Genomic DNA, 115,343 nt, shown 5'->3' on the forward strand with positions numbered 1-115,343 from the left:
GAATTATCTGCAGAAGAATTCACCTCAAGCGACCGAGGAATATTCTCCTATAAAACCGGAATATATTTCTTAGTTCTTTGTGAATTTTTGTGAAAAAAACCTTTTTTGTTTTGGGCTTTGTAAAAGAAGAGAAATATAATTGTAATAAAGACAGGAACAAAAAGCGCAAGCGCCTCGTTCAACCCGACAAGCGCTGCCCTTCAAGAACGCCCCTTCCTGTGGCTGGCGGGTCTAGTACATCGTGTCCATCGGAGGGCCGACCGGTGAAGTCTTCTTGACTTCATTGGGCGGACCGAAATCGAAATGCATAGCCGACTGTCCAGAAACGCAGAAACTGGTGACTCCGACAAAGAAGCGTTTTTTTCTTCTGCCGATGGAGTTGAAGTTTCGGAGTTTCTAAGAGGCGACACTAGACAATCCGAAAAGCGGAGGCGACTGCCCAACTCCGACAAGCGCTGGAGGGCCTGACAGTGAAGTCGTTCTTTGACTTCATTAGCAGGACCGAAGCGTCTCGAGGAGTTAGGAGCCGAAGCTAGACAAGCGACTCGAGGGGTTAGGCGCTGGAGCTGGATTGAGAATACTACATGTAGTTATCCACAACTAAATAATTTTTTAATTTCCTAAAGACTAAAAAAACCCGCTGGCATCCAGCGGGTTTTTGGCACTTATTTAGTTGTTTTTAAGCTTCTCAAGTTCAAAAAGGAATTTATCATTCAATACTTTGATATATGTTCCTTTCATTCCAAGGGAACGAGATTCGATTACGCCAGCACTTTCAAGCTTGCGTAGAGCGTTAACGATCACGGAACGAGTGATACCCACTCTGTCAGCGATTTTTGAAGCAACTAGCAGGCCTTCTTTACCGTTAAGTTCTTCAAATATATGTTCAATCGCTTCAAGCTCACTATATGAAAGAGAGCTAATCGCCATTTGGACGACCGCTTTGCTGCGAGCTTCATCTTCAATTTCCTCAGCTTTTTCACGAAGGATTTCCATACCTACAACAGTTGCGCCATATTCTCCAAGGATAAGGTCATCATCGTGGAACTGTTCTTCAAGACGCGCAAGTATCAAAGTTCCAAGACGCTCACCGCCGCCGATAATCGGCACGATAGTCGTTAAGCCATTTTTGAATAGGTCCTTGTTCTCAACCGGAAAAGCAGTGTATTCACTGTTCACATCAAGGTTTGGTGATGTTTCCTGGACGTTGAAAAGGTTCTTTGTGTACTCTTCTGGGAATTGTCGGTCTTCAAGCATCTTCACCATGCGCTCGTTTTCGATTTGCTGGTTGATCGCGAAGCCCAAAAGTTTCCCTCTGCGGCTCACGACAAAGATGTTTGCTTCGATTACTTCACTCAGTGTTTCGGACATTTCTTTAAAGTTTACCGGTTTGCCGGCAGCTTTTTGGAGCAGGGCGTTAATCTTTCTAGTTTTTGATAGTAAGTCCATTATTTCTTCCTCCTATTTGCTTCAACAAAAAATACATTTATTTTTAATCACTGGCTTATTTCAACACTTAAGCACAATAGGCAGCCTTTATTTGTCTACCCTTTTGCAAATGCACTAAAACGGTAAACCATTATAATATGAATTGGCTTAAGTCTTTATCGCGTGAAATAACTCCCAGCTTTTCCTCTACATATTGAGGAGTGATCGCGACTTTTTCCAAATTGATATCCGGTGCCTCGAAGCTAAGATCTTCAAGAAGTTTTTCCAATATTGTCTGGAGTCTTCTCGCACCGATATTATCCGTATTCTGGTTAACTTCAAACGCGACTTCAGCAATCTTACGAATAGCATCGTCAGAAAATTCAATTTGTATACCTTCAGTTTCCAATAAAGCTTGATATTGCTTTGTAAGCGCATTGTCAGGCTCTACCAGTATTCTGTAAAAATCCTCTACTGTTAACTTGGTAAGCTCCACTCTGATCGGGAATCGGCCTTGCAGCTCCGGTATCAAATCAGAAGGTTTTGCCATATGGAATGCCCCCGCGGCAATGAATAAAATATGGTCAGTTTTAACTGGTCCGTATTTTGTGTTTACCGTGGATCCTTCGACAACCGGCAGGATATCTCTCTGGACGCCTTCGCGCGACACATCAGCACTGGAACTGCCAGAATTCTTGCTGGCAATCTTGTCGATTTCATCAATAAAGATAATTCCAGCCTGCTCAGCGCGTGATGTAGCTTCCTGGGTAACTTCATCCATATCGATAAGCTTTTGGGCTTCTTCGTTGATCAAGACCTTTCTAGCCTCACGAACGGCCAGCTTGCGTTTCTTGTGTTTTTTGGGCATTAAGCCGCCCAAGGCATCCTGCATGTTCATGCCCATTTGTTCCATGCCTGACCCCTGGAGCATGTCGAACATCGAAGGAGCCTGTTCTTCCACTTCTACAGTGATCAACTCATCTTCAAGCTCGCCAAGCTCAAGCTTCTGTTTGATTATTTTGCGCTTCTCATATAATCCCAGGTCTTCTGGCTGGTTTGTTTCCTGTTCAGACTGGCCGCCTCCGCCAAACAGCATTTCCAGTGGATTTTTATAATTCACTGATTTTTTCGCTGATGGTACGAGCAGCTCAATTAATCGGCGGTTTGCATTTTCTTCAGCAGGCTCTTTAACACGCTGCATCTTTTCCTCTTTAACAAGCCTTACCGATGTTTCAACAAGGTCCCTGACCATAGACTCAACATCGCGGCCGACATAACCAACTTCAGTGAATTTGGTCGCTTCAACCTTTATAAATGGGGCACCGACCAGCTTTGCCATCCTTCTGGCAATTTCTGTTTTACCTACCCCTGTAGGCCCTATCATCAAGATATTTTTAGGAATAACTTCATCTCTGATGTTTTCTGCGAGCAAGCCCCTGCGGTATCTATTTCTTAGAGCGACTGCAACAGCTTTTTTAGCATCCTTCTGGCCGACAATGTACTGATCAAGCCTTTCCACGATTTGCCTTGGAGTTAAATTGGTCATTTGTTTCAATCTGAACACTCCTTTTCCGTTACAGTTCTTCTACGATAATATTGTGATTTGTATAAACACAAATGTCAGCAGCAATTTCCAAAGACGATTTCGCGATTTCCTTCGCAGTCAGATGGTCGCCAGCATATTGTTTTAATGCACGGCCTGCAGACAACGCATAGTTGCCGCCCGATCCGATCGCAAGAATACCGTCATCAGGCTCGATTACTTCTCCAGTCCCTGATATAAGCAGCATATGTGTTTCGTTCATGACGATCAACATAGCTTCAAGCCTTCTAAGAACTTTATCGCTTCGCCATTGCTTAGCAAGTTCAACGGCCGCTCTCTGGAGATTCCCGTTGAATTCCTCAAGCTTCCCTTCGAACATCTCAAACAAAGTAAAGGCATCGGCAACAGAACCAGCAAATCCGGCAATCACTTTACCATTAAACAACTTTCTAACCTTCTTCGCTGTGTGTTTCATCACTACTGCATTTCCAAAGGTTACCTGGCCATCGCCTGACATGGCGCATTGGCCTTTATGCTGAACAGCAAATATCGTTGTAGCGTGGAATTCTGACATTCTTTCGTCCTCCTTCTGGCTTACGCCCTCGGGTGATGTGACATATAAATATTCCGTAAATGCTCTTTTGTAACATGGGTGTAGACTTGCGTCGAAGATAGAAACGCATGGCCCAGCAATTCTTGTACGGTCCTCATGTCCGCTCCGTTGCTCATCATATGAGTCGCAAATGAATGGCGCAGTTTATGAGGATGGATCTTACCCGTCAGAGCAGAGTTTTCGATCAATTTATTTAAGATATCCCTGATGCCGCGGTCCGTCAGTGGTCCGCCTCGGAAATTAACAAATAAATAACCATGATCGCCTTTGTCCTTCAGAAGTTCTGATCTTCCATTCTTTATGTACTCGTCAAGCGCATCATGAGCAAAGCTGCCGAAAGGCACATACCTCTCTTTTTTCCTTTTACCGTGAACTAAAACAGTCGACAGAGATAAATCTATGTCTTTCATCTGGATTTTACAGCATTCGCCGACACGGATTCCTGTCGCATAAAGAAGTTCAAGAATCGCTTTATTCCTTCTTCCTAAAGCAGTTTCAGTCTCACAAGCATTAAATAGCTGGGATAGTTCCTCTTCGTAAAAAAAATCCGGCAGGCGCTTTTCTAATTTCGGGATTGAAACAAGCGAGAAAGGATTATCCTCGACGATTTTTTCCCGCAACAAGAATTTATAAAAACTGCGCATACATGAAATCTTGCGCGCCACAGACTTTCTGGAAAGCTGCTGGTCAAATAGTTTTGTAAGATAAATTCTTGTATCAGAGTATTCAACATCTCCCAAATCAGTCAGTCCTTGTTCAGACATGAACAAAAAAAATTCCCTAATATCATGTTGATAATGTTCAATTGTATATTGTGAGTAATTTTTCTCGATTTGTAAATATTCAATAAATAACTTTAAAGAATTGTTCACATTTGCTTCCATCTTTTCACCTCACAAGGGCTACTAAATAGTAACATATTTGAATAGCCCTCGCAATAAAAATTACAAATTTTTCACAAATTTCTGAATTGTTTCCAACGCTCTGGAAGCGTGCTTTTCGTTGCGTTCTTGTTTGCCTTTGATTTTTTCCGGCAGCTCAGGAAAAAGTCCAAAATTAGCGTTCATTGGCTGGAAGTTTTTCGCATTGGTTGTTGTAATATAACGAGCCATACTTCCCATTGCTGTTTCATGAGGGAATTCTACTGGTTCCTCACCTTTTACCAGGCGGGCAGCATTAATTCCGGCAACCAGGCCGCTTGCAGCTGATTCTACATAGCCCTCAACACCTGTCATTTGTCCAGCAAAGAAAAGGTCTTCTCTGTTCCTGAATTGATATGTCGCCTTAAGCACCTTCGGCGAATTGACGAAGGTATTACGGTGCATTACACCATAGCGGACGATTTCAGCATTTTCGAGTCCAGGAATAAGCTGTAGCACTTCTTTTTGAGGTCCCCATTTTAAATGCGTCTGGAAGCCAACAATATTGTAGAGTGTTCCCGCAGCATCATCCTGCCTTAGCTGTATTACAGCAAATGGACGCTTTCCTGTTTTCGGATCTTCAAGTCCAACTGGCTTCAAGGGACCAAAAAGCATCGTCTTTCTTCCCCTTTGTGCCATAACTTCGATTGGCATGCAGCCCTCAAAGAAAATTTCTTTTTCGAATTCTTTTAGCGGTACTGTTTCTGCTGCAATCAAAGCCTCGTAGAAGCGATCAAATTCCTCTTCTGTCATCGGACAGTTAAGATAGGCAGCCTCCCCTTTATCATATCTTGATTTAAGGTAAACCTTATCCATATCGATACTATCTTTCTCGATAATCGGTGCCGCTGCATCATAAAAATAAAGATATTCTTCACCTGTAAGCTCCTTCAACTGCTCTGACAAAGCCGGACTAGTTAAAGGACCAGTAGCAATGACGGTAGGGCCATCGGGAATTCGAGTCACTTCTTCATTTAAAACAGTAACGTTTGGGTGCCCTTTTACTCGATCAGTCACATATGCAGCAAACTCATGGCGGTCTACAGCCAAAGCCCCTCCTGCGGGAACAGCACAAGCATCTGCCGCTCCAATGATAACGGAGTCAAGCTTCCTCATCTCTTCCTTTAATACCCCTACTGCATTCGTTAATGTGTTTGCGCGCAAAGAATTGCTGCAGACGAGTTCAGCGAATTTATCTGTATGGTGAGCCGGAGTTTGCTTAACAGGCCTCATCTCATACAAGTTAACTTTGATGCCTCTTTCCGCAAGCTGCCACGCAGCTTCGCTTCCGGCCAGTCCGGCACCAACGACATTTACTCTTGCTTCAGTCATATCTATTTCCTCCAGTAGCTATTTAAAAAATACAATAGTTTGAAAAAGAATGTTTCTACGCTGGTCGTTTAGTGCGTTATTATTACAACAGCCTTTTCAAAAGATTAATTATACCATCTGCCTGTACATAAATCTTCTATTATATACTTCATTCTTACTTACTTTACCCTGATACTTGTATCATTTTGCACTTTAGTTTACGAAAAAGAAAGAAAAAAGTTTCAAAAGCGAATAGCGGATGCGCCTTGGGCATCCCCGAACAAGCACCGGAGGGCCATCAGGTGAAGTCGATTTTTCAGCCTTCCCTGGATGGACCGGAACGACTTCGATGGGACAGTACTGTCTCCAGACATTTTATAACTCCAACAAAACACAAAGAGTGAGCACAGGGCTCACTCTAGCTTTGTGGTTCTTCTTTGTAGTCGCATTCGGTACATTGGACCTGAACACCTTTTTTGAGTTTCTTCTCGACAAGCATCTTATCGCATTTAGGGCATTTACGGGCAAGCGGCTTATCCCAAGAAAGAAAATCACACTCAGGGAAGCGGTCGCAGCCATAAAAGATTCGGCGCTTTTTGCTTTTGCGCTCGATGATATTGCCTTCCTCACACTTAGGGCATTTAACTCCAATATCTTTGACAATCGCTTTGGTATTTCTGCAATCAGGGAAATTGCTGCAGGCCATGAACTTTCCGTATCTTCCCATTTTGAATACCATTGGGGCTCCGCATTGGTCACAGTCCTCGCCTGCAGGTTCATCCTTGATCTCAATTTCCTGCATTTCCTTTTCGGCAATTTTGAGATGCTTCTCAAAATCCCGGTAAAATCCGTCTATGACATTAACCCAATTTACTTTTCCCTCTTCGACATTATCAAGGTCCTGCTCCATTTTCGCAGTAAACTCGAGGTCAACAATGCCCGGGAAGAATTCTATCATCAGTTCGTGAATGACTTCCCCAAGTTCTGTTGGAACAAACCGTTTATTATCCAGGGTTACATATCCTCTTTTCTGGATTGTATCCAGGGTTGGCGCAAAAGTGGATGGACGGCCAATACCTAACTCTTCCAGTGTCCTGACCAGCCTTGACTCTGTATACCTCGGCGGAGGCTGAGTAAAGTGCTGCTTCGGTTCGATATCTTTCTTGGTGACCTCGTCCCCTTCCTTTAGATCCGGAAGGAGTTTATCCTTTTCTTCAACCTGGTCATCAGAGCTTTCCACATACACTTTCATGAATCCTGGGAATTTCACCTTTGAACCAGTCGCCCTGAAAACAACATTGCCATTCTTTAGATCAACGCTCATTGTATCCATGACGGCAGGGGCCATCTGGCTTGCAATAAATCGTTCCCAAATCAGTTTGTAAAGTCTAAACTGATCCTTGGAGAGAAATTCCTTGAGAGTATCCGGCACTTTCATTGTGCTCGTAGGCCTGATAGCTTCATGTGCATCCTGTGCGTTTGTTTGCTTCTTTTCTTTTTTCGCTTCTGTCTGTATGAAATTCTCGCCAAACTCATTACTGATATACTGGCGTGCTTCAGTCTGGGCAACCTCAGAAATTCTCGTGGAGTCGGTTCTCATATATGTGATTAATCCGACAGTCCCTTCTTTACCCAGATCAATGCCTTCATAAAGCTGCTGAGCGAGCATCATTGTCTTTTTTGCACGGAAGTTCAGCTTGCGTGCCGCTTCCTGCTGTAAAGAGGACGTAATGAATGGAGGCGCAGGGTTGCGCCTGCGCTCCTTTTTCGTTACTGATGCTACTGTGAATTTATTACCCTTTATTTGATTCAGGATATTTTTAATATCTTCTTCTGTCTTCAATTCTGCTTTTTCAGAATCAATACCATAAAAGGAAGCCTCAAATGCAGCCTTTCCCTTTAAAAAATCAGCACCGATTGTCCAGTATTCTTCTGGGACGAATGCCTTGATTTCATTTTCCCTGTCAATAATCATCCTCATAGCAACGGATTGAACACGTCCAGCGCTGAGGCCTTTTTTCACTTTTTTCCAGAGAATAGGACTGATATTATATCCTACAAGCCTGTCTAACACCCTTCGAGCCTGCTGTGCATCAACCAGGTCCATGTTGATTGAGCGCGGGTGCTTAAAGGATTCCTTAATAGCATCCTTCGTAATCTCATTGAAAACAACCCTGCAATCTGAATGAATATCTACATTGAGAGTGTGAGCCAGGTGCCAGGCAATCGCTTCCCCTTCTCTGTCGGGGTCAGCCGCGAGGTAGATTTTCTTCGCTTTTTTAGCCGCAGTCTTCAATTCTTTCAGTACAGGACCTTTTCCCCTGATGGTAATGTATTTTGGATCATAATTATTTTCTATATCGACACCCATCTGGCTCTTTGGCAAATCTCGCAAATGGCCCATGGAAGCTCTAACCTTATACTTTTTTCCTAAATAACGCTCAATCGTCTTTGCCTTGGCAGGCGATTCGACGATTACTAAAAAATCCGACATCCAATTGTCCTCCTTAGAGGTTTAAAATTATCATTATTATGGTCTACCAAGATTCACATTGTCAAATTGTACCACAAAGAAAACGTTTTCATCTTATTTGGGTATTTTAAAATACCTGATGCAAAATGTATAACAGAATGCAAATTATTTCAACCTTTTTGTAGTAAATTTTGTTTAAAAATAAAAAAATTTGATAAATAGGAAGTTCTAATATAGAAAATCATTCAAAAATAAAAATCCCATAGGGCAATATTCGGAAGGAAAACTTGGTGAGAAAATTAACAATCTATGCGAAAAACAGCCTTATGCAATATATATATAGATTTTCATTATAATATTTGCAGTTCCTCTAAAATCTCCTGAGGATTTTTTATCAATTTCGCCCCCTGCTGGATCAAATCATGGACGCCATCACTATTAGGAGTCAAAATGCTGCCCGGAACCGCGAAGACTTCCCTGCCTTCATTCAGGGCGAATTCAGCTGTAATCAAGGAGCCGCTCTTTTTCCTGGCTTCAATTACAAGTGTACCCATAGAAAGTCCGCTTATAATCCTGTTCCTCATCGGAAAATGCCATTTTTCCGGAGGCGTTGAAGGCGGGTATTCAGATATGACAAGCTGTTTTTCCATCATATACCCTGCCAGTTTTAGATTTTCCTTCGGATAAATGTTGCTGAACCCGCCAGCAATCACCCCGGTTGTTCTACCTCCCAGCCTGATTGCTGTTTTATGGGCATGTGCATCAATTCCCCTTGCTAGGCCGCTAACGATCAAGATCCCCTTTTCAACCAGCTCTGAAAATAAGTATTCAATTGCTTTAAGTCCATATTCTGAGGCTTTCCTGGAACCAACCACCGCAAGGCTTTGCTGATAATTCAGCAATGACATATCACCTTTGGCAAAGAGAACCCATGGTGGTTGATAGATTGTTTTCAGCCTTTCTGGATAGTTATCATCGAAAATGGTAATTAGATGGATGTTTTGTGAGGAGTATTCGGAAAGAATTTTATCGACAGGAATTTCATGGAGATTGCTTAGAAGATGGTTTTGTTGTGCAAATAGAGAAGTATAGTATTTTTCTTCATATAAATTATTCAGCCCAGAATCAGCTTTAAGAATTGAATAAATTGATTTCCAGCTAGAATGCTTGCTGTGGACGAGATGGATCAGTTTCTTGGCAAGATAGTCCAAATTCCTTCCCCCATGATAAGTTTTTTAAGGATCGGCACTGTTATAGATGTCTGATATTTCCGTTCCAGACGGTTTGCATTTCATTCCAGACAAATTAATGCCAACATCGACTAGAACCGTAAATTTCACCTAAGGATTAATAAACAGCCCCTCTATATAGAGGGACTGTTCCTAATCCTATTTTTAGTGAGTTTTACACTTATCGTACAGACCTTGCTCTTTCAATACACCAATCAGAGTTTCACCCATTACAGATGGAGTGTCAGCAACTTTGATGCCGCATTCGTTCATCACGCGGATCTTTTCGTCAGCTGTACCCTTGCCTCCTGAAATGATCGCACCAGCATGGCCCATGCGCTTTCCTGGAGGTGCAGTTCTTCCGCCGATGAAGCCGACAACTGGCTTTGTCATGTTAGCCTTGACCCATTCAGCCGCTTCTTCTTCTGCAGTACCACCGATTTCACCGATCATGATAACAGCATATGTTTCCGGATCTTCATTGAATGCATGTAAGACATCGATGAAGTTTGTTCCGTTTACTGGGTCTCCACCAATACCTACTGCCGTAGTTTGGCCAATCCCAGCTTGTGTCAATTGATGTACAGCTTCGTAAGTCAATGTTCCAGAACGGGATACAACGCCTACATGGCCTTTTGTATGGATATATCCAGGCATGATGCCGATTTTGCACTCTTCAGGAGTGATAACACCCGGGCAGTTAGGGCCGACGAGACGGGTTTTCTTGCCTTCCATATAACGCTTAACCTTGACCATATCAAGCACTGGAATGTGTTCAGTGATACAGATTGCTAAATCTAGTTCAGCATCCACTGCTTCAATGATTGCATCGGCAGCGAATGGTGCAGGAACATAGATTACAGATGCATTAGCGCCTGTAGCATCGACAGCTTCCTTCACTGTATTGAATACAGGGACGCCTTCGACTTCAGAGCCGCCTTTGCCTGGAGATGTTCCTCCAACAATTTTTGTACCATATTCAAGCATTTGTTTTGTATGGAAAAGGGCTGTAGAACCCGTAATACCTTGAACAATGACCTTTGTATCTTTATTAATGAATACGCTCACGTCAAATTCTCTCCTTTCGATCCTACTTAACTAATGAAACGATTTTTTCAGCGCCGTCTGCCATTGATTCAGCAGCAATGATATTCAAGCCAGATTCGTTCAGAATCTGTTTTCCTAGATCAACGTTAGTACCTTCAAGACGAACGACAAGCGGCACTTCTAAGCCGACCTGCTTGGCAGCTTCCACCACACCCGTTGCAATAACGTCACACTTCATGATACCGCCGAAGATATTAACAAAGATACCTTTAACATTCGGATCTGAAAGGATGATTTTAAATGCTTCCGTTACTTTCTCAGCAGTTGCACCGCCCCCAACATCAAGGAAGTTGGCGGGGTCTCCGCCGTAATGCTTCACGATATCCATTGTTGCCATCGCAAGTCCCGCACCGTTAACCATGCAGCCGATATTTCCATCAAGTGAAATGTAGCTCAAGTCATACTTGGATGCTTCGATTTCCTTCGGATCTTCTTCCTCAAGGTCACGGTATTCAAGGATATCCTTCTGGCGGTAAAGTGCATTCGCATCAAAATTCAATTTAGCATCAAGCGCAATAACCTGTCCGTCGCCTGTAACAACAAGCGGGTTGATTTCTGCGATTGAGCAATCTTTTTCAATATAAGCGTTGTAGAGACCCATCATGAACTTAACAGCCTGGTTTACAAGCTCTTTAGGGATATTGATGTTGAATGCGATACGGCGAGCCTGGTATGGCATTAGTCCTACAACAGGATCGATTTCTTCTTTGAAGATCTTCTCAGGGGTTGCTTCTGCAACCTCTTCGATTTCCGTTCCGCCTTCTTCTGAAGCCATAAGAACAACACGTGAAGTAGCACGGTCAAGAACAAGTCCTACATAATACTCCTTCTTGATGTCACAGCCTTCTTCGATCAGCAGGCGCTTTACTTCCTTGCCTTCTGGTCCAGTCTGGTGAGTAACCAATGTTTTCCCTAAGATTTCAGTTGCATATGTACGCACTTCATCAAGGTTCTTTGCTACCTTGACCCCGCCAGCTTTACCCCTTCCGCCGGCATGGATTTGAGCTTTCACGACAACTACTGCTGAACCAAGCTCTTGCGCTGCTTCAACAGCTTCCTCAACTGTAAAAGCAACCTTTCCATTCGGAACTTTTACCCCATATTTTCTGAGGATTTCTTTTCCTTGATACTCATGGACATTCATTTCCCATCCTCCTATCTAGTAGAAAAGCACATGAAACTTCGTAGAACTAGAGTACAATTCTCAGTAATTCATGCTTCTCTAAGTAGAAAATATAATTCATTTAAATTTTAAAAAAATAGACTGCGCTTTCATTTTATATAATGGAATATTGATTGTCCACCTTTATGATTTAAATATTTTGCCATTTTAAATATTGCAAAAAAGTATCCAAGCATTTAGCAGACATAAAAAAAAGCCGGGATAAGAGCTTTTTCCGGCTTTAACGAGTAATTAAGAGGCATAAAAAACTATTTTCATTCTCTTTGTTTCCATTGTGAAAATATTAATTTTCTTTTCCTGCCTGTTTATCAAGATGATAGATAAAAGAAAATACCTCGGCAACCGCTTGATATAATTCCTCCGGGATCCGCTCATTTAATTCCAGCTGGCTTAACACTTCAACTAAGGATGGGTCCTCTTGGATCGGGATATCATGATCTTTCGCTTTCTCGATAATCTGTTCGGCAATGAACCCTTTGCCCTTTGCCATGACCTTTGGGGCGTCCATGCTGCCCGGATTATAGCCAAGTGCCACAGCGGTCTTGCGTGTTGGTTTTGGCGGTTTCATATTTTTATATCCACCCCGCTGTATTCTTTTTTGCTGTACAAGCCGGAAAGCTGCCGATGATTTCTCTCTGCCGCCCGGGAACCGGGAACAAGGAAATTAACAGCTGAAAGGTGGTAGTCTATCTCAGCCAATTTAGCTTTTAATAATGGCATATGTTGCTCAGACAACTTTTTCAATGTTGGATTCTCATTGAATACCTGGATGCTCATGATTCGATTCTGGACTTGCATGTCGATAATGGTATCATTAAGGTGCTCCATCTTAAGGTAAAAGAGTACCCGGCAAAAATCAGCATCAATCTTCCCGTCTTCTGTTTTCTTGCCGCTCCACTGCATTGTAAGTTCACTCATTTTACCCCCCAGCATCATGGGCATTTGCACGAGAAGCTGCTGGATTGGCCCCGCCTCTTGTGAAAGGAGCTGGAACCCTGTGATTTTATTCAATAGCTGCTCAGCAGCTTCTTTGATGGGCTGTGACGGATTTTCATTCAGCAAGCGAAGCAGCTGTGGCTTTAATGTGTCTTCAGATACGACTTCCGCGCTTCCCTTAAAAGCTTCTGAAAGCTTCTGTTCGTACGAAAGACCCAGAGCTGCTATAAAGTTTTTTATTTTTGCGGAGGATAGCAATTCTGTGCCTGTTTCTGGCAAGGCCAAAGCCTGCTCTGCTTTTCCAATCGCTGCAGCCATCAGTTCAACTTGCTGATCTGTTAATACGCCTTTGGGATTTTGACCTGATGCATTCTGCATTTCCAATCCGGCTTTTTGCAGATATTCTTTTCCTCCCAGTAATACCGCAAGCCCCTTTTCCACAGGTTCGGCTTCAGAATCTCCCGCCACAAACACCGATAACAATTGTTTGAATGCCTGGAGACCTTCTTGTTTATTTGTTTCTTTACCGCCATTCTCGAATAGAAGTTTCAGTGAATCTGCCATTTCATTAACCGGCAAATTAACAGGGATGGCTGTTGTTTTATCAGCAATGAAATTGCTTATCAATTGTTTTGCTTCTGCACTGTTCCCTCGTTCGATAAGGGTTATGGCATTTCTTAAAGGAGCCAATTCAGCTGGAATGTCCTTGACTTTGGAAATTTGCAGGTTTGACAGCATCTGCTGCAAGACCATTGTCTCGCTGCTTTTCCCCGATACTGCACCAAAATGCCTCAGAAGCCCCAAAGCCGCTTGACCATCAGAACCGTCTTCTTTAAGCCATGTGGAGAAAAATTGCGTCAATGCCATTCCAGAGACACTTTTTTTATTAGTAGGAACAATTTCGTCCAAGAGCGTTTTTATCCCATTGCTGCTATCGGAATTCGCCTGCATATCTAAAGCCTTCATGAGATTATCCAATAACAGGACCAGCGATTGCTCCTTAGTGGACGTGTATAATGCTGAGAAAGTTGCCTGTGAGAGCGGCAGGCCCCGCGTTAAAATCATCTTAATCGTTTCCAGGCCTGCGCTTCTCTGGTCAGCACTTTTAAGCCACTCTGATACTTGCTGAAGAATTTCCCGATTTACAGGAAGCTGCTCTTTGATAAAAAAGCGTACAAGTTCAAGATTTTCTTTCGTCGGAGCCAAGGAAAATTCACCAAGAATTCTTGTCAGGCTTTCGGGCTGCCTTCCATCTTCTGTACTGGCGCCCATCACCTTGAGATGTACCTTTCCTTCACCGGGCATAACTTGGAACCAGTAGCGTTCATGCGCAGAAAGCGGAGCTTCCAATTGGGCGATCATTTTTTGACTGCCTATTTGCACTTCGGCAATTTGTTCCGGAAAGAGCTTGATGATCTTGCCATTGATTATTTGCCCTGGACGGAATGCTGCTGTTTTTAAATGTTGTACTGGATTTTGATTGAGTATGGTTTGCATTGCTCCTGTTTCCATGCTTCACCTGCTTTATCCAAGATCATTATTAATGCATTCTCTAACTGGAGCAAATGTCTTCCTGTGGTGCGGAGTAACCCCATGCTCCTGGATTGCCTTTAAATGCTCAGCTGTTCCATAGCCCATATTTGCCTGGAATCCATACTGGGGAAATTCAAGGCTGATTTCTTTCATCAGCCGATCTCTCGTAACTTTGGCGACAATCGAGGCTGCAGCGATTGATATGCTCCTTGAATCCCCTTTAATTAATGCTTCAAAAGGATAAGGTGTATCCAATTTCACTGCGTCTATTAACAGAAAATCAGGTGCGATTCTCAGCTGGCTTAAGGCTGCTAGCATCGCTTTTTTGCTTGCCTGGAGAATATTGATTTCGTCGATATCTGCTGCGCTGATAATTCCCACACCCACCGCCAATGCCTCGGCATTGATTACTTCAAAATACTCATCCCTTTTTAGCTCATTAAGCTTTTTGGAATCATTAAGACCCGGCAGGTAAAAGTTTTCTGGCAAAATGACAGCACCTGCGACAACCGGCCCGGCTAGGGGTCCTCGGCCTGCCTCATCGATGCCGGCAATGAACTGAAAACCTTCAGCAATGTATTTCCTCTCGAATGATGTCATGTTGATAAATTGATCATGCAGCTGCTTCTTAAGCTGCTCCTGTTTTTCCCATTTCAGGAGCATGCGCTGTACGCCTTTACGTTCATCATTTTTCAAGTAATTAAGGAAATCTTCCTTAACTACGTCCTTTTTAAATAGCTGTTGTTCAATTTCAGCAATCGTCAATTTTCCCATAAAAAGATTCTCCTAAACTTACATCTCTAGTATATATCGTCATTTAAAACCAAAAATAAAGGTCCTGAATTCAGGACCTTTATTTTTGGTTTTCATCTGTTTCTTCAATTGCATTCAAATCTTCCGGACGCTCAAAAGATAGCGGACCCATTTTTTCTGTACGGATTTCACGGATCACAAGCTCTGCGACTTTATCATAGTCAACGTACCCGCCAGCCATCCTGCAGCCTCGGAAATTACCAATTTTATCAAATAGCTCAACAATATCTTCCGGCAATTCAGATAGCTTGTATCTTTCCTGCAAGCGCTCTGGATAGTGTATTTCCAAATACCTTAGCGCATACACAGTTAAATCCTGAAGATTAAGGAGCGTGTCTTTAATCGCCCCCGTAACTGCGAGCTTGACGCCAACCTGCTGGTCTTCAAACTTCGGCCATAGGATCCCCGGTGTATCTAATAGTTCAAGTTCTTTCCCTACCTTGATCCATTGCTGTGATTTCGTAACACCAGGCCTGTTTCCAGTCTGTGCGATGTTCTTGCCGGCAAGCCGGTTGATCAGCGTCGATTTTCCAGCATTCGGGATTCCGACGATCATCGCCCGAATTGCCCTTGGCTTGACGCCTTTCGATTTCAGGCGGTCGAGCTTGTCCTTCAATAAGACCTTTGATTCCTGGACAATCTGTTTAAGACCTGTTCCAGCCTGTGAATTGATTGCCAGAGCGGTGATGCCTTTTTTACGGTAAAAGCGGAGCCATTCCTCTGTAACAGACTTGTCCGCCATATCAGCCTTGTTTAATAATACTATTCTTGGTTTATGCTGGATGATTTCATCAATCATTGGATTACGCGATGAATAAGGGATCCTTGCGTCCACCAATTCAAAAATGACATCAACAAGCTTAAGTTTTTCCGTGACCTCTCTGCGAGCCTTGGCCATATGGCCTGGAAACCATTGGATCGTCAAAGCAGCCACCTCCTATCTGTTTAGCCACCATCCCCCCAGGAATCATGGCTTTGTCTAGTCTATTTTACGAATATCGTCAATAGGCCAGTAAATGATGCTGGTCTTTCCCAGTACCTTATTAAATGGAACAGTGCCAATATGGCGGCTGTCCTTACTGAATCGGCGGTTATCACCCATCACGAAAAGCTGGCCCTCGGGGACTGTTTCCCTGCCGATCTTCTCTTCAAGCGTGAATGGATCAGTCAAAGGCCCATCAATCACTTGTTTTTTATATTCTTCCAAGTATGGTTCTTCATATGCCTTCCCGTTTACGTAAAGCGTATCATTTTTATATTCAACCTTATCACCCGGGAGGCCGATTACTCTTTTTATGTAGTCTTTGTTTTCGGGCGCATGAAAGACAATGATATCGAATCTTTCGGGCTCCCCAACTTTATAGCTGAGCTTGTTCACGATCATTCGGTCCTGGTCGTGGAGTGTAGGCATCATCGATAAACCGTCCACCACGATTGGTGCAAATAAAAAGTATCGAATAACCGCTGCCAGCACGACAGCAATCAGGAGCGCCTTTGTCCATTCCCATAATTCATTTTTCTTTTTCTCGGCCATTCTTTTCCCACCATTCCAAATTATATGTTGTTTGAATACATAACTTTATTTTACATAAGTCAGGCAAGATAAACACGATGGGTTGAACATTTTTAAAATAAATTTAATAAAAGTTTTTCAGGATAGGTTTCTAAAAGATTTTTTTAATGAAAAAGGAGCTTGGCTAGGCAAGCTCCTTTTTTACATTTGTTCTTATCGGATTTCTTTAATACGAGCTTTCTTACCACGCAGGTTACGCAGGTAGTAAAGTTTCGCACGGCGTACTTTACCGCGACGGATAACTTCAAGCTTCGCAATTTTTGGTGTGTTAACAGGGAATGTACGCTCAACGCCTACTCCGTAAGAAATTTTACGAACAGTAAAAGTTTCGCTGATTCCACCACCACGACGCTTAATCACTACACCTTCAAACAACTGGATACGTTCACGAGTTCCTTCGACAACCTTAACGTGTACACGTACTGTGTCACCAGGACGGAAAGATGGAAGATCAGTGCGAAGTTGTGCTTTTGTGATTTCTTCGATTAATTGTTGCATCGTTTTCATCTCCTCCCACAAATGCTCTTGCAAAACATTTCATTGCAGCGGAACATCGTTATATGCAGCTTTTTGCCACAAGAAGTATCTTAACATAAAAGAGGACGGCCTGCAATATCAATCTATAAGTTTTGACAGCTCATCCAGCCATTTTTTTTGCTGATCTGTCAGGTCCGCATCTTCAAGCAGGTCCGGCCGCCGTAACAGTGTCCTCTTCAGGCTTTCTTTCATTCTCCACTCTTCAATCAATCGATGATTTCCTGAAACCAAAACATCTGGTACCGTTAAGCCGCGAAAATCCGCAGGCCTTGTATAGTGGGGATGTTCCAGGAGCCCAGTGCTGAACGAATCCTGGATATGGGACTCCTCACTCCCAAGCACACCCGGAAGCAGGCGTACGATACTGTCGATGACAACCATTGCCCCAAGCTCGCCGCCTGTAAGGACATAATCACCAATTGAGATTTCATCGGTAATCACATGTTCACGGATCCGCTCGTCATACCCTTCATAATGGCCGCAAATAAAAATCAAATGCTCTTCTTTGGCCAGCTCTTCCGCTTTCTTTTGTGTATATCGTTCCCCCTGTGGGCACATAAGAACGACTCGCGGCGAGGTGCTTTTTGCACGTTCCTTTAAGTCAGCTACAGCGTCAAAGATAGGCTGGGGTTTCAAAACCATGCCTGCGCCGCCGCCATACGGATAATCATCAACAGTCTGGTGTTTGTTATCAGCAAAGTCGCGGAAATTGACGACATTGTAGTGGACTGCATCTTTTTCAGCAGCCTTTTTCAGGATTGAGTGCCCAAGGACACCCTCAAACATTTCTGGAAAAATCGATAGCACATCGATATTCATCATGATAAAAGACCTTCCATCGGGTCAATCAATATGATTTTTTCCTTAACATCCACTTTTTTCACGATGTCCTCTATATATGGAATGAGGACCTCTTTCCCTTTTGCATCCTTAACGACCCATACATCATTAGCACCGGGAGTTAAAATTTCAACTACCTTGCCGATTTCTTCGCCTTTTGTCGTAAACATCATGCAGCCGATAATATCCTGGAAGTAAAATTCGCCTTCCTTCAGTTCACCGCGCTGGCTTTCTGGAACTTTAAGGATTCCGTCTCTGAGCTTTTCAACCTGGTTCACATTGTCATAGCCTTCAAACGTCAGCAAATTAAAGTTCTTATGTGTACGATGGCTCGTCACTGTAAGCTCGATCGCTTCCTTTGAACCTGGCAAGAATAATAACAAAGTATTGCCTACTTTATAGCGTTCTTCCGGAAAGTCAGTTCTTGAAATAACCCTGACTTCGCCTTTGATCCCATGCGTATTTACAATTTTTCCGACATTAAAATATTTTTTTTCCATACTTAATCACCTCTCGCGTATTTCAGCCACGATGCCGTCTTTTACAATAATAGTCTTTCCCGAAAGGAACTCATCCCAATTGTCCCCTTCATTTATTTCAACTATCCCTTGCAATTCCGTTTCCTTGATTTCACTTCCCAGCGGAAGGATATGTAGTTGCTCTATTTGAAAATCCAACAGCTTGATTTTCTCTTTGTGGACTTTAATTTCCTTTTCAAAATGCTTTTTTAAGGTTTCTGGGGGAAGCTTTTTTGCTTTTTCAAGTTTTTTCAATTCAAACCTCAGCTGGTCACATTCCTTTTGCAGCTGAAGCTTTCTGGAGTGATACTTTTGGTGGATCCTATCCTTGCTTTCTTCCGTAAGTACCTGTTTGACTACCATCGTTTGAAGTACTTTCAAAGCATATCCTCCTCAAAGCCTACTTGCATACTCATGTAAAGAATGCCACTTTTCATTATAACGTACTTCTTTTTAAATCGCTCTGTAAAACTTGCCTTAATCCACACATCACACCTGACTTTGATGCCCGGATAAACACAGCACGAAAGAAATGCGGATTACTGTCGAGAAGTCTCGCATCTTCCGCTCCAAATCAGCATAGTCCCAATTAATTAGAGTTTAAACATAGTCAAATAGAAAAAAAGGAGGGGTTACCCCCTCCCTTTTAACAAACAATATCCAGCTTTACAGCTTATTTTAATAAGCAGTCTGCTTTTGATTGTTATTCGACGATTTCTAGAAAAATCTTCTTTTGCTGTGATGAACCTGCTGCATAGACTACAGTTCTGATCGCCTTTGCAACGCGTCCCTGCTTTCCAATTACTTTGCCCATATCACTTTTGTTGACGGAAAGCTTATAGGTTACGCGCTGATCCTCTTCGTGTACATTTACATGAACATCTTCAGGAAAATCAACAAGGGGCCTCACGATCGTCTCGATTAAATCTTTCATGGGCGCATCCATAATTACTTGCTGTTCTTAGCGTTGTGGAATTTTTCCATGATACCTTGCTTAGAGAACAAGTTACGCACTGTATCAGATGGTTTTGCTCCGTCGTTAAGCCACTTAAGAACTAGTTCTTCGTTAAGTTCAACCTTAGCTGGTTGAGCAACTGGGTTGTAAGTTCCTACAGACTCGATGAAACGGCCGTCACGTGGTGAACGGGAATCAGCTACTACAATACGATAGAAAGGAGATTTTTTAGCTCCCATACGTTTTAAACGAATTTTTACTGCCATTTTAAATAAGCACCTCCGAATAGTTTCACACAAGATAGAATAATACCAAATTGAAAACAGCTTGTAAAGGTTTTTTTCTTTACAGCATGATTTTTCCTGAAATTACATGTTAGAAAGGATTGAAAGGCAATTTGAATCCGCCTTTTTTCTTGCCTTTTTGCTGCATATTCGTCATCTGTTTCATCATCTTTTTCATGTCCTCGAACTGCTTAAGCAGGCGGTTCACTTCCTGGATGGACGTTCCGCTTCCCTTGGCAATTCGTTTACGCCTGTTGGCATTGATGATTTCTGGATGCGTTTTTTCATTCTTCGTCATCGACTGGATGATTGCTTCTACATGTGAGATCTGTTTTTCGTCGATTTGAAGGTTGTTCATGCCTTTGATTTTATTTGCACCTGGCATCATTTTAAGGATTTCATCCAAAGGCCCCATTTTTCTTACCTGGCCAAGCTGGTCAAGGAAATCATCAAGGGTAAATGATGCAGTCCGCATTTTTTTCTCAAGCTCTTTAGCTTTATCCTCATCGACATTCGCCTGTGCTTTCTCGATTAAAGTAAGCACATCGCCCATGCCAAGGATTCTCGATGCCATCCTCTCTGGATGGAAGGGTTCAAGAGCGTCAAGCTTTTCGCCTAACCCGACAAATTTGATTGGCGTATTTGTCACGGCACGGATTGAAAGTGCAGCACCGCCTCGTGTGTCGCCATCAAGCTTTGTCAGGACGACGCCTGTCAAGCCAAGCTGCTCATTGAAACTTTGTGCCACGTTAACAGCATCTTGTCCAGTCATCGCATCGACTACAAGGAAGATTTCGTCCGGCTTTGAAAGCTCTTTGATCTGCTTCAGCTCGTCCATCAGGTTCTCATCTACATGCAGTCGGCCTGCAGTATCAATCAGGACATAATCATTATGGTCTTCCTTTGCTTTAACTATTGCCTGTTTGGCGATTTCAACCGGGCTGACCTGGTCACCCAGCGAAAACACCGGCATGGTTAACTGCTTCCCAAGCGTTTCAAGCTGCTTGATTGCAGCAGGACGATAGATGTCTGCTGCTACAAGCAAAGGCTTGCGGTTATACTTTTTGCGTAAAAGATTGGCAAGCTTACCAGTTGTGGTCGTTTTACCCGCCCCTTGAAGTCCGACCATCATAATGACTGTCGGCGGCCGGTTTGAGGCTGCGATTTTACTCTGCTCCCCGCCCATCAATTCGGTTAACTCTTCTTTAACAACCTTTATAACCTGCTGGCCGGGAGTAAGGCTCTTCACTACTTCCTGCCCGATTGCCCGTTCAGTGACTTTTTTTACGAAGTCTTTTACTACCTTAAAGTTAACGTCGGCCTCAAGCAGCGCCAGACGGACCTCTCGCATCATTTCTTTTACATCCGCTTCTGTTACCTTGCCTTTGCCGCGGATTTTTTGCATTGTATTTTGCAGTCGGTCGGCCAATCCTTCAAATGCCATTGCATGCGCCTCCCTAGTCTAATTTCTCAAGCTCGGCTACCATTTCACTTAAAGCCTGATTGTCCGAACCCTCACCCAGCATATCTTTCATTTTTGAAATCAATTCACTGCGCTTCTGGAATTTCTCGAACAACAATAGCTTATCTTCGTATTCCTCAAGCATCGCTTCCGTCCGTTTGATGTTGTCGTATACAGCCTGGCGGCTAACATCATACTCTTCAGCGATTTCGCCAAGGGAATAGTTGTCAAGATAGTAAAGGGCCATATAACTGCTTTGCTTAGGAGTTAATAATGCCTGATAAAAATCGTACAAATAATTCATGCGGTTCGTTTTCTCAAGCATACAGATTCCCCCATGTTAAGTGAAATACCTTTACATAAAGACAGTGTACACAGGTTCAACTTTTCTGTCAAGAAAAGTTCTTTACAGCAGGATGCTGGTAAATCAGTATTATTCAGCCGTTTTTTCTTCCTCGACCAAGTCAGCAAATAAGCCATAGACGTATCTTTCTGCATCAAATTCCTGGAGGTCATCCATTTTTTCGCCGAGACCAACGAATTTAACGGGGATATCCAATTCATTGCGGATCGCGATGACGATACCACCCTTCGCTGTTCCATCAAGCTTTGTCAAAACGATTCCACTTACGTCTGTTGCTTCCTTGAACGTCTTTGCCTGAATCAACGCATTCTGGCCTGTTGTCGCATCCAGGACGAGCAGCACTTCATGAGGAGCACCTGGGATTTCCCGTTCGATTACACGTTTAACCTTCTCAAGCTCCTTCATCAAGTTAACCTTGTTTTGAAGGCGCCCTGCGGTATCGCAAATCAAGATGTCGGCCTTGCGTGACTTAGCAGACTGGACAGCATCATACATAACAGCAGCAGGGTCAGAACCCTCAGCCTGTTTTATGACATCGACGCCGACACGGTCTCCCCAAACTTCCAGCTGTTCAATTGCACCTGCACGGAATGTATCGCCGGCAGCAAGAAGCACATTCTTGCCTTCACTTTTGAATTTGTGAGCCAATTTTCCAATGGTGGTCGTTTTGCCGACGCCATTTACCCCAACAAATAAAATGACAGTGAGGCCATCTTCCTGGATGTTCAGGCTGAATGATTCATCGGTTTCTCCATTCTGGTAAATTTCGACTAGTTTTTCGGAAATGACCGCCTGTACCTCTTTAGTATCCTGGATATTGCGGCGTTTTACCTCTTTCTTCAGTTCTTCGATCAATTCCATGACCGTATCAAAGCCGACATCGGCCTGTATAAGGATTTCTTCCAGTTCTTCAAAAAACTCTTCGTCGACTTTTCGATAACGGGCAACAAGATCATTCACCTTGCCTGAAAAGTTATCTCTCGTTTTCGTAAGCCCTTCTTTGAATTTTTCAGTGACACTTTCAGTCTGGGTAGTTAACTTTTCTTTTAATTTCTTGAAAAAACTCACAGTTCCATCGCCTTTCTAATTACGATTTAACAAGCTCCTTCGATTCCTCAAGCCGGACCGAAACAAGCTTAGACACTCCTGATTCCTGCATCGTTACACCATAAAGGACATCTGCCTCTTCCATTGTACCTTTGCGGTGGGTAATCACGATGAATTGTGTTTCAGCGCTGTATTTTTTCAAATACTGGCTGAATCGATATACGTTCGCTTCATCCAGGGCCGCTTCTACTTCATCGAGGATGCAGAATGGCACAGGGCGGACCTTCAAGATGGAGAACAGCAGCGCAATCGCAGTCAACGCACGCTCACCACCAGACAACAGTCCCAGATTTTGCAGCTTCTTTCCAGGTGGCTGAGCGACAATTTCGACCCCCGTATTCAGCAGGTCATCAGGCTGTGTCAGCTTCAAATCTGCCCTGCCTCCGCCAAACAGCGCCTGGAATACTGATTCAAAGTGGGAGCGGATCGCTGTGAAGGTCTGTTCAAAACGTTTTTTCATTTCTATATCCATTTCCTCAATTACTAGGAAAAGGGTATCTTTCGCTTCTTGAAGGTCGTTTTTTTGCTCTAGCAAGAATTCATATCGTTCTGATACGCGCTCATACTCATCAATCGCTCCAAGGTTTACTGTCCCAAGTTCTTCGATAGCGAGTTTAATCAGCTTTACCTTTCTTCTTGCTTCATCCGCTGGAATTGTCAGCGGGTATTGCTCTTTTGCTGCTTCATAGGATAGCAAGTATTCCTCTCGAAGATGAGCAAGCTTATTGTCTAGTTCGACATCGAGCCTGTTAAGCTTCACCTCTTCATCCTTGAGGACTTCATTGACACCTTTAAGTAGTCTTCTTAATTCCTTTGATTCCAGCTCCTGGTCCTCTAGCTTGTTCTGGAGCTGGAGGCGCTCTTCCCTTCTTGAAGAAATCAGGTTAAGAGTCTCATTTTTATCCTGCAGCTTTCTTTTCGCTGCTTCTTCCAGCTGCATTTCCCCAGAAGAACTGTCCGTCATTTCAGATGAAAGAAGTGACAAATCTTCTTTCAGGACTTCCAGCTTCTTAGACTGTTCGTCTGCCTGAATAATTGCTGAATCCAATTTTTCCTTCGCGTTGGAGTGCTGTTCCTTTTTGGCTGCGAGATTGATTTTTAAATCGCTGATTCCGGAAACCAGGGTGTCCTTTGAGGTAGAATTCGAGTTTTTCAGCTCAGTCAGCCGGGTTATTTCCTTGTCAAATTCCACTAGGTCCTCCTGGTACTTGACTAGCAAACCAGTTAGATCCTGCAACCTTGCTTTTAGTTTTTCTTTATCGGAATCCAGCTGGGTCTTTTCAGAATCATATACTGACAAACGCTCATTAATGTTTTTCTGCTCGATCTCTACTTCTCGCAAATCACCTTTTAACGTTTGCTGATTCAGACGGAGATCCTCACCTTTTTTACGCAAGACCTCAAGCTTTGTTTCTGTCGCTTGCACGTCTGCTTTCAATGATTTCACCCGGGTTTCAAGCAAGCCTGTTTTTTCTTCCATCTCAGCAAGCTTTTTGGTCAAATCCTCGAGCTCTCCCTTACGACTTAGCAGCGAGGAAGATTTTTGCTTCACTGCACCACCAGTCATCGACCCTCCAGAATTGACGACATCCCCTTCAAGAGTTACAATCCTGCTGCGATATTGGAGGATTCTCGCAATTTCGTTCGCACCTTTCAGATCCCTGGCCACGACTATATTGCCAAGTAAGCTTTTTACGACATCAGCGTACTTTTGATCAAATTGAATCAAATCTGCAGCTGTGCCGATAAACGAACCATGGCCTGAAAGCAAGACAAGCTGTGAAGAAGCCAGGTATTTCCCTTTTATAATGCTTAGTGGAAGGAAGGTTGCCCTGCCCAAAGATTTTTGCTTAAGAAACTGTATTGCGGCTCTCGCATTCTCTTCGGTTTGGACGACAATATGCTGCATCGCGCCGCCAAGAGCGGTTTCAATAGCAGTTTCATATTGTTTAGGCACGGAGATAAGCTCTGCAATTGCCCCTTCGATTCCTTCGAGGCGGCCATCCCTGGCTTTCAAAACCTCTTTTACGCCTTGGAAAAACCCTGAATAATCCTCTTCCATCTCCTCAAGCATTTCTTTCTTTGATTTAGCCTGCTGCAGAAACTGGTAAGCTTGATAGAGTGTTGTTTCTTGTTTTTGATAGTTGTTTTTTAACGATTCAAGTTTTTTCTGTTCGGCAAAATAGAGCCTAGTCTGTTCCTCAAGCTCATTCTGTGATGCAGCAACCTTATTCTCGATTTCTGCTTTTTTTTCGTTGATCTCATCTCGAACAGACACGTAACGGTCATTTTCATGATCGAGTCTTGAAACTTTCGCAAGTTGCTGTTGGAGCTGCTGCTCGATATAATTTTTTTCATTTTTGGCGCCTGCCTGCTGATTCAGCACCTCAATGTAATCACTCTTGATTGAATCAATCTTAAGTTCAACATCCTCGCTGTACAGCTTCATCTGTTCCTGTTTTTCTTGTAGCTCTTTTTGAAGACCAGCAGCCTCACTTGCTAGCGTTGCGGCAGTCTTTTCATATTCGTCCTTCTGCTTTTCAAGCTGAATGATTGATAAGGTAAGCTCCTCGATATTTTTCTCAAGCTGCCCCTTATTCTGGGATGCATTCTTCTTACGCTCCTTCAGAACCTCTCTTCTGCCTTCGAGTTTTTCGAGTTCCTCACTGGCATGCAGCAAAACATTTTGGAGATCACTTACTGATTCATCAAGGGCCGTAAGCTGGTCTCGCATTTTTTCAATTTCTGCTTCTTTTTTCTGAAGGATAGCTGATTGCTTAATTTCATCTTCTTTATGTTGATCCAGCTGTTTGGAAAGCTGTTCCCAGCGTCCATGCAGATCCTCTATTTCATATGCAGTCAGGGCTACTTCAATTTTTTCCAGCTCTTCCTTCTGCTGAAGATAGTCCTTTGCGATTGAAGCCTGGATTTTTAAAGGTTCAACCTGGACCTCCAGCTCATGGATGATATCCGTGACCCTGTTCAAGTTCTCCTGGGTTTCGAAAAGCTTGCTTTCCGCTTTCTTCTTGCGCGATTTATACTTTAACACGCCTGCAGCTTCTTCGAAAATCGTCCTGCGGTCTTCTGGCTTGCTGTTAAGGATTTCTTCAACCCTGCCCTGGCTGATGATCGAAAATGCTTCACGGCCAAGTCCAGAATCCATGAATAAATCGACTATATCCTTCAGCCTGCAATTCTGCTTATTTATTAAATATTCACTGTCACCAGAACGGTAGACACGCCTTGTTACGCTAACTTCATTGTAATCAAGCGGCAATGACTGGTCTTCATTATCAAGCGTGAGTGTTACCTCCGCAAAATTCAGAGGCTTTCTCGAGTCGCTGCCCGCAAAAATGATATCCTCCATTTTCGCTCCTCGCAGCGATTTGGCGGATTGTTCCCCCAAGACCCAGCGGATGGAATCCGTAATATTGCTTTTTCCGCTTCCATTGGGCCCGACAACTGCGGTCACACCAGGAACAAATTCTACAGAAATCCTCTCTGCAAAGGATTTAAAGCCGACCACATCTAATCGTTTTAAAAACAATATTGCTCTCCCTTTCCAGTTATACTTTTTCTAAGGTGTTATGGTTGTAAACCGGAACCAATTGAACTTGCTTACTTATTTTCCTGTTCCGCCACAGCTTCCATGTGAGATTTCAACTTTTCAAGGGCCATCTGTGCAGCGTGCTGCTCTGCTTCTTTCTTGGAACGTCCCATTCCTGTCCCAAGCTCTTCCCCGTTTAAATAAACTCTGGATTCAAATTCCCGGCTATGCGCCGGACCAATTTCCTTTAGGATCCGGTATTCAAGAGAACCAGCGCCATCCCGTTGAACAAGCTCCTGAAGCTGGCTTTTAAAATCCATCACATGAGAAAAAGCACCGGCATTAATCTTCGGAAACACAATTTCTTCAAGAAAAGTAGTGACTGTTTCAATCCCCTTATCAAGATACAAAGCACCGATGAATGCCTCAAAAACATCTGCCAGCAGAGCAGGCCTTGTACGGCCGCCTGTCATTTCTTCTCCCTTGCCGAGCAATACTAGCTCGCCAAAAGTCAATTCGTTGGCGAATGCAACAAGGGATGGCTCACAAACTACAGCAGCCCGAAGCTTCGTCAGCTCTCCTTCGCTCATCATCGGATATTTCTTAAATAAGAATTGTGATACAGTCAGCTCCAATACAGCGTCTCCTAAAAACTCAAGCCTCTCATTATCTTCGTGAGGCTTCCTGCGATGCTCATTCACATATGATGAATGTGTAAAGGCTTGTTTTAACAGCCTTTCACTTTCAAAATGAATACCAATCCTGTCCTGGAATTCTTTGAATTTATTTTCCTTTGCGCGGATATTCTTTTTTTCTCTTTCTCTTCCATTGTTGCGCATGCTATATTCCACCTTGCTCAAAATTTACAGCTTTATCGGTTAAGCCTCATTAAACTCCAATGTTGATTTTCGCTCCAATAATCAGAGCTGCAAAATCATCAATGCCTTTTAGCAAAGCCTTCGCATAGTTTGCTGTTTAACCATATAGAGTCATTTTTCATGTTTGCTCTTATCAATAGGGTCTATAAAGTCTGAATCAAAACATCTTTTCAAAGTATCCTTTTTAACAGACTACTAACAGTTTACAAAAAAAAACGCCTATAAAGCAAAAAAACTTCAATAATTCCAGGAGATTACTTGAAGCGGTCCAAATCCAGGCAGTATTTTTTACAGAAGAAAGCCCCGTTTTATTAAAAACGGAGCTTCTCAGAAAATCCAACAGTTATACTTGGCTATTTATGTAATTCACAGCGTCACCAACTGAAGCGATTTTTTCAGCATCATCATCAGAAATTTCCATGTTGAACTCGTCTTCCAATTCCATTACCAATTCAACAACATCAAGGGAATCAGCACCAAGGTCATCTTTAAAAGATGCTTCCAAAGTTACTTGAGATTCATCTACTCCCAAACGGTCAACAATGATTTTTGTTACACGTTCTAAAACATCTGCCATGCTCGTTCACCTCCCCTCAAGCAATTATAGATGATTTCTCTTAATTAATAAATGGCTGACTGCTTATTTCGTGAACTTTATGGTTTTCACCATAAACTACATTACCATTCCGCCATCTACATGAAGAGTTTGCCCAGTCATATAACTGCTGTCCTCAGATGCAAGGAAGACCACAGTCCTGGCGATATCTTTAGGGTCCCCGAAGCGCGCAAGCGGGATTTGCTTCAGCATTTCCGCTTTAACTTCCTCATTCAATTTATCTGTCATATCTGTGGTGATAAAGCCTGGCGCAATGGCATTCACTGTGATTCCTCTGGAGGAAAGCTCCTTCGCTGCCGTCTTAGTAAGTCCGATCACTCCTGATTTTGCCGCGACATAGTTTGCCTGTCCTGCGTTTCCGCTTACTCCTACGATTGAAGAGATATTGACGATTCTTCCGCTGCGCTGCTTCATCATCTGCCTTGTCACAGCCTTTGTACAAAGGAAAACACCTTTAAGGTTGATATTGATAACATCATCCCATTCGGATTCTTTCATCCTCATCAATAGATTATCCTTTGTTATACCCGCATTATTGACAAGTATGTCTAGTTTACCGAACCGTTCCACAGTTTCTTTAACCATATCAGTGACAGAGTCTGAGTTTGAGACATCAGCCTGTATGGCAAAAGCATCTCGGCCCATCGCTTTTATCTCATCAACCAATTCCAGTGCTTTTGCTTCGCTTCCTGCATAATTGACCGCCACTGAAGCACCTTCCCTGGCGAGTTCAAATGCGATTTCACGGCCGATTCCTCGGGAGGCACCTGTTACGAGCGCCACTTTTCCTTCTAGTCTCATTCCTTCTCCTCCTTTAATGCTGCAACTGCTGCTTCACAAGTTTCTGCATCATAGATTGCGAATGTCCTTGCTGAGCGATCGACTTTTTTTACCAGCCCCGAAAGGACTTTTCCTGGACCGATTTCTATGAATGTATCTACGCCAAGCTCAAGCATTTTAGCGACTGAATCCTCCCATAAAACTGGAGAATAAAGCTGCTCTATCAGCCTGTTTTTGATTTCGGCTGCATCTTTCATCGGTTCTGCTGTTACATTGCCGATTACCGGTACTGCTGCATCCATCAGCGAAATGCTGTCAAGTACAGCTTCGAACCTCTCAGCTGCCGGCTTCATCAGCGAGGAATGGAACGGACCGCTGACATCAAGCGGGATAACCCTTTTCGCGCCAGCTTCCTTTGCTTTTATTGAAGCTTCCTCCACTCCTTTTTTCGAACCCGAAATAACGATTTGTCCAGGACAATTAAGATTAGCTAACTGAACAGGATTTCCTTCTGCTGAAACTGTCTCTGTTACATCCATCAGCTTATCGCGGTCCATCCCCAGAACAGCAGCCATCGTCCCTTCTCCATTAGGGACAGCCTCTTCCATGAGCTCTCCGCGTTTGCGGACAGCATATACAGCATCCTCAAACGAAATGGATCCTGCAGCAACTAGAGCAGTATATTCACCCAGGCTGTGGCCAGCAGTAAAATCTGGTCTTATTCCAAACCGGCTGAAATAATTCAGGATTGCCATGCTTGTTGTCAGCAATGCTGGCTGAGCATTCGTAGTAAGCGTAAGTATATCCTGTGGGCCTTCGAAAATCAGGCTGCTTAAGCTTTCTCCTAGAACCTCATCAGCTTTTTTAAAAGTTTCAGAGACTGACTGGTCGTCAGCAGCAAGAGCTTGTCCCATCCCTGCTGACTGTGACCCCTGCCCAGGAAACAAAAACGCAATTTTCCCCATGAAAGATTCCCCTTTAACTCGTTTTTTTATATAAAGCCGGTTTCTCTTAGTAATAAATCAGTTTCGAAAGAGCTATAGTTGTACGCCTTCTCTTTTCTCAACTGCTGTTTTTATTGTTCCGGAAACATCTTTTTCTACCATTTCCCTTGCCTGGCGGATCGAATTGAATATTGCGTTGGCGTCAGATGAACCGTGTGCTTTGATGACTGGAGCCTTTAGGCCAAACAATCCCGCACCGCCATATTCTGTATAATCCATTTTACTTTTTAGTACAGTGAGGTCAGGTTTCAGCACAGCTGCAGCCATCTTGCTTTTGAAGCTGGAAGTAAGTGCTGTTTTCAGCATTTTAAATACTGACATTGCCGTACCTTCAATTGTCTTCAGAACCATATTTCCGGTAAAGCCGTCGGCTACGACAACATCTGCTGCTCCCTCTAGCAAATCCCTTGATTCTACATTTCCGATGAAATTGATATCTGCGTCTTTCAGCAAATCGTACGTATTTCTGACTAGTTCATTGCCTTTTTTTTCTTCTGTGCCGATATTCAGCAATCCTACACGCGGACGTGAGATGCCTCTTGCCTTCTCGCTGTATATCGATCCCATAATCGCGTATTGGACGAGATGTTCAGGCTTAGCATCTGCGTTAGCTCCTACATCTAAAAGCAGAAAGCCTTCGCCGCCGATCGTCGGCAGTGTTGGTGCGAGTGCAGGTCGTTCAATCCCTTCAATACGGCCAACAACAAACAGCCCTGCCGCCATCAATGCTCCAGTATTACCAGCAGATATGCACGCATCAGCGTGTCCATCGGCAACCTGCTGAGCAGCAAGCACCATTGAAGCTGTCTTCTTTCTCCGCACTGCCCTTACAGGTTCATCGGTAGCAAGGATCACTTCTTCAGTGTGAAGAATCTCTATCCGATCTTCACTCGTCAGATGCTCCCTGATTTTTTTCTCATCCCCTACAAGGACGATATGTATGTCATCATATTTTTCAATAGCTTTCATTGCTCCGAGCACGATTTCTTTAGGTGCATTGTCTCCGCCCATTGCATCTACTGCAAGCCTCATTTTTTTCATCCCTTACTTTTCATTTTTTGATCGGTACATTTCGAAGTCACCCTTAAAGACGAGCTCACTGTTCACATAGCTCATGACTTCAACAAGCGTCCGGCCATTGTCGCTGTCAATATGGATGACTCGAGCTTTGGCAATAACCCTTTCACCCTCTTTTACCGATCTGGTAAACTGGATATTCGCTTTGGCGGTAAGAGCCAATTCATCGTTAATGACTGCCACCGCAAGGGAATTCGCCTGTGCGAATAAGTGGTGTCCCCGCGCTATTTTATTGCGTTTAAAAACATGTTCACTTTTTATATCAAGTAGCGAAATCGCACTTTTATCTAATTCAATATCAATAATTTCTCCAATAACTTCTTCAAGCGGCAACGAACGGACTTCATCTTCAAAACGTTTTTCGGCAACGTTCTTTATTCTTTCCCTTAATTCAGGAATCGATAATTCAAGTCTGTCCAGCCTGATCGTCTGGATACTGACTGCAAATTTATCAGCCAATTCTTCGTCGGTAATAAATGGATTTTCTTTTATCGTTTCAGTCAACATGGACTGTCGTTCTTTTTTATTGCGTTTCATAAATCAAACACCGCCCGAGCTATTAAGACTAGGTACTAATAGTAGTATATATACAATGAAAAAAGATTGCAAGAAGAAATATAATAAGGTTGCTTCTTATAAAAACGAAGAAAGCAGATCCTCAAATGAATCTGCTCTTCTGCATTCTATGATTCTCCCAAAAAAAACCTAACGGAATCAGGAAAATCAATCAAGCTTTTCGCTGGCAAGCGCGCCGGTTTCACGCAAATAGTCACGCAGAGATCTATATTTCTCTCCTTGCCAAAATGCCGCAGACTGGACTAGTAAGGAAGCGTCATTTCTTGCAGTTTCCAGTGCGCGATAGTCATGAACCATATCCGCTACCTTGAATTCAGGCAGACCGCTTTGTTTTTTCCCAAAGAAATCCCCTGGTCCGCGAAGCTCAAGGTCCTTTTCACTCAACACAAATCCATCGTTCGTTTCGGACATGATTTTCATCCGTTCCTTTCCAACCTCGCTTTTCGGGTCGGCAAGCAGAATACAGTAAGATTGGTCGCTTCCTCTTCCCACCCGGCCTCTAAGCTGATGAAGCTGAGCAAGCCCAAACCTTTCTGCATCGTATATAAGCATGACAGTCGCGTTCGGAACATTTACGCCAACCTCAACGACTGTAGTGGAGACAAGTACCTGAACCTCATTTTCGCTAAATGCCTTCATCACCTGATCTTTTTCCTCTGAATGAAGGCGGCCATGCATGAGACCTATCTTGTAGCGATTCTGAAAATAAACGCTCAAAGAACTGTGGACATCAATGGCATTCTGGACGTCAAGCTTATCTGATTCTTCAATTAACGGGCAAATCACATAGGCCTGCCTGCCCTTCGAAAGTTCTTTTTCCATGAAGGAAAGGACCCTGTCGAGCATTTCATGCTTCGCCCAATAAGTTTCGATCGTCTTCCTGCCTGCAGGCATTTCATCGATTACAGACACGTCCATTTCACCAAATACAGTGATTGCAAGTGTACGCGGGATAGGTGTAGCCGTCATGAACAAAACATCGGGACTTTCGCCCTTCTCCCTTAGTACACGCCTTTGTTCAACGCCAAAACGGTGTTGTTCATCAGTAATAACAAGACCCAGATTGTCGAAATCAACTTCATCCTGAATAAGGGCATGCGTGCCGATCAGGACGTGGATTTCCCCCTGTTTTAATAGTTCGAGGATCTGTCTCCTTCGCTTTCCTTTCACGGAACTAGTTAACAGTGCCGTCTTAACCCCGAATGGTTCAAGAAGCTGTGTCAAGGATAGGGAATGCTGTTCTGCAAGTATTTCTGTAGGAACCATCAATGCTCCCTGGTAGCCAGCCGTTTTTACTGCAAACAGGGCTATTGCCGCTACAACCGTTTTCCCTGACCCTACATCCCCTTGAAGCAAGCGATTCATCCGGTAAGGAGATTTCATGTCTCCTAATATTTCGTTAACAACGCGTTTTTGCGCTCCTGTCAGCGGAAACGGAAGTCCGCTGATAAATCCTTTCAGCTTGTCCAATTGATATGAAACTTCTATCCCTGGTGTCTGCTCACGCTCTATTTTTCTTAATGATTGCATTTTAAGCTGGAACAACAGAAACTCTTCGTAGACAAACCTTCTTCGCGCCTGTTTCATTTCATCTGCACCGGAAGGGAAATGCATGATTCTCAATGCATCCCGGCGGCTCAGCAGTTTATATTTTTGGAGAAGTTCCGCGGGCAGGATTTCTTCTATTTCATGGCCGAATTGGGAAAACCCAAGCTTAATGAGCCTTCTGATCGTTTTCACGGTCATTTTTCCTTTTACCGCATACACAGGTTCGAAATCCTGGCTTTTTGCATGCTCACCCGAAGACATTTGGTTTGCGGTTATTGTCTGGCGGTGCTGATCCCATTTTCCAGTGACAGTTATGGTTTCGCCAACTGATATTTTTTGTTTTAAGTATGGCTGGTTAAAGAATGTCGCAATGATTAAGTACCTGCCTACCAGAAGACGGACGGTAAGACGGTTCTTTTTACGCCCATAATAGACAAGAGAAGGTTCGCTGTGAACCTTCCCCTCGACCGTTACCTTTTCGTCATGCTTAACCTCAGCCAAATCCTTAAGACGGTAATCTTCATAACGGTATGGGAAATACTCCAGCAAATCACCTACAGACCTGATGCTCATGTCTGCGAGTGTTTCCGCCATTTCATCGCCGATACCTTTAACATCGGTAACGGATTGTTTTAGGATGTCATTCACGTTTATCAAGCGGTATACCGAAAATTTTGGCCTCAAGCTCACGGCCTGTCGGTGTTGCCGCTAACCCTCCCTGTCCAGTTTCTCTAAGTGCAGATGGCATCGATTGGCCAATTTTGTACATTGCGTCAATGACTTCATCACAAGGAATCCTGCTGGTGATCCCCGCCAATGCCATATCAGCTGCTACCATTGCATTGGCAGCTCCCATAGCATTCCTTTTTACACAAGGAACCTCTACAAGGCCAGCAACTGGATCGCATACTAGTCCTAGCATGTTTTTGAGTGTGATCGCCATCGCTTCGGCGCATTGTGCCGGAGTACCGCCGGCCAATTCGACGATTGCTGCTGCTGCCATGCCGGATGCTGAGCCTACTTCCGCCTGACATCCACCAGCCGCGCCTGAAATCGAAGCATTATTAGCGACCACGAATCCAAAGGCTCCTGCAGTAAACAGAAATGAAACCATCTGTTCCCGGGTCGGATTCAATTTGCTTTTTACAGCGAATAATGTCCCCGGTACCACTCCGGCAGATCCTGCTGTCGGTGTTGCGCAAATGGTTCCCATCGCAGCGTTGACCTCGTTAGTCGCCACCGCTTTGCTGACAGCATCCAAAATCGTTTCTCCTGAAAGAAAGCTGCCTTTTTCGATATATTTTTGCAGGAGGACTGCGTCACCGCCAGTCAATCCTGAATGGGATTTCACCCCTTTAATCCCGCGTTCGACAGCCTGTTCCATCACAGTCAGGTTCCGGTCCATCATTGCAAGTACATCTTCACGGCTGCGGCCCGTAACCTCAGCCTCCTGTTCAATCATCAGGTCGGAAATCTTCTTATTTTTACTAGTCGCAAGCTCGACTAATTCTGCTACATTACGAAACATCTAAGCGACCTCCTCATCCTGCCAGGCTCTTTTCCAAAAACAACCCTTAAGAGACCTGTGCTTTTAGGATCTTTTATAGTATTCATAACTCGCTCTGCGGAAAGAGACATACTATTTTAGTCGACAATTTTTGTTACCTGCAATACATTCGGCAGCTGCTCAAGTTTTTTCAAGATTTCGTCCCCAATATTATGGTCTACTTCAATTGTCATCATAGCCATTTTCCCTTTTTCCTTGCGGGAAACTTCCATGTGCCCAATGTTGATTTTTTCTTGGGCAAGAATGTTAGTTACAGCGGCTATTGCACCATGGCGATCATTATGGACGACGAGGATTGCAGGGTGATGGCCGGATAGCTTCAGTTCAAAACCATTGAGCTCTATGATCTCAATTTTACCTCCGCCAATCGAGATGCCGACGAGTTCCAGCTCACCTTGATCATCACCTATCAAAACACGTGCCGTGTTAGGATGGTCTGTAATCGCTTCTTCTTCGATGAACATAATCTTCATTCCCGATTTCTTAGCGATTTCAATTGCCTCGATGATCCGCTCATCAAAAGTGTCGAAATCAAGCAGGCCTCCAATCAAAGCTACATCTGTACCATGACCCTTGTAAGTCTTTGCGAAGGATCCATAAAATGAAATCGTTGCCCACTTTGGCTCTCTGCCAAATAAACTTCTCGCAACACGTCCAATCCTAGCTGCGCCAGCAGTATGGGAACTCGATGGCCCAATCATCACCGGGCCTATTATATCGAAAACACTTTTGTATTTCATCAAACACACTCCTTCTTATTATTAAGGGGAAGCTGTATTGACGTAAATCAAAAACATTCATACATAGCGAAATAGAAGGGTTATCCCCTTCTATTTCTTAGTACCATATTATATTTTTATTTGTCCAGCAGGAGAATCAATCCATGCCAGGAAAACTCATTCACTTTACTCGATTGCAAATATGAAGGCATATAACGGCTGTTCACCATTATGAACCTCGACTTCAACATCCTTAAACTCGCTTTCAACATACTCTACGATAGAGTCGAGATCTTCTTCAGATGCGTCTTCTCCCTTAAGGATCGTCAGGATTTCTGAATCTTCATCAAGCATCTGCCCTAAAAGTTCCCTGGCTGCCTTGACTTTATCCTTATCCTTCAGAACGATCTTGCCATCGGCAAGTCCCATGAAATCGCCTGTCGAAATTTCAAGACCGTCAATGCTAGTATCGCGTACCGCATATGTCAGCTGGCCAGTTTTCACATGCTGCATCGCTTCAGTCATTGCTTCTTTATTCGAAGCGCTGTCCCCGGATGGGTTGAATGAAAGCAATGCGGTCATTCCCTGAGGTACAGTCTTTGAAGGGATAACAACCACTTCTTCTTCCGCAACCTCAGCAGCCTGTTCAGCAGCCATAATGATATTCTTGTTATTAGGCAGGATGATCACTTTGCGAGCGTTGACTTCCTTGATCGCTTTTACGATATCCTCTGTGCTCGGATTCATCGTCTGACCGCCTTCGATTACCGCGTTAGCACCAATGCTGCGGAAAAGCTCAGCAATGCCAGAACCCATCGAAACAGCGACAATGCCGTACTCCTGTTTTTCTTTCTTAGGCGGGTTCGATTCTGTACGAAGAGGTGTAGTCGATTCTCCGACGATATCTGTGTGCTGTTGGCGCATATTCTCGATCTTCATGTTGATGAGGCTGCCATACTTTTGACCATACGTCAGAACCTCACCCGGCTGCTCAGAGTGGATATGTACTTTTACAACCTCTTCATCAGAAATGACCAGCAGAGAATCTCCATACTTGCTCAAGTCTTGTCGGAAATTTTCTTCAGAGAAGGTTTCTTGGCCTTCAAGCCTTACCATGAATTCGGTACAATAGCCAAATTCAATGTCCTCGGTATTCATATGGCTTTGGACACTCTTATGGTGTTCGGCGCTGACAAGCTCATTCATGTTCGGCATAGCCGATGGTGAATCAGGAAGCTTTTCTCCCTTCAATTCAGCAAGGAAGCCTTCATAAACGAATACAAGCCCTTGTCCGCCGCTGTCTACTACTCCGACTTCCTTTAAGACAGGAAGCAGATCAGGCGTACGGTTCAAAGATGCCTTAGCTTCTTTTAGGATATCTTCCATAAGGCCTACCAGGTCTTCATGGTTTTTCGCGACAGCAACAGCATGCTTGGCAGCATCCTTTGCAACAGTTAAAATCGTTCCCTCTACAGGCTTCATAACTGCTTTATAGGCGGTTTCGACCCCGGCATTCAACGCGGCGGCAAATTCCACTGGATTAACAGTTGGCTTAGTTTCAATTGCTTTCGCAAATCCGCGGAACAATTGGGAAAGGATTACACCCGAATTTCCGCGCGCCCCCATAAGCAAGCCTTTTGCCAATGCAGACCCTACCTTGCCGATATGGTCCTGTACATTGCTCTTTACTTCCTTGGCACCCGAAGTCATTGATAAATTCATATTCGTTCCCGTATCACCATCAGGAACAGGGAAGACGTTCAGCGCGTCGACATACTTGGCATTCGCCGACAAATGGTTGGCACCCTGTATCACCATCTCTGCAAAACGTTTTCCGTCTAGAACATTAATAGACACAAATCTTTCCTCCTCTTACGGGTTCGTTACACGAACTCCTTGAACGTAAATATTGACCGAGTCAACAGCCAGCCCGACTGTTTTATCAAGGGTATACTTAACCTTTGATTGGACATTGTGTGCAACCTCGGAAATTTTCGTTCCATAGCTCACAATAATATACATATCGATATGTACTTCTTCATTTTCCTGGCGAACGATAACTCCGCGAGTGAAGTTTTCCCTTCGCAGAATATCTGTTAATCCGTCTTTGATCTGATTCTTTGAAGCCATGCCGACAATACCGTAACAATCAACTGCTGCACCGCCCGCAATCGTTGCAATTACATCATTTGATATATCAATTTGCCCGTACTTCGTTTTAAGCTCGATGGACATGAATCGTTCCCCCTTTGGAAAAATAGCTATATGCTACAGTTATTTTACTATAATCCAATCAATTTTTAAAGTTATTCTGCCCTACCCTTTATTATTCAGCAAGAATCTCAACTATATGTCAAGGTTTTTTTCTTTATAGCTTTCGCCAGAACTATTGCAAATGGCAAATTTGTATGATAAATTATTAAAGTATGTCAGAAATAAGGTTATCCTGTTAAATTCGCAGTTCTGACGATATGCAAATAATTGCAGAAAAAAATAGTTTTAGCTTTTGTCAGTTAGGAGGGAAATCATATGCCACGTAAATGTGTAGTAACTGGTAAATCAACTCGTTCTGGAAACGCACGCTCCCACGCAATGAACGCTAACAAGCGTACATGGGGTGCTAACCTTCAAAAAGTACGTATTCTTGTAGACGGAAAGCCTAAGCGTGTTTGGGTATCTACAAGAGCTCTAAGATCAGGTAAAGTTGAACGCGTATAATCAAGCAAAATTGCATGTATCTGCCGTTTAGGCAGACACATGCGCGGCATCCAGATGGATGCCTTTTTTTGTTGCCATTTTCATTTGACCGTCTGCTGTTTTTTGCCTCAAGCTCATTCTGCCCCAATTAAGGACAAAATAATAGCACCCTGTCTCCAGGGTGCCAAAACAGTTTCAAACTATAAAACATTACGCAGTCTGCCTGTTTTTTTGCTTTTGATTTATTAATCCTTTTTAAATGCACCCAACATTGCCCGTACGAGGCCACCTAAAAACCTAGGCAGTTTGATTGTATAGAATCTCATACCGTCCCTCCTCACCATCTCTCGGAAACCAGTCTTCTTTTTGTATCCCTATATTATATTCCGGGATGTACAAAATTTGCCCTTTTCGCAATGTACCTTCAAAGATAAATCGTAAAAAATCAGAAGCTGATTTCTACTTATGTGCCAAAAGCACCTAAGGTTACGAAAAGAGCCTTCGCTTAAGACCTTTCAGTCCTTGCTCCTTACAACTAATAATATGCCTTCAGAAAATGAAAAAGTACCATGACCTCTAATAAGTTCATTACTTATACATAGTGTCGATCCCATAGAAATATGACAGTCTTTTAATGGGTATTTAAAATTTTTAAGTGTCATTCCAGAGACTGATGGAGTTGCAGGAAGGAAGGAAATATATTTAAAGTCATCAAGTTTGTTTACGGTATAGGTGCCAGGTTTCATTACATATAAAATATTTTTCGTATCAATAATTACAGTTGGAATGTTAATTCCCTGCTGCAGCGGTTTGAGCAAAAGCTGGATGTTCGCCATCAAGTGGTCCAGGCGGCCGCCGGTAGCACCAAAGATTGATATGGACTCAGGATGCTGTTCAATGGCCCAATTCAAAGCCAATTCCATATCTGTTTCATCTTTTTCTGGTTTGAATTTCTTGAGATCGGCCACTTCTTTCTCAATTTCCGCCAACTCTTCGTCTGTGACCGAGTCAAAATCGCCGAACGCCATTGAAGGTTTTATACCTGCGTTCAGCAAATAGAATACGCCTCTGTCTATCCCAATCCATACAACCTGGCCGTCGTCGAATTGATGGAAGTCTGGAATCAGGCTAAATGGGCCACCCGCTACCATGTTAATTTTCATCGCAAATTACCCTCCTATGATTATGACCTCATTAATTCAATCTGCCTGAAAAGGTAAAAGGGCTGTTTCACCCCTATGTATTGCCGTTGTTAAGAAAAGCCAGCCGTAGTCCGGCTGGCTTTTACAAGGATTATTTTAGGCTGGCAATGGCTGCTGCCCTGTCTTCCTTATTGAATACAGCAGAGCCAGCTACCAGAACCGTCGCTCCTGCATCTGCGCATAGCCTGGCAGTCTCTTCATTCACTCCGCCGTCAATCTCGATTTCAAGGCCTGGATTTAGTGCATCTGCCATCTCCCTGACTTCCCTGATTTTTGGCAGGACAGACGGAATGAACTTTTGCCCGCCAAAACCCGGATTGACGGACATGAGAAGCACCATATCCACATCCTCGATGATATGCTTAAGGCTTTCCACTGGAGTCGCCGGGTTTAGGACAACTCCTGCTTTAACTCCAGTGGATTTAATTAACTGGACTGTCCTGTGCAGGTGCCTGCATGCTTCCACATGGACAGTGATGTAATCTGCACCAGCTTTGGCAAATGCTTCAATGTACTGGTCTGGATTTTCTATCATCAAGTGGACATCGAGCGGCAATTGAGTAACAGGCCTGATGGCTTCCACAATCAGAGGACCAATCGTAATGTTTGGCACAAAATGCCCATCCATTACATCGACATGAATATAATCTGCCCCTCCACGCTCGACGTCCTTGATCTCGTCGCCTAGCCGGGCAAAGTCTGCAGATAATATTGATGGTGCTATTTTAACCATGATTCAGTACCTCGGCTTTCTATCTTTGATTTCTAATAAAAAGTCCTTATAATGCGCATATCTGTATTCCGGCAAGGTTCCTGCTTCAACAGCTGCTTTGACCGCACATTTAGGCTCAGCCATATGCAGGCAGCCCCTGAACTTGCAATCCTCGCTGAGTTCATAAATATCAGGAAAACATGAATTCAGCTCTTCGGCCTCAATATCGGTAAACTCCAATGAACTAAAGCCAGGCGTATCCGCAACGAGTCCATTGTTAATCGAAATCAATTCAACATGCCTTGTCGTATGTTTCCCCCGTCCGAGGTGGGAGGAAATGTCGTCGGTTTTCAGTTCCAGATCTGGCCGGATTGCATTCAGAAGCGAGGACTTGCCTACTCCCGACTGACCGGCAAAAACGGAAATTTTACCCTCAATGTGCGGACTTAATTCTTCCAGACCTGAGGAAGTTTCCGACGATGTGAAAATGACCTCATAACCTGCATTTCGATAATCTGCCGCGAATGACTCAAGCCGGACTTTTTGCACTTCATTTGTTAGATCCATTTTTGTAATGCAAATGATTGGCTGGATACGATTGTATTCAACCAGGACAAGGAACCTGTCAAGCAAGGCTGTACTAAAGTCGGGTTCTACAGCAGAAAAGACAAGAATTGCCTGATCCACATTCGCTATAGGAGGCCGGACAAGTTCATTCTTCCGACCCTTTACCTCCAGAATATAACCCTCGGTGTCATTTTCCGCCTGGAAAACAACCTCATCACCAACAAGTGGAGTCACCTTGTTCTTACGGAATATACCTCGCCCTCGGCATTGTACGATTCCATCCTTGTTAGCAACATAATAAAAACCGCTCAGTGCCTTGATAATTTTGCCCTCAGGCATAGCAACACTCCCTGTCTGTTAGTCTTCCGGCTATTCAACCTCATCACTTATGATTACGTTGTTATCACGGATAACCATATAAGAAGCCTTTTCACCCGGAGGTATCTGAAATTCAATGGTATATTCCCTGTTTTCTGTAATTTCAAAAGTTTCATATGGAACCGACATCGTATGCACCAAATCATCTACAAAAATCTGGATGGTTTGCGGCTGGCCAGGTTCGACGGGTTCATACAGGATATTGATTCTTTCCTTTACGACCTTCGGAGGGATTTTTTCAGGGCCCTTGGAAATAACAACTTTTACTTTGCTGCCTTTTCTCAATTCGGTTTCAGGAGCAGGTTCTTGAGAAATGACTAACCCTTCAGAAACAGTATCGTGATATTCCTGAGTACTTTCAATTTCTAGCCCATATGCAGCCTTGTAATTATTAAGCGCTTTTTCAGTGTACCCGCTCAAATCCTCCAGCTTAATAAGTTCTGGACCAAGACTTACGGTAAATTCCAGGACAGTTTCTTCAGGGATGACAGATTCTCCAACTGGAGGATACTGCTCAATAATAGTACCTGGCTCACTATCGTCATGCTCTTCTGTTTTTTCTATGTCCTTGAAATTTTTCCCTTCGAGGAGTTGTACAACGTCATCGTATAATCTGCCGCTATAATCCGACAGCTCCATCTCTTCTTTTCCGGTACTGATATATAGATCGATTTCATTGCCTTCTTTGATCATTTTACCGGCTTTTGGATTCGTGCGGATGACATTTCCTGCCTCGATTTCTTCATCGCTGATTTCTTTTTTGTCCCCAATGATAAAATTCGCGGACATTAGTTCTGCCACCGCTTCTTCAACTTCCATTCCGCTGACATCAGGTACTTCAACTTCTTTAGGACCGAATAAGTCAGGGCCCATGGTTACCGCGACTATGCCTGCAGTTAGAATCAGTAAAAATAATATCGTTAAGATTATCGGCCATTTCTTTTTCTTCTTTTTCTCAGGCTTACCTTCTGGCTGCCCCTGGGAAAGAGTAGCTTCCTTGCGGATTATCGTTTCATCAAGGGTATGAAAAGGTCTGTCATTCGTTATGATAGGTATCGCTTTAGTTGCTTCGTCATCTTCAGGAATAAAAAACTTTTCTTCGTTAAGGCGTTTGGCATCAAGTGCTGTTCGGAGATCTTCTTCCATTTCATCGACATTGTCATAGCGATGGAAAGGGTCCTTTGCTGTCGCCTTAAGTACTATATTTTCCACGCTTTGTGGAATTTGCGGATTCCACCTTTTTAAAGATGGGGTTTCCGATTGCAGATGCTTGAGTGCGATTGATACGGCAGATTCTCCTGAGAATGGCAGCCTGCCCGTAAGCAATTCAAACATGACGATGCCAATCGAATAAATATCTGATTTCTTGTTTGCCATCCCCCCTCTTGCCTGTTCAGGGGATAAGTAATGAACAGAACCAAGCACAGAATTCGTTTGCGTAATGCTTGTCGCGCTTAAAGCCATCGCAATCCCAAAATCAGTTATTTTCACTGTGCCGTTGGGGTCGATCAAGATATTGTGCGGCTTGATATCACGATGGACTATATGGTTATGATGGGCATGTGAAATGGCAGATGTCAGTTGCTGCATGATTTCCAGTGCTTCATCGACCGGAACAGGCGCGTGCTGTTGTATGTATTGTTTAAGTGTCTGTCCATCCACATATTCCATTACGATATAGTATAGCCCGTCCTCTTCTCCGACATCATATATACTGACGATATTCGGATGTGCAAGGCTGGTAGCGGATTGCGCTTCCCTGTGGAATCTGCGGATAAACTCATCGTCATTGGCAAAATCAAGACGAAGCATTTTGACCGCGACATCCCTGTCAAGGATCATGTCATGGGCAAGGTAGACATTCGCCATTCCTCCGCCGCCAATCATATCCATTATTTTATAGCGTCCGCTGATTCTTTTTCCTATAATCATTTTCTTCACCTGCCCTCGTTGAATTCCTGGTATTCGACGATAGCAAGAGTAATATTATCTTCGCCGCCGTATTGGTTGGCCCTTGTGATAAATTCTGCTGCCTTTTCTTCCAATGACAACTCAGCATTAGTAATGATACTTTCCATTTCATCCTGGCCAACTTTATTGGAAAGGCCATCTGAACATAACAGCAAAGCATCACCTTCTTCAAAGATAATGGTTTTCAAGTCCATTTCTACGGAATCTTCGGTACCCAGTGCTCTCAAAAGGACATTTTTCCGCGGATGATGCTCTGCATCTTCCTTAGAAATTTGACCTGAACGTACAAGCTCATTCACTAGTGAATGATCCTCTGTCATTTGTTTGAAACCTGATTCATTCAACAGATAGCAGCGGCTGTCACCTATATTCACGACTGTCGCAAAAATATTCGTGCAAACAGCGGCCACAATCGTTGTCCCCATACCTTCACACTCAGTATTATTCAACGAATGCTGAAATAATTGCTTATTAGCCCCTACTACAGCTTCTTTAAGCCAATTTTCCGCTTCTTCCGCAGTATGTATCTTGGCTGATTCTTCCCAAAGGCCTTTCAAATGCTTGGTCGTCATATCACTGGCAACATCTCCTGCACGGTGGCCGCCCATGCCATCAGCTACGATGGCAAGGCGCTGCCCGTGAGGATTTATAAAGATGCCGCCATTGTCTTCATTATGCAGGCGAACTTTTCCCCTGTCTGTCATGAAAACAGCCTTCATCTCTTCACCTCGTCTCTTCTTTTCTTTCTTTCGCCCGAAGTTGTCCGCAAGCTGCTTCAATGTCATGCCCTTGTTCTCTTCTTATTGTAACATTCACACCCCTGTCGCGAAGCGTGCGTTCGAACTGGAAGATCTGGCTCTTTGGTGTCCTTACGTAATCTCGTTCAGGCACATAGTTTACTGGAATCAAATTAATGTGGCACTTCAGCCCTTTTACAAGCTTAGCAAGTTCCTCAGCATGCTCAACCTGATCATTGACGCCGCCGAACAATCCATATTCAAAGCTGATTCTTCGTCCTGTTTTATTGACGTAATAGCGAACCGCATCCATGAGATCGGGAAGCTTATAAGCACGGTTGATCGGCATCAGCCTGCTTCGGAGTTCTGAATTTGGCGCGTGCAGCGAAATCGCAAAGTTGATTTGCATATTTTCATCGGCAAATTGATAAATTTTCGGAATGATCCCGCTGGTTGAAACGGTGATATGGCGCGCACCGATATTCAATCCCTTTTCGTGATTGACGATTTTCAGGAATGAAAGCATATTGTCATAATTATCGAATGGCTCGCCGATTCCCATGATAACAATCGAACTTACCCTTTCATCCGTTTCATCAAGTGCCTGTTGTACTTTTACGACCTGGGCAACGATTTCTCCTGCTTCCAGGTTTCTTTTTAAACCGCCAAGTGTCGAAGCACAGAATGTACATCCAATCCGGCAGCCAACCTGCGTCGTAACACAAACCGAATTACCATATTCATGCCTCATCAACACTGTTTCAATTGAAACACCGTCATGCAATTCAAATAAGAATTTTATGGTTCCATCTGAAGATGTCTGCTGGATAATTGTATTTAAGGTAGTAAGCACAAAATACTCGTTAAGCTTGTCCCTTAGAGGCTTCGACAGGTTTGACATGTCCTCGAAGGATGCAGCTCTTTTTTTATAAAGCCAGTCAAAAATTTGTTCAGCCCTAAATGGTTTTTCGTCCTGTTCCTTCAGCCAGTTCTTCAATTCATCAAGCTGAAGTGAATAAATGGACTTCTTCTCAGTATCCTCGGCTGCTGTATTTCTCGTTGTTTTTTCATGTTCCATGGTTACTCCACCTTCTTTCCCTTTCCTTATTGCTGTTTCCGTATAGGCTGCTCTTTTCGAACCAAGTTCTAATCCTGCAGTCCATTTGATTCCGTCCTCTTTTCGAGGAGGTTTCTGAATCAAGACTGGAAATTAAAAATAGTTGTAAAAACAACAAAGTTTACGAAAAGCGTTTCCTTAAACAAGCAATATAAAATCCATCAGAGCCAAAATCCTGGGGAAGAATTTGGACATCAAAGCCATTGATCAGTGGCTTTATTGCCTCAGGCATTCTTTCTGCAAGTTCTGTATCTCCTTCGAATTCTTTATGTTCGAGCAAAAACTTCTCAATGACTTCCTGGTTCTCTTCCCTGTCGACTGTGCATGTGCTGTAGACCAGGGTGCCTCCTGGCTTCATAAGCGGAGCAACCGACTCAAGTAAGCTCAGCTGGATTGATTGCAGCTGCGATAAGTCTGTTTCTTTCTTAGTATACTTCATATCCGGCTTTCTTCTCATTACTCCAAGACCTGAGCAGGGAGCATCAAGCAAAATCCGGTCAATGGATTCCTTCTCAAAATGCTCTGCTGCCTGCCGGCTGTCCATTTTCCTGGCCTCTATGTTTTCCAGTCCAAGCCGCTCAGCATTTTGCACAATTAGCTTTACTTTATGCTCATGCAGGTCCAGCGAAATGACTTTGCCGCTATTTCCCAGTTTTTCTGCTATATGTGATGATTTGCCTCCTGGTGCCGCACAGGCATCAAGGATGACTTCCTCTTCTTTTATGCCAAGCGCATGTGCCACAAGCATCGAACTTTCATCCTGGATGGTCAATAAACCATATTTGAAGGCTTTAGAGGATGCGAGATTGCCTCGGAGGCATTTGATTGCTTCTGGCAGAATCGGGCTTGGCTCCGCTTCATAGCCTTCTTCCTCCAGCAATTCGAGACACTCCTCTCGAGATATCCTTGTCAAATTGACCCTTCCGGTTTGCAATGGTGCGGTCAAATTCACTTCACACATTTGCCGAGTCTTTTCGAGACCAAACTGGCTTACCCATCTTTTAACAAGCCATAATGGGTGGCTAGTTTCAATTGAAATTCTTTCTGCCGGGTCGGAAATCGAATCCAGTGAAGGAAGACCATTCCTCTGGATGCTGCGCAGAACGCCGTTAACGAGACTGGCGATGCCTTTATGACCGCGCCGTTTTGCAATTTCCACTGCTTCAAATATAGCAGCTCTATCCGGTATTTTATCTAAATAGGTCATCTGGTAAACCGTCATCCTCAGCAAATTGATAACCCAGCTTTGCAGCTTTTTGTTATTCTCGATAAAAGGCTTCAGATAGAAATCCAGGGTCATCTTCCTCTGAAGCGTCCCATAAACCAGCTCAGTGAGCAACCCTACATCAATTGGGCTGATTTCATTTTTTTCGATCGTGCTGTTAAGAAGCAAATTGCTGTATGCCTGATTCTTTTCGATCGTCTCCAGGAGCTGCAATGCTGCGTCCCTCACATTTTTCTTCTTACTCATTGCTGTCTCCTAACTTTGCTCCTGGTTCAATATTTGAACCCGCTCCAAGGAGGAACTGTTTTGCGTCCATTTTTTTCTTGCCTGCCGGCTGGAGCTCGGTGATTTTCACAGCCGTATCATCACCAGTGGCGACTATCAAGCCGTCTTCTTCAAGCTTAACAATTGTACCCGGCTCATCGCTTCCTGTATATGTTGTCTTCTCAGCAGACCAAAGTTTCATCACAGCGCCATCCATTGTCGTGTAAGCCACTGGCCACGGATTCATGCCGCGGATGTGGTTATAAATTTGCGCTCCCGGGTTGGTCCAGTTGATTTTTTCCTGTTCCCTTTTGATGTTCCACGCAAAGGTAGCTTCTTCATCGTTTTGCGGAACAGGAGTAATTTCTCCTTCTAACAGCTTTGGAATCGTCTCGGATAAAAGGTCGGCACCGGCTGCGCTCATTTTATCATGCAAGGAGCCAACCGTATCAGCATCAGTTACTGGAACCTCCACTTGCGTCAATATATCGCCGGCATCAAGTTTTTCAACCATATACATAATTGAAATACCCGTTTTTTCTTTCCCCTGGATGATCGCGTAATGGATCGGTGCCCCGCCGCGCAGTTGAGGAAGAAGTGATGCATGGACGTTGATGCAGCCATACTTTGGTGCCTCCAGCAGCTGCTTAGGCAGAATTTGGCCGAATGCGGCTGTCACGATTAAATCAGGATTCAACGCAAGAATTTTATCAAGCTCTTCCTGCTGTCGGATTTTCTCCGGCTGATATACTGGAATATCATGCTTCAATGCTTCTGCCTTTACTGGTGGCGGCGTCAAAACTCGTTTCCTGCCAACTGGTCGGTCAGGCTGTGTGACAACAGCTATGACATTGTATCCATCATCTAACAGCCTTCTTAAAACCGGAACGGAAAAATCCGGAGTTCCCATAAATACAATTCTTGTCATTCCTGGTTCAACTCCTCTAATTCTGCTTCTTCCATATATCTTGAGACTTTGGAGGTGAATAACACTCCATGCAAATGGTCAATTTCATGCAAAATGGCTCTTGCCAGAAACTCCTCTGCCTCTATTTCATAGCTTTTACCTCTGCGGTTTTGAGCCCTTACCTTCACATAATTCGGGCGTGTGACTTCACCGTACAGTCCTGGGAAGCTTAAGCAGCCTTCCGCGCCGGTCTGTTCCCCGCGCGTCTCAAGTATTTCCGGGTTGATCAGTTCAATCGTGCCATGCTCATCATCTATATCAACGATGGCTATTTGCTTCTTTATATCAATTTGAGGGGCTGCCAGTCCGACTCCATCAAATTCAATCATTGTATCATACATATCATCCAGCAGCTTAGCGAGCTTCTTATCAAAAATCGTGACTGATTCGCATTCCTGCTCCAAGATATCTGCTGGGTAGGTAACAATTTTTCGTACTGCCAAAATAAATCCTCCATTAACACCATTTAAAATAATTAAGCTCTTTTCGAAAACTTCGTTGCTTTTACACTCGGAATTTAACGACAATTTTACATTCTTATAGTATTAGCTTGTTCAATCGGTGTTTTCCATAAACTTTTTGTTTTTATAAAGGCTCTGTTAAATTAGGCTGTTGATTTTCGTTCCAGGCGCTTCGCTTTCCGCGGAAGAATTATGAAAAAGCCCAACTGCCGGCTTTTTCAAAGAGCGAATTCTTCATTGGGGCTGGCGCAGAGCTTCCTCGTCGCAAGCTCCTGCGGGGTGCAAATGATTCCTCACGAGAATCATTTCACCTAGGTCTCATCTGTCCAGCTGATCCTGCTGGAGTCTTCGCGCCTTCCACTACAATCAACAGCGTTAAATAACAACATTGAGCATTAACACAGCCTTTTTTTAATGTTTGATTTGTGCTGCTATTTTACTACTTATGCTTTACATCAAAATATAGGGGTTCAGGTCGACGGAAATTTGCAGTCCGCCGGTTCCCATTTCCTGTTGATAATGATCGAGAATTGCTTTTAGGGCATTATTCAGTTCTGGTTCCTTTTTGTATTTTATCAGACATTGGTAACGATATCTATCGTTGATGCGGGGGATAGGCGAAGCGACTGGTCCCAGCACTACTGCCTCCTTGGACAACCTGGAGGTTATGAACTTCGCTATTTTTTCGGTAACAGACACTACCTTCATCAGTTCTTCGTGACTGACCGTCACGAGTGACAGATAATAGAATGGCGGATATTGATGTACCTTCCGCACCATCATCTCATGCTGATAGAATCGGTCGTAATCCTGGGTACCCGCTAGCTCAACGCTGTAGTGCTCAGGTGTATAAGTCTGGATGACAACCTCACCTGGAAGCAGATGCCTGCCAGCCCTGCCGCTTACCTGAGTCAAAAGCTGGAACGTTTTTTCTGAGGAACGGAAGTCGGGCAGATGCAGCATCGTATCCGCAGAAAGTACTCCTACAAGTGTTATATTCGGGAAATCAAGGCCTTTTGCGATCATTTGCGTACCAAGCAAAATGTCAGCCTGCCCCTCCTGGAAAGCACTCAGCAGCTTTTCATGTGAGCCCTTCCTCCCTGTCGTATCAACATCCATCCTGATGACTCTCGCTTCCGGCAGCAGCTTATGCAGCTCCTCTTCAACCTTCTGCGTACCTGTCCCAAAATATCTGATATGTTCGCTATTGCATTCCGGGCAGATCGTTGGCACTCTGTCCTCATAACCGCAATAATGGCATTTCATTTGTTCATTATAACGGTGGTACGTAAGTGTGATATCGCAATGCGGGCAGTTCATTACATAACCGCAGTCCCGGCACATCACGAATGATGAATGGCCTCTCTTATTTAAAAACAAGACAGTCTGTTCATTTTTCTCAAGACGATCCTTTAACTTTTCAAAAAGCTTTATAGAAAACATCGAGCGATTCCCAGTTCGCAATTCTTCTCTCATGTCGACAATTTCAACGGCAGGCAGTGCCTGGTTATTCATCCGTTTCGGAAGTGAAAGTAAGGTATATCTGCCTTTCTGCGCCCGTGCGAATGATTCAAGCGATGGTGTAGCACTGCCGAGGACTACCGGGCAAGCATAGGTCTTTGCCCGCTGGATTGCGACATCCCGTGCATGGTACCTGGGGTTTTCTTCCTGTTTATAGCTTGATTCATGTTCCTCATCGATGATGATGATTCCAAGGTTTTCGAATGGTGCAAAAATCGCTGATCGCGCACCTACTACCACTTTGACTTCCTTACGCTGGATTTTCCGCCATTCATCATACTTCTCGCCTGCAGACAGACCGCTGTGCATCACCGCCACTAAATCGCCGAAGCGTTCCTTGAAGCGAGTGACCATCTGCGGCGTAAGCGCAATTTCAGGGACGAGTACAATCGCTTCCTTCCCTTTATTAAGGACCTCCTGGATCGATTGAAGGTAAATCTCCGTTTTCCCACTGCCTGTAACGCCATATAACAGAAAGACTTCATGGTGTTCATTTTCAATAGAAGAAAGCACCGGGCTGATTGCATTTTCCTGCTCTTTCGTCAGTGTCAAAGCGGTTTTTCTCGCAAACTCACGTTCAGAATACGGATCCCTGTATACCTCTAATTCTTCTACTTTAAGGATGCCTTTTTTGACAAGTGAATTAATTGACGCCTGTGATATTCCCAAAGTGGAAAGTATCAGCCTTTGTTCAGAAGGCTCAGGATTTTCAAGAAAGAAATCGACTATTGCCTGTTGGCCTGATGCCTGTGCGGAAAGACTTTCTTTCACCTCTTGCAGGTTTTCAGGACCGACGGCTGGGTACACGTGCTTAAGAAGCTTTTTACGCACTCGGTCTTTCACTTGGTAGATGACCTCAACTGTGCCTGCAGCGGCTTCTTTCTGCAACTGCTGGACGAGCCCTTGCAAAACAGCGTCTTCCCATTTCAGTTCATTTCTTTCTTTAAACAGTTTCCTGAGCTCATCAGGCATTTCTTCAATGTCAGCGCCCTTTGCCAGGACGATCTTCTTTTCATATTTCGCCTTGAGGGCGGCAGGGAGCATCGCCTGGTAGGAGGAGATTTTATAGCTTAATGTATGCTCAGTAAGCCATTCACCAAGCTGGAGAAGCTCTTCATTCAATACAGGCGTCAAATCGAGCGGCTCGATAATTTCCCGTAACTTTGAAAAACTTGATTCTTCTTTCAGTTCCGTCACGAACCCCTGGATTTTCCTTGGTCCAAAAGGGACTATAACCCGTGTCCCAGGCTTGATGACATCTTTGAATCTAGTAGGAATTTTATAGTCAAAGGTCTTGTCTGTTTGCTTGGCGGGCACATCGACAATAACACTGGCTATATTCATAGGCTCTCATCCTTATTTAGCAGCTGGCCGACTTCCAAAAGGATGTTTCTGGCAACATCACTTTTTGACATCAACGGCAATTTCACGTTTGCGCCATCCCTTTTAAAGATGGTCACAATGTTCGTATCCGTACCAAATCCTGCTCCTTCTTGTTTTACGTCGTTTGCGACAATCAGGTCAGCGTTTTTCCTTGTCAGCTTGCTCTTTGCATGTTCCTCAACATTATTCGTTTCGGCAGCAAACCCGACCACCACCTGACGAGACTTTCTCTGCCCTAATTCAAAAAGAATGTCCGTCGTCCTTTCTAGCTCAAGCGCCTGGTCACCCTCTTTTTTCTTCATTTTTTCATCGTAAACATACTTTGGACGGTAATCTGCTACAGCCGCAGTCCCGATGAGTACATCCGCTTTCTCGAAATGTTCCAGTGCGGCTCGGTACATTTCTTCTGCACTTTCGACCAATATGAGTTCCGCTCCTGCAGGTGCGTCAAGGTTAACTGGACCTGAAACAAGGACTACGCGCGCGCCCATTTTTACAGCTTCTGAAGCGATTGCGTACCCCATTTTTCCTGTAGAATGGTTGGTCAGAAAGCGGACAGGATCGATTTTTTCCCTGGTAGGGCCTGCTGTGATCAAGACTGTCTTACCCGTCAGTTCCTCGTGTTTCTTATTGAAATAATGGCTGGCAAGCTCGACGATTGTTTCCGGTTCCTCGAGACGCCCTTTGCCTGTATATCCGCATGCCAGATACCCTTCTCCCGGCTCAATAAAGTCGTAGCCAAAGCTTCTTAAGGTATCCATGTTTTTTTTCACTGCCGGATGGCTGTACATATGGACGTTCATCGCCGGGGCAATCCACACGGGGGCAGTTGCTGCAAGCAAGGTGGTCGATATCATATTGTCGGCAATTCCGTTTGCAAGCTTGCCTATTATATTGGCAGTCGCAGGTGCAACAATAATCAGATCCGCCCAATCGGCAAGATGGATATGCGCGATGTTCTCAGGATTTTTTTCATCGAATGTATCTGTATAAACTTCACTTCTCGACAAAGCCTGGAAGGTGAGTGGAGTAACGAATTTAGCAGCTGATTCACTCAAGATAACCTTCACTTCGGCGCCCGCCTGTGTCAGCTTGCTTGTCAGTGCGGCACCTTTATAAACAGCGATTCCGCCGGTTACACATAGTAGAATTTTTTTACCGTTAAGCATGTTAGAGAACCCCCATTATACACAAACTTTCATTATGATTGAACTATAACATTTTTTCACAGATTAAGCATGAAATGCGCAAGATTGAGATCTCATTAGCCCTAATTGCAGACCTTCCATGAATACATGCTCAAAGTGGCCTTAAAAAAGTTGAAGTGTATTTCTGAACCAAAAAAAAACAACCCATTAAATAGGTTGTTATCGTGGAATTATTCGTTGATATTTAACTCTTCATGGCTGGCAGCTGTTTTGAAATGAAGCTTTTCAGCGTTGATTTCCTCTAGTGCCTTGCCAACAAATTTGTATGATACATACTTATCCATTTTCGGCTCCATGTGAACCTGCATGCTGCGCGCACGCTTAGCAGCCACAGATACCAAAGAATATTTTGAATCGATTTTCGTCATTAATGAATCAATAGAAGGATAAAGCATTTAATCTACCTCCAGCATTTTTTTATAGCGATGTTGAACACGTTCCCTGCGACAGTGCTCCGCAACGACGATTGCCTTCACGCGCTCGGCTGCTCTTTCAACCTGGTCGTTTTCAACAACATAATCATACAATTCCATCATTTCGATTTCTTCTCTTGCGGCTCTCATTCTGCCTTTAATAATATCCTCTGTCTCCGTTCCTCGCGTAACGATCCGGTTTTCAAGCTCTGAAAGGCTAGGCGGCGCAAGGAAAATGAACAGCCCTTCCGGAAACTTCCTGCGAACCTGGCTAGCGCCCTGGACTTCTATCTCCAGGAACACGTCCTTCCCGGCATCAAGCGTTTCGCGGACATATTCAACAGGAGTGCCGTAATAATTGCCGACAAACTCGGCGTATTCAAGCAATTGATCCTGTTTGATCATCTCTTCGAATTCTACCCTTGTTTTGAAGAAATAATCTACTCCATTCCTCTCACCTTCACGCGGCAGTCTGGTAGTAGCTGAGACGGAATATTCAAAAGCTGTATCCGGCTGGGAAAATAATTCTTTCCGGACCGTCCCTTTGCCAACACCAGATGGCCCTGAAAGAACAATCAACAATCCTTTTTCCTGCATTAAAAAGTCCTACCCTTCATCAATGATATCATCCCGGTCATTCAAGCGGTGTGCAACCGTTTCCGGCTGTACTGCGGAGAGAATGACGTGGTCGCTGTCCATTACGATAACAGCTCTTGTCCTTCTGCCATATGTAGCATCTATTAAAGACCCTCGGTCGCGCGCATCCTGAATGATCCTTTTAATCGGAGCCGATTCAGGACTTACGATCGAAATGATCCTATTCGCTGAAACAATATTGCCAAAGCCTATATTTATAAGCTTGATTGCCATGATGGTCCCCCTAATCATCAGTTATTTATTTTGGCCTTGCAGAGCTCTTTCTAAACGCTATTCTATATTTTGGACTTGTTCCTTAATCTTTTCAAGGAGACTTTTCATTTCGACAACTTCTTTGGCAATTCTTGAATCATTCGCTTTGGATCCTATCGTGTTAACTTCGCGATTCATTTCTTGAAGCAGAAAATCAAGTTTCCTGCCAAGAGGTTCATTTGCCTTCATTATTTCTGAAAACTGGCTTACATGGCTTTCAAGCCTGGTGACTTCTTCACTGATATCAGCTTTATCTGCAAAAAATGCGACTTCGGTAAGAATCCGGTCTTCATCAGCCTGCCCTGCCAGAAACTCAGTCATTTTCTTATTCAGCCTGTCCCTGTATTGTACCACGACATCGGGTGCGTATTTTTTCACACTGCCGATATTCCCTTTTAAAAGCCCGATATGTTGCGACACATCACTCTCAAGTGCTGCTCCTTCAAGCTTCCGCATTTGAACCAATTGGCTTCCAGCTTCCTCAACGGCAGCAAGGACAAGTCGTTCAAGCTCATCATTTTCGGTTTCTTTTTCTTCAATATGGATAATTTCTTCCCGGTTTACAAGGTCATGCAGTTCAACCTCTCCGGTAATGCCGTACCTGTTTTTGATTTCAGATATGTGATGGACGAATTCGTCCAGGGCTTGCCAGTCAATATGTACACTTCGGCTTACTGCGCCTTCGCCTTCCAAAGTTACAAAAACTTCGACTCTCCCTCTTTTTATGTGCTCGCCAAGTTTCTTTTTTATTTTCTCTTCTGTTTTCAGGAGCTGGCGGGGCATGCGAATATGAAATTCACAGAAACGGTGGTTGACCGTTTTAACCTCGACTATCACGCTGAACCTTTCCGATTCAGCCTTACTCCTTCCAAATCCAGTCATACTGACGACCATTTCAGACACATCCAATCTTTCTAAAAAGTCGAGTTTCCTGTAGACCCTATGGAAAGGGGAATAATGGTAAAAAAAAAGAAAGGCAATAGAGCCTTCTCTATTACCTAACGGATTATATCATATTTCTTTTTGTTTTTCTTGCAAAAAATGTTCCGGCCAGCAAAAAAGTAGGAACGGCCGACAAACCTAGGATCAGCAGCCAGTCTGAAGGCAAGATTGATACTGTATGGAAAATCGGTTGAAGGGATGGTGAGTAGATGACTACAAGCACCATTGCCAACGATGAAAGGACAGCCCACACTAGATACTTGTTGCCAAAAGGGTTTCGTGCAAAAACAGATTTTTCACTGCGGCAATCAAATACATGGATAAGCTGGGCCATCACAAGTGTTGCGAAGGCAATAGTCTGGGCATATGCAAGTTCGTCCGGATTTCTTCCATATACGATCATGAATGCAATCAGGGTAACCAAACCGATTAAGAATCCTCTCGATATGACCTTCCAGCCTAGTCCGCGTGCAAATACCCCTTCTTTCGGATGGCGCGGCGGACGCTTCATCACATTGTCTTCTGGCTGGTCAAGCCCGAGGGCCATTGCAGGCAGTCCATCTGTCACAAGATTTACCCACAGGATTTGGATTGGTACGAGCGGCAGCGGCAAGCCGATGATCATCGCGAACAGCATGACCAGAATCTCACCGACATTTGATGCAAGCAGGTACCTGATGAACTTCCTGATATTTTCATAGATATTGCGGCCTTCTTTAATCGCCGCTTTAATTGTGGCAAAGTTATCATCTAGCAGGACGAGCGATGAAGCTTCCTTCGCAACGTCCGTACCGGTTATACCCATTGCCACGCCAATATCCGCTGCTTTGATGGCGGGAGCATCATTGACTCCGTCACCGGTCATCGCGACAATGTGCCCCCTGTTTTGAAGCGCCTTGACTATTTTCAATTTATGTTCAGGAGATACGCGGGCAAAAACGGAAACATCATCAACGACATCTTCAAGCTCGGACACCGACATCTCCGATAATGCCTTCCCATCAATGACCTTACTGTCTTTCGTTAATATCCCAAGCTGTTTTGCGATGGCTTTAGCGGTAATTACGTGGTCGCCTGTAATCATCACCGTCTTGATACCGGCATCGCGGCACTCTTTTACAGCCGTCCTAACCTCAGGGCGCGGCGGATCGATCATTCCCTGCAAGCCGATGAAAGTCAAACCCTTTTCCGCTTCATTTTCATGGAGGACAACAGTATTCTGGGAAATTGGCTTGAAGGCAATTGCAATTGTTCTTAATGCATTCCCTGCCAGTTCTTCAATCGCATTTTTTACCTTTGCTGACAGTTCTTTTGACAGGAATTGCTGTCTTTCATCCCAGAGAATGGATTCGCTCAATCCAATCAGTACATCAGGTGCACCTTTGACTACTGCAAACTTCCTGCCTGTTTTATCCTTAACGATCATACTCATCATTTTACGCTGAGAATCGAATGGAAACTCGTTGATGATTTCGAACTGCTCAAGCAGGCCATGTCTTCTGTATCCCGCTTTCATCGCGGCAACTAACAGAGCTCCCTCAGTAGGATCGCCGTCGATAGCATATTCACCATCTTTTTCGATGATCTCAGCGTGGTTGCACAGCATTCCAAATGTTAACAGCTGCTGGAGCGATTTTTCATTCTGAGGATCAATACTTTTTTCTTTAAGGAAAAATTGACCTTTTGGAGAATAGCCAACCCCGTCGACATTCCAGGTTTTTCCGCCACTCCACAAATGGGTGACGGTCATCTTGTTTTGTGTCATCGTTCCTGTTTTATCAGAACAAATAACAGATGCACAGCCAAGTGTTTCCACAGCCGGCAGCTTCCTGACAATAGCCTTCTGCCTGATCATACGCTGAACACCAAGCGATAATGCTACGGTAACAATAGCAGGCAAACCCTCAGGAATTGCAGCAACTGCCAAACTGACACCCGCAAGGAACATTGTATATAGATCATGGCCCTGCAGAACACCGATTCCGACTACCAGCAACGTAAGGAACAGTGCAGCCGTAATCAGGATTTTACCAAGCTGTTCTAGCCTCCTTTGCAGCGGTGTTTCCTGGACTTCGGCTGATTGCAGCAAATCAGCGATCTGGCCCATTGCCGTTTTCATCCCAGTAGCAACGACAACGCCTGTGCCGCTTCCCCTTGTAACCATCGTTCCCATGAAAGCCATATTTTCCATATCGCCAAGTCCCGGATTAGGTATCCTCAAGGGACTTGTGTTCTTTTGAACCGGGACAGACTCCCCCGTAAGTGCTGATTCTTCTATTTCCAGACTCCTCGATTCAATCAAGCGTATATCGGCGCCAATCCTGTCCCCAGAAGTGAATTTTAAAATATCGCCTGGAACTACTTCCCTCGATGGTATCTTGACCCATCCTCCATCCCTCAGCACATGGACCTGAGGAGCAGACAATTCTTTTAGGGCATCAAGGGATTTTTCTGCTTTTCTTTCCTGGAAAAAGCCTAAAACACCATTAACCAGAACGATGGCTATAATGGCGATCGCATCGACCATTTCACCCAGAAGTCCAGAAATCAATGTTGCTGCAAGAAGTACAAGCACCATGAAATCCTTGAACTGGCTGAAGAATAACAACAGGGCCGATTGTTTTTCACCCTCGGCTAATGCATTATACCCATGCTGTTCATGTCTGCTTTTTACTTCCTTTTCATTCAAACCTTCTGTAAAATCTGTTCTTAAGGCGCTGGCAATTTCGTTTTCATTCATCTCATGGAACTTCATGGGGCCATCACACTTCCTCCTTGTTTGTCCTACTCTAAAGAAAGCTTATTCAGCCCTGTCCAAAAAAATGATAAGATGTTATAGAAAAGCGTATACACGCTCATCATATAAATTTGTATACGAGATAAATAGAAAAGGATGTATTTCAAATGTCATTTGACGGATTGTTTACAAGAGCCATCACGAACGAACTTTCTTCCCTTCTAAAAGGAGGGCGTATCAATAAAATTCACCAGCCATATAAAAACGAGATCATCCTGGCTGTAAGAGCCCACGGGGTGAACCATAAACTGCTGCTATCTGCCCATCCGAGCTATGCGAGAGTCCAGCTTACGAACGAGCAATATGATAACCCGAATGAACCGCCAATGTTCTGCATGCTTCTGCGCAAACATCTCGAGGGCTTTATCATAGAAGATATCAAGCAAGCCGGACTGGACCGGATGATTATTTTCGAGGTGAAAGGCAGAAATGAAATCGGGGATATTTCTTACAAACAGCTCATTGTTGAAATCATGGGCCGCCACAGCAACATCATCATTGTTGATAAAAACAGAAATGTCATTCTCGACAGCATCAAGCACATATCTTTTGCCGTGAATACTCATCGGGCAATCATGCCAGGACAGGAGTATATCATGCCTCCTCAACAAGAAAAACTAAATCCGTTTGAAGCGGATACTGATGATGTCCTGCGATCGATTGATTTTAATTCAGGAAAACTGGATCAACAGCTCGTCGCCAATTTCGCTGGAGTTTCCCCGATTCTGGCCAGAGAAATTGTCTTCAAGGCTGGCCTTGCCAACCGTAACACTCTTCCAGATGCCTTTTTATCTGTTATGAATGCTCTAAATGGACATTCCTATAGCCCATCTATTACTTATGCAAGCAATAAGGAAGCCTTTTATCTTATTCCGCTGGAACATATGAAAGGTGAAGTGAAATCTTATGAATCTCTGAGCAGCCTGCTTGACCGCTTTTATTTCGGCAAGGCTGAACGAGACCGCGTGAAGCAGCAGGGAAATGACCTTGAGCGCCTGATTGCAAATGAAAAAGAGAAAAATGTGAAGAAAATCAAGAAGCTTGAAGCTACTTTGGAGGATGCAAAAAAAGCAGAGCAGTTTCAGTTATATGGAGAACTACTTACCGCGAACATCTTCAATGCCAAAAAAGGCATGAAAGAAATTACTGTCGTGAATTATTACGATGAGGATGGCGCTTCCATTAGCATTCCAATGGACCCGAGGAAAACACCTTCAGAAAATGCGCAAAAATATTTTACAAAATACCAAAAAGCCAAGAATTCTGTGAACATCGTTAAAGAACAGATCGAGATCGCCCAGGCGGAGGCTGCATACTTCGATTCCCTCCTCCAGCAGGTAGAAGCTGCATCACCTAAGGATATTGAGGAAATAAGAGAAGAATTAATCGAGGGTGGATACATCCGGGCACGCCAGAAAAAATCAAACAAAAACAAGCAAAACCAAAAGCCCGTACTCGAGAAATACCTGGCTTCAGACGGAACGGAAATCATTGTCGGAAAAAACAATAAACAGAATGATTACTTAACGAATAAAGCCGCAGCACGCGACGATATTTGGCTCCATACGAAGGATATCCCGGGCTCTCACGTGGTCATCCGCAGCAAGGAGCCTTCCGAAGAAACCATTCTTGAAGCAGCACAAATTGCCGCTTATTTCAGCAAAGCCCGCAATTCAAGCTCTGTACCAGTCGACTTTACGAAAGTCCGCCATGTCAAAAAACCGGCGGGAGCCAAGCCAGGATTCGTGATCTATGAACAGCAACAGACTGTGTACGTTACTCCTGATGAAGATATGATTTTGAAACTAAAGCAATAACGTTTGGGACCCGCTTGAAATTACTTCAGGCGGGTTTTTTCGCATATAATATCAACAAAAATGCAGCCCTGTTTTGAGCTGCATTTTTTACTAATTTTATAGTTTACTGTTTGCTGTACCCCAGTCTGCAGGGCTTTTTCGCCATTCCGCGAGACTTTCAAGACTTTCTTTGGTGATCAATCCATTTTCCTCGGCCAATAAGGAGAGTGTTGTAAAGTCTGTCAGGGAATATGCTGTTATATCTGCCGATTTCAGCTGTTGTTCTCCTTTTTCTAATTCATATGTAAAGATTGAGACAACTCCAAGAACTTCGCCGCCAGCATCCCGTAATGCCTGGACGGCTTCAATGACACTGCCCCCAGTAGAGATTAGATCTTCGACGACAACAACCTTTTGCCCTGGAGAAACCTTGCCTTCAATTTGATTGCCTTTTCCGTGCCCTTTAGCTTTTGAACGGACATAACTCATTGGAAGGTTTAGCAGTTCGCTCACCCACGCCGCATGCGGAATTCCTGCTGTCGCAGTACCTGCGATTACTTCAGCGTCAGGAAAATTATCGATAATCAGGTTTTTTAGTCCTTCTGCGACTTTCCTTCGAACTTCAGGGTAAGAGAGTGTCAGCCTGTTGTCACAATAAATTGGCGATTTTAATCCAGATGACCATGTGAATGGATTATCAGGCTGTAAGCTTACCGCTTCGATATCGAGCAACGCACCTGCGATTTCTTTTTTCATTTATATACACCCTTCCATTTGTTTTTGATAGATAGATAACTTCCGAGCGGATTAGCTGAACGGGTTATGGGCCTGCCGACAACAATGGCTGACACCCCTTGTGCTTTTGCGAACTCTGGTGTTGCCGCACGCTTCTGGTCCTGCAACTCACTGTCTGCTGGACGGATTCCCGGAGTGACAGTAAGGAAGTCTAATCCCAACTGGCTTTGGATTAACTTAGCTTCAAGCGGCGAGCAGACCACACCGTCAAGGCCTGACTTTTGGGCAAGTCCGGCATAATTCAGTACTGAATCTTGTAATGAGACAGCTATCAGTTGTTCCTTGCTAACTTGTGCCTCCGATGTACTCGTAAGCTGTGTCACGGCAATACAGTACGGTCGCTTACTGCCAGCTGGCGTTCCACTATCCAACCCCTCGACTGCCGCAGCCATCATTTCAGTCCCGCCTGCAGCGTGAACATTGACAAGGTCGCATCCCAAACCAGCAAGCACCTTCATTGCACTTTTTACCGTATTAGGAATGTCATGCAGCTTCAAATCCAGGAAAATTTTATGATTTTGTTTTTTCAGTTCCTCTATGATCGAGGGACCCTCAGAATAGAACAGCTCCATTCCGACCTTCACAAAAAGCTCCTCGTTCCCAAATTGCTTAAGAAACTCAATGACTTGCGATTTTACAGGAAAATCAAGGGCGATGATAAGCGAGTCTTTCATTCTTCTTCCAGCTCCTTCCCGTTAATTCGGAAATATGGTCTGCCCCAAGCCTTTGCAAAATTTCTGGCAATTCTTCGATGATTTTTGGACAGACAAACGGATCGATGAAATTCTGTGTTCCGACTGCCGCTGCACTTGCCCCGGCAAGGAAAAATTCGACGACGTCTTCCGCTGATTGGATTCCGCCCATGCCGATGATCGGAATCGACACCTGCTGGCTCACTTCATAAATCATCCTGATTGCGACCGGTTTTATGGAAGGGCCTGACAAGCCTCCAGTTTTATTCGCCAGGATTGGCTGACCTGTGGTGAGGTCAATCCTCATGCCGAGCAATGTATTGATCATCGTTAGTCCATCCGCTCCGCCTTCCTCGACAGCCCTGGCGATTTTCACGATATCAGAGACATTAGGCGAAAGTTTGACGTACACTGGCACTTCGGAAACGTTCTTTACTTTTTTAGTAAGTGCCTTGGCCAAATCTGGATCCGTTCCAAAGGCAATACCCCCTGTTTTTACATTTGGACAAGATATGTTCAATTCGAGAGCCTTCACATTTGGAGCTTGTGATAATTGTTCAGCTACAGCAACGTAATCATCCTCGGTTGATCCAGCAATATTAGCTATTATCGGGACATCAAACTGCTCTAACCATGGAAGCTCTTCGATAAATACTTTCTCTAATCCGGGATTCTGCAGGCCGATGGCATTAAGCATTCCTCCTGGCGTCTCGGCTACTCGAGGAGTTGGATTGCCGAACCGCGGCTCGGGAGTCGTTGCCTTTACCATGATTGCCCCCAGTAAGCTCAGGTCGTATAACTGGCTGAATTCTTTTCCAAAACCGAAGCAGCCTGATGCAGGCATTACCGGATTCCTCAGATTCAGTCCTGGAATCTGAATTGATAGTGAACTCATATGACAACCTCCCCTGCTTTGAATACCGGTCCATCGCTGCAGACCTTTTTGTAAGTATAGCCGTGTGGATCTTCTTTCGTGTGGCAGACACAAGCAAAGCAAGCACCTATTCCACAGCCCATCCGTTCCTCAAGAGACAGATACGTTTTTGGGGCAAAATTACCTGTATCGATTGCTCTCAACATTGGTGTAGGTCCGCATGCGAATACAATATCCGCTTGAAAATCAAAACCAGCAAGAATATCCGTCACAAAACCTTTTCTGCCATATGAACCGTCAACAGTCGCAACATACACCTCTCCAAACCTTGCTAACTCTTTTTCATAGAAAACGGCACTTTCTGTCTGAAAGCCGATTACACTTATGACCGATACTCCATTTTGAGCAAGCTGCTTTGCCAGTTCATACATTGGAGGCACACCGACTCCTCCCCCGATGAGAATTGCTGTCTGCCCCTGTGCCGCTTCCATTACGGGGAAGCCATTCCCTAAAGGACCGAGGATATCTACTTCTTCTCCTGCTGATTTTTCGGCAAGCAGAGCAGTTCCTCTTCCCTGCCTTCGGTAAATGATCGTGAAGGTGCTGTTTTCCTTTTCAATAGCAGCAATACTGATAGGCCTGCGCAGCAGCGGATCGAAACCATTTGATACCTTCACATGGACAAACTGGCCTGGCTCTGACATATTGGCTGTAAGTTCCCCGCTCAAAACCAGCTCAAAGATGTTATCACCGATTTGTGTATTACTTACAACCCTGCAGTTTTCCTGCTTAATCATGAAAGGACACCTACTTTGACCCCCTCTAGTGGCTTTAAAGCCTCTGCCGAGAATGTCATCGATTCAATGACTCTTAATATCGCTTTTGCGGTATCAAGCGAAGTCAGGCAAGGCACTCCATTTTCAACTGATTCGCGGCGGATCCTGAATCCATCACGTTCCGGCTGTTTGCCCTTTGTCAGTGTATTGATCACCATCTGAGCTTCACCGCTGCGGATCACATCGATAAGGTTATGCCCTTCAGAGCCAATCTTTCCGACTGTTTTCACTTTGATTCCTGCATTTTGCAGGTATTTTGCCGTGCCTTCAGTTGCCATCAACTGATAGCCAATATTCGAGAATCTCCGGGCGAGTGCCAGTGCTTCTTCTTTATCTTTATCAGCTACTGTCAGCAGGACAGTGCCAAACTCCTTGATTTTCATACCGGCAGCGATCATCCCTTTATAAAGAGCTTTTTCAAGAGTTGTATCCTTGCCCATTACTTCGCCCGTCGATTTCATTTCAGGGCCAAGCGTAATGTCAACCCGGCGCAATTTTTCAAAGGAGAAAACAGGCACCTTAACGAACACTCCCTCTTGTTCTGGGACCAGGCCTGTTTCATATCCCTGGGTTTTCAAACTCTGTCCTAGGATGACCTTTGTCGCGATTTTCGCCATCGGCACATTCGTGATTTTGCTCAAGAATGGTACGGTCCTGCTTGAGCGTGGATTAACCTCCAGAACAAAAACCTCTTCGTTCGCTATGACATACTGGATATTCAGCAGCCCAACAATATTCAGGCCTCTTGCAAGGTCGATCGTGTAAGAAACGAGCTTTTGTTTTACTTCCTCACTAAGGCTTTGTGGAGGGTAAACGCCGATGGAATCACCAGAATGGACTCCGGCTCTTTCGATGTGCTCCATGATCCCCGGAATCAATACTGTTTCGCCATCAGAAATCGCATCGACCTCTACTTCTTTTCCTGTCAGATAACGGTCTATCAATACTGGGTATTCAGGATTGATCTTGACTGCGTTCTTCATGTAGTGCAGAAGTTCTTCTTCCTTATAGACAATTTCCATCGCCCTGCCGCCGAGTACATATGATGGACGGACAAGGACAGGATAGCCAATTTCAGCAGCGATTGCTGCTGCTTCTTCTACCGATTTTGCCGTGCTTCCTTTTGGCAGTGGAATACGCAGATCCGCCAGAGCATGTTCAAACTTATCGCGATCCTCTGCACGGTCAAGGTCTTTAAGGCTCGTTCCAAGAATCTTTACACCCCTGTCAACCAGCTTAGAAGCTAGATTGATAGCCGTCTGCCCGCCGAATTGGACGACAGCGCCGATTGGCTTTTCCAGATTGACGATATTCATGACGTCCTCAATTGTCAGTGGTTCGAAGTACAATTTATCGGAAATGCTGAAGTCAGTTGAGACGGTTTCAGGGTTGTTGTTAACGATGATTGCCTCGTAACCGGCTTCCTTGATTGCTTTCACAGAGTGTACTGTTGCGTAGTCGAACTCGATCCCCTGTCCAATCCTGATTGGTCCTGACCCAAGTACGATGACGCTTGGCCTGTCAGTCACGACTGACTCATTTTCTTCCTCATATGTGCTATAAAAATAGGGTGTTTCTGACTCGAATTCTGCCGCGCAAGTATCTACCATTTTAAAAACTGGAACGAGACCCTTTTCAAGTCGCCATTGATATACTGCTTTTTCTTCCGCATCCCATAATCTAGCTATTACCATATCAGAAAAGCCTTTCCTTTTAGCAATCGTGGCTATTTCTAAATCAAATGGTTTATCTGCCAGCTCCTGCTCAAAAGCTATTAACCTCTCTAATTTATGAAGGAAGAACAGGTCAATCTTGCTCCAGCTGTGAAGGATTTCAATCGTTACACCTCTTCTGATCGCTTCTGCAAGGTAGAATAATCTTTCATCCCCGGCCTTGCGGATTCTCTTTTCTAGCAAACTTTCATCTATTTCACTGCCATTTTTCAAAGAAAGATGTGTTACATCTGCTTCAAGGGAACGGATTGCTTTTAGCAGTGACTCCTCAAAAGTTCGACCGATCGCCATGACTTCACCGGTTGCTTTCATTTGAGTCCCAAGCGTCCTGTTCGCAGATTCAAACTTATCAAATGGCCAGCGCGGTATTTTAGTTACCACGTAGTCCAGTGCAGGCTCAAAGCAAGCGTATGTTTTACCGGTAACTGGGTTCAGCATTTCATCAAGCGTCAACCCTACAGCGATTTTTGCTGCGAGCTTGGCAATCGGGTAACCAGTCGCTTTCGAAGCAAGAGCTGATGAACGGCTGACACGTGGATTTACTTCGATCACATAATAATTGAAGCTTTCTGGATCAAGCGCAAGCTGGACATTGCATCCGCCCTCGATTTTAAGTGCCCTGATGATTTTCAAGCTCGCATTACGCAGCAGCTGGTATTCACGGTCGCTCAATGTCTGGCTTGGCGCTACAACAATGGAATCTCCTGTATGGACTCCAACCGGGTCGAAGTTTTCCATGTTGCAGACAACGATTGCATTGTCATTGCTGTCACGCATCACTTCATATTCGATTTCCTTGAAACCTGCAATGCTCTTTTCCAGCAAGCATTGGCCAACTGGACTGTTCTTAATCCCGCTGGTGACGATCTCGATCAATTCTTTTTCATTGCTGCAAATTCCGCCTCCGGTTCCTCCCATCGTGAAGGCCGGGCGTACAATGACCGGATAGCCAATTTCATTTACAAAAGCGAATGCCTCTTCAAGGCTATGGATAATATCGCTGTCGGGAACCGGCTGTCCAAGCTCATTCATCAGGTTCCTGAAAAGTTCCCTGTCCTCTGCCTGGTTGATGGCTTCGAGCTTAGTACCAAGGATTTCAACGCTGCATTCTTCTAACACGCCTGCTTTCGCCAGTTCAACAGCAAGGTTCAGCCCGGTCTGACCCCCAAGCGTTGGCAAGATTGCATCCGGACGCTCCTTGCGAATGATTCTTGAGACAAACTCCAGGGTAAGCGGTTCAATGTATACTACATCCGCCATTTCGGTGTCCGTCATGATTGTTGCTGGATTCGAATTTACGAGGATGACCTTATAGCCTTCTTCTCTCAAGGCAATGCATGCCTGTGTTCCGGCATAATCGAATTCGGCTGCCTGCCCGATGATGATCGGTCCAGACCCGATGACTAAAATACTGTTTACATCTTTACGCTTTGGCATTTGCAACAGCCTCCCTTTTTTCTGCTTCTACTAGTTCCAAAAATTGATTGAACAATCCATTTGCATCTTCTGGACCGGGTGATGCTTCCGGATGGTACTGGACTGTGAATGCTGCTGCACTTTTATGTTTTAAGCCTTCTATCGTGCCGTCATTCAGGGCAATATGAGTTACTTCCATTTCCGTACCGGCTACCGAACCTTCTTTTACCGTATAGCCATGATTTTGTGAAGTCAGAGCGATTTTTCCTGTGCTTAAATCCTTTACGGGGTGGTTCGAGCCGCGATGGCCGAATTTCATTTTCTCTGTATTTGCTCCGCATGCTAGCGCGAACAGCTGATGCCCGAGGCAAATTCCGAACAGCGGTACCTTGCCGATTAAGCCCTGGATCATTTCAATCGCTTCTGGAACATCCTTTGGATCCCCAGGACCGTTAGAAAGCATAATGCCATCCGGGCTTAAGCTTAGAATTTCGTCTGATGTTGTATTGTAAGGAACAACGATCACATCGCAGTTCCGGTCCTTCAGTTCTCTCAGTATTCCGTGCTTTAATCCAAAGTCTACCAGTACAACACGGTGCCCGCGTCCCGGACTTGGATATGGTGTTTTCGTCGATACTTGTTTTACCTGGTCGTTAGGCAAGCTTATGCTTTTTAATTTCGCGATAATTTCTGCCGGGTTTTCTTCCATCCCGCAGATAGAACCTTTTAACGTTCCGTGCTGGCGGATGATTTTTGTCAGTTTTCTTGTATCAATTCCAGCAATGCCGGGAATGTTCTTCATTTTCAGATATTCATCCAGAGTCAACTCTGAGCGCCAGTTTGATGGAAAAGCTGCATTTTCTTTTACGATCAGTCCATGGATAGCCGGGCTGATCGATTCAAAATCATCACGATTAATCCCATAGTTGCCGATCAAGGGATAAGTCATTGTAACAATCTGGCCGCAGTAGGAAGGATCCGATAATATTTCCTGGTAACCGGTCATCCCCGTATTGAAAACAACCTCCCCTGATGTCGCTGACTCACTTCCAAAACCTTCTCCCACAAAAACGGTTCCATCCTCTAAAATCAGCTGTTTTTTCATGCCGTCACACATCCTTTTTCCCAGACTATTTTTCCTTTAGCAATCGTTAAGATTGGCCAGCCCTTGCAGCTCCAGCCAGCAAACGGAGTATTTTTTCCTTTTGATAAAAATTCCTCAGGATTGATTTCTTTCATTTCATCAAGGTCGATCACTACAAGATCTGCTGCTGCCCCAACCTTTAATTCACCATAAGGGAGGCCAAACGCTTCAGCAGGCTTGACTGTCAAAAAGTCGACTAATTGCTTTAACGTCATGATGTTTGTTTCTACAAAGTGTGTATATAAAAGCGGGAATGCTGTTTCGAGACCGACAATTCCGAACGGCGCCAGCTGGAATCCCTCTGCCTTTTCCTCGCTAGTATGCGGTGCATGGTCGGTGGCGATGAAATCGATCGTGCCATCAAGCAGGCCTTCGATTAGTGCCTCCTGGTCTGCCTTGCTTCGCAACGGTGGATTCATTTTGAAGTTGGCATCGTTTCCTTCTATGTCCTCTTCACTTAAAAGCAAATGATGTGGTGTCACTTCCGCTGTGACCTTAATGCCATATCTCTTCGCATCACGCACTGCCCTGACGGATTCCTTCGTGCTGATATGGCATACATGGTAATGGCAGCCTGCTTCTTCAGCGAGAAGGATATCCCGTGCAATATGTACAGACTCACAAACTGATGGAATTCCGTTGATGCCAAGTTCAGCAGCTTTCTTTCCTTCATGCAGAGAGCCCTTATTAATTAATGTGTTGTCTTCACAATGGGCGACGATTGCCATGTCAAGCTTTGCAGCCCTTTTCATCGCTTCAAGCATCATACCGGCTGACTGTACTCCTACTCCGTCATCGGTTAAAGCGAATGCGCCTGCTTCCTTAAGTTCCGCAAAGTTTGTAAGTTCCTGGCCAAGCTCCCTTACTGTGATTGAGGCATATGGCAGTACCCTGACCGAAGCAGTTTCCTTAATCCTTTCCTGCAGCAGATCAAGCTGTGCTTTTGAATCCGGAACTGGCCTTGTATTCGGCATTGCAGCAACTGTGGTAAAACCGCCTTTTGCAGCGGCAAGTGTCCCTGTAGCGATTGTTTCTTTCTTTTCTCCGCCAGGCTCTCGCAAATGGACATGAAGATCGATAAGTCCAGGTGTTATTAACTTGCCTTCAGCATCTATAATCTTTACAGCTGCTGAGTGAAGCCCAGCACGCATTTCGGCAATTACGCCATCTTTTATTAAAATATCTATTTTTTCCAACCCGTTTTTAGTAAGCAATTTGCCATTTTTGATTAACATTGACATGTTTCATTCCCCCGTTCCTATTTTCGATTGCTCTCTTCAAAACCGCCATTCTTATATAAACTCCGTTTTCCATTTGCTTGAATATTCTCGACTTTGGGCTTTCCACCAGTTCATCAGCAATTTCGACACCGCGATTCACAGGCGCTGGATGGAGGATTATGCTGCCATGTTTCATTTGCTGTGCCCTCTCGAGTGTTAATCCAAATTGTTTGTGGTAATGCTTTTTTTCAAAAAGCATCTTTCCGTCATGGCGTTCATGCTGGACCCGCAGGAGCATCACAACATCGGCTTCATTGATGGCATCATCTACTTCCAAATAGCTGCAGCCGGCTGGAAGATTATTTATGCCAACCCAGGCTTCAGGTCCTGAAAAAATGACCTTAGCTCCCAGCCTCACCAAAGCATCTGCATTCGACCTCGCGACACGGCTATGAAGGATATCACCGATAATCGCTACCTTTAGCCCTGTGAAGCTGCCAAACTCCTGTTGGATCGTCATTAAGTCAAGCAATGATTGCGTAGGATGATGTCCTCTGCCGTCCCCGGCATTGATGATAGGAATCGATATTCCTTTTTCCAGCTCGGAAAAGTAGTTATCAGCACTATGCCTGATGACGACAGCGTCCGTTCCGATTGCCTCAAGCGTCCTGACAGTGTCGTACAATGTTTCGCCTTTAAGCACACTGGAGGTCTGCACCTCAAACGGAATCACTTCTAAACCGAGTTTGCGTTCTGCCATTTCAAAGCTGGATTTAGTCCGTGTACTTGGTTCAAAAAATAAATTGCTGATAAAAACCTTTTCTTTCGGCTGCCATGATTTCCCCTCGGAAAAATCGCGAGCAGATTTCAAGATATCCTGGATTTCTTCTATACTCAGCTGTGATGTGGTAAGCAGGTCCTTGGTCATTTCCGTTCCTCCTATTTCAGCATCTCATTTTAAAATCCTATAAAAAAAGCACCCTGTCAGTTAAACAGGGTGCTTTACCATGAACTTGCCGGCATAAAACCAGTTTGCTGTGGTTTTATGTGTATGTTGAATAAGCCGGTTCGCTCATAACACCCTTTTAAGCCTCTCTGGACCTTTTTAAAAGGTGAAACTATGCTACATCGTTCTTTTTCTCAGTTTTTTTTTCTGCTTCCACTTCAAACATATCTTCTTCAACTTCCGGGCGTCCTGGCAGAATAATGTTCAAGGCTACCCCAATGATGGCTGCAAGCGCCATACCCTGGATTTGGAACTGTTCTGAAACCTTGATAAATGCCCCGCCGATTCCGATGACCAGAATGACTGAAGAGATGACTAAGTTGCGTGTGTTCCCAAAATCGATTTTACTGTCAACGAGCATCCTTAATCCTGATGAAGCGATGATCCCGAACAGCAGGATGGATACGCCGCCCATAACCGGTGTAGGAATTGAGCTGATCAAGGCTGTTATTTTACCAACGAATCCGAATACTGTCGCGATGATGGCTGCACCTAGCAGGACATAGACACTGTATACTCTTGTGATTGCGAGTACTCCGATGTTTTCTCCATATGTTGTCTTAGGTGGTCCGCCGATCAGACCAGAAATCATTGTCGCCATTCCGTCGCCAAGAATTGAGCGGTGCAGGCCTGGTTCTTTAATATAGTCTTTACCAACAACCTTGCTCAGTACGAGCTGGTGGCCGATATGCTCTGATAACGTGACGATTGCTACCGGCACCATCAGGAGGATGATTTCCAGGTTGATGCTTACATTATAATGAACGAACGGGAAGATGAAGTCTGGCATTTCGAAAATATCTGCTTTTCTTACTCCGCTTAAATCAACAATTCCGATTGCCAATGAGTATAGGTACCCAACGATGATCCCGCCAAGGATTGGAACCATGCTGAGCATGCCCTTTCCATAAATCGAGAAGATGATTGTCGCTGCCAATGTTACGAGAGCCGCTGAGAAGTGAAGCAAGCTATACTCTGTTGTTCCTGGGACATTCATTGCCATATCTACTGCTACACCAGCAAGCGCAAGTCCGATAACGATGATGACCGGTCCTACTACAACCGGTGGCAGAAGTCGCATGATCCAACGATAGCCTGCCTTCTTGATGATCAGGGCAACTACTCCGTACACAAGCCCCGCAAGGAATGTACCAATCATGGCTGCACCCGGTCCGCCGCCAGCCTTAGCTGCGATGATCGGTGCGATGAAAGCGAATGATGATCCAAGGTAAGCTGGAACCTGGAATTTTGTGATGATCAGGAAGGCTATTGTGCCAAGCCCGCTGGAAATCAAGGCAATAGCAGGGCTTAAGCCCACTAGATAAGGCACAAGAATTGTAGCGCCAAACATGGCGAATAAGTGCTGAAGGCTTAGCGTGAACCATTGAAAAGGTGATGGAACATCTTTGATGTCTAGGATAGGTTTGTTCATTTTTTTATTCCCCTCTCGTTTGTAAAGAAAAACCCTCTTTGCCAGGAGGTGCAAAGAGGGTATGGGTAAAAGAACCCGCACAAAGCCATCAGCCTTGCGCTCCCCCTTTTTCAGCCTCTCTGGACTGTATTAAAAGGGCGTTATTTATTTTTCAAAAATGCTTACTCGTTCTTCCTCGTCCACTTCTTGAAGTTCGACGACGATTTTTTCCGAGCTTGAAGTCGGGATATTCTTACCCACGAAGTCCGCCCTGATTGGCAGCTCCCGATGGCCTCTGTCAACCAGTACTGCAAGCTGGATCGTTGCTGGGCGCCCGATATCGATCAAAGCGTCCATCGCGGCGCGTACTGTCCTGCCTGTATACAACACATCATCCACAAGGATGACTTTCTTATTAGAGATATCAACGGGAATGTCCGAACCTTTAACTTCTGGTTCCTGGTCATTCGTCTTTTTCGTCAAGTCATCGCGATAAAGAGTAATGTCAAGCTCCCCGACCGGCATTTCTGCTCCTTCGATCTCGCGAATCCTGTCAGCCAGCCTTTTGGCGATGTAAATCCCTCTTGTTCGGATTCCGACTAGGACACAATCTTCAATCCCTTTGTTTCTTTCAATGATCTCATGAGCAATCCTCGTCAATGCCCGCCGGATTCCCTGGTTGTCCAGCACTACAGCTTTTTCTGACATGAATGTTTTCACTCCTTCTCTATTTACGATTGAAAACGGAAAGTTATTCGCAAAAAACCCTCTTGCCTGTGCAGACAAGAGGGTAAACGACATGGTAAGAATGCAGCAAAGCATACAAAGATGCCTGTTGCAAAATCCGTTTCCTTCTCAGCCTCACGGGACTGTCTTTAAAGGACTTATTAAACTATAGTCATCTTAAGATAATTGTTGAACTTTGTCAACGATTTTCTCTTAAATCATTTAAAAGCGCTACAAAATAATCTGGCAGCGGAGCTTCAAATTCAAGGTACTCGCCGGTTCTCGGATGGTCGAATCCGAGTAGACCTGCATGAAGTGCCTGTCCGCCAAGGTCGAGTGTTTTTTTCGGTCCATATTTCGGGTCACCAGCAAGCGGATAGCCAATGTATTTCATGTGGACACGAATCTGGTGAGTCCGGCCTGTTTCCAGCTGGCACTCCACAAATGTAAAGTCGTTAAAGCGTTCTATCACATTGAAGTGAGTGACCGCATGCTTGCCATTATCCACCACCGTCATGCTCTGGCGGTCTTTTTGATCACGGCCAAGAGGAGCGTCAATTGTTCCAAAATCATGCTGGATGATGCCATGCACTAGCGCCTTATACTTTCTTGTCACCGTTTTGGCGACAAGTTGATTCACGAGGCTTTCATGTGCTAAATCATTTTTAGCAACCATTAACAGCCCGGATGTGTCCTTATCAATCCTGTGGACGATACCTGGACGGAGGACACCATTAATACCGGATAAATCCTTGCAGTGGGCCATTAAGCCGTTTACCAGCGTACCAGTCATATGACCTGGAGCCGGGTGCACGACCATTCCTTTTGGCTTGTTCACAACGAGAACATCTGCGTCCTCATAGTAAATCTCAAGGTCCATTTCCTCCGCGATTACATCTAACACTTCAGGCTCTGGAATGATAATTTCCAGCCTGTCATTCAAGCTGCATTTATAATTTGTTTTGATTTGTGCTCCATTGACCAAAACGTTTCCGTCTTTGATCCATTGCTGCACCTGGCTCCTTGACCACTCTGGATCCAGGGTCGAAACGACCTTATCTATTCTGTCACCAGCCTGGTCTTCACTGATGATGTGTTCCATTTTCTCCATAAGCTTTTCTTTTCGCCTCTCTCTCTTCCCTGATCATGTCAATCATCAACAGTCCCACACCTATGACAAGCGCAGAATCCGCAATATTGAAAATAGGGAAATCGTATCCGAAAATATATGTATTGATAAAATCAACCACTTCTTTTCGGTACACCCTGTCGATAAAATTCCCAATTGCTCCACCAAGCATGAAGCCTAGTGAAACACCAAGCAGCAGCTTTCCTTTAGCTGCCTTTTGAATATAAATGACAAGACCGATAATCACAACGATTGTAATAACATAGAAAAACCACATTTGCCCCTGAAGTATTCCCCAGGCAGCTCCACGGTTACGGTGAGAAGTAACATACAAAAAATTCTCTATGACCTGGATGCTCTCGCCAAGCTCCATGTTCTTAACGATCAACCATTTTGTAAGCTGGTCAAGCAAAATAACAAAAAGTGCAATTATGTAATAAAACACAAAAGTAACCTCCACATTCACAGCAATTCATTACCTTTGCATTTTAGCACATAAAAGATTAAAACGACAGATATTATAAGTTTTAGTGATATTACTGACTCTGAACGGGTTGGAACCCCTGATAACAGAATAATATTAATTATTTTTGCATTAGATTTATAAGAAATTGACTTGTCTAAATTGTTTATTAGCGAAATTTTTTTATATTGGCGATAATCGATTTTTATTGGCGACTTGGAAATTTCCGTCGATTTTTTCCAGGAGTGGAAATCCAATCCTAAGCTCTATTAGCTTTTTATTGAAGACCTCTTTTTCCGCACCACCAAAAATCCTTAAGAATAAATTGGTTTCCGGCAGTATTGTTCTATATGGTCCAATTCACTCGCTGATTTTGCTGTAGGGAACGTTTGTAAAAACTCATATGGCATGTATTCTCCAGATATTTCGCATTTCCCGTACTCGCCAAATTTCATTTTCTCCAATGCTGCTTCTATATCGTTTAGTTCATCAACAATGTATTGCAAAATCCTCTCATCTTTCTCGTTGTGATTCAGGTACGCTAACAGTTCTGTTCTCGTTTCGCGGAGCTCATTGTAAATGTAATCAAGATTACCTTCCATATATCTGCCCCCGTTCCTGTTTACAGCTATTATCTCCTCATGCTTCATGCTGACTCAGTTAAACTTTTTACATGTACTGCAGGAATTCCCGGAGGAGGAAGATATTTGTCAAAAAAAGAACCCCGGGGTATATCCCGGAGTTCTCAAATAGATATTAGTAATTTTCCTTCACAACCGTTGCACAGCGCGGGCAAAGTGTAGGATGTTCTTCGACTTTGCCGACTTCTGGTGTAACAACCCAGCATCTTTCACAAGTTTCACCTTCAGCTTTTGTGACGACAATCGCTGCATTATCTAGCTTGATTGCATTCTCAGGAGCTTGATCATAGCTGCCTGCCACTTCAAAGCCTGATACGATGAACAGCTGGCTCAGGTTTTCAGAGATGGACTCCAGAAGCTCTTTCGTGCTGCCGCTGACATATAAAGAAACCTTTGCTGTCAATGACTTTCCGATTACTTTTTCATTCCTTGCCTCTTCAAGTGCCTTAAGGACATCGTCCCGAAGCTTCATGAATGCATTCCACTTGTTCTCAAGCGTTTCTGCATCAGCAATTTCCTTGTATTCAGGCATATCTGTAAGCTGGACGCTATCTTCCTTCTCAGATGGGATGAATGCCCATACTTCATCAGCTGTATGCGACAGGATCGGAGCTGTCAGCTTCACCAATGCAAGCAAGCTCTCATACAATACCGTCTGGATAGCACGGCGCTCTGCATTATCCGCGGCTTCGATGTAAAGTACATCCTTGGCAAAATCTAGATAGAAAGCACTTAAATCAAGTGTACAGAAATTGTTGACCGCATGGTATACACCTGCGAATTCATAGTTGTCATAAGCATTTCGTACATATTTGATTAATTTATTCAATTTCACGAGCATGAACTGGTCGACTTCGCGCAGCTGCTCGAATGGCACAGAATCCGTTTCAGGGTTGAAATCAGAAAGGTTGCCAAGCAAGAATCTGAATGTGTTGCGGATTTTACGGTATACTTCAGCGACCTGCTTCAAGATCGCATCAGAAACACGGACGTCTGACTGATAGTCTACAGAAGCAACCCATAGACGAAGGATATCCGCTCCTAACTGATTCATTACCTTTGCAGGGACAACGACATTACCGATTGATTTACTCATCTTACGGCCTTCGCCATCAAGTGCGAAACCGTGGCTCAGGACACCTTTGTAAGGAGCTTTGCCTGTTACTGCAACTGCGGTTGATAATGATGAGTTGAACCAGCCGCGATATTGGTCAGATCCTTCAAGATAAAGGTCTGCCGGGCGCTGGAGGTCATCACGCTCTACCAGCACTGCCTGGTGTGATGAGCCTGAGTCGAACCAGACGTCCATGATGTCTGTTTCTTTTGTAAATTGGCCATTAGGACTTTCAGGGTGGCTGTAGCCTTCTGGCAGCAATTCCTTCGCTTCTTTTTCAAACCAGATATTTGATCCATGCTCACGGAATAGATTTGATACATGTTCGATTGTTTCGTCAGTGATGATCTCCTGCCCGTTCTCAGCGTAGAATACAGGGATAGGAACACCCCATGCGCGCTGACGGGAGATACACCAGTCGCCGCGGTCACGGACCATATTGAACAATCTTGTTTCGCCCCATGCCGGAACCCATTTTGTTTCTTCAACAGCTTTTAGCAACTCGCCTCGGAAATCCTTAATGGATGCGAACCATTGTGCTGTAGCACGGAAGATTACAGGTTTTTTCGTTCTCCAGTCATGCGGGTATGAGTGTGTGATAAAGCTTAGCTTCAGCAAAGCTCCAACTTCCTCAAGCTTTTCAGTGATTGGCTTGTTTGCCTGATCATAGAATAGTCCTTCAAAGCCTTCTGCTTCAGCTGTCATAACACCCTTATCATCTACAGGGCATAAAACTTCAAGACCGTACTTCTGGCCAACATGGAAGTCATCTTCCCCGTGCCCAGGTGCAGTGTGGACACATCCTGTACCAGCATCGGTGGTAACGTGCTCACCAAGCATGACAAGGGAATCTCGGCCATATAATGGATGCTTTGCCAGAACGCCTTCAAGCTCTTTTCCCGCAACTTTCTTAACTGTCGAAGCATTTTCCCAGCCAATTTCATTCGTTACTGCTTCAAGAAGATCCTCAGCTACAAGGAATTTCCTTCCGTCAGCCTCAACAACAACGTATGTCAAATCGGGATGAACGGAAATTCCAAGGTTCGCAGGAATTGTCCATGGTGTGGTAGTCCAGATGATGATTTCAACATCCTGGTCAAGAACGCCTTTGCCGTCTTTTACAGGGAAGCCAACATAGATGGAAGCTGATCGCTTATCCTGATATTCGATTTCAGCTTCAGCCAATGCAGATTCACTTGAAGGCGACCAGTATACAGGCTTTTTGCCTTTATAGATGTATCCTTTCTTTGCCATCTCACCGAAAACTTTAATTTGTTGCGCCTCATACTCAGGCTTCAATGTGATATAAGGATTTTCCCAGTCACCTCTTACACCAAGACGCTTGAACTGCTCACGCTGGTTGTTGACCTGCTCGTAGGCATATTCTTCACAAAGCTTCCTGAATTCAGCGACCGTCATTTCTTTGCGTTTTACACCCTTATTCGTTAATGCCTGCTCAATTGGCAAACCATGTGTATCCCAGCCAGGAACATATGGTGAACAAAAACCGCTCATTGATTTATAGCGTACGATAAAATCTTTAAGGATTTTATTTAACGCGTGACCCATATGGATATCTCCGTTTGCATATGGAGGTCCATCATGCAGGATGAACAGCGGTCGTCCTTCTGTGTGCTTTTGCACTTTTTCGTAGATATTCATTTCTTCCCATTTTGCCTGGATTTCCGGCTCCCTGTTTGGAAGATTTCCGCGCATCGGAAACTCGGTCTTCGGCATGAGCAACGTGTCTTTGTACTCCATTTAATTTTATCCTCCCTATTCTGTACCCTAGGCAAAACTCGACAGCTGACGATTTACCGAAAATAAAAAAACCTCCTCATCCCTGAAAAGGGACGAGAAGGTTTATTCCCGCGGTACCACCCTAAATAGACAAGAATGATTGGTTCATTCTGCCCTCTTAGCATTCTTAACGCGAATGTCACGCCTGCGCTTACTGATCCTGACGGGTGTTCAGCTCGGAACTAAAGGGTGATTTTCCGGCTATTCGCTTGCAATGGGCTCCCACCTTCCCCATTTCGCTGATGAAGCAAGCATTTGAAAAGCCATACTGTCCCTGTCATCGTTTCTATCGTGTATTGCACTTTGTTATGAAATTATATGCGAAATGAAGTGCCTTCGTCAAGCTAGTGAATCTTCTTCTTCTCTGGCTGCAGTCTTCAATTCAGTTGAATCCAGTTCATACTCAAGAAGGTGATCCCAGTCATCCGTGTTCAGCATATCAAGCTGTGCTTCGATCAGCATCTTGAATCTTGTCCTGAATACTTTTGACTGCTTTTTCAACTCTTCGATTTCCAACGCGATTTTACGCGCCTTGGACAATGATTCGTTTATGATCCTGTCAGCGTTCTTTTCAGCTTCCTTGACAATCAGCTTTGCTTCCTTTTGCGCGTTGCGGCGGACTTCTTCCCCTGCTTCCTGGGCAATCACGATCGATTTATTGAGTGTTTCTTCGATATTCGTAAAATGGCCAAGCCTTGAATTCATTTCAGTGAGCTTTTCTTCGAGTTCTTTTTTCTCTCGGAGGATTAGTTCGTAGTCCTTGATCACTTGGTCAAGAAACTCATTTACCTCATCTTCATCATATCCGCGAAATCCCTTATTGAATTCTTTGTTGTGTATATCTAACGGCGTTAAAGGCATTACGCCACCTCCCATTAAGTTATAATCCTTTATGTACTTAAAGCAATGATTCGACAAAAAATCTAAAAATCCTTCTTCTATAACTATATAATTATTTTTTCCTGCCGGCAATAACTCGGTATTTATCTTTTTTTGTTTTCCCTTCAATTGTGATGATTTTCGCACGTCCATATCCCCGAGCAGAGATGACGTCCCCTTCACCACATTCAAATGCCGGGTTTTCAATGGCTGTCCAGTTGACTTTCACATGTCCATGCTGGATCAGCAACTGGGATTTTTGCCGGGAAAGATTGAAGAGTGCAGAGATAACCGTATCAAGTCTTAACGATGATACAGTGGTGTTCATTTCATTCCATTCCTCGTCCATTGCTATAGCTTTTTCAAGCGGCATCTCCGTCAGGTTTATCGATGCCCTTCCGATTGATTCCAGCTGGAGGCGGATGTAATCAGCGATTTCGGCTGCTGCGAAAAATTGCACGGTATCGCCATCAATCAGGATATCGCCAAATTTTCCACGCTTTAACCCAAGGGACATCAAGCTTCCCAGCACTTGCCGGTGTTCGATGTTGATGAATTTCTTGGCATATTCAATTCCGAACAGCTTAACCTGAAAATCCTCATTCTGCGCTTCCATATAATCAGGGAAAAGATAGGCGCGTTTTCTTTCTGTACCTGGGGCACCGCCAAAAAGCTCCCATTTCACCTCTGGATGCTTTCCGATGACCGTAGCGAGAATCTGCTGTTCCCTCGGATCGAGAAAATCAGTCAATTTCGGTGCATAGCTTTGTTCTACGTATTCTTTCCAGTTAATGACCTGGTCGATAAATTCCCGTTCTTCTGGACGGAAATGCTGATAAATATTCATTTTGTTCTCCTTTTACTATTGCAGTGTTAACTAAGACAATTGATTTCTGATCCAGGCGCTTCGCTTTCCACTCCAATCGACAGGGATTCAAATAGAAAATAAGCAGGGCCTGAATCAGACCCTGCAAGAAATCCTATTTCTATTAAAACCATGCAGCAAGCTGGTACAAGCCGCTAACTGCGAAACGCAGTACAAGAAAAGCAACGATAGGTGAAATATCGATCATGCCGATTGAAGGAACGATCCGGCGGAACGGCTCCAGGAATGGCTCACAAATTCGCGCTAAAAACTGGCCGATCGCTGTATCCCTTGCATTTGGGAACCATGACATGAAAATATAAATGATCAAGGCCCACTGATAAATACTAACTAATTGAGCTATTATTGATACTACTACATCCATTTAATCTACCACCTCGACTCTTGGTAATCCCGCTCTTGCATCAGTTCAGAAATATTCCCTGTTACTTCAACATTATCCGGGGTACATAAAAAGATATTCATTCCAATCCGCTGAATATCCCCGCTTATTGCATAAACTGTGCCGCTGAGGAAATCGACGATCCGCCTTGCCTGGTCCTGGTCAATGCGCTGCAAGTTCACAACGACTGCGCGGCGATTTCTTAAATGATCAGCTATTTCCTGTGCTTCAGCATACATCCTTGGCTCCATCAAGATCACTTTAGATGACTTTTGCACACTCTGAAGGCTGACAACATTCTGTTTTTGATGAACTGGCTGCCTGTTAGGCTTGAATGGCTCAGCTTCCTCTTCGAGCATTTCCTCATCATTATAGTCATATTCATCTTCCAGGAAAAAAAATGTCTTAATTTTTGATTTTAAGCTCATTTTATTGCACCTCCGATTCGTTGCCTACCAAAGCAGTGCCGATGCGCACCATAGTAGATCCTTCTTCAACAGCTATTTGAAAATCATTCGACATTCCCATAGACAGCTCATTGCATGGAGCATAATCAAGTTTAAGGCTTTGAATTTCGCCCTGGAGATTTTTCATTGTCTTGAAACAATCCCTGATTACCTGCTCGTCCTCTGTATTGGGTGCCATTGTCATTAATCCGCTTACGAGAATATTAGAATACTGTTTTAATTCTGAAACGAAGTCCAATACATCTTCCGGCTCCAGGCCATGCTTACTTTCTTCACCAGATGCATTGACTTGAATTAAGCAATTCACTTTTGAAGCGGCTCGTTTGTTGATTTCTTTCGCCAGCGAGAGCCTGTCTAGTGAATGGATGTATGTAACATGATCAATGATATTTTTCACTTTCCTGGTCTGCAACGTCCCGATAAAGTGCCAGATGGGCTTGTCCTTTATCTGGCCAATTTTTTCCAGAAGACCCTCATCGCGATTTTCGCCTAAATTGACCACACCTGCTTCAATGGCTTCCTGAGTCCGTTCGGCGGAGACATATTTGGTGACTGCGATTATTTTAACCTCTTCATTGCTGCGATTGGCCTTTTTACAGGCTTCTGCTATTTGGCTCTGGATAACCTCCAGATTTTCTGAAACTTTCATTTATGGACGGCTATCCTCCTTCCAGCCGATATAGGCCATCATTCGGCCTGCATTGCCCTGATCACGCCTGTGAGAATAAAAATGTTCACTATGGCAGCTTGTGCAATAATCGGTAACATGGATATTATCGTTTTTTACGCCGGCCTTCGACAGGATGAGCCGGTTAACTTCTTTTAAGTCGAGCGAATATTGTCCTTCACTAACTTGATTATATGGTATATTTTCGACATCATCTAGTCTATTTTTGACTAAACTTATCACTCTCTCATCAACAATATAACATTTTTTGCATATTGATGGGCCAATTATAGCAGAAATTTTTCCTGAATTTGCCCCATTTTGCTGAAATTTGCCAATCATCTCGGCGGCTATTCCATTTACAGTGCCCTTCCAGCCGGCATGGGCGACTCCAATCAATCTGGAATCAGGCTCGATAAAATAAATCGGAACACAGTCAGCGAAACAAAGAGTCAGCAATATGCCTTGTTCATTTGTCAAAAAGCCATCTGTAGCTGAAAACGAGGATTCGTACTCATCGGCACCTCGCCCCTGATCCAATTTCGTAATCTTTTGGATGCGGACATCATGTGTTTGCTCTGCTCCCACCCAGCCAGAAAGCGGAAAGTCAATCTTATCGGCAAGCAGCAGGCGATTCTCGCAAACGGCTCTCTGTTCGTCTCCGACATGAAAGCCGAAGTTCAATCCCGAAAATGCCTGCTGGCTGACTCCGCCATTCTTTGTCGTAAATCCAACTTCTAGTCCCGGAAAACGGTCCATCCACTCTTTTATTGAAAAATATTCTTTGTTATTTAAGATGAATGGTTCCATTTTTCATACCTCACAGTTTTTGTCTAGTGTATCACATGAGGGCCGTAATACAACAGTGATACGGCATTACTCGTCCCTTTCATCATGCGAGATGAATTCTCCACTATCTTTGTACCGGACAAGAATGACATCCTCGCCGATTTTAAGTATATTTCTCCATGGAATGACAACTTCATCTTCTTTTCCGAAAAAACCAAGTACTTTCCCAGAGCTTCCTATTACTACAGCTTCAATTTTGCCTGTATTTAAATTGATTTCAATATCCTCAATGTTCCCCAGCCTTTTCCCATCAGCTACATTCACGACATCTTTCACTTGAAACTCCGTCACCTTTACCATTCAGATCCCTCCGGATTTTGCTTTGGCACTGATCTTCACCTTATATAGAATATATGACAGGAATATGGATCTATGAATTTTGAACAGTTTGCATAATGTGATATTTCCAAACTAAAAATAAATGACTTCAACAAGCGAGGTATTTCAGCGAATTGAGATTTGATTGGAAATCAAAATGAAAAAGCTGCCATATAGGCAGCAGCTTACAGATTGTCGACAAAAGGGGTTCGGAATGGTCTCATTCCGAATCCCTTTTTGATATCATAGGTTTTTTGCATGAGGATAGACTTCTCTTAGCTTCAGATTCTAAATCCAACTTTGGACTAAATGTTCCTGAGGAACAAGTTGGTCTAAAAAACGACCATCTATAATTAATATAGTTGGATTGGATAATTTTCTGAATGCATCTTTATTACCTCAAGCGTTATATGTATCTATTTTTAAAAATACTTCAGTATAGTTTCACGTAAAGTTTAGAAGCCCTGTTGATTGGAGTGGAAGGCGCGCAGACTCCTGCGGGATCAGCTGGACAGGTGAGACCCCGCAGGAGCTTGCGACGAGGAGGCTCACCGCCAGCCCCGCGGAAAGCGAAGCGCCTGGAACGGAAATCAACAGACTAATTTTCAAAGAAAAAAGACTGTAGGCAGGCTCGATATTCATCGAGTTTGTCTACAAACTGAAAGCTGCCATATAGGCAGCTTAGCTTTGGATATTTTTATTCATTTGTTTAATTGCCGCTTTCTCAAGGCGGGAAACCTGGGCTTGTGAAATGCCAATTTCATCGGCAACCTCCATTTGCGTTTTTCCTTGGAAAAACCTTTTCCTTAGAATCAGCTTTTCCCTTTCGTTGAGTCGCCTCATCCCTTCCTTAAGAGCGATTTCTTCTATCCAGTTTGTATCCTTGTTTCGTTCATCGCTTAGCTGGTCCATCACATAAATTGGATCTCCGCCATCATTATAGATCGGTTCAAATAACGATACGGGATCCTGAATCGCATCAAGAGCGAAGACAATTTCCTCGTGAGGTACCTCTAGAACCTTGGCGATTTCTTCTGCGGTTGGTTCCCTTGATGCCTCACTCATCAGCCTTTCGCGGACCTGAAGCGCTTTATAGGCTATATCCCTTAATGAGCGCGAGACTCTGATAGGGTTGTTATCTCTTAAATACCTTCTTATTTCACCAATAATCATTGGGACGGCATAGGTTGAAAACTTAACATTCTGTCCCAGATCAAAATTATCAATGGATTTCATAAGGCCTATACATCCGACCTGAAACAGATCGTCGACAAACTCGCCCCGGTTGTTAAAACGCTGGATCACACTTAAAACAAGCCTAAGGTTCCCATTCACAAGTTTTTCTCTTGCTGTGATGTCACCGCTTTGCATTTCTCTAAAAAGTTTTCTCATTTCCTCGTTTTTAAGAACGGGAAGCTTTGATGTATCAACACCGCAAATTTCAACTTTGTTTCGTGTCAATCTTTTCCCTCCTCACAGGAGCTGCTGTCAAAATTCAGTATCTCCGCAGGAAGGAAAAATATGCACTATTTACCGGGTGGCTGGCAGACATTAAGGAGAAACAGCCAGGAAAACCGCAGATTATCAATGTTATTCAAGAAAAAATTTTTTCGTAAAATTTTTCTGCTATACCATTTTATTGAATTCTTTACGAAGTCGTTTGATGATTCTTTTTTCCAGACGCGATATATAAGACTGAGAAATGCCGAGCATATCAGCAACATCTTTTTGCGTCTTTTCCTCGCCGCTGCCAAGACCAAAACGTAATTCCATGATCTGCTTTTCACGGTCCGAGAGCTGCTGCAGTGCTTTTACCAGCAATTTTTTATCGACATTCGACTCTAAATCCTTCGTGATGATATCATCATCAGTACCAAGGACATCTGAAAGAAGCAGTTCATTCCCATCCCAATCAATATTCAGCGGTTCATCAAAAGATACTTCGGAACGAAGTTTGTTGTTTCTGCGCAGATACATCAATATTTCATTCTCGATACATCTTGATGCATATGTTGCAAGCTTTATTTTCTTCTCAGGGTTGAAGGTATTGACTGCCTTGATCAAACCAATTGTGCCAATACTGATTAAGTCTTCAATATTGATTCCTGTATTTTCAAATTTCCTCGCAATGTATACCACAAGCCTCAGGTTCCTTTCAATGAGGATGGACCTTGCAGCTTTGTCTCCATTAGGGAGTTTGTGTAAAAGTACTTCTTCCTCTTCTTTCGTTAAAGGAGGTGGCAACGCTTCGCTACCGCCGATATAATATATTTCATCTGTTTTTAAGCCGAGTTTTATTAATAATTTATACCAGTAATAGGATAACCGAAGCCGTAAATTTTTCATTGATTGTCCTCCTTCTAAATTATGTATTTCTGAGTATAGTAATATTAACTTACCTTAATCGTTACATCAGCCTTTGCCATGCCTGCCATCATTTTTGGATGGATAATACATTGGAAGCTGCCATCCGCAGACAGTTCCTGGGCGGTAAATGATATCAGCCCCTTTTCTGCAACATAGATTCCATCCTCAGTTTTGATTTTGATGCTTTCGGGATTAAAAGCAATGATCAATTGATGCTCTTGTCCAACTACCCTGCACGGAATGATTCTCATTTTATTTTCAAGGTCCTGAGAAAAATCCCCTTTACCTGACAATACACAATCCGGATTCTCGGCAATCCTTCTAATATCACTTGGCATCCGTTCCATTTCTTTGGCAATGGATAAAATCATTACCGGCATTTTAGAGATTGGGTCATAAAGCTGGTTGCCACTGTCGATTAAACCCCTAATGTTAAAAACCATTCCCATGAACTGAACCTCCACCTCAGCCAATGACTCATATTGAATTTTCGTCATTTCGAACTGTTCAATATTCCGTCGGGAAAAATGCCATGCAAGCGGAAACCCGAGCACGACAAACAGCCAGCTGATTGGGTCGCCAAAACCCTTGATATGGTTCATTGCGACATTTGAAGCGAGATCCATATCAAATTGAATAAAATAATGCACACCTGTCAAAGTTCCGCCAAGCAAAAAAGTCGTGACATAGAAGGTCATCAGAGCCTTTGCAAAAAAACGAAACCTTTTATAGCCAAAAGCCGCCAGCACCATGAAAATTGAAAAAATAAATTTCCCCGCCGGGTGCCCCGCTGCAGCATGTAACGGAGTAACAGACAATATAATGAGCAACGAACCAATAAACCCTCCCAGCACCAATCGCCAAAGCTTGACCTGCCTCTTCAGGATAATTGCGGTCAAATATAGGAGGAAGGCATCAAATAATAGATTCAGAGCCCAAATTACATCAAGATAGACCTTCACCCTTTCTCCTCCTGTCTAAAAAAACAAACGGTCAAGGTGAATCTTCCCATCGGTGCCTGCTCTATCATTCCGTTACGGAAAAGTATATCGTCATTGCTTTATGAAGTGTGTCACATTCTGGCAACAAAACAACAGAGATTTTCACTTTTACATTCGGATTTTGTCAATTTTCAGATTATTACTTTTAAAAGTGGCTGCTGGTTTGTGAATCTATAGGATTTGTTCAAAACTTTACATTGTTGACTGCTATTAAAAGAGAAATGATTTATTTAATCTAAGTGCAAAAAAGGCATAGCCGATTGGCTATGCCTTTACCTGATTGTCTTTTAGCGTCTTCTGTTGCGGTTGCGCAAGAATGTAGGAATATCAAGAGCATCTTCACCTTGAGAAGAAGGAGTGCTTCTTGGTGCTTCCTGCTGGATCTCTTCACGCTTTGGCTGTTCGCGCTTGATTGCGCCGATTCCAGGCTTTTGCTGGCCTCCAAAACCAGGTCTCGTTGGCTTTGGCTGAACAACTTCTTCATTGAAACCTGTCGCGATAACAGTAACAATAATTTCATCTTTCAGGTTCTCGTTGATTACAGAACCAAAGATCATATTTACATCCTGGTCTGAAGCGGATGCAACGATATCAGCAGCTTCCTGAACTTCATACAAGCTTAGATTTGTTCCGCCAGTGATATTCATCAATACACCCTGCGCTCCATCAAGTGAAGTTTCAAGCAATGGAGAAGAAATTGCTTTTTTAGCTGCTTCAGTCGCACGGTTTTCACCAGCAGCAACCCCGATACCCATCAAGGCAGAGCCTTTATTGGACATGATTGTCTTAACATCAGCAAAGTCCAGGTTGATTAATCCAGGAGTGGCGATCAAATCAGAGATACCCTGGACACCCTGGCGAAGGACATTATCCGCTTCGCGGAATGCTTCAAGCATTGGAGTGCTTTTATCAACAATTTCAAGCAAACGGTCGTTAGGAATAACGATAAGCGTATCGACAGCTTCCTTCATCGCACCTATTCCGCCGCCAGCTTGTCCTGCACGCTTGCGTCCCTCAAAAGTGAATGGACGTGTAACAACGCCAACTGTAAGTGCACCTAAATCTCTGGCGATTTGAGCGATTACTGGTGCAGCTCCTGTTCCAGTTCCGCCGCCCATTCCAGCTGTAACGAAAACCATATCCGCGCCTTTAAGCACTTCTTCGATTTGTTCTTTGCTTTCCTCGGCAGCTTTCTTTCCAACTTCAGGATTAGCTCCAGCGCCAAGTCCGCGAGTCAATTTCGCACCGATCTGCATTTTGATTTCAGCTTTGGAAAGGTTTAAAGCCTGTGCGTCTGTATTGACCGCAATAAACTCCACACCCTGCACGCCGTGTTCAATCATTCGGTTAACCGCATTATTTCCGCCGCCGCCAACACCGATAACTTTTATAGTAGCAAGTGAATCTAAATTCGTATCAAATTCCAACATGACAAATCCTCCTAATTCGTCGATTACCTGTTAGCTCTGATTATTCAAAAAAGTAGCCAAGAAATTTTTTCATTCTTGTTGACACTTTTTCCTCAGGCTGTTTCTCAGGCTTCGATTTTGGATGCGGCTGTTTTTGAACTCTCTTTTCTTTTGGTTCTAATTCACCAAAAACAGCTTCCATTTTCTTCCCTTTTAATTTTGCGTTCTTATAAGCAAATTGAATTAATCCGACTGCTGTCGTGTACTGTGGTTCTCTTACACCAATATAATCAGGGATTGCGATTCTCACCCTGCTTTGGAAAATATCCTGTGCAAGCTCAAGTACACCTTGCATGTTGGAGGTTCCCCCGGTAAGGACAAACCCACCAGGAAGATCCCTGATGTTCATCAATTTCAATTCATCCTGAACCAAGGAGAAGATTTCTTCCATCCTTGCTTCAATTATATCGGCAACTTCAAGCTGGTTGAATTGCTGCTGCTGATCGCTGCCTATGATTGAAACTTCGAATATTTCCTCTTCGGAAGCATGGTCATAGAAAGCATGTCCATGTTTTAATTTTAGTTGTTCAGCTTCTTCCGTTGTTGTACGCAAGCCAATCGATAAGTCTTTCGTAATATGGTCTCCGCCTACTGGTATTACGGATGTTCCTCTTAAGTGCCCGTTTTCAAAAACAGCGACTGTTGTTGAACCGCCGCCGATATCAATCATAGCGACACCCATGTTCTTCTCATCTTTAGAGAGAGCAAATGCTCCAGCTGCAAGCGGCTGAAGGCCTATATCCAAAATTTCAAGGCCAGCCCGCTCAACACAGCGGAGAGTATTATGTAAGATGGTCTTTGAACCTGTAATAATCGTTCCTTCCATTTCAAGCCTTACCCCGATCATGCCTCTGGGATCATTGATTTCATCAAGGCCATCAACAATGAATTGCTTTGGAATCACGTCTATTATCTCTCTCTCAGGCGGAATCGATACCACCTGTGCAGCATCAATGACTCTCGCAACATCTTCATTCGTGATTTCACGATTGTCACTTGAGACTGCAACCACGCCATGGCATGGCAAAAGCGAAACATGGTTCCCGGTGACACCTACAATCACCTGGTTAATCTTCATACCTATCATTCTTTCAGCTTGCTCTACTGCCCGTTTAATAGAATGAACGGTTTCATCTATATCAACAATGGAGCCCTTTCTCAACCCTTCGGACTTTACATTGCCAACACCAATTATATTCAAAGAATCGTTGACCATTTCACCAATGATAACTTTTACACCGGATGTACCGATGTCAAGACTGACATATATATCATTGCTGTTCATTCTGTGGCACCTCCTTAACAATTCCTAATATGTGAACAACAATTTACTCACGCTTATCTAATTGTTCGTGTTTTTTAATTACATTACTTTATTCGTCACAATTAAATATTTCCCTTTTAAAATATCATTTTTTTTTCTACTTTTCACTTGTAGTTGACCATTTTGTCAATAATATTCGCCTTATAACTGCGATATTTTGAAACAGCCTTACCCCAAAGGCAAAAACTGCTGCTAAATACAAGTCTACACCAAGATGAACCCCTAGAAAAGCTAAACTTGCAGCTAATACTATATTAAAAAAGAAACCTGACACAAAAACCTTTTCATCATAAATATTTTGAAGCTGTGCGCGAATACCGCCAAATAAAGTATCGAGTGCAGCAAGGATTGCGATCGACAAATAGTTTGAGTATTCTTCCGGAATTGTTATATCGGTCAACAGCCCGATGATCACACCGATTATCAACCCCATTATTGGAAGCCACATTATCAGCTGCCTCCTCCTTTATCTTTTTTAACGGGCTCCATGTACCTGATTCTGATTGTATCTTGATATGCTGGTATAATCAGTTCATTTTCAGGTCTATTCACCTTTACTTCAAGGTTATCGATAAAGAAATCTTCAGCAACTGTCGAAACCTTCATGCGGTTGTATAATTTTTCAGCTGCCTCAGCATTCTCTGCGATTACTTTTATTTCAATTGGAAAACGGTTCAGCGAGTGGCCGTTTATTTTGGTAACTCGATTGATATCCCTGATGACAGTTGTATTGATTACTCTCTCATCATCAATGGATACGTGCTGGGCACCGTACATATTCAATTCATTTAACAGCCTTTTCAGCATGTCAGGTGATATGGATGGCGGATTGTCGCCATCGACTACCAAATTGAATGCAGGCGCAATCGACAGGGTAAGGCCAGGTCCAGTGACTTCCGTCAATCCCGCTTCATCCTTTAATTCTGTCAATGTCTCACGCAGCACTTCTTCTTTGCTTTGCTGCCGCTCAGTTTCATATTTCGCCACTTTTTCTTCGTTTGACCTGATTTCAAGTAGCAGTTTGGACTGGAGTTCCTTTTCCTTCATTAAATCCTCACGGAGCTGCCAAGTATCCCTAGTGTCCCTGACCTCTGGTTCTCTAACGGTTTGAAACTGAATGGCGACCATCAATCCGATAATAGCGGCAATGATGCTAAAACTTAGATTCGTAGGTCGGCCCAACGTATTCACCTTGCTTTCTGTTAGGCTCCTTTTCTTTCTCTGCTGCATGTATGCAGCCGGGGTAAAAAAGCCTCTCTAAACAATTTTAAGAATTTGGATCAAAAAGCCTGTTACGAGAAGGCGGCAATAACCAGCACATCAATTCCCCAGGATTGGATCCATCTGGATATCATCCACTTCCTCTATTGTAAAAACTATTTGATCGTTTACAAGTTGATCTTTTACCCCACCGGTAATATTTAAAGCGGAGGAAAGAACATCGGGGTCACCTATAGCAGTAATTTCAAAAGGGGCAGGATGCTGGTAGCCATCCACCGTTATGACAGGTCCTGTGCACAAGACATATGATTTATGTGATATTCTTTGTCCATTCACTGAGATAGCTGCTGCTCCTGAAATGTATAGTTCATTAATCACCTTAAACACATGGTGTTCATGCACAAGGTAATTATTGATATTCTCTTCATCAGGATTGTACTCTCCATCAGCAAGAGTGACCTTGACTCCATCGCCGCTCACTTTTACCTTGCCGAGAAACATCCGGTATTTTTCGGCATCTTCAGCCATGTTAAAAAACACTTGTGCTTCTTTTGATAGGTTCGCTTCAATATTCCTTACCTTTTCCTGCTTTTCATTTAGCTCTTTTTGCAGTTCGCGGTTCTTTTCTTCCTGTTCAATCAGCTCGTTCCTTAAGCTAATGTGCTGATCCCACTGCCTGTCCGTTAAACCTTTTCTGTTATCACTTTCGTCCTGAGTAACACGGAATGAAAATGCGACCATGAAGCCAAGCACCAGGAAAACGAGCGAAAGGATCACGCGGTTACTGTTCACTTTCTTTTTCAATTTCAACTTCCTCAGCTTCCTCTGCTTCATATGCTTTAAAATAAGAGCCAACCTCCAGGTCGATTACACCCTTTTTAGCAGGGTCCAATTGGCTGACGATGGACGGATAATGTGCCATTTTTTCTGTGAATGTCCTAAGTGTGGCATTTACTTCAAAGCCATCATTCATATATAGCTTGATAAGATATTCATCCGTTTTCACAGGCTTCGAGTGGATTTCAGATATTGAATTGATCACAACTTCAGGAAGCCCATCTAAAGAAGCAATCATTTCATCCAGAACCTTTCCTTCTTTAAAGCCAATTAAGATAGGTGCATTGACCGGAATTTCATCAATTTGTTTCTCACCAAGGATATTTCCATTTTCAAGGACCGGATAAAAATTCTTGCCTTTTGATATGTAAGCAAGTCGGTTGTATTCTTCCAGTTCAATTGTGACAGTATTAGGAAGCTTTACATTTACAGAAGCTTTCTTGATTTCCTGGATTTTCTCCAGTTCTTTTTCAATTTCACTCCTGCTGATCTTCCATACGTTTGATTGAAGTGAGATCCCGCTTTTCTCTACGATTTGTTCGTAAGAATAGGACTCGTTGCCTGACACCGAAATTTTCTTCACCTTGCTAAGCGGAGATTGAAAATAGATTACACCGGCAATCAATACGAAAAACAGAGCAAGCAGCAAAATAAGCCTGCGATTTGCCTTTTTGCGCCTTTGATGTTTTAACTTCGGAATCCGGTCTTCAATTGAGACGATTTTCCCCTTGTCCATTTTCAATCCCCTCTTTATCGGCTGAACCCATTCCATTAATCATAACATTTTTTTGTGATCCTTCAGGTTAAAGCCATCAGATAATTTCAACTGATTTTTCCGGATGCCTGCCTTGGTATGAGTTCCATAAAAATGTCTTCCTGATAATTTTCATTACCATAAAGATAAAAAAAACCACCGTCACGAACATGTTTATGCTACTCTCTTCTTCTTGTCAGGCATCCTAATCCAATGAAATATTATATCACAGAATTTGACAGCAAAAAGCAATTTTCTGTTATTTTCGACCTATAATTTCTACTTCTGTCTCCATTTTTACTCCATGCAATTCCATTACAGTATCCTTTACATGCTGAATCAGGCCAAGTACATCCTCAGCCTTTGCATTTCCTGTGTTAACAATGAAGTTGGCATGCAGCTCAGAGATTTGCGCCCCGCCTATACGATGTCCCTTCAGGCCGGATTTTTCTATCAAGTTGCCAGCATAATTAGGCAGTGGATTTCTGAAGACACTTCCGCAGCTTGGATAGTTATATGGCTGGGTTTCTTTTCGGTAATCCTTATTCTTTTGCAATTCAGCAACAATTTCTTCCCTATTGCCTTCCTTCATTTGAAATACAGCAGCTACGACAATACCTGGGCGTTCCTTCTGAAGTACGGATGTCCGGTAAGAGAATTTCATCTCCTCATTCGACAACCATTCAAGAGAGCCATCCTCAAATAATACATATGCTTTTTCTAGGATTTGGGAAATATCCGATCCATGAGCACCCGCGTTCATATATACCGCACCGCCAACTGACCCTGGAATGCCACCTGCGAATTCCAGACCAGAGAGTCCTTTACGGCTTATGGTGATTGCAAAGTTTACCAGCGACAAACCTCCGCCTGCCAATACCTTGGTGTCCTCTATTTCCAATTCATCCAGACCAGATCCAAGTTTAATGACAGCTCCTTCGATTCCATTATCGGATACGAGAAGGTTCGAACCCCGGCCTATCACCGTCCATTTAATACCTGATTCCTTTAGTGCATCTACCGCTATTTTTAGATTATCTATTGATGAAGGCTCAATAAGTATGTCGGCAGGTCCGCCAATTTTCATTGTTGTATGGTTTGCCAGCGGTTCATTTTCTTTGACAGAACCAATGTTCAATTCTCTAAGTTTGTCAGCTAGATCCTTCATAATTTCCTTCCTTTCACGATAAAACCATTTTAACTATTTTATGCAAAGGCATGCCAATAGGCTACTTTTTAGCCAATTCCTCCATAAGCTTGTACAGCCTTTGCGCGGCGTCAGGTATGCCCAGTTTTTTTGCAGCCTTTTTCATATTAGCCAATTTATCTTCATTACCTAAAATTTGGTCAATGTTTTCAACAAGCTTAGGGCCGGTCAAATCTTTTTCCAGCAGTAAACGAACTGCTCCATGTTCACTTAATGCCCGGGCATTCTTTTCTTGATGATTGTCTGTAACATATGGGCTTGGAATCAAGATGCTTGGAATGCCCAATGAGGTCAGTTCTGCCAGCGTTGTGGCTCCTGCCCGTGATACAGTTAAATCAATTCCAGCCAAAACTTCAGGCATATTATGGATGAATGGTTTTACAATTACATTATCCGGGTTCCCAACAAGCTGCACTTCTTTTTGGACCTCTTCAAAATGCACATCGCCAGTTACATACAATACCTGATATGGTTTGCCGCTTAATTCAGTCAAGCTTTTGACGACTGCTTCATTAATCGGCTTCGCTCCCCTGCTGCCGCCGAAAATAAGGACAGTCGGCACCTTAAGCTTCAAGCCTGAAGACAGACGGCCCCTTATTCCATCCTGTCCCAATACCTCAGAGGCTCTTGGGTTTCCGGTCAGCACGACCTTTTGTTCCGGGAAAAACTCCCGTGCCTCCTCAAAGCAAATCGCAATTTTATCGACATAACGGCTCAGGAATTTATTCGTCAATCCAGGTACGCTATTTTGTTCGTGGACAATTGTAGGTATGCCCATTTTTGCAGCCGCATAGACCACCGGGCCGCAAACATAGCCTCCCGTACCAATGACAACATCCGGCTTGAATTCCTTAAGCATTTTTTTGCTGTCGCTGACACCCTTAAGGAAGCGCAGGACGGTTTTAACGTTTTCGAATGAAATCTTTCGTTTGAACCCTGTGATATGTATGGCTTTGAACGGGATATCTTCCCGGGGCACCAATTTGCTTTCGAGCCCTTTTTCAGTTCCTATGTAAAGAAACTCCACATTTTTATCCTTCTTTTGAATTTCCCTTATTAGTGCGAGCGCAGGGTAAATGTGTCCACCCGTACCGCCGCCGCTAACCGCAATCTTCATTTTCCACACCTCAGCAACATATCTCTTTTTAATCTATATTCCTTCAGGCTTTATATATTTACCGCCAACGGGAATAGACGCTTGTGAAAAGCCTTAAAAAAAGGCACTTCACGGTTTTACCCTATTCTACTATATTCTAAACTTTTGAACGGGTTTTAAAGATATTGTCATTTAAATGTAATATAGCATGAACAGGATTATATTCCTATTACTATTCATAGGTTTTGGATCTTTTCCACAAATAAAAGACCCTGCTCGCAGGGCCTTTTACTTTTTATAATGTTTAGCTTGTCTGATGTTCTCAATTCAGGCGCTCGGAATCCAGGCGGAGACCTGAAAGGGCAGTATGCGTAGGCCAATGTTTTGACAGCAAGCTATTTTCCCTAGTACCTGGAATGTCTGCTGATATTGAGCAGGACTCCGACTGCCATCAGCATCAGTGTCAGGGATGAGCCACCATAGCTCAAAAATGGGAGCGTGATTCCCGTTACTGGCATCAGCCCTGTAACAACACCGATATTGATCATCACCTGGATCGCGATCATTGCAATGATTCCAGTCGCAAGGAAGGTTCCAAATAAATCCGGTGCTCCTAGCGCAATCCTTATCCCCCTCCAGAGCAATAAGGAGAATAACAAGAGAATAAATGAACCGCCAATAAACCCGAGCTCTTCAGCCAGAATGGCAAAAATAAAGTCTGTTTGCGGTTCAGGAAGGTAAAAGAACTTCTGCCTGCTCTGCCCTAGACCCAGCCCGAACAATCCGCCAGGTCCAATCGCATACAGCGACTGTATCATCTGGAAGCCACTGCCGAGTGGATCCTGCCACGGATCAAGAAATGACGTGATCCTTTTCATCCGGTAAGGTGCAGAGATGATCAGGCCGACGAAACCGGCTACACCTAGCAGACCGAGACCGACAAAATGGCTGATCCTCGCTCCAGCTATAAAAATCATGACAACGGATGTCCCAACCATTACGGTGCCTGTACCCAAATCCGGCTGAAGCATGATCAGCGCGAACGCAGCGAAAACAAGGCCTAACGAGGGAACGAGCCCTTTTTTAAACGTGGTGATTGCTTTCTGATTTTCGGATAAAAACTTTGCAAGGAAGGCAATCATCGCAATCTTCATGAACTCGGAAGGCTGCACAGAAAAGGCACCGACGCCAATCCAGCTTCTTGAACCATTCCGCACATTGCCTATTCCTGGAATCAATACGAGGATTAACAGGACGAAGCAGATAACTAAAATGACTTTCGCCCATGTTCGCCATGTCCAATAGTCAACATTCATTATGAAAAACATCGCGACGATTCCAACTCCTGCAAACAGCATTTGCCGCTTTGCGAAAAAGAACGAATCATTAAACTTATAGTCCGCCCAGACAGCGCTCGCGCTATAGACCATGACCAAGCCCACTGCCAAAAGCGTAAAAGTAACGATCAAAAGAAATATGTCTGGAGTAGATTTTTTCGTTGGCAAAGCAATACACCTCGGCTGTATGATTTAGGGCTCATATACCGCTTCCCATCCAGCCTCAAAAGGCCAAGGCAACCTGAGTCATGCTGTTCAAGACAAGCCCTTACTTAAGCTTATGCACAGCCTCGATAAACATGTCTCCCCTGACCTCAAAAGTTTTGTATTGATCCCAGCTTGCGCAAGCAGGCGAGAGCAAGATAACATCGCCGGGTTCTGAATGTTCAATTGCCACGGGAACGGCTTTTTCCACATTATCGACCCGCAAAACCGTTTTTATTCCTGCAACACGTCCAGCCTGTCCAACTTTCTCAGCAGTTTCGCCAAAGGTGATCAATACTTTCACATTCTTTAACGATGGAACTAGTTCATCAAACGAATTGCCCCTGTCAAGTCCTCCTGCTAGCAAGACGATCGGTGCATCGAAGGCAGCCAGTGCATTTTCGGTAGCTAGGATGTTAGTTGCTTTTGAATCATTGTAAAATTTGCGGCCTTCCACACTGCTGACGAATTGCAGCCTGTGGCGGACGCCGGCAAAGGAAGTCAAAATTTCAACGATGCCTTCTTTATCAGCACCAGAAAGGATTGTCGCTGCTATTGCAGACAAAATATTCTCAAGATTATGTTTGCCAGGCAGGACAATATCCTTTGTTTCAATGATCTGTTCTCCATTGAAGCATACCCAGCCGTCCTTTACATAAGCACCGCTATCCAATACCTTCTTTGTAGAAAAAGGAACAATCTGTGCACGCGAATTACGGGCAATTTCCATGACCTCGTCCTGGTCTGCATTCACAATAAAGTAATCTTCTTCAGTTTGATTCATCGTAATTCGAGCCTTGGCTTCTATATATTCTGCCCTCGTTCCGTGGTAATCAAGATGGGCATCGTACAGGTTAGTAATGATGGCAATGCGCGGCTTGAACTGATCGATTCCCATTAATTGAAATGAAGATAGTTCAATGACGATAGTATTTTCCTGTGTTGCTTCCTGTGCGACACCTGATGCTACTGTTCCAATGTTGCCGGCAATTAATGGCTTCTTATGTCCCGCATGTAACATTTCATAGATAAGCGTTGTCGTAGTTGTCTTGCCATTCGTTCCTGTGATTCCGACCAAAGGAGCTTCTGAAATCTGGTATGCGAGTTCAACTTCGGTAATGATTGGGATTTCTTTTTCAATGGCTTTTTGAATCATTGGATTATAGTAAGGAATACCGGGATTTTTTACGACAAGCTCAAATCCCTCATCCATCAGTTCAATCGGGTGGCTTCCGCAAACAACCTTGATTCCCTGTTCAAGCAATCCTTGCGCTTCAGGGTTTTCAGACAAGGGCTTGCTGTCATTGACAGTTACAAAAGCTCCCAGTTTATGTAGCAGAGCAGCAGCGCTCACTCCACTCTTGGCCAGGCCAAGTACAAGTATTTTTTTATGTTGATATGTTTTGATATGTTTCATCTAAATCCACACCTCAATATAAATTCCAAGAATTGCGAATAACAGGCCAACTGTCCAGAATGTCACGACTACACGCCATTCAGACCAGCCAATCAATTCGTAATGGTGATGAAGCGGACTCATCCTGAAAATCCTCTTCCCCGTTGTCTTGAATGAAATTACCTGCAGGATAACGGACAAAGTTTCGATTACGAAAATACCGCCAATGATAATTAGAATAATTTCAAGCTTAGCCAGTATCGCGACGGTTGCGATCGCGCCGCCTAGCGCAAGCGAACCTGTGTCACCCATGAACACCTTCGCAGGGTGCGCATTAAATACCAGGAAACCTAAGACAGCGCCTACCACAGCAACTGAAAAGATCGAAAGTTCATATTGAGACTGGTTCCAGGCAAGCACGGCAAATGCACCAAACGCAATCGCAGCTGTACCAGATACCAGCCCGTCAAGCCCGTCCGTCAGGTTAACAGCATTGGAAAACCCGACCATCCAGAAAACGATGAACAGGACATATCCCCATCCGAGATCAAATGAGTAATCCGTTAGAGGTATGCTGACTTCTGTAGAAAGTTCACTTTGCTTAAATATAAAATAAAAAATAACGGAAATAATAATTTGGCCAAGCAGCTTTTGCTTAGAAGTCAATCCAAGGTTACGTTTCATGACAACCTTGATAAAATCATCCATAAAACCAAGCAGTCCAAAACCTAATGTTACAAAAAGCAGCAGGTAAGTTTCAACGGTTGGCTGTGAAAACTTCCCCGTCATAACCAGTGTGGTCACCGTGATCGACACCAAGATCATGATGCCGCCCATTGTTGGCGTACCTGTTTTTTTCTGATGCGATTTCGGCCCTTCTTCCCTGATGCTCTGGCCAAATTTAAGCCTTCTTAAGAATGGAATAAAAACTGGAGAAAGCAAAACCGTAATTAAGAAGCCCATTAATATTGTGAAAAAGATAACTTGCTCCAGCATTCTATTCCTCACCCGCCTTAGTCTGATCGCTTCCGAAATGATTGATGTTTTCAGCCATTACAGCTATATCATATGATGGATCTGTTTCATTAAGAAGTCCTTTGTTGTGGGAAATGAATTGCGTTTTCTCTTTAATGTCTACGTGTTGGTTTAAATAGTTATAGTATGATTTCATGATTTTCTCTATGCCTTTCAATATGTCTTTTGCGTAAAATATAGGGAAATGGTTGGGTGTGTAAGCCGGAACCGGCTCGGTTTCAGGCCAGATAGCTGCAACAGCTCCGTTCGAAATCGCCTCCTGCAGTGTACCAGAATCTTTTGATACCGGGACAAACAGGCCTCTTGGCTGTTTCACACCTGCAAGGCAGCTTACAGTGTGAAAGCGGATATTTTCATCATTGATTCCAGTAGTCTTGGAAAAAAGACTTGAAACGTCCTGATATGTCAGCATATTACCTCTCCTCTATCGCCTCGCGAGCTACAATCCTGTCATCAAATTCAAATGTCCTGTCACCGATTTGCTGGTAGGTTTCATGGCCCTTTCCGGCAATCAAGATTACATCGCCGGCCTTTGCATTGCTGACGGCATGCTTGATGGCTTCCTTCCGGTCGACAATCGAAGTATATACCTCGCCTTTGACTCCTTCTTCCATATCCTTGAGTATCTGTTCTGGATCTTCACTTCGTGGGTTATCAGACGTAAAAATCGCATCCGAAGCATATTCACAAGCGATTTTCGCCATTAATGGCCGCTTCGTACGGTCACGGTCTCCGCCGCAGCCAACTATACAAAAGATCCGTTCCTGTGCAAACTGCTGTACAGTCTTGAGTACATTTTCAAGGCTGTCAGGAGTATGGGCATAGTCGACGATTACGGAAAAATCCTGCCCCGCATCTACAACTTCGAAACGCCCTGAAACACCATTAACACTCTCTACAGAAGCAATGACTTTTTCTAATGGAATACCTGAAACCAAAGCTGCCCCTATGCTTGCAAGAACGTTATATATACTGAACTTTCCGATAAGCTGGATATTGACGGTACGGACACCAAATGGACTGATGAGATCAAACGATGTTCCGCTTGCGGTCATGGCGATATTCGTCGCCTGAAGATCAGCATGGTTGTCGATGCCATATGTGAGAATGTGAGCCGATGTGAGCATAGCAAATTCTTCACTAGCAGGATCATCTGTATTCAGGACAGCAAACTTTGGATTTTCATGGTTGAACGCATTCCCTAGCTGGGAGAAAAGCAATCCCTTCGCTTTCCTGTATTCTTCCATCGTTTTATGGTAATCAAGATGATCCTGAGTAAGGTTTGTAAACACCGCTACATTATAGTCAGTACCGTGGACGCGGCCATATACCAGCGCATGGGATGACACTTCCATAACAGCAGTCTCGACTTGTTCGTCTACCATTTTATTAAATGTTTTTTGCAGTGTAAGGCTTTCAGGTGTAGTATTTTTCACCTCAAAAATTTGGTCGCCGATTTTTGTGTACATCGTGCCAATCTGGCCTGTCTTCTGGCCTGCATCTGTAAAAATCTTTTCAATGATATGGGCTGTCGTCGTCTTCCCATTCGTACCGGTGATCCCAATCATATGGAGTTTCTGGCTTGGCTGTCCGTAAAAAGCATCAGCAAGTACCGCCATCGCCCGTACAGTATCCTTTACAACGATAACAGGAACATTTAATGGAAGCTCTCTTTCAGCAAGTACGGCAGAGGCTCCATTTTTAACCGCAGATCCGGCAAAGTCATGACCATCTACTGTATAGCCCTTAATGCATATGAATAAACTTCCAGTAGTCACCCTGCGGTTATCATTTTCAATTGAAGTAATTTCGGGATTTTCTCCCTTGTAATCCACGAACGGGTGCAAATAACCAATCAATTCGTGTAATTTCATATTTATCAAATCCTCTCAAACAACATGGCGACTCTTATTTTACATGATTAGGCTTAAATTAGCCATTGTTGAGATGAAAAGTCCGAGCCCTTTTTTAGTCTGTAAATTTTAATTTCAATGTAACCAAGTATGAACATAGAAAAGCGGGCGGCGGATATTTAATCCTCACGCCGCCCTTCTTTAAAATTAACTCTTCTAGTCATTCATATAAACTCGGATTGTGGCTCCTTCTTTTATCTTCACTCCTGGAGACGGAAGCTGCTTCACTACCTTTTCGCCTTCACCGGCTACATCAAGTTTGAAATTGATGAGCTGCTGCTGCAGGTCTTTCTTTGTCATGCCAATTAAATCAGGGACTTCTACCAGTGGGGTATCAAGCCAGGTTAGTTCTTTTTCAATCTGGTCTTTCCTCGGTGGCACTTCCATCGCCCGCAAGCTGTCTTCCATCATATCTCCGACGATTGGTGCAGCTACGACACCGCCGAACTGGACAGTGCCTTTCGGATTGTCAACAGCTACATAGATGACAATTTGCGGATTATCCGCCGGGGCAAACCCGATGAATGAGACGATATGGTTATTTTCCAGATATCTTCCATCCTTGGCTTTCTGTGCTGTTCCAGTCTTGCCTCCTACCCTGTATGAGTCTACATATGCATTTTTCCCCGAACCCCTGGCAACGACACTTTCAAGCGCGTGCCTGATTTCTTTTGAGGTTTCCTCTGAAATCACCCTTCTTTTTGCTTCAGGTGATTTCTTCATGACAATCTCTCCTGTAAGCGGATCAATAAGTTCTTTTGCGATATACGGTGTATATAAAATACCTCCATTCACTGCCGCGGAGACCGCAGCAACTTGCTGGATCGGCGTCACGGATACCCCCTGACCAAATGCAGTCGTTGCCTGTTCGACCGGCCCTACTCTATCAAGATTGAACATAATCCCTTTACCTTCACCCTGAAGGTCAATGCCTGTTTTCTGTCCGAACCCAAAATCCTTTACATATTTAAAAAGTGTTTCTTTTCCAAGTCTATCACCAAGCTCGACAAAGCCTGGGTTACATGAATTTTCAACAACTTCCAAGAAAGACTGGCTGCCATGCCCGCCCTTTTTCCAGCAGCGGATACGAGCCCCTGCCACTTCAACGGATCCTGAATCATGGAAGTGGTCTTTTTCCAGGTCGACTTTTCCTTCCTGAAGCGCAGCTGCCAGGGTGACGATTTTAAAAGTAGAACCAGGTTCATACGTACTCCAAATCGGCAGGTTTCGGTTGTAAACTTCCGGCGGGACATTTCTGAAGTTAGCAGGATCAAAGTCCGGCCTGCTTGACATCGCCAGGATCTCCCCGTTATTCGGATTCATGGCGATCGCGATTATTCCGTCTGGATTATATTTCGCCTGGGCAATATCAAGCTCCCGCTCGACAATCGTCTGCACCCTGCTGTCGATTGTAAGCTTTAAATCCAGCCCGTCCACTGGCGGCTCATAATCATCAGCCATATTGTTCATACGCTGCTGTTTTGCATCTGCATAAAATTGAACGGACCCTTTCGCGCCTTTCAATTGTTTATCATAATACAGCTCCAAACCCATCAACCCCTGGTTGTCGACCCCCGCAAATCCAAGAACATGGGAAAGATAGCTTCCGTAAGGATAATGGCGTTTCGAATCTTCGCCGATATATACACCCTTTATATCCAGCGCCCTGATTTCCTTCGCTTTCTCATGCGAGATTTTCCTGCCTTCTGGAATCCTTTCAATCATTGCTTTTTTCGTGATATGTTGATAAACCTTTTCCTTCGGCATGTTTAATGCCTTCGCCAAAATTTCAGCAGTGGCTGCAGGATCTTCAACCTGCCGCGGAACAACATATACAGTGGGCGCACTGATATTCGTTGCGAGGGCTACCCCATTCCTGTCCATGATTTCTCCGCGCTGCGGTTCAAATGGGACATTCCTGCTCCAAGAATCCTTTGCCTTTCCAGTCAAGAAATCACCGAGCATGAATTGAACATAGCCAAGGCGAACATCTATAATGAAAAACACCAGAATCCCGATTATTAAAACCAGCGCCAGCCGCTTTCTCACGGTCACATTTGAAACACGCATATAATGAACGAACCTCCTTTAAAATAATTCCCGCTCCATTTTTTTGTTGGCTGCACTCTTTCACTCGTTCAAATATATGCTTGTACGATTTTGAATATAACAAGAAGTCGGAATGCCGGCTGAGGTGAATACAGGATATGGAAGATAAAGTTCGAATTCGGGGAGAATTAGCTGGAAAATCGGCAGGAACGTTCAGCAACCCTGAAGGAATGCTAACTGAAATAAGAAAAGCGCAAGCGCCTTGGTCAGCCCCGACAAGCGCTGGAGGGCCGACCGGTGAAGTCGTTCTTTGACTTCATAGGGCGGACCGAAATCGAAATGTGTTGCCGACTGCCCAGAAACGCAGAAACTGGAGACTCCGACAAAGAAGCGCTTTTTGCTTCTGCCGGCGGAGTTGAAGTTTCGAAGTTTCTAGGAGGCGCAACTAGACAATTCGAAAAGCGGAGGCGACTGTTCAACTCCGAAAAGCGCTGGAGGGCCTGACAGTGAAGTCGTTCTTTGACTTCATTGGCAGGACCGAAATCGAAATGTATAGCCGACTGCCCAGAAACGCAGAAACTGGAGACTCCACCAAAGAAGCGCTTTTTGCTTCTGCTGGGGGTGTTGAAGTTTCGGAGTTTCTAGGAGGCGACACTAGACAAGCGTCTCGAGGAGTTAGGAGCCGCAGCTAGACAAGCGACTCGAGGGGCTAGGCGCTGGAGCTAGACATTTCTCGAAGTCAAATTTATACTTTCTTATCTCGTCAAAAAAGAAAAACAGAGGAAGGCTTAACCGCCCACTTCCTCTGTTTCTTCATTTGGTTCTTCTTTTTTTAGTGATTTTTCAAATTGCTGGAGCGGTGTTTCCAGCTCGACAATCAAGTTCTCACCTTCGTTTATTGGTGAACCAGGTTTCAGGTTTTGTTTTGTAACATACCCGCTGCCTGCCTTGTTTAATCGAACACCCGTGATTTGCGCGAGCTTCATGACATCCCTTAGCGACCAGTTTGTCAAATCAGGATAGGTTTTTACGCCTGAAGCCTTAATGATCACTTTCTCGCCTTCCAGCGCAATGGTATCCGCTTTCGGAAGCTGGTCCTCTACCTGGTGTCCAGCTCCAATGATGACTGTTTCAAAGCCTTTTGATTCAAGCAGTTTTTTTGCTTCAGCAGCATCCATTTCGGATATATCAGGAACAGCGCTGGAATCAGCCTTTTCCATAGATGCTGGTTTGATATTCAAATATTGGAGACTGCTTTTCATTACGGATTTAAAAATCATTGAAACAGGGATTGACCCCTTATAATAATGGTCTACTTCCGGCTGCTGCACAGCTACGTAAACTACTAATTTTGGATCATCCTTTGGAGCCATCCCCATAAAGGAGAATAGGTAATCATTAGCACCGCCAAGGTACTTACCATTTTGGGTAAGGTTGGCGGTCCCAGTTTTCCCCGCAACCTTATATCCTTCTATTGCGTAAGATTTTCCGGTTCCATGTTCTGAAGTAATAACCGTTTCAAGGACATCGCGAACTTCTTTGGCCGTTTCAGCTGAAATTGGCTGACCTGCTGGTACCGGATTAGTTTCTTTTACAATCTTGCCCGTAGTTGAATCGACTACCTTATCAATTACACGCGGCTTCATCATTTTGCCATCATTCGCTACGGCAGTTGCAGCCTGGACAAGCTGGATTGGTGTTACCGTAGAACCTTGACCATATGAGGTAGTTATTTTTTCAATCGGCCACTGGTATTGGATTTTACCTACTGCTTCGTTAGGAAGATCGATTCCTGTTGGCTTGTCGAAACCAAATGCAGTCAAGTACTCACGGAATTTTTCAGTACCGATTTTTTCATTAACGAGCTTGGCAACAGCAACGTTGGAGGAACGCTGGATTCCCTCTAGAAAGCTAATGGTACCCCATCCCTGGCGGCCGTTATGATCTCCAATACTGCCGGATTTTTCAGTAACCTTATAGGACCCTGATTTATAAGGTTCATTCGGATTCCATTTCTTCTCTTCTACCGCCGCTGCCAGCGTGAAAATTTTCATCGTGGAGCCTGGCTCAATCGGTTTTTCTACTACATCATTATGCCAGCTTTTATCTAGGCCTTCCCGCGTTGTTGGATGGAAGGTTGGACGCTGTGCCATTCCTAATATATCACCGGTTTTGGGATCAGCTACCACCACAATGATATTTTTCGGCTTATATTCTTCATCAACGCGATTGACAGCATCCTCGACGAATGTCTGGATTTTTTTATCGATTGTCAAATACACATTATCTCCATTTTGGGCAGGCGTGATTTTCTTCTCTTCATCCGGGAGCAGGAATCCCCATAAATCACTTTCAAACGAGAGTGATCCATTCTTTCCAGTCAACTCATCATTCAAGGTTTTTTCGATACCCAGCTTACCTGAAGTAATAATCTTCTTATCCTTCGTTTCTTTCTTTTCAACAAAGCCAACTAGATGAGAAGAAAAAATACCGTTTGGGTAGAATCTCTTTGAATCTCGTAAAAAAATTATTCCAGGAAGCTTCAAATCTTCAATTTCCCGTTTTGTCTGATTGGATATATCCCGGCCGGCTTTCCCGAATTCAACTTGAAAAGGCCCCTCTTTTTTCAGCCTATTATAAATTTCAGACTCACTCATATCTAAATATTTAGCAAGCTTGTTCGCCGTCATTCCAGGGTCGGTTACATGTTTTGGTTTCTTTTTATTCGTTGTTACAGAATTATCAAGTATTGCTACAAGCGTATAGGCTGTCGTATCCTCAGCCACTACTTCACCTTTGCGGTCAAAAATCGTCCCTCTCACAGCTTCGATCACTTTTTCATTCGTATATTTCTGCTGTGCTTTGGCAGCAAGGGCTTGTCCATGTACCTCTCCGGTCACCTGGATCGTAACAAACCTGAAAATCAAGATAAAAAAGAGCAGGCTGAATATTACGAATAATACCGCTGCTCCTGCATTCATATGAGGTTGTTTCTTAATCATCAGTTTTCAACACCTTTAACATTGTCTTCATTCAATGTTAAACCAAGCTTTTCTGTTACTTTCTTGATCCGCTCATAGGTACTTAACTCGCTAACCTGGACTTCTAGGTCACTGTTAACTTTTTGCTGTTCCTGAATGCTGCCTTCGATAATCTGGATGTCTTTGTTCACTTCATAAATGGCTGCCTGCTTCGATACCATGAATGTCGCGCCGAAGCATACCATTGCTCCGAAAACAAACATCAGGATTTTTTCGCCGGGCGTAAGGATCGAATTTCTTTTTGCCGGTGCTTTGGCCGGTGCTTGGACAGTGCGCTGCTGCTGTTCCTGTTGCAATTTTCTTGCCAGATTGCTCATCATTTTCCCTCCTGAGAATTAATTTTCTTATCTATTTATTTCTTTAATTTTTCAGCGATTCGCAGTTTTGCCGATCTTGCCCGGTTATTAAACTCAAGCTCTTCATCCGAAGGAAGTATTGGCTTCCTGGTTACCAGCTTCAATTTCGGCTGGAACTCTTCAGGAATAATCGGAAGTCCTGGCGGAAGCTGAGGTGTTTCGCTCGCTTTTTTGAAGGTCACCTTGCAAATTCTGTCCTCCAGTGAATGGAAGGTAATGACGCTGATCCTGCCGCCAACAGCTAGCATTTCGATTGCCTGTTCGAGCGATTTCTCGAAAACGCCAAGTTCATCATTTACCGCAATCCTTACAGCTTGAAAAACTCGTTTTGCAGGATGTCCGCCCTTTCTTCTTGCAGGTGCAGGAATCGCATCCTTAATCAACTCTACAAGTTCAGCAGTGGTTTCAATCGCTTTTGTTTCACGGGCTGCCTCGATCTTTCTGGCAATTTGCTTAGAAAACTTTTCTTCTCCATATTGGAAGAAGATTTTGACCAATTTTTCATACGGCCATCCATTAATCACATCATAAGCTGACAATGGCGCGTCCTGGTCCATCCTCATGTCAAGCGGTGCGTCATGGTGGTAGCTGAATCCGCGTTCTGGTGTATCCAGCTGTGGTGAGGAAACTCCCAGATCATAGAGGATACCATCTACTTCTGTTACACCCAGCTTTTCGAGTTCTTCCTGCAAATATAGGAAGTTACTCTTGATAATTGTCAGCCTGTCACCATAGCTTGCCAGTTTTTCTTTCGCATTCGCGATTGCGATATCATCCTGGTCGAATGCGTATAGCTTCCCTTGTTCAGAAAGCTTTGACAAAATCAATTCACTGTGGCCTGCGCCACCGAGAGTACAATCCACATATGTACCGTCAGGCTTGATATTGAGCCCGTCTACTGTTTCTTCCAGTAAAACTGTTGTATGTTTGAACATTATGATCCACCTTTCCAATCGAGGAGCAGGTAATATTATATCAGAATAATGTTACCCTTAAATATCAAATCCAATCATATTTTCCGCAATTTCAGCAAAAGATTCCTCAGATTCTGCGAAATATTCTTCCCAGATTGCTTTGCTCCATATTTCGATTCGATTGGAAACCCCTAAAATCACACACTCTTTATCAAGCTTTGCGTATTGCATCAGCGGGGAAGGAATGTTAACTCGCCCCTGTTTGTCAATTTCACTCTCGGTAGCACCTGAAAAGAAAAAACGGGTGAATGCCCGCGCATCTTTTTTGGTCAGCGGAAGGCCTTTAAGCTTGTCTTCAATAACTGACCATTCAGAAACGGGATAGCCAAATAAACACTGGTCAAGTCCACGGGTAAGAATGAACATTTCTCCCAAGTGATCACGGACCTTGGCAGGGATGATCAAACGGCCTTTGCTATCAATATTATGATGATATTCGCCCATGAACATGCCACTACCCCCACTTTCTAAATACAATGTACCACATTCCCCCACTTTTCACCACCTTATTTTAAATATTCTCCCCCCGGCGGGTAAATCCTTCATTAAAAGCACGTTTCCATTAATTTCTTTTAAATTGTTTTGAGGTACTTACCTTTTAATTTCCTCTCGAGGAGCTTAACCTGAACTCCACCCAACAGGAATTCATTCATTAAAATGCATAAAAAAGCTCCATCCATTTTGGATGAAGCTTAAACTTACATTTTTATTATTTTATGTGTTCCATCGAATTCATAATGGAGCTTCAGCAAGTCGGAAATTAGATTCAATCCATACTTATTTAAATAATAAAATGGATTCCAAACTCTTTCCTGTGGTGAGCCCCCTGGCCTTAAGGCATTCTCGACCCTGGTGAATTTCCTCAGGATATGGTCATTCTTCCTGCAAACTGCCTCAACAATCTTATCTTCCATAAAAACAATCTGATTCATTAAAATCGACTCGTTCTTTTCCAGCATTGGCATCAACACTGGATCAATTCCGCCTGATTTTTCACGAATAATGGAATATTGCTCTGCAAGATTTGCTTTTACTTTTTCAAACAGCTCTTCTACTTCCCTGTCCTTTAAGGAATCAATGAACTTTAGTTCATGGCCGCCTGTTCCTGAAATAAGAACTTCCTTCAAATCCAGGTTCAGCTCTTCTAGGTCGGTTTCAACCGATCTTTCGAGGAGGGTGATGTTAAGTCGCGGCACCAATGGGGGCATCTGCAAGCCGAAGTGCTCGAACACCATTTTTAGCTCAGCCCAATAAGCAATCTCTCCTGGACCGCCAATGAATGCAAGCGTCGGAAACAGCCATTCCTGCATCAACGGCCTTGTAACTACGTTATTGCTTAACTTTTCCGGATATTCGTTGGCAATCTCCATCAATTCGGCAAAAGTGAAGGTAACTTCACCATTCTTACCTGCAAATCCCCCACTTTGTGGGTCAAATTGGAGCAGGATCCGCTCATTTACTTCTTCATCATAATAGAAGAGATTGGCAGCATTAGCACTGATATCAATCATATTAGCAAACCCTGCTGCTTCTGTTTTTTGCTGCTGCTCATGAACTGCGGAGGTAATTTCACGGTGGTTTTTTATTTGATCCATGAAGTATTCTTTTTCGAGCTTGCGCAGTTCCTTGTTGCCAGAATCAACGATCAGCAAGCCTGAACCCTTGAAAAGTGCCATGATAATAGATGCAAAAAAATCAACGAAGGATTCCGCTGTCTTAAGAGATTCAATCGCAAAAGCCAATACTTCTTTCGTATATTTTGTTTCCCCGTAAGTCTCAATAATTTCTTTGACCCATGAATAACAAAGATCCTTATTTATACAGACTTCTGAAATCATTTTTTTCTCCAGATTCTTTTCTGGATAAAGCCATTTTTCCTGTTTATTGTTGTTCATGACATAGACATGGTTTACTTCCTGGTAGTCATGATCTTCTCCAGCAATCCAAAATACCGGGACAACCGGAACGCCCAGTTCTGCCTCTTTTTGTTCCGCAAGTTTAATTATTGAAATCACTTTATGGATTGTGTAGAGAGGCCCGGTGAGGATTCCTGCCTGCTGTCCACCTATTACAGCAACACTTTTCTCTTGTCTCAGCTTATCAATGTTAGCATTGATTTGATCAGAGTGTGCATATCGGGACATGAATGATTGAATATGGTCCGCAAGCTCATTCCTCATGAAATTTCTATTTTGCAGTTCATCAAGACGATGAACATAATCCATTTCATTCTTAAAATTATAATGAAAGAAGCTCTGGAGTTCAGCGCTTCCAGCAAGGTAATCTGTCGCAAACCGGTTTGCAGCCGGAAGTGAGAGATTCAACATCTCCATTAACATGTACTTCCTTTCTCGTAAACAATTTTCACTGTTATGAGTATAGCATTGTTTAAAATGAAAAGAAAAAAACTTTGCTTTACGAAATTTCTAAAATCAAAGTTTTTTCTTTTGACAACCTTTTCATCCTTATGCTTACGTTGATTTATCTATTTGGCGGTAAGCAAAAAACAAAAAGCGCTGGACCTTGACTGCCTTCATCAGGAGGTCCAACACTAATTTAAGCAAAGAGGAGCGTCAACCGCTGAAATAGGCCGAATAAAACTAGAATGATATAAGCTGAGAAGAAGAGCAAAAAGTTGAAGCGCCAGAATCCTTTGAAAACTTTCGGCATGATGATTTCCTCTTTGTATTTCCAGTGTATCCAGACAAAAAATGCCGCAAGACCGAATAAGACAACCAGAATCAGCCACAGGAATGATTTTCCCCATATGGTGACAATCAAAAAATGCACAGACAGTACAAGCAAAAAAGTGCTGAAGTCAATTGCCAGATTGACGGATCGCCGATGGTTGCCGGTGATTTGCTTGCTGATGATAAATACAGCGAGATAGCCAATCATTGGAACTGTAATCAATATAGCAACGAATGCAGAGACGATTCCCGGCATTATGCCCCCTCCCTTTCGTGCTCCTTCCCCTTGATGCAATGATAATAATTATGTATTAATGGAGCATTAATATTTTTCCTTGCAGATAATTCGAGCAAATAACCAAGGATTGCATCAATTTCAGTTTTTCGTCCATTTTCAAGGTCCTTGTACATCGATGAATGGTTATCCGCGGTCTTTTCACAAACAGCCTTCAAGTTCTGGAAGTATTCATCTTTATTATTTAATTCAAGCACCAATGCACATTCTTCAAAGAGCTGTGAAAAGATTTCGCGGTATGAAGGATTGCGGATCAATTCACCATTCTTCACTTGAAGTGTTGCTGTCAAAGGGTTGATCACGGAATTGACAACGAGCTTTTTAATCAGCATTTCCTGATAGTCAGATTCAAGTTTAATAGGGAACTCAGAGGCTAATGAAAAGGATAAATGACTGAGAAGGTCTGCATCTCCATTGAATACAGCAGCCCTGGTGACTCCCTCACCATTATGGAATACTGTATTGCCGCTAGCTCTGACAGCGCCATGCTCGACAGAACCAATATAGATTGCAGCGGGTGTTAATTCCGAAAGCAACTGGATGTGCCCATAGCCATTTTGCAGGAAAAGAATGCTTCCCGATGTTTTTGCTTTTATATCAGACATGAGATCTGCGAGTTGATATTGTTTCACCGCAACTATCGTTAATTCTTCTAGACCCTGCCAGGCATATATTGGGGCTGCAACTACTTTTCGGGCTGTTTCATCTTTGCCGGCTTTAATCATATGTAATCCTTGATCGTTTATTAGATCTGACTGCTCCTGTGTCCTCGTGTATAAGTTGACGTCGTGCTTCAAACTTAAGTAATAAGAGAATAGCAAGCCCAATGAACCCCCGCCAAGAATGGCAATTTTCATAAAAACCCCTCTAATCCATCCATAGTCATGATCCATCAAAACGTATATATTATGCACTTTTTAAAATGAAAATTTATACAGTGACTTAGTCATATTTTATCAGAAACAATGCTTTATTTGGAAGCAGTGTTTGTGAAACTCTATGATTATTTACATGTGGACATAAAAAAAGAAAATGGAGGTCCTTTTAGGACCTCCGCATGTTTTATACCGGATATACCGGATGCTTCCTGACACTGAATTCCATTTCTTTTGTTTCATATAATCTGAATCTATCAATAAGCGCATTCCTTAGGTCGTTTGCAGCGACAATGTCATCTACGATCAGTTCGGAAGCAAGCTTATAGATGTCTATGCTCTCTTTATATTCCTGGTGCTTTTCCTGGACAAAAGCAATCTTTTCTTTTGGATCTTCAATTTGGTTGATTTTGTTTGAATACACAGCATTAACCGCAGCTTCTGGACCCATGACTGCAATCTGTGCAGTCGGCAAGGCGATGCAGCAATCCGGTTCAAACGCAGGGCCAGCCATAGCGTATAAGCCTGCACCATATGCTTTACGGACAATGACAGATATTTTCGGTACTGTCGCAGAACTCATTGCCGCGATCATCTTCGCACCATGGCGGATAATGCCTGCCCGTTCTACCTTCGTGCCAATCATAAAGCCGGGAACATCAGCAAGGAACAGCAATGGGATATGGAAAGCATCGCAAAGCTGGATGAATTTAGCGGCCTTGTCAGCAGAATCTACAAACAAGACGCCGCCCTTTACCTTTGGCTGATTGGCAATGATTCCGACTGCCCTGCCGTCAATACGCGCAAGCCCTGTAATTAATTCTGGAGCAAACAGCTTTTTAATCTCAAAAAAGCTTCCTTCATCAATCAGAGCATCAATACCTTCATACATATCAAATGGAGCGTTCTGGTTCAATGGAATGATTTCTTCAAGATTTCTTCCTGTCTTTGGAGCCACACTCTCGATTACTGCTGTTTTGGATTTGAAGCTGGCAGGGAAATAACTCAAATACTTCTTCGCTGCCTCAATAGCTTCTTCCTCACTATATACTAGCATGTCACCGACACCGCTGACCGAGCAATGCATGCGGGCGCCGCCCATTTCTTCCAGCGTTACCTTCTCACCGATAACCTTTTCTGCCATTCTTGGTGAACCAAGGTACATGGAAGCATTTTGATCAACCATAATTACAATGTCACAGAAAGCCGGAATATAAGCTCCTCCTGCTGCTGAAGGACCGAAAAGAAGACAAATTTGCGGTATCATACCCGACATTTTGACTTGATTGTAAAAAATCTTTCCAGCTCCGCGTCGGTTCGGGAACATGTCAAGCTGGTCGGTAATTCGGGCGCCTGCTGAATCAACTAGGTACAGTAATGGCACCTTCAGCTTTTCAGCTGTTTCCTGAATCCTGATTATTTTTTCAACGGTTCTGGCTCCCCATGAACCTGCCTTTACCGTGGAGTCATTTGCCATTACGCAAACTGTCTGGCCGCCGATCTTGCCAATCGCTGTAACGACACCATCGGCCGGAAGGTCCCCTGCCTGGAAGTTGGCGAACTTTCCATCTTCTTCATAAACGCCGCCGTCAAACAAGAGATTGAGACGTTCGCGCACAAAAAGCTTATTTTGCTCGGCAAGCTTCTCATGGTATTTCGGATGGCCGCCGGCTTCGATCTGGTTAACCTTTTCTTGTAATGTATCAGATAGGGTCTTTGCGGTAGTCATGTTTCCCCTCCTCAAAATCTATTATTCTAGTACAAGCAGGATGTCGCCTTCGTTCACAAAATCACCGATGTTCACTTTGATTTCGGCAACCCTGCCAGCACCCTGGCTTTCTACAGGGATTTCCATTTTCATTGATTCAAGCATTAATACTTCCTGGCCCTCTGTAACCGTATCACCTGCTGCCACCATCACATTAAGGACCGTACCTGCCATACTTGCCGTTAGTTCTTTCATCTTTCTTCCTCCTCTATTTAGATGCCATTTTTCGTTCAGCTAAATATGCTGTCGTATAATTTCCGGACTTGAAGCCCTCTTCACCCAGGATTTCTGCAAACAATGGTGCGTTGGACTTTATGCCTTCCAGTTTTAGATTTGCGAAAAACTCCTGGCCCAACTGAATTGCTTCAGCCCTCGTGTTGCCTCCTACAATGCATTTTGCAACCATGGGATCGTAAAAAGGTGTCACGGCAGATCCCGATTCATAACCTGAATCAACTCGGACTCCCTCTCCATCCACCCATGAAAATTCGCTGATTTTACCTGGTGATGGCAGGAACCTGACTGGGTCTTCAGCATACAACCGGAATTCTATCGCCCAGCCGTTTTTCTTAATTTCACCCTGCAGCAGCGGGAGTTTTTCGCCGCGGGCTACAAGAATTTGCCACTTAACAAGATCCAAACCGGTAATGGTTTCTGTGACAGGATGTTCGACCTGAAGCCTCGTATTCATCTCAAGAAAATAGAAATTTTCATTTTCATCAACGATGAATTCTACAGTTCCAGCATTTACATATTTTACTGCCTTCGCTGCTTTAATTGCCGTATCATACATTTTCTGTCTTGCTTCTTCTTTCAAGAATGGCGAAGGCGCTTCTTCAATCACTTTCTGGTGGCGCCTTTGAATCGAACAGTCTCGTTCAAACAAGTGGACATGGTTGCCATGTGAATCGCCAAAAATCTGAACTTCCACGTGGCGGGCGTTCTTGATGTACTTTTCGATGAACACCTCATCTGAACCAAAATAAGCTTTTGCTCTCCCTTTAGTAGAATCGAAATTCTTAGCGAGCGCTTGCTCATTTTCACAGAGCACCATTCCAATTCCTCCGCCGCCCCCGCTTGCTTTTAGCATGACAGGGTAGCCGATAACTGCGGCAAGCTCGACGGCATCCTCAAGCGTTTTTAAGCCGAGATCACTCCCCGGCACGACGGGAACTCCAGCTTCTTCCATCGTTGACCTGGCAACAATTTTATCGCCCATTTTTTCAATCGTTTCCGGTGCTGGACCGATAAATGTCAAACCTGCATCCTTCACCTTGCGGGCAAACTCTGCATTCTCTGATAAAAAGCCATATCCAGGATGGATGCCATCGACATTTTCGGCTTTGGCAATCCTTAAAATCTCCTCTGCATTCAAATATGATTTTTGAACAGGAGGCTCCCCTATCCTGAAAGCACTGTCGGCCTCCTTAACAAATGGCAAGTCCTGATCAGCATCCGAAAAGACTGCAACTGTTGTAATTCCAAGTTCACGGCAAGTGCGGATAATGCGAAGCGCAATTTCTCCTCTGTTTGCGATTAAAATTTTTTGCACGGTTTTTCCCCTTTCCCGTAAAAAAATACGCTCACTAATAAAATTCTACAATATTCTGTATACTTCCTGCAAAAATTGGAACCGCTTTCTAAAATTCATATGCAGAATTTTTTATGTTTTTATAATATAATAAAAATAAGTTAAACAAAATAAATATATTTTTGCTGCTTATATATACGGTATTTTTCGGGTATATATTTATACATTGAAAATATAAGCGGCTTGAATGGGGGATTGAACATGGTGAATAAAGTGGTGAAATTAAAAATCAATTATAAGACTTTAGAAGAATTCAAGAAATTTAAGGAGTATGGACATCAAGAACTCTCGATGCTTGAGGATTTAGAAGCGAATATCGTAGAAAATGATAGCGACTCGCCGTTTTACGGAATTTATTTTGGGGATAAACTCGTTGCGCGTATGAGCCTGTACCAAGTCAAGAAACAATTTGACCGCTATTTCGAACCATCACAGGATTATCTGGAATTATGGAAGCTGGAAGTCCTGCCAGATTACCAGGGTAAAGGCTATGGCAAATCACTTGTTGAATTTGCGAAAAGCTTTGGCTTGCCGATCAAAACCAATCCGAGAGTAAAATCACAAGACTTTTGGGATAAGATGGGCTTTACTCCGGTTCATTATGACGTAGAGAGGGACCGCGGCGAGAATCCACTTGTGTGGTATCCTGCCGGCGTAACAGAACAACAAGCCCACTAATTAATTTAAAAATAGCGCCTGCCGATATAACGGCAGGCGCTTTTAATTTCTACTTTTCTACCTTCTCTAGGTTCCCTTTACCCTCAACCTGAAATTTGAGCTTCTGCTGTTTATCCTCATCCCTTGGACCAACTCTTTTTCTAGCTCGTTCCACAATGTCAATCAAGGCCCGGTAATCTTCTTCCATCGATTTTAGTTGTGTTTCTAATTTTTCATTTTCAGCAGACAAGTAATAGATTTGCTTTTCTAGTCCACGAATTTTTTCTTTATGTTCATTGAGGCTTTCCTGGCTGCTTGCAGTACCTGCTTTTTCATAGAGGTCATCAAGATATTGCTTTACTTCCTCGAGGCTGAGGTCGAATTGCTTCACTTCTGCCTCTGGTGTTGTCTGTGCTGCCTCAGTTGCAGGCAACGCCGCTTCCTCTGCTTTCTCTTCAGGCTTAGTCTGTTTTTTTGCTTCTTTACGCTGTTTTTTCGCAAGCTCAATACCAGATTTATATTGTTTTCTCACATATGAATTCCAACGAAAACCGCAGGCAGCCGCTGTCCTGGAAAGCTGCTTCCCTACTTCCTCAAAAGCTTTTAATTGAGTACCGCCCTCGCGGATATTGCGCAACACTACTTCAGCCAGCAATAAATCTTCATCTTGTGACCAGGCATCCTGACGGGTTAATGGCATCAGAAAATCCCTCCTATTGTTTTTTATTCATTCTTATGCATCTAATAGGAAAGATAGACTGATATCATCACTAACTCTGCTAATTATTTTTTCTTTTTGCTCATGAATTCGTCCACTTTGATGTGATGCGCCTCAGCTTCCCATAACACCGAACATCTTGCAGCTTCGTTTTCCATCCGTTCTCTCATTGATAAGAGCTCCCACTTTTCATTTAGCAAAGTTTTATATGCTTTTAAAACAGATGACTCCTTATCTAAGCTTCCTTCAATAAATGAGAGACAGGCTTCAGACGGATCTCCATTATAGATATGGTGCAGGAACCCTAATTCCAAAAGTTCCTCCGCAGTATGTATCTTTGCTTCCAGAAGAATTTTAAGGGCGGTGTGCTGGGGCAGCTTCTCTAGCAGGATGGTTCCTCCTCCCCAGCCAGTCGTTATAGCCAGAGTGCCCTGTATGAATCCCGCCTTCATTCCCTTTTTGGCAATCCTGAAATCACAAGCAGCTGCTATTTCACATCCTCCACCCACTGCTGAACCATTAAGAATGGCGATAGTAGGTTTCGAAAGCACAAGAAGCCTATGAAGAATGCCTGCCATTCTCGAAAGCATCCCATAAGCCTGCTCTTCCGTCTTTAAGAGATGGAATGCCGATAAATCACCGCCAGAGCAAAATGCTTGGTCTCCCGCCCCCGTAATCGCAAAAACTTTTACATCCTCATCTGCAGCCATTTCGATTGCTTTTTCAAGCCCTGACATTACCTCAAAATCAATCGCATTTCTCCTGTCTGGCCTGTTTATCGTAAAAAGCAGCAAACCATCTAGTTCTTTGGAAATTATGTATGGCTCCATCATGGCCCTCCTCTTTAAAACTAGTCCAATAAATTTTATCAATTTTCCGCCAAATTAAATAGTATTGCGATCTGTATGATGTTATTACTCGAATAGATGATTTAAAATTCCCTAAACAAAAAAAGCACAGGAATGCATGTGCATCCTGTGCTTTTTTTTGAGAAAATTAGTCGTTTACAACTTCTTTTCCTTTGTATGTTCCGCAAGCTTTACATACACGGTGAGCAAGTTTCATTTCACCGCAGTTTGGGCATGCTACCATACCCGGAACTTGTAATTTAAAATGAGTACGGCGTTTTCTTTTCGCAGTTTTAGACGTTCTTCTAAATGGTACAGCCATTCTTCCCACCTCCTTAAAGAGAATAAGAAAGTTGATGAAGGCCAGTCCATTCTGGACCTTCACGCTCTTTTTTAATCGATTAATTAGTCTGAGGAATTTGAGTCCTCAAAGAATTTTGCAAGTCCGGCAAGTCGGGGATCAAGTTTTTCGGTTTTTTCCTGTTCCTCGATTACTTCCCAATCCTTACCTGACTGGGGTGCGCCTTCCTGACCATCGTTCTCATCACAGAATACCTGCATTGGAACTTCAAGCAGCAGGATCTCCCTGATGATTGGTTCAAGATCAATGACATCGCCTGTTACTTGATAAACTTCCTCGTCAGCCTCGAAATCGTGGCTGTTTAAGAGAAGCGTTTCAGTGGTTTCAACATCAATTGGATAATTTACGTCAACCAATGTCCGGGAACATGGAAGAATAAGATGGCCCTCAATCCGAATATGGAATGTCACTCGAGTGGCACTTATATCGGCCCTTCCAGTGAGATGTATCGGAGAGACCTCACGGATCGTAGGATCTGTTTCCTTAATCGAATCCATCCGGACAACCTCGTCGATCAGAAAGTCCTTGTTTCGATGTTTTTGTATCTGACTTATTGTCCATTTCATAGAATCACCCCAAGGCAACAAAGGTAATTATAGCTTTCGCATAATCATTTGTCAATATTTTTTCTTTACACTATAATTTACATTAATACTGTAAATTAAACTTCCTGGCAATGCAATATCCATATTAACATGAAGGAGGCCAATAATGAAAGCTGTTGGTGTCGTTGTAGAATATAATCCTTTCCATAATGGCCACCTCTTCCACCTGCAGCAGGCTAAAGAGCAGTCTGGGGCTGACATTGCCATCGCTGTGATGAGCGGGAATTTTCTGCAGCGTGGTGAACCTGCCCTTGTTTCGAAATGGACAAGGACGAATATGGCTTTATCTGCTGGTGTCGATCTTGTTTTTGAGCTCCCCTACCGTTTTGCCACCCAGCATGCCGAAACCTTTGCTGAGGGGGCTGTATCGATTCTCACAGCAGCAGGCTGCAATTCTTTGTTTTTCGGAAGTGAATCTGGCGATTTGGATGCGTTCGATAGGACGATCAACTTCCTTGAAAAAAATAACGAAAAGTTTCAGGAACAAATAAAATTTTACACAGGAGAAGGATTTAGCTATCCAAAATCTATCGCCCTAAGCTTCCAATCTTTATCTCCTTCAGAAACGTTTATCGATATATCCAGTCCAAACAATATCCTTGGCCTCCATTACATTCAAGCAATCTTAAGACAAAATAGCAAAATGCGGCCTGGAACAATTACAAGAAAAAATGCAGGCTACCATGACGAACATTTTTCTTCTGCGACGATTGCCAGTGCCACAAGTATCCGCAAAGCACTTTTTGGAGCACCAGGTGAAATGGATTCAATCAGACAGCTTGTTCCCGGCACCACCTATGAACAACTTCTTAGATATAAGGAAGTATACGGCGAGTTTCATTCTTGGGAAAATTACTGGCCCTTATTGAAATATAAACTCCTACAAAGCAGCCCGGCAGAAATCAGGGAATTTTATGAGGTGGAGGAAGGACTGGAAAACAGGCTCCTATCCGCTGCATCTGAAGCTGGATCATTCCATCATTTCATGGAAGCAATCAAAACAAAACGTTATACATGGACAAGGCTGCAGAGAGTGTGCCTTCATATCTTAACCAATACAAAGAAAGCTGAAATGAAAAACACACAAAATACCGCAAACTATTTGAGATTATTGGGAGCAACTGAAAAGGGCCGTGCTTATTTGAACTCAGAGAAAAAGAAATTAAGCCTGCCGTTGATTTCAAAGCTATCCGCTTTTTCTGATCCGGATCTTCAGCTTGATATCAGGGCATCTAAAATTTTCGCTTTGGGCCTTACTGATGCCGGCCAGGAGCGCCTGCTAGCTGAGGAATTCTCTCGGCCGCCAATCATGCTAACCGGAAATGAATGAAATTTTATACATAACATCCTTGTTGTTTACCAAACAAATAACAAAAAAATCAAGCTGTTCATCAGCTTGATTCAGACTGTAGACAAACTCGATGAAAATCGTGTTTGTTTACAGTCTTTTTTTTGGTTGGTGCTGGAACGGGGCTGTTGATTTCCGTTCCAGGCGCTTCGCTTTCCGCGGGCCTGGCGCTGAGCCTCCTCACCGCCGCTGGCGCCTGCGGGGTCTCACCTGTCCGTCTGATCCCGCAGGAGTCTACGCGCCTTCCACT

111 protein-coding genes and 1 other annotated feature are annotated in these 115,343 nt (G+C 43.7%); of the genes, 7 read left to right on the forward strand and 104 right to left on the reverse strand.

Annotation, left to right across the window (positions count from 1 at the left end):
* Positions 1-669: 669 nt before the first annotated feature.
* The 35 genes from codY to M3204_RS14600 form a co-directional block, all read right to left on the reverse strand.
* Positions 670-1,449 (reverse strand): GTP-sensing pleiotropic transcriptional regulator CodY, encoded by a 780-nt coding sequence (gene codY / locus M3204_RS14430; RefSeq protein WP_251483005.1) that lies wholly within the window; start codon positions 1,447-1,449, stop codon positions 670-672.
* Positions 1,450-1,579: 130 nt separating this feature from the next.
* Complete coding sequence (gene hslU / locus M3204_RS14435) at positions 1,580-2,983, reverse strand: HslU--HslV peptidase ATPase subunit (RefSeq protein ID WP_285856959.1); 1,404 nt, start codon at positions 2,981-2,983, stop codon at positions 1,580-1,582.
* 19 nt (positions 2,984-3,002) lie between these two features.
* Positions 3,003-3,545 (reverse strand): ATP-dependent protease subunit HslV, encoded by a 543-nt coding sequence (gene hslV / locus M3204_RS14440; RefSeq protein ID WP_251483006.1) that lies wholly within the window; start codon positions 3,543-3,545, stop codon positions 3,003-3,005.
* A 20-nt stretch (positions 3,546-3,565) separates the two neighbouring features.
* Positions 3,566-4,468, reverse strand: a complete 903-nt coding sequence (xerC, locus tag M3204_RS14445; protein WP_251483007.1) for a tyrosine recombinase XerC — start codon at positions 4,466-4,468, stop codon at positions 3,566-3,568.
* Between the two features lie 60 nt (positions 4,469-4,528).
* Positions 4,529-5,836 carry an FADH(2)-oxidizing methylenetetrahydrofolate--tRNA-(uracil(54)-C(5))-methyltransferase TrmFO gene (gene trmFO / locus M3204_RS14450; RefSeq protein WP_251483008.1) on the reverse strand — a complete coding sequence of 436 codons (1,308 nt, stop codon included), beginning with the start codon at positions 5,834-5,836 and terminating at the stop codon, positions 4,529-4,531.
* A gap of 397 nt (positions 5,837-6,233) precedes the next feature.
* Positions 6,234-8,309 (reverse strand): type I DNA topoisomerase, encoded by a 2,076-nt coding sequence (gene topA / locus M3204_RS14455; protein WP_251483009.1) that lies wholly within the window; start codon positions 8,307-8,309, stop codon positions 6,234-6,236.
* A gap of 329 nt (positions 8,310-8,638) precedes the next feature.
* Entirely contained in the window at positions 8,639-9,499 is an 861-nt protein-coding gene (gene dprA / locus M3204_RS14460) for a DNA-processing protein DprA (RefSeq protein ID WP_251483010.1), read from the reverse strand.
* A 183-nt stretch (positions 9,500-9,682) separates the two neighbouring features.
* The gene (sucD, locus tag M3204_RS14465) at positions 9,683-10,585 is read right to left on the reverse strand and encodes a succinate--CoA ligase subunit alpha (RefSeq protein WP_251483011.1); all 903 of its coding nucleotides are present in this window, start codon (positions 10,583-10,585) and stop codon (positions 9,683-9,685) included.
* Positions 10,586-10,607: 22 nt separating this feature from the next.
* Entirely contained in the window at positions 10,608-11,768 is a 1,161-nt protein-coding gene (gene sucC, locus M3204_RS14470) for an ADP-forming succinate--CoA ligase subunit beta (protein WP_251483012.1), read from the reverse strand.
* A gap of 322 nt (positions 11,769-12,090) precedes the next feature.
* Positions 12,091-12,375, reverse strand: a complete 285-nt coding sequence (locus M3204_RS14475; RefSeq protein ID WP_251483013.1) for an EscU/YscU/HrcU family type III secretion system export apparatus switch protein — start codon at positions 12,373-12,375, stop codon at positions 12,091-12,093.
* The gene (locus tag M3204_RS14480) at positions 12,372-14,255 is read right to left on the reverse strand and encodes a hypothetical protein (protein ID WP_251483014.1); all 1,884 of its coding nucleotides are present in this window, start codon (positions 14,253-14,255) and stop codon (positions 12,372-12,374) included. The genes M3204_RS14475 and M3204_RS14480 overlap by 4 nt, the downstream gene beginning before the upstream one ends.
* Positions 14,256-14,267: 12 nt before the next feature.
* Positions 14,268-15,050, reverse strand: coding sequence for a ribonuclease HII (locus M3204_RS14485; RefSeq protein WP_251483015.1), 783 nt, complete (start codon positions 15,048-15,050; stop codon positions 14,268-14,270).
* Between the two features lie 79 nt (positions 15,051-15,129).
* Positions 15,130-16,014 (reverse strand): ribosome biogenesis GTPase YlqF, encoded by an 885-nt coding sequence (gene ylqF / locus M3204_RS14490; protein WP_251483016.1) that lies wholly within the window; start codon positions 16,012-16,014, stop codon positions 15,130-15,132.
* 54 nt (positions 16,015-16,068) lie between these two features.
* Entirely contained in the window at positions 16,069-16,623 is a 555-nt protein-coding gene (gene lepB / locus M3204_RS14495; RefSeq protein ID WP_251483018.1) for a signal peptidase I, read from the reverse strand.
* A 192-nt stretch (positions 16,624-16,815) separates the two neighbouring features.
* Entirely contained in the window at positions 16,816-17,160 is a 345-nt protein-coding gene (rplS, locus tag M3204_RS14500; RefSeq protein WP_041964491.1) for a 50S ribosomal protein L19, read from the reverse strand.
* A 117-nt stretch (positions 17,161-17,277) separates the two neighbouring features.
* Positions 17,278-18,021 carry a tRNA (guanosine(37)-N1)-methyltransferase TrmD gene (gene trmD, locus M3204_RS14505; RefSeq protein ID WP_251483019.1) on the reverse strand — a complete coding sequence of 248 codons (744 nt, stop codon included), beginning with the start codon at positions 18,019-18,021 and terminating at the stop codon, positions 17,278-17,280.
* On the reverse strand, positions 18,018-18,539 hold the full coding sequence (gene rimM, locus M3204_RS14510; protein ID WP_251483020.1) for a ribosome maturation factor RimM: 522 nt from the start codon (positions 18,537-18,539) through the stop codon (positions 18,018-18,020). The genes trmD and rimM overlap by 4 nt, the downstream gene beginning before the upstream one ends.
* A gap of 6 nt (positions 18,540-18,545) precedes the next feature.
* Positions 18,546-18,938, reverse strand: a complete 393-nt coding sequence (locus M3204_RS14515; RefSeq protein WP_251483021.1) for a YlqD family protein — start codon at positions 18,936-18,938, stop codon at positions 18,546-18,548.
* Positions 18,939-19,260: 322 nt separating this feature from the next.
* Positions 19,261-19,491: a KH domain-containing protein gene (locus M3204_RS14520; RefSeq protein WP_251483022.1), complete on the reverse strand. Its 231-nt coding sequence runs from the start codon at positions 19,489-19,491 to the stop codon at positions 19,261-19,263.
* 14 nt (positions 19,492-19,505) lie between these two features.
* Complete coding sequence (gene rpsP / locus M3204_RS14525) at positions 19,506-19,778, reverse strand: 30S ribosomal protein S16 (protein ID WP_251483023.1); 273 nt, start codon at positions 19,776-19,778, stop codon at positions 19,506-19,508.
* Between the two features lie 109 nt (positions 19,779-19,887).
* Positions 19,888-21,240, reverse strand: a complete 1,353-nt coding sequence (gene ffh / locus M3204_RS14530) for a signal recognition particle protein (RefSeq protein ID WP_251483024.1) — start codon at positions 21,238-21,240, stop codon at positions 19,888-19,890.
* Positions 21,241-21,253: 13 nt separating this feature from the next.
* Complete coding sequence (locus M3204_RS14535; RefSeq protein ID WP_251483025.1) at positions 21,254-21,583, reverse strand: putative DNA-binding protein; 330 nt, start codon at positions 21,581-21,583, stop codon at positions 21,254-21,256.
* 108 nt (positions 21,584-21,691) lie between these two features.
* Positions 21,692-22,690 (reverse strand): signal recognition particle-docking protein FtsY, encoded by a 999-nt coding sequence (gene ftsY, locus M3204_RS14540; protein WP_251483026.1) that lies wholly within the window; start codon positions 22,688-22,690, stop codon positions 21,692-21,694.
* A 19-nt stretch (positions 22,691-22,709) separates the two neighbouring features.
* Positions 22,710-26,276, reverse strand: a complete 3,567-nt coding sequence (gene smc, locus M3204_RS14545; protein WP_251483027.1) for a chromosome segregation protein SMC — start codon at positions 26,274-26,276, stop codon at positions 22,710-22,712.
* A 71-nt stretch (positions 26,277-26,347) separates the two neighbouring features.
* Entirely contained in the window at positions 26,348-27,115 is a 768-nt protein-coding gene (rnc, locus tag M3204_RS14550) for a ribonuclease III (protein WP_251483028.1), read from the reverse strand.
* A gap of 382 nt (positions 27,116-27,497) precedes the next feature.
* On the reverse strand, positions 27,498-27,731 hold the full coding sequence (locus M3204_RS14555; RefSeq protein WP_251483029.1) for an acyl carrier protein: 234 nt from the start codon (positions 27,729-27,731) through the stop codon (positions 27,498-27,500).
* Positions 27,732-27,827: 96 nt separating this feature from the next.
* Complete coding sequence (gene fabG / locus M3204_RS14560) at positions 27,828-28,571, reverse strand: 3-oxoacyl-[acyl-carrier-protein] reductase (protein ID WP_251483030.1); 744 nt, start codon at positions 28,569-28,571, stop codon at positions 27,828-27,830.
* Positions 28,568-29,515, reverse strand: coding sequence for an ACP S-malonyltransferase (gene fabD, locus M3204_RS14565; RefSeq protein ID WP_251483031.1), 948 nt, complete (start codon positions 29,513-29,515; stop codon positions 28,568-28,570). The genes fabG and fabD overlap by 4 nt, the downstream gene beginning before the upstream one ends.
* Positions 29,516-29,587: 72 nt before the next feature.
* Positions 29,588-30,586 carry a phosphate acyltransferase PlsX gene (plsX, locus tag M3204_RS14570; RefSeq protein WP_251483032.1) on the reverse strand — a complete coding sequence of 333 codons (999 nt, stop codon included), beginning with the start codon at positions 30,584-30,586 and terminating at the stop codon, positions 29,588-29,590.
* Positions 30,587-30,598: 12 nt separating this feature from the next.
* Positions 30,599-31,168 (reverse strand): transcription factor FapR, encoded by a 570-nt coding sequence (fapR, locus tag M3204_RS14575; protein WP_251483033.1) that lies wholly within the window; start codon positions 31,166-31,168, stop codon positions 30,599-30,601.
* A gap of 186 nt (positions 31,169-31,354) precedes the next feature.
* Positions 31,355-33,403 carry an ATP-dependent DNA helicase RecG gene (recG, locus tag M3204_RS14580; RefSeq protein ID WP_251483241.1) on the reverse strand — a complete coding sequence of 683 codons (2,049 nt, stop codon included), beginning with the start codon at positions 33,401-33,403 and terminating at the stop codon, positions 31,355-31,357.
* Positions 33,396-34,283 carry an L-serine ammonia-lyase, iron-sulfur-dependent, subunit alpha gene (gene sdaAA, locus M3204_RS14585; protein ID WP_251483034.1) on the reverse strand — a complete coding sequence of 296 codons (888 nt, stop codon included), beginning with the start codon at positions 34,281-34,283 and terminating at the stop codon, positions 33,396-33,398. The genes recG and sdaAA overlap by 8 nt, the downstream gene beginning before the upstream one ends.
* Positions 34,284-34,399: 116 nt before the next feature.
* Positions 34,400-35,062, reverse strand: a complete 663-nt coding sequence (gene sdaAB, locus M3204_RS14590; RefSeq protein WP_251483035.1) for an L-serine ammonia-lyase, iron-sulfur-dependent subunit beta — start codon at positions 35,060-35,062, stop codon at positions 34,400-34,402.
* A 165-nt stretch (positions 35,063-35,227) separates the two neighbouring features.
* Positions 35,228-36,898 (reverse strand): DAK2 domain-containing protein, encoded by a 1,671-nt coding sequence (locus M3204_RS14595; RefSeq protein ID WP_251483036.1) that lies wholly within the window; start codon positions 36,896-36,898, stop codon positions 35,228-35,230.
* 15 nt (positions 36,899-36,913) lie between these two features.
* Entirely contained in the window at positions 36,914-37,276 is a 363-nt protein-coding gene (locus M3204_RS14600; RefSeq protein ID WP_041965977.1) for an Asp23/Gls24 family envelope stress response protein, read from the reverse strand.
* Between the two features lie 294 nt (positions 37,277-37,570).
* Between M3204_RS14600 and rpmB the strand changes: the two genes are divergently transcribed.
* The gene (gene rpmB, locus M3204_RS14605) at positions 37,571-37,759 is read left to right on the forward strand and encodes a 50S ribosomal protein L28 (RefSeq protein WP_213366849.1); all 189 of its coding nucleotides are present in this window, start codon (positions 37,571-37,573) and stop codon (positions 37,757-37,759) included.
* A 224-nt stretch (positions 37,760-37,983) separates the two neighbouring features.
* On the opposite strand, the gene spoVM is transcribed toward rpmB, so the two are convergent.
* The 17 genes from spoVM to M3204_RS14690 all read right to left on the reverse strand — a co-directional run bounded on the left by spoVM (position 37,984) and on the right by M3204_RS14690 (position 56,470).
* Positions 37,984-38,064 (reverse strand): stage V sporulation protein SpoVM, encoded by an 81-nt coding sequence (gene spoVM / locus M3204_RS14610; RefSeq protein ID WP_144475002.1) that lies wholly within the window; start codon positions 38,062-38,064, stop codon positions 37,984-37,986.
* 189 nt (positions 38,065-38,253) lie between these two features.
* The gene (locus M3204_RS14615; RefSeq protein ID WP_251483038.1) at positions 38,254-38,901 is read right to left on the reverse strand and encodes a thiamine diphosphokinase; all 648 of its coding nucleotides are present in this window, start codon (positions 38,899-38,901) and stop codon (positions 38,254-38,256) included.
* 130 nt (positions 38,902-39,031) lie between these two features.
* Entirely contained in the window at positions 39,032-39,673 is a 642-nt protein-coding gene (gene rpe, locus M3204_RS14620) for a ribulose-phosphate 3-epimerase (protein ID WP_251483040.1), read from the reverse strand.
* A 3-nt stretch (positions 39,674-39,676) separates the two neighbouring features.
* Positions 39,677-40,558, reverse strand: a complete 882-nt coding sequence (rsgA, locus tag M3204_RS14625; RefSeq protein WP_251483042.1) for a ribosome small subunit-dependent GTPase A — start codon at positions 40,556-40,558, stop codon at positions 39,677-39,679.
* 30 nt (positions 40,559-40,588) lie between these two features.
* The gene (gene pknB / locus M3204_RS14630; RefSeq protein WP_251483044.1) at positions 40,589-42,529 is read right to left on the reverse strand and encodes a Stk1 family PASTA domain-containing Ser/Thr kinase; all 1,941 of its coding nucleotides are present in this window, start codon (positions 42,527-42,529) and stop codon (positions 40,589-40,591) included.
* Positions 42,530-42,534: 5 nt separating this feature from the next.
* Complete coding sequence (locus M3204_RS14635; RefSeq protein WP_251483242.1) at positions 42,535-43,287, reverse strand: Stp1/IreP family PP2C-type Ser/Thr phosphatase; 753 nt, start codon at positions 43,285-43,287, stop codon at positions 42,535-42,537.
* A gap of 4 nt (positions 43,288-43,291) precedes the next feature.
* On the reverse strand, positions 43,292-44,383 hold the full coding sequence (rlmN, locus tag M3204_RS14640; RefSeq protein WP_251483046.1) for a 23S rRNA (adenine(2503)-C(2))-methyltransferase RlmN: 1,092 nt from the start codon (positions 44,381-44,383) through the stop codon (positions 43,292-43,294).
* A gap of 160 nt (positions 44,384-44,543) precedes the next feature.
* A complete protein-coding gene (gene rsmB / locus M3204_RS14645; protein ID WP_251483048.1) occupies positions 44,544-45,893 on the reverse strand; it encodes a 16S rRNA (cytosine(967)-C(5))-methyltransferase RsmB in 1,350 nt (449 codons plus the stop codon).
* Positions 45,886-46,839, reverse strand: coding sequence for a methionyl-tRNA formyltransferase (fmt, locus tag M3204_RS14650; protein WP_251483050.1), 954 nt, complete (start codon positions 46,837-46,839; stop codon positions 45,886-45,888). Before fmt ends, rsmB begins: the two co-directional genes overlap by 8 nt.
* The gene (def, locus tag M3204_RS14655) at positions 46,836-47,321 is read right to left on the reverse strand and encodes a peptide deformylase (RefSeq protein ID WP_251483053.1); all 486 of its coding nucleotides are present in this window, start codon (positions 47,319-47,321) and stop codon (positions 46,836-46,838) included. Before def ends, fmt begins: the two co-directional genes overlap by 4 nt.
* Positions 47,322-47,789: 468 nt before the next feature.
* Positions 47,790-50,204 (reverse strand): primosomal protein N', encoded by a 2,415-nt coding sequence (priA, locus tag M3204_RS14660; protein ID WP_251483055.1) that lies wholly within the window; start codon positions 50,202-50,204, stop codon positions 47,790-47,792.
* Positions 50,201-51,412 carry a bifunctional phosphopantothenoylcysteine decarboxylase/phosphopantothenate--cysteine ligase CoaBC gene (gene coaBC, locus M3204_RS14665; RefSeq protein WP_251483057.1) on the reverse strand — a complete coding sequence of 404 codons (1,212 nt, stop codon included), beginning with the start codon at positions 51,410-51,412 and terminating at the stop codon, positions 50,201-50,203. The genes priA and coaBC overlap by 4 nt, the downstream gene beginning before the upstream one ends.
* Positions 51,413-51,621: 209 nt before the next feature.
* Positions 51,622-51,846 (reverse strand): DNA-directed RNA polymerase subunit omega, encoded by a 225-nt coding sequence (gene rpoZ, locus M3204_RS14670; protein WP_251483059.1) that lies wholly within the window; start codon positions 51,844-51,846, stop codon positions 51,622-51,624.
* Positions 51,847-52,461, reverse strand: coding sequence for a guanylate kinase (gene gmk, locus M3204_RS14675; protein WP_251483061.1), 615 nt, complete (start codon positions 52,459-52,461; stop codon positions 51,847-51,849).
* Positions 52,462-52,470: 9 nt separating this feature from the next.
* Positions 52,471-52,734 carry an extracellular matrix/biofilm regulator RemA gene (gene remA, locus M3204_RS14680; RefSeq protein ID WP_023614949.1) on the reverse strand — a complete coding sequence of 88 codons (264 nt, stop codon included), beginning with the start codon at positions 52,732-52,734 and terminating at the stop codon, positions 52,471-52,473.
* A gap of 57 nt (positions 52,735-52,791) precedes the next feature.
* Positions 52,792-53,667 (reverse strand): YicC/YloC family endoribonuclease, encoded by an 876-nt coding sequence (locus M3204_RS14685; RefSeq protein ID WP_251483063.1) that lies wholly within the window; start codon positions 53,665-53,667, stop codon positions 52,792-52,794.
* Between the two features lie 112 nt (positions 53,668-53,779).
* Positions 53,780-56,470, reverse strand: coding sequence for a cation-translocating P-type ATPase (locus M3204_RS14690; protein WP_251483065.1), 2,691 nt, complete (start codon positions 56,468-56,470; stop codon positions 53,780-53,782).
* A gap of 149 nt (positions 56,471-56,619) precedes the next feature.
* Here M3204_RS14690 and M3204_RS14695 point away from each other — a divergent pair, with 149 nt between their 5' ends.
* Positions 56,620-58,329, forward strand: coding sequence for an Rqc2 family fibronectin-binding protein (locus M3204_RS14695; RefSeq protein ID WP_251483066.1), 1,710 nt, complete (start codon positions 56,620-56,622; stop codon positions 58,327-58,329).
* 96 nt (positions 58,330-58,425) lie between these two features.
* Here the strand turns inward: M3204_RS14695 and pyrE are convergent, their stop codons facing one another.
* The 38 genes from pyrE to M3204_RS14885 all read right to left on the reverse strand — a co-directional run bounded on the left by pyrE (position 58,426) and on the right by M3204_RS14885 (position 98,987).
* Positions 58,426-59,064, reverse strand: a complete 639-nt coding sequence (gene pyrE / locus M3204_RS14700) for an orotate phosphoribosyltransferase (RefSeq protein WP_251483068.1) — start codon at positions 59,062-59,064, stop codon at positions 58,426-58,428.
* Positions 59,061-59,777: an orotidine-5'-phosphate decarboxylase gene (gene pyrF / locus M3204_RS14705; protein WP_251483070.1), complete on the reverse strand. Its 717-nt coding sequence runs from the start codon at positions 59,775-59,777 to the stop codon at positions 59,061-59,063. Before pyrF ends, pyrE begins: the two co-directional genes overlap by 4 nt.
* Positions 59,749-60,690 carry a dihydroorotate dehydrogenase gene (locus M3204_RS14710; RefSeq protein ID WP_251483073.1) on the reverse strand — a complete coding sequence of 314 codons (942 nt, stop codon included), beginning with the start codon at positions 60,688-60,690 and terminating at the stop codon, positions 59,749-59,751. Before M3204_RS14710 ends, pyrF begins: the two co-directional genes overlap by 29 nt.
* Positions 60,687-61,463: a dihydroorotate dehydrogenase electron transfer subunit gene (locus tag M3204_RS14715; protein WP_353056044.1), complete on the reverse strand. Its 777-nt coding sequence runs from the start codon at positions 61,461-61,463 to the stop codon at positions 60,687-60,689. Before M3204_RS14715 ends, M3204_RS14710 begins: the two co-directional genes overlap by 4 nt.
* Positions 61,463-64,675: a carbamoyl-phosphate synthase large subunit gene (carB, locus tag M3204_RS14720; protein ID WP_251483077.1), complete on the reverse strand. Its 3,213-nt coding sequence runs from the start codon at positions 64,673-64,675 to the stop codon at positions 61,463-61,465. The genes M3204_RS14715 and carB overlap by 1 nt, the downstream gene beginning before the upstream one ends.
* Positions 64,662-65,759 (reverse strand): carbamoyl phosphate synthase small subunit, encoded by a 1,098-nt coding sequence (locus M3204_RS14725; RefSeq protein ID WP_251483079.1) that lies wholly within the window; start codon positions 65,757-65,759, stop codon positions 64,662-64,664. The genes carB and M3204_RS14725 overlap by 14 nt, the downstream gene beginning before the upstream one ends.
* Positions 65,756-67,039 (reverse strand): dihydroorotase, encoded by a 1,284-nt coding sequence (locus tag M3204_RS14730; protein ID WP_251483081.1) that lies wholly within the window; start codon positions 67,037-67,039, stop codon positions 65,756-65,758. Before M3204_RS14730 ends, M3204_RS14725 begins: the two co-directional genes overlap by 4 nt.
* Positions 67,002-67,946 carry an aspartate carbamoyltransferase catalytic subunit gene (locus tag M3204_RS14735; RefSeq protein WP_251483083.1) on the reverse strand — a complete coding sequence of 315 codons (945 nt, stop codon included), beginning with the start codon at positions 67,944-67,946 and terminating at the stop codon, positions 67,002-67,004. The genes M3204_RS14730 and M3204_RS14735 overlap by 38 nt, the downstream gene beginning before the upstream one ends.
* A gap of 190 nt (positions 67,947-68,136) precedes the next feature.
* Entirely contained in the window at positions 68,137-69,456 is a 1,320-nt protein-coding gene (locus M3204_RS14740; RefSeq protein WP_251483086.1) for a solute carrier family 23 protein, read from the reverse strand.
* Between the two features lie 144 nt (positions 69,457-69,600).
* Positions 69,601-70,143 (reverse strand): bifunctional pyr operon transcriptional regulator/uracil phosphoribosyltransferase PyrR, encoded by a 543-nt coding sequence (gene pyrR, locus M3204_RS14745; protein WP_251483087.1) that lies wholly within the window; start codon positions 70,141-70,143, stop codon positions 69,601-69,603.
* A gap of 217 nt (positions 70,144-70,360) precedes the next feature.
* Entirely contained in the window at positions 70,361-71,272 is a 912-nt protein-coding gene (locus M3204_RS14750) for an RluA family pseudouridine synthase (protein ID WP_251483089.1), read from the reverse strand.
* The gene (gene lspA, locus M3204_RS14755; RefSeq protein WP_251483091.1) at positions 71,244-71,735 is read right to left on the reverse strand and encodes a signal peptidase II; all 492 of its coding nucleotides are present in this window, start codon (positions 71,733-71,735) and stop codon (positions 71,244-71,246) included. The genes M3204_RS14750 and lspA overlap by 29 nt, the downstream gene beginning before the upstream one ends.
* 332 nt (positions 71,736-72,067) lie before the next feature.
* Positions 72,068-72,355 (reverse strand): hypothetical protein, encoded by a 288-nt coding sequence (locus M3204_RS14760; protein WP_251483092.1) that lies wholly within the window; start codon positions 72,353-72,355, stop codon positions 72,068-72,070.
* A gap of 154 nt (positions 72,356-72,509) precedes the next feature.
* The gene (gene ileS, locus M3204_RS14765) at positions 72,510-75,269 is read right to left on the reverse strand and encodes an isoleucine--tRNA ligase (RefSeq protein ID WP_251483095.1); all 2,760 of its coding nucleotides are present in this window, start codon (positions 75,267-75,269) and stop codon (positions 72,510-72,512) included.
* Positions 75,270-75,354: 85 nt separating this feature from the next.
* Positions 75,355-75,598 (reverse strand) — a binding site (T-box leader).
* 49 nt (positions 75,599-75,647) lie between these two features.
* Positions 75,648-76,169, reverse strand: coding sequence for a DivIVA domain-containing protein (locus M3204_RS14770; RefSeq protein WP_251483097.1), 522 nt, complete (start codon positions 76,167-76,169; stop codon positions 75,648-75,650).
* Between the two features lie 91 nt (positions 76,170-76,260).
* Positions 76,261-77,034 (reverse strand): RNA-binding protein, encoded by a 774-nt coding sequence (locus M3204_RS14775; protein WP_251483098.1) that lies wholly within the window; start codon positions 77,032-77,034, stop codon positions 76,261-76,263.
* A 142-nt stretch (positions 77,035-77,176) separates the two neighbouring features.
* Positions 77,177-77,437 (reverse strand): YggT family protein, encoded by a 261-nt coding sequence (locus M3204_RS14780; RefSeq protein WP_251483099.1) that lies wholly within the window; start codon positions 77,435-77,437, stop codon positions 77,177-77,179.
* Positions 77,438-77,442: 5 nt separating this feature from the next.
* Positions 77,443-77,883, reverse strand: a complete 441-nt coding sequence (locus M3204_RS14785) for a cell division protein SepF (RefSeq protein WP_251483100.1) — start codon at positions 77,881-77,883, stop codon at positions 77,443-77,445.
* Position 77,884: 1 nt separating this feature from the next.
* On the reverse strand, positions 77,885-78,571 hold the full coding sequence (locus M3204_RS14790; RefSeq protein ID WP_251483101.1) for a YggS family pyridoxal phosphate-dependent enzyme: 687 nt from the start codon (positions 78,569-78,571) through the stop codon (positions 77,885-77,887).
* Positions 78,572-79,399 (reverse strand): peptidoglycan editing factor PgeF, encoded by an 828-nt coding sequence (pgeF, locus tag M3204_RS14795; RefSeq protein WP_251483102.1) that lies wholly within the window; start codon positions 79,397-79,399, stop codon positions 78,572-78,574. It abuts the gene before it with no gap.
* 66 nt (positions 79,400-79,465) lie between these two features.
* Positions 79,466-79,738 carry a YlmC/YmxH family sporulation protein gene (locus tag M3204_RS14800; protein WP_251483104.1) on the reverse strand — a complete coding sequence of 91 codons (273 nt, stop codon included), beginning with the start codon at positions 79,736-79,738 and terminating at the stop codon, positions 79,466-79,468.
* Between the two features lie 699 nt (positions 79,739-80,437).
* Complete coding sequence (sigG, locus tag M3204_RS14805; protein ID WP_023614979.1) at positions 80,438-81,217, reverse strand: RNA polymerase sporulation sigma factor SigG; 780 nt, start codon at positions 81,215-81,217, stop codon at positions 80,438-80,440.
* A gap of 165 nt (positions 81,218-81,382) precedes the next feature.
* Positions 81,383-82,102, reverse strand: coding sequence for an RNA polymerase sporulation sigma factor SigE (gene sigE / locus M3204_RS14810; RefSeq protein WP_214735922.1), 720 nt, complete (start codon positions 82,100-82,102; stop codon positions 81,383-81,385).
* Positions 82,103-82,146: 44 nt separating this feature from the next.
* The gene (gene spoIIGA / locus M3204_RS14815) at positions 82,147-83,085 is read right to left on the reverse strand and encodes a sigma-E processing peptidase SpoIIGA (RefSeq protein WP_251483106.1); all 939 of its coding nucleotides are present in this window, start codon (positions 83,083-83,085) and stop codon (positions 82,147-82,149) included.
* A 326-nt stretch (positions 83,086-83,411) separates the two neighbouring features.
* Entirely contained in the window at positions 83,412-84,554 is a 1,143-nt protein-coding gene (gene ftsZ / locus M3204_RS14820; protein WP_251483108.1) for a cell division protein FtsZ, read from the reverse strand.
* Between the two features lie 40 nt (positions 84,555-84,594).
* Entirely contained in the window at positions 84,595-85,878 is a 1,284-nt protein-coding gene (gene ftsA / locus M3204_RS14825) for a cell division protein FtsA (RefSeq protein WP_251483111.1), read from the reverse strand.
* 136 nt (positions 85,879-86,014) lie between these two features.
* Complete coding sequence (locus M3204_RS14830) at positions 86,015-86,365, reverse strand: small basic family protein (RefSeq protein WP_251483113.1); 351 nt, start codon at positions 86,363-86,365, stop codon at positions 86,015-86,017.
* 2 nt (positions 86,366-86,367) lie between these two features.
* Positions 86,368-87,099, reverse strand: coding sequence for a DUF881 domain-containing protein (locus M3204_RS14835; RefSeq protein ID WP_435367727.1), 732 nt, complete (start codon positions 87,097-87,099; stop codon positions 86,368-86,370).
* 138 nt (positions 87,100-87,237) lie between these two features.
* Positions 87,238-87,972, reverse strand: coding sequence for a DUF881 domain-containing protein (locus M3204_RS14840; protein WP_251483244.1), 735 nt, complete (start codon positions 87,970-87,972; stop codon positions 87,238-87,240).
* A complete protein-coding gene (locus M3204_RS14845; RefSeq protein WP_251483115.1) occupies positions 87,920-88,711 on the reverse strand; it encodes a cell division protein FtsQ/DivIB in 792 nt (263 codons plus the stop codon). The genes M3204_RS14840 and M3204_RS14845 overlap by 53 nt, the downstream gene beginning before the upstream one ends.
* A 277-nt stretch (positions 88,712-88,988) precedes the next feature.
* On the reverse strand, positions 88,989-89,897 hold the full coding sequence (gene murB / locus M3204_RS14850; RefSeq protein ID WP_251483117.1) for a UDP-N-acetylmuramate dehydrogenase: 909 nt from the start codon (positions 89,895-89,897) through the stop codon (positions 88,989-88,991).
* Positions 89,898-89,958: 61 nt separating this feature from the next.
* The gene (murG, locus tag M3204_RS14855) at positions 89,959-91,053 is read right to left on the reverse strand and encodes an undecaprenyldiphospho-muramoylpentapeptide beta-N-acetylglucosaminyltransferase (protein WP_251483119.1); all 1,095 of its coding nucleotides are present in this window, start codon (positions 91,051-91,053) and stop codon (positions 89,959-89,961) included.
* A 383-nt stretch (positions 91,054-91,436) separates the two neighbouring features.
* Positions 91,437-92,537 carry a stage V sporulation protein E gene (gene spoVE, locus M3204_RS14860; RefSeq protein ID WP_251483121.1) on the reverse strand — a complete coding sequence of 367 codons (1,101 nt, stop codon included), beginning with the start codon at positions 92,535-92,537 and terminating at the stop codon, positions 91,437-91,439.
* Positions 92,538-92,637: 100 nt separating this feature from the next.
* Positions 92,638-93,990, reverse strand: a complete 1,353-nt coding sequence (murD, locus tag M3204_RS14865) for a UDP-N-acetylmuramoyl-L-alanine--D-glutamate ligase (RefSeq protein WP_251483123.1) — start codon at positions 93,988-93,990, stop codon at positions 92,638-92,640.
* Complete coding sequence (mraY, locus tag M3204_RS14870) at positions 93,991-94,965, reverse strand: phospho-N-acetylmuramoyl-pentapeptide-transferase (RefSeq protein ID WP_251483125.1); 975 nt, start codon at positions 94,963-94,965, stop codon at positions 93,991-93,993. It abuts the gene before it with no gap.
* Between the two features lies 1 nt (position 94,966).
* On the reverse strand, positions 94,967-95,416 hold the full coding sequence (locus M3204_RS14875) for a hypothetical protein (RefSeq protein WP_251483127.1): 450 nt from the start codon (positions 95,414-95,416) through the stop codon (positions 94,967-94,969).
* Between the two features lies 1 nt (position 95,417).
* Complete coding sequence (locus tag M3204_RS14880) at positions 95,418-96,878, reverse strand: UDP-N-acetylmuramoyl-L-alanyl-D-glutamate--2,6-diaminopimelate ligase (protein ID WP_251483129.1); 1,461 nt, start codon at positions 96,876-96,878, stop codon at positions 95,418-95,420.
* 195 nt (positions 96,879-97,073) lie between these two features.
* Complete coding sequence (locus M3204_RS14885) at positions 97,074-98,987, reverse strand: stage V sporulation protein D (RefSeq protein ID WP_251483131.1); 1,914 nt, start codon at positions 98,985-98,987, stop codon at positions 97,074-97,076.
* Positions 98,988-99,124: 137 nt separating this feature from the next.
* Between M3204_RS14885 and M3204_RS14890 the strand changes: the two genes are divergently transcribed.
* Genes M3204_RS14890 through M3204_RS14900 form a run of 3 tightly spaced genes read left to right on the forward strand, consistent with a single transcriptional unit; the run spans position 99,125 to position 99,658 of the window.
* A complete protein-coding gene (locus tag M3204_RS14890) occupies positions 99,125-99,280 on the forward strand; it encodes a hypothetical protein (protein ID WP_251483133.1) in 156 nt (51 codons plus the stop codon).
* Positions 99,264-99,470, forward strand: coding sequence for a hypothetical protein (locus M3204_RS14895; protein WP_251483135.1), 207 nt, complete (start codon positions 99,264-99,266; stop codon positions 99,468-99,470). Before M3204_RS14890 ends, M3204_RS14895 begins: the two co-directional genes overlap by 17 nt.
* A 2-nt stretch (positions 99,471-99,472) precedes the next feature.
* Positions 99,473-99,658, forward strand: a complete 186-nt coding sequence (locus M3204_RS14900; RefSeq protein ID WP_251483137.1) for a hypothetical protein — start codon at positions 99,473-99,475, stop codon at positions 99,656-99,658.
* Positions 99,659-99,754: 96 nt separating this feature from the next.
* Here the strand turns inward: M3204_RS14900 and M3204_RS14905 are convergent, their stop codons facing one another.
* From M3204_RS14905 to M3204_RS14950, 10 genes are all read right to left on the reverse strand, one after another.
* Positions 99,755-101,968: a penicillin-binding protein gene (locus tag M3204_RS14905; protein ID WP_251483138.1), complete on the reverse strand. Its 2,214-nt coding sequence runs from the start codon at positions 101,966-101,968 to the stop codon at positions 99,755-99,757.
* A complete protein-coding gene (ftsL, locus tag M3204_RS14910; RefSeq protein WP_353056042.1) occupies positions 101,968-102,327 on the reverse strand; it encodes a cell division protein FtsL in 360 nt (119 codons plus the stop codon). Before ftsL ends, M3204_RS14905 begins: the two co-directional genes overlap by 1 nt.
* Before the next feature lie 32 nt (positions 102,328-102,359).
* Entirely contained in the window at positions 102,360-103,298 is a 939-nt protein-coding gene (gene rsmH, locus M3204_RS14915; protein WP_251483139.1) for a 16S rRNA (cytosine(1402)-N(4))-methyltransferase RsmH, read from the reverse strand.
* A gap of 57 nt (positions 103,299-103,355) precedes the next feature.
* A complete protein-coding gene (gene mraZ / locus M3204_RS14920) occupies positions 103,356-103,787 on the reverse strand; it encodes a division/cell wall cluster transcriptional repressor MraZ (RefSeq protein WP_251483246.1) in 432 nt (143 codons plus the stop codon).
* Positions 103,788-104,035: 248 nt separating this feature from the next.
* Complete coding sequence (gene bshC, locus M3204_RS14925; RefSeq protein ID WP_251483140.1) at positions 104,036-105,670, reverse strand: bacillithiol biosynthesis cysteine-adding enzyme BshC; 1,635 nt, start codon at positions 105,668-105,670, stop codon at positions 104,036-104,038.
* Between the two features lie 223 nt (positions 105,671-105,893).
* On the reverse strand, positions 105,894-106,283 hold the full coding sequence (locus tag M3204_RS14930; protein ID WP_251483141.1) for a DUF3397 domain-containing protein: 390 nt from the start codon (positions 106,281-106,283) through the stop codon (positions 105,894-105,896).
* The gene (locus M3204_RS14935; protein ID WP_251483142.1) at positions 106,283-107,179 is read right to left on the reverse strand and encodes a 2-dehydropantoate 2-reductase; all 897 of its coding nucleotides are present in this window, start codon (positions 107,177-107,179) and stop codon (positions 106,283-106,285) included. The genes M3204_RS14930 and M3204_RS14935 overlap by 1 nt, the downstream gene beginning before the upstream one ends.
* Positions 107,180-107,384: 205 nt before the next feature.
* On the reverse strand, positions 107,385-108,926 hold the full coding sequence (locus M3204_RS14940) for an acyl-CoA carboxylase subunit beta (protein ID WP_251483143.1): 1,542 nt from the start codon (positions 108,924-108,926) through the stop codon (positions 107,385-107,387).
* A gap of 21 nt (positions 108,927-108,947) precedes the next feature.
* Positions 108,948-109,160: an acetyl-CoA carboxylase biotin carboxyl carrier protein subunit gene (locus M3204_RS14945; protein WP_251483144.1), complete on the reverse strand. Its 213-nt coding sequence runs from the start codon at positions 109,158-109,160 to the stop codon at positions 108,948-108,950.
* Positions 109,161-109,173: 13 nt separating this feature from the next.
* The gene (locus tag M3204_RS14950) at positions 109,174-110,517 is read right to left on the reverse strand and encodes an acetyl-CoA carboxylase biotin carboxylase subunit (protein ID WP_251483145.1); all 1,344 of its coding nucleotides are present in this window, start codon (positions 110,515-110,517) and stop codon (positions 109,174-109,176) included.
* Positions 110,518-110,757: 240 nt separating this feature from the next.
* Between M3204_RS14950 and M3204_RS14955 the strand changes: the two genes are divergently transcribed.
* Positions 110,758-111,234 carry an N-acetyltransferase gene (locus tag M3204_RS14955; RefSeq protein ID WP_251483146.1) on the forward strand — a complete coding sequence of 159 codons (477 nt, stop codon included), beginning with the start codon at positions 110,758-110,760 and terminating at the stop codon, positions 111,232-111,234.
* 49 nt (positions 111,235-111,283) lie between these two features.
* Here M3204_RS14955 and M3204_RS14960 read toward each other — a convergent pair whose 3' ends face one another.
* From M3204_RS14960 to M3204_RS14975, 4 genes are all read right to left on the reverse strand, one after another.
* Complete coding sequence (locus M3204_RS14960; RefSeq protein WP_251483148.1) at positions 111,284-111,913, reverse strand: RsfA family transcriptional regulator; 630 nt, start codon at positions 111,911-111,913, stop codon at positions 111,284-111,286.
* A gap of 83 nt (positions 111,914-111,996) precedes the next feature.
* Positions 111,997-112,764 carry an enoyl-CoA hydratase/isomerase family protein gene (locus M3204_RS14965; protein WP_353056043.1) on the reverse strand — a complete coding sequence of 256 codons (768 nt, stop codon included), beginning with the start codon at positions 112,762-112,764 and terminating at the stop codon, positions 111,997-111,999.
* Between the two features lie 163 nt (positions 112,765-112,927).
* Positions 112,928-113,101 (reverse strand): 50S ribosomal protein L32, encoded by a 174-nt coding sequence (gene rpmF / locus M3204_RS14970; protein ID WP_023615018.1) that lies wholly within the window; start codon positions 113,099-113,101, stop codon positions 112,928-112,930.
* An 83-nt stretch (positions 113,102-113,184) separates the two neighbouring features.
* Complete coding sequence (locus M3204_RS14975) at positions 113,185-113,706, reverse strand: YceD family protein (protein WP_251483150.1); 522 nt, start codon at positions 113,704-113,706, stop codon at positions 113,185-113,187.
* A 145-nt stretch (positions 113,707-113,851) separates the two neighbouring features.
* Here M3204_RS14975 and M3204_RS14980 point away from each other — a divergent pair, with 145 nt between their 5' ends.
* The gene (locus tag M3204_RS14980; protein ID WP_251483152.1) at positions 113,852-115,075 is read left to right on the forward strand and encodes a nucleotidyltransferase; all 1,224 of its coding nucleotides are present in this window, start codon (positions 113,852-113,854) and stop codon (positions 115,073-115,075) included.
* Positions 115,076-115,343: the final 268 nt, after the last annotated feature.

This window comes from Mesobacillus subterraneus (assembly GCF_023715485.1).
GTDB lineage: Bacteria > Bacillota > Bacilli > Bacillales > Cytobacillaceae > Mesobacillus > Mesobacillus subterraneus_B.

Coding starts and splice junctions, on each gene's coding strand:
- M3204_RS14885 (WP_251483131.1), bottom strand. CDS start 98,987: ATGCGTGTTTCAAATGTGACCGTGAGAAAGCGGCTGGCGCTGGTTTTA.
- M3204_RS14770 (WP_251483097.1), bottom strand. CDS start 76,169: ATGCCTTTAACGCCGTTAGATATACACAACAAAGAATTCAATAAGGGA.
- M3204_RS14945 (WP_251483144.1), bottom strand. CDS start 109,160: ATGAAAGAACTAACGGCAAGTATGGCAGGTACGGTCCTTAATGTGATG.
- ftsA (WP_251483111.1), bottom strand. CDS start 85,878: ATGAACAGCAATGATATATATGTCAGTCTTGACATCGGTACATCCGGT.
- fmt (WP_251483050.1), bottom strand. CDS start 46,839: ATGACAAGAATTGTATTTATGGGAACTCCGGATTTTTCCGTTCCGGTT.
- M3204_RS14960 (WP_251483148.1), bottom strand. CDS start 111,913: ATGCCATTAACCCGTCAGGATGCCTGGTCACAAGATGAAGATTTATTG.
- M3204_RS14695 (WP_251483066.1), top strand. CDS start 56,620: ATGTCATTTGACGGATTGTTTACAAGAGCCATCACGAACGAACTTTCT.
- rimM (WP_251483020.1), bottom strand. CDS start 18,539: ATGGAAAAAAAATATTTTAATGTCGGAAAAATTGTAAATACGCATGGG.
- rplS (WP_041964491.1), bottom strand. CDS start 17,160: ATGCAACAATTAATCGAAGAAATCACAAAAGCACAACTTCGCACTGAT.
- xerC (WP_251483007.1), bottom strand. CDS start 4,468: ATGGAAGCAAATGTGAACAATTCTTTAAAGTTATTTATTGAATATTTA.
- fapR (WP_251483033.1), bottom strand. CDS start 31,168: ATGAAACGCAATAAAAAAGAACGACAGTCCATGTTGACTGAAACGATA.
- pyrF (WP_251483070.1), bottom strand. CDS start 59,777: ATGAAAGACTCGCTTATCATCGCCCTTGATTTTCCTGTAAAATCGCAA.
- M3204_RS14635 (WP_251483242.1), bottom strand. CDS start 43,287: ATGAAGGCTGTTTTCATGACAGACAGGGGAAAAGTTCGCCTGCATAAT.
- M3204_RS14890 (WP_251483133.1), top strand. CDS start 99,125: ATGGAAGATAAAGTTCGAATTCGGGGAGAATTAGCTGGAAAATCGGCA.
- ffh (WP_251483024.1), bottom strand. CDS start 21,240: ATGGCATTTGAAGGATTGGCCGACCGACTGCAAAATACAATGCAAAAA.
- M3204_RS14520 (WP_251483022.1), bottom strand. CDS start 19,491: ATGAAAGATTTAATCGAGACGATCGTGAGGCCCCTTGTTGATTTTCCT.
- rpsP (WP_251483023.1), bottom strand. CDS start 19,778: ATGGCAGTAAAAATTCGTTTAAAACGTATGGGAGCTAAAAAATCTCCT.
- codY (WP_251483005.1), bottom strand. CDS start 1,449: ATGGACTTACTATCAAAAACTAGAAAGATTAACGCCCTGCTCCAAAAA.
- rsmH (WP_251483139.1), bottom strand. CDS start 103,298: ATGTTCAAACATACAACAGTTTTACTGGAAGAAACAGTAGACGGGCTC.
- remA (WP_023614949.1), bottom strand. CDS start 52,734: ATGGCAATCAAGCTTATAAATATAGGCTTTGGCAATATTGTTTCAGCG.
- M3204_RS14905 (WP_251483138.1), bottom strand. CDS start 101,968: ATGATTAAGAAACAACCTCATATGAATGCAGGAGCAGCGGTATTATTC.
- M3204_RS14760 (WP_251483092.1), bottom strand. CDS start 72,355: ATGGAAGGTAATCTTGATTACATTTACAATGAGCTCCGCGAAACGAGA.
- gmk (WP_251483061.1), bottom strand. CDS start 52,461: ATGCAGGAAAAAGGATTGTTGATTGTTCTTTCAGGGCCATCTGGTGTT.
- M3204_RS14980 (WP_251483152.1), top strand. CDS start 113,852: ATGAAAGCTGTTGGTGTCGTTGTAGAATATAATCCTTTCCATAATGGC.
- carB (WP_251483077.1), bottom strand. CDS start 64,675: ATGCCAAAGCGTAAAGATGTAAACAGTATTTTAGTCATCGGGTCTGGA.
- M3204_RS14615 (WP_251483038.1), bottom strand. CDS start 38,901: ATGAAAATTAACATGGTAGCGGGTGGCCCATTTAGCCTGATTCCAGAC.
- M3204_RS14740 (WP_251483086.1), bottom strand. CDS start 69,456: ATGAACAAACCTATCCTAGACATCAAAGATGTTCCATCACCTTTTCAA.
- rnc (WP_251483028.1), bottom strand. CDS start 27,115: ATGCGCAACAATGGAAGAGAAAGAGAAAAAAAGAATATCCGCGCAAAG.
- mraY (WP_251483125.1), bottom strand. CDS start 94,965: ATGCTGGAGCAAGTTATCTTTTTCACAATATTAATGGGCTTCTTAATT.
- M3204_RS14725 (WP_251483079.1), bottom strand. CDS start 65,759: ATGAAAAAACAGCTGATTTTAGAGGATGGAACCGTTTTTGTGGGAGAA.
- rpe (WP_251483040.1), bottom strand. CDS start 39,673: ATGGTTAAAATAGCACCATCAATATTATCTGCAGACTTTGCCCGGCTA.
- M3204_RS14830 (WP_251483113.1), bottom strand. CDS start 86,365: ATGTGGCTTCCAATAATGGGGTTGATAATCGGTGTGATCATCGGGCTG.
- murB (WP_251483117.1), bottom strand. CDS start 89,897: ATGAAGGATCTAGCTGACAAACTTAGAGAATTGAACATTGGTTCTGTC.
- M3204_RS14845 (WP_251483115.1), bottom strand. CDS start 88,711: ATGGACAAGGGGAAAATCGTCTCAATTGAAGACCGGATTCCGAAGTTA.
- rlmN (WP_251483046.1), bottom strand. CDS start 44,383: ATGGAACATGAAAAAACAACGAGAAATACAGCAGCCGAGGATACTGAG.
- rsmB (WP_251483048.1), bottom strand. CDS start 45,893: ATGAGTAAGAAGAAAAATGTGAGGGACGCAGCATTGCAGCTCCTGGAG.
- M3204_RS14955 (WP_251483146.1), top strand. CDS start 110,758: ATGGTGAATAAAGTGGTGAAATTAAAAATCAATTATAAGACTTTAGAA.
- fabD (WP_251483031.1), bottom strand. CDS start 29,515: ATGGGGAAAATTGCGTTTTTGTTTCCTGGGCAGGGGTCACAGTCAGCA.
- M3204_RS14800 (WP_251483104.1), bottom strand. CDS start 79,738: ATGGTAAAGGTGACGGAGTTTCAAGTGAAAGATGTCGTGAATGTAGCT.
- M3204_RS14965 (WP_353056043.1), bottom strand. CDS start 112,764: ATGATGGAGCCATACATAATTTCCAAAGAACTAGATGGTTTGCTGCTT.
- M3204_RS14710 (WP_251483073.1), bottom strand. CDS start 60,690: ATGAGTTCACTATCAATTCAGATTCCAGGACTGAATCTGAGGAATCCG.
- ileS (WP_251483095.1), bottom strand. CDS start 75,269: ATGGAGTACAAAGACACGTTGCTCATGCCGAAGACCGAGTTTCCGATG.
- mraZ (WP_251483246.1), bottom strand. CDS start 103,787: ATGTTCATGGGCGAATATCATCATAATATTGATAGCAAAGGCCGTTTG.
- murD (WP_251483123.1), bottom strand. CDS start 93,990: ATGAAACATATCAAAACATATCAACATAAAAAAATACTTGTACTTGGC.
- M3204_RS14555 (WP_251483029.1), bottom strand. CDS start 27,731: ATGGCAGATGTTTTAGAACGTGTAACAAAAATCATTGTTGACCGTTTG.
- M3204_RS14485 (WP_251483015.1), bottom strand. CDS start 15,050: ATGGGAAAATTGACGATTGCTGAAATTGAACAACAGCTATTTAAAAAG.
- topA (WP_251483009.1), bottom strand. CDS start 8,309: ATGTCGGATTTTTTAGTAATCGTCGAATCGCCTGCCAAGGCAAAGACG.
- M3204_RS14690 (WP_251483065.1), bottom strand. CDS start 56,470: ATGAAGTTCCATGAGATGAATGAAAACGAAATTGCCAGCGCCTTAAGA.
- lepB (WP_251483018.1), bottom strand. CDS start 16,623: ATGGCCGAGAAAAAGAAAAATGAATTATGGGAATGGACAAAGGCGCTC.
- ftsL (WP_353056042.1), bottom strand. CDS start 102,327: ATGATGAGCAATCTGGCAAGAAAATTGCAACAGGAACAGCAGCAGCGC.
- trmD (WP_251483019.1), bottom strand. CDS start 18,021: ATGATGAATATCGATGTGCTATCGATTTTTCCAGAAATGTTTGAGGGT.
- M3204_RS14875 (WP_251483127.1), bottom strand. CDS start 95,416: ATGCTGACATATCAGGACGTTTCAAGTCTTTTTTCCAAGACTACTGGA.
- rsgA (WP_251483042.1), bottom strand. CDS start 40,558: ATGCCTGAGGGCAAAATTATCAAGGCACTGAGCGGTTTTTATTATGTT.
- M3204_RS14780 (WP_251483099.1), bottom strand. CDS start 77,437: ATGGATGTAGTAGTATCAATAATAGCTCAATTAGTTAGTATTTATCAG.
- M3204_RS14790 (WP_251483101.1), bottom strand. CDS start 78,571: ATGAAAGTTTCAGAAAATCTGGAGGTTATCCAGAGCCAAATAGCAGAA.
- sucC (WP_251483012.1), bottom strand. CDS start 11,768: ATGAATGTCCATGAGTATCAAGGAAAAGAAATCCTCAGAAAATATGGG.
- coaBC (WP_251483057.1), bottom strand. CDS start 51,412: ATGCTTAACGGTAAAAAAATTCTACTATGTGTAACCGGCGGAATCGCT.
- rpoZ (WP_251483059.1), bottom strand. CDS start 51,846: ATGCTTTATCCTTCTATTGATTCATTAATGACGAAAATCGATTCAAAA.
- M3204_RS14775 (WP_251483098.1), bottom strand. CDS start 77,034: ATGAATATTTATCAGCATTTCCGTCCAGAAGAACGGGAATTTATCGAC.
- bshC (WP_251483140.1), bottom strand. CDS start 105,670: ATGGAGATGTTGAATCTCTCACTTCCGGCTGCAAACCGGTTTGCGACA.
- plsX (WP_251483032.1), bottom strand. CDS start 30,586: ATGAGGCTTGCAGTAGATGCAATGGGCGGAGACAATGCACCTAAAGAA.
- pyrE (WP_251483068.1), bottom strand. CDS start 59,064: ATGAAAAAAGAAATCGCAGGTGCGTTGCTCGATATCGAAGCGGTAAGC.
- spoVM (WP_144475002.1), bottom strand. CDS start 38,064: ATGAGATTCTATACAATCAAACTGCCTAGGTTTTTAGGTGGCCTCGTA.
- rpmB (WP_213366849.1), top strand. CDS start 37,571: ATGCCACGTAAATGTGTAGTAACTGGTAAATCAACTCGTTCTGGAAAC.
- M3204_RS14480 (WP_251483014.1), bottom strand. CDS start 14,255: ATGGAAACAGGAGCAATGCAAACCATACTCAATCAAAATCCAGTACAA.
- pknB (WP_251483044.1), bottom strand. CDS start 42,529: ATGATTATAGGAAAAAGAATCAGCGGACGCTATAAAATAATGGATATG.
- murG (WP_251483119.1), bottom strand. CDS start 91,053: ATGAAGATTGCGGTTAGCGGCGGCGGTACGGGTGGACACATTTACCCT.
- pyrR (WP_251483087.1), bottom strand. CDS start 70,143: ATGTCAGAAAAAGCTGTAGTGCTGGACAACCAGGGAATCCGGCGGGCA.
- hslV (WP_251483006.1), bottom strand. CDS start 3,545: ATGTCAGAATTCCACGCTACAACGATATTTGCTGTTCAGCATAAAGGC.
- M3204_RS14935 (WP_251483142.1), bottom strand. CDS start 107,179: ATGAAAATTGCCATTCTTGGCGGGGGTTCATTGGGCTTGCTATTCTCT.
- M3204_RS14930 (WP_251483141.1), bottom strand. CDS start 106,283: ATGCCGGGAATCGTCTCTGCATTCGTTGCTATATTGATTACAGTTCCA.
- sdaAA (WP_251483034.1), bottom strand. CDS start 34,283: ATGTTTCGTAATGTAGCAGAATTAGTCGAGCTTGCGACTAGTAAAAAT.
- M3204_RS14685 (WP_251483063.1), bottom strand. CDS start 53,667: ATGGTCGTCAGTATGACTGGATTTGGAAGGAGTAAGGCTGAATCGGAA.
- ftsZ (WP_251483108.1), bottom strand. CDS start 84,554: ATGTTGGAATTTGATACGAATTTAGATTCACTTGCTACTATAAAAGTT.
- sdaAB (WP_251483035.1), bottom strand. CDS start 35,062: ATGAAATACAAAAGTGTTTTCGATATAATAGGCCCGGTGATGATTGGG.
- M3204_RS14600 (WP_041965977.1), bottom strand. CDS start 37,276: ATGTCCATCGAGCTTAAAACGAAGTACGGGCAAATTGATATATCAAAT.
- M3204_RS14735 (WP_251483083.1), bottom strand. CDS start 67,946: ATGACCAAGGACCTGCTTACCACATCACAGCTGAGTATAGAAGAAATC.
- M3204_RS14840 (WP_251483244.1), bottom strand. CDS start 87,972: ATGAAGCAGAGGAAGCTGAGGAAGTTGAAATTGAAAAAGAAAGTGAAC.
- M3204_RS14880 (WP_251483129.1), bottom strand. CDS start 96,878: ATGAAATTACACGAATTGATTGGTTATTTGCACCCGTTCGTGGATTAC.
- M3204_RS14975 (WP_251483150.1), bottom strand. CDS start 113,706: ATGAAATGGACAATAAGTCAGATACAAAAACATCGAAACAAGGACTTT.
- rpmF (WP_023615018.1), bottom strand. CDS start 113,101: ATGGCTGTACCATTTAGAAGAACGTCTAAAACTGCGAAAAGAAAACGC.
- trmFO (WP_251483008.1), bottom strand. CDS start 5,836: ATGACTGAAGCAAGAGTAAATGTCGTTGGTGCCGGACTGGCCGGAAGC.
- M3204_RS14535 (WP_251483025.1), bottom strand. CDS start 21,583: ATGCTTGAGAAAACGAACCGCATGAATTATTTGTACGATTTTTATCAG.
- sigE (WP_214735922.1), bottom strand. CDS start 82,102: ATGAAAAATTTACGGCTTCGGTTATCCTATTACTGGTATAAATTATTA.
- fabG (WP_251483030.1), bottom strand. CDS start 28,571: ATGAGACTAGAAGGAAAAGTGGCGCTCGTAACAGGTGCCTCCCGAGGA.
- M3204_RS14730 (WP_251483081.1), bottom strand. CDS start 67,039: ATGTCAATGTTAATCAAAAATGGCAAATTGCTTACTAAAAACGGGTTG.
- M3204_RS14750 (WP_251483089.1), bottom strand. CDS start 71,272: ATGGAGAAAATGGAACACATCATCAGTGAAGACCAGGCTGGTGACAGA.
- M3204_RS14475 (WP_251483013.1), bottom strand. CDS start 12,375: ATGAAACCGCCAAAACCAACACGCAAGACCGCTGTGGCACTTGGCTAT.
- M3204_RS14940 (WP_251483143.1), bottom strand. CDS start 108,926: ATGACTACCGCAAAGACCCTATCTGATACATTACAAGAAAAGGTTAAC.
- priA (WP_251483055.1), bottom strand. CDS start 50,204: ATGAATATAGCCAGTGTTATTGTCGATGTGCCCGCCAAGCAAACAGAC.
- M3204_RS14785 (WP_251483100.1), bottom strand. CDS start 77,883: ATGAGCTTAAAATCAAAAATTAAGACATTTTTTTTCCTGGAAGATGAA.
- pgeF (WP_251483102.1), bottom strand. CDS start 79,399: ATGGAACCATTCATCTTAAATAACAAAGAATATTTTTCAATAAAAGAG.